A 115,343-nucleotide genomic window follows, 5' to 3' on the forward strand; every position below is an offset into this window, starting at 1 on the left:
TACCCGAATGAGTTCGCGCAGTAAATCGGGGTCCAGCTCCTGATAATTTTTCGGCAAAATGCCGGCCAGATCGGGGTATTCCTCCTCGATCAGCCGCATCGCGGTATTCAAGGCTTCGCAAATGCCGACGCCTTCGGGCAGATTGGCGAGATAGTCGTATTGCGATTGCTCGGGAACCAGCATGGCTCCCGCCGCCAAGAAGTGTTCTTTAGTCGGTTTTAGTTTGCCGCGCGGCGTTTCAGGCATGGCGACTTCAATGGCAACCTTGGCTTGCTCGTAGCGGTTTTGCGCATAGCGCAGCAAGATCAGCCCTAGCACAGGGTCTTTGTATTCCGCCGCTGTCAGTTTGGAATTGGCCCGCAGATTATCGGCACTGGCCCAGAGTTCGGTTTCGAGTTGTTTAATTTGTTGCTGATTCATCGAGTTGTCGGCGAGCTTCCGTTATTTTTTGGCGTCGGGAATGCGGCATGAGCCGCTGGACCCTCGGTCGGGGCCTATTTAATACGAATTATCCTATCATGGACGTTTCGATTTGTTTAATCCCAGCCGGCATCCCGGCAATTCCCAGTTTAGGGATCACAGGTACGAGGGCGCACAAAAAAGCAAAAGATAGTGATAATAGAGAACAACGGGCTCCTTTTAACGTTGCCATTTTCAATAAGTTATTTAAATGCCAACTTAACTCAGTGACCTTAGGGTAAGGGGAGATTTTTTATAATAAATCCCCCCAACCCCTAATGCCACTAAGTTAAGGTGGCATTTAAATTGCATTTATAAAATAACAATAAACTTAATACAATAGCGTTGCTATTTGGTAAGATTGAGTTGGCATCAATATTCCTTAAAAACAGGAGAAGTGTCTGCGCAACTTATCCCACCCCCCAAGAACAACTCGAACGCTTTAAAAAGCAATTTTTACAACTCGACGCTCAAGGTATTGAGGATTTATTACCGACCGAGCCACTCCAGCGGCTTTTGAAAGACGCTGAAGAGGCTGTTCCGCACACGCTCCGGCAGCGGATTTGGACGCCGCTCGTGACTTTGCTGGCGCTCATTAAGCAGGCTTTGAAGCATGGCAGTTGCAGCGATGCCGTCAAATCAGTGCAAACCGAACAAATTAACTGCGGGCAAACGCGCTGTTCGGGCAATACCTCCGCGTATTGCCAAGCCCGGCAAAAACTCCCGGAAAGTTTACCACGAGAGCTCATCCGCTATACCGGGGAACGACTAGAAGCGGCGAGTCGAACGCACTGGTCCTGGCGAGGCCATCCCGTTAAGCTGGTCGACGGTAGCACGCTGACCCTGGCAGATACCTGCGCCAACCAAGAGACTTACCCGCAAGAATCCAATCAACAGGCCGGCTTGGGCTTCCCGATTCTGCGTCTTGAAATCGTGGCCTCGCTCAATCACGGCGGTTTATTGGGCGCGGAAGTTGCACCCTACTGCGGCAAAGGAACGGGTGAGACGGCTTTACTCAGACGCCTGATGGCAACGACAGTACAGCCCCATGATATCTGTCTAATGGACCAGTATTACGATAATTTCTGGACGATAGCTCAGTTCCGTGAACGCGATGCCGAGCTATTATGCCCGATGCGTAGCCATCGCAAAATCGATTGGTCGCAAGGCGTATGCTTGCGCGGTGACTCTACTGACCGTCTATTTGAGCTCAAGAAGCCTAAGCGCCCGGAATGGATGACGCCTGAAACGTATGAGGCCCTGGCGGATCACATCACGGTGCGGTTTTTTCGGATCTTTGGGCAAACCTACATGACCACATTAGTGGATGCCAAGCACTATCGGAAAAACGCACTACGGAAATTGTATCGGCACCGCTGGCAAATTGAAATCGATCTCCTTTTTATCAAAAAGGTCATGCAGATGGAGCCGTTACGCTGTAAGACACCTGCCATGGCACGAAAAGAGCTCACCGTATGTCTGCTGGCTTACAATCTGATTCGCTTGCTCATGCTGCAAGCTGGCATACGCCATCATGTTTGGCCGTGCCGAATTAGTTTTACAGAAGCCTTGGGAAGCTACAAAGAATTCGCTTCGAGTCTCGCGCAAACGACTGGTGAAACCCTGTTGAATTGGATTAACAACGTCTTGGAGATCGTGGCATCCAAAACGATCGGCGAACGTGAAGCGAGAATTGAGCCGAGAGCTGTGAAACGACGACCGACAAACCCGTTTCCTTATTTATCCGCGCCGCGCGCTCAGGTTAAAGAACAGCTATTAGCAAAACGCAAGGGAGATCAAATTATGAGATGCGCTAATGTTTAGGCAATTTTAATGCCTAATTAACTTAGTGGCATTACCCCCAACCCCTATTTTTTAAAGGGAGAGGCCAACAATTACGCCTGAATTGCTGTTTTTTGTCAAAGGGGTCTGATATATACCTCTGATCTGATAGGCTGTATAAGAAGTAAACTATTTATTTAAAAAATTCTTTTAAACGAACAGTAATCAATTCTTCTCTATGCTTAATAAATGCGGGAAAGTTTTCGAGCCTGTATAGCGAAAGATTTGTCGGCAGTAAGTGCCGAGTAAAAAAGCTATCCTCTCTTGTCTGAATCCATACATTAAAGTCCATTTGTGATTTTTCGATAAATTCGTCTCGCGAAAGCAATACCAAATTTGGCATACGGTCAGAAGAAGCTATATAAGTTTCTATTAAATTTCCTGATACACCAGCGCTCACAAGTTTTTCTTCTTCAAAAAAACTTAGAGGGAAAAGATGGTCTTTTTGAAAACGAACATTTAGCCAATCGTACTGATCATAAAGTAAAGACAGTGCAACAAATCCCAATTTTTTACTGTAATTGAGGCCTAGAAACTTTTCTATGGCAAGTGGATCGTATTCCGCGGAACGACCACGCAAAGTCATTTGAGCAACTAATTGGTTGCCTGGAAAATAATACGATGAACTTATTTCCTCACGAATGACACGGCGTGCTATTCCAATAGTCACACCAGCCTGTCCACCAAAAATTCCATTGAGCAGAGCATTTCCTAACCAGTGTCTGATTGATTCTAAATTTCTTGAATCATTCTTCATATCATCTAAACGACCAAGTTCAATAAGTTTATGAAAATAATAGACAATGACCATAACAGCATTTAAGCTCGTTAAGTTATGTTTTGCTATTCCAAACAAATTAACTGTTCTGAATGATACTTCTAGCGCTTCTTTTATGCTGGGCCAATTTGCCTCAATGATTGCAAGGTTGTCTTTAGTAAAATTTTGGATTTTAAACAAGAAATCAAGCTCTGAAAGCAATAATCCAGATCGCAAAACAAAATCACGATCAACATTATTTTCACTTTCCAATTCATTGTTCAAGTAAAGCACGAGATGATTGATTTCATCCCTTGCGTTGAGTTCAGACCATTTCAACGTAACCATTGACATTAGTAAATCTGACTTGCTTAACTTTGTGCCGCCATCATTGGCTCGAATGAAGATATCGAGAACTTTATCATAAGATTGGCTTTTTTCTGTGTAGTAGGAAATTGCTTGTTCATTCCATATTACGTGATAAAGCCTATCTAAATTGGCCCTGAATATTTTTTTTTGCTCTCTAGAAAGTGAGCCAGCTTCTTCAAGCAAGTTATCATGAAGATCGTCATATATGTCACGATCATGGCAGGTTAGAATGTCAGCGACCTTAAACCAATACTTGTTAGTTGCCGTATTACGAGGTGGGAGAGTTTCGTCATAAAACTTAAACCCATAACTTATGTCCTCAAAATAATCTTCTTCCTCGGCGTCCGGCTTGGAGTTTTTCAATAAATCTAGAAATAATGCTTGTTGAACCCATGCGTTAGGGTTATTTTTTCTCTGATTTTTTATTCTAACTGTATAAGTCCCTTTTAAACCAATCATCAATGATGTTAGGCGTTGTTGTCCGTCAAGAACTAGGGTTATATCATCATCTTCGGATGCGTCTGTCTTTTCATCGTGTATTTCCCCGAATTTAAAGTTTTTAACAAATTTATAAGTTTCCCAGCTTTGACGGTTCTCCGATTTGAGATCCCAAAATAGAAAAGAGCTGATTGGATAACCTTGCATCAACGAGTCGAATAAGCGAACAATCTGTTCTGTTTCCCAAACAAATGGCCTTTGTATAGCGGGTAGAAAATAAGATTTATTAAGCTTACCGAGTGTGTCGGCTATTGTTGTTGATTTGTAAGACACTTTTTATCCTTTTTATATTAATAATTAAATTCGGTTACCCTTTGATAAATTGCACCGCTCACAAAGTAACTGAAGATTTCTGATCGTATTACTTCCGCCTCGTGAAAATGGAATGATATGGTCAAAACACAGCTTTTCTTTGGTACCACATTCAACACAACGGCCTCCGTCTCTCTGCCACACCTCTCTTTGAACCGCTCTAGGAATAGCCTCTCTCCTGTTTTTTATCTCTTTGGGCGTTGGGAGTGCTGATCCGTCGACTGGCATAGCGATTTGATCAGATAGTTCTTCCTCATTGATGTCCGACAATGGAAGTGAATCACGAAAAGCTTTAATAAAGTCTATCGTTTCTCTCAACTGTGTCTCTGTGCGAACAAACAATTTGATTACAGGCAACCCTCGGCTCAGTCCAGGCGATGCGTATGTATTACTATGTCGACCAGCTTCCCCTGGATATTCTAGGGCAATTTCTGGTACGGCTTGGCCTTCTGTTGGATAAGGTAACCAGATATAGACACCTTGCTCACTGTTTGGACCGTCAATCTGCATGACGGATCCAAGATCGTGTCTGATATCCCATGCTAATACTTTGGCGGTGGTACGCGATGGAGTGCCAAACTCCGCAGAAAAAACATCAATTGCTCTGTTAATGAGTTTGTTCTGTACTTTCTCTTGCATATTTTGCCCCGTGTTTATTGCCTATGCGTTTTAGTCCGCGGGCTACCAGTTAAATAACCCGTAGTCACAACTATCTGCTCATCCGCCTGGTGGCTTTTGATCATGTAAACGTCTTTCAATTTATCGAACTCTTTCAGCAACCTTTCCAATTGGTTTCGGGCTTTCTGAAAATTTTTCTCCTTGAAATAAATCAACTCTGTTCCGCCATGCTGGTGTTCGACCGCACCATGCTCAATCAATAAGTCCAGCACAAGCTTGGGAATACAGCGTTGTTGAATTCTAGTTTCTGCGTGCTTGGTTAAAATCATGATGGCTTACCTTTGATTCAGTTGAACAATTGTTTGGCTTGGTACTCGGCGACTGCCGAAGCCAAAATCCGGCTGCCTTCGATTACAAAAGTATTAAGATTCTCAGATTTATAAAATTTGCCCAGCTCCAACAATGTATTGGGCGTCAAAATGCTTAACCTCTCGGAGACGTCTAAATTTTCCAAATTGTTGTATGCCTGGGTATGTGACTTATTCCAACCCAGTTGTTTTGCTAAGTCGGCAATCTCCAGCTTCGCCAACGTCCTCAGGACATAACAATGATGCCTAAACTGGCCTAACGTTTCGTATGTGTTGTATGGTGGTTCTTCTTCATATAGAAATGGTCCGGTAAATCCCCTTTTGGTTAATAGCCATCGGTAGGCTTCATCGGCATCTACAACCGTTTTGTCCTCTTGGCGACCGGCAACTATCAAGCGATCAGGCCCTTTTGAGCTAACGGCATTTCTAACGGTTTTAATTCCTACCCCGGCTAGCAAGGCAATCTCGTCTAATGTTAAATCAAGGCGTTCTAGGAGATTCCATCTTGCGCGTGCAGCTTCGGTAATCGTAAATAATGTTTCTAAAATAGGATCATCTTTACCACCTAGCATCGTAACCCCATCATCCTTAAACGATAATCTAGGTCGTGAACCAAATACATTTTGAAATGTACCTAACTCTAATAATGCATCAGATATCCAAGCTTCTAAATTATTATTACCATTGATGCTATCAACTCCATCCCACACACCTGTCTGTGCAAAATTAAAAATTTCTTGAATTCGTATTACAAAAACTGAATTTTCTAAATCGCTTTTTTCAATATAAGATTCGAGTGCTTCCGTCGAGCCGTCATAGTTAATATCCCCACCCTCATAGCTTTCTTCATCGATTTTCAACAATCTGGCGCCGGCTTTTTCATCAAAGAAACAATCAGTCCACATGGCGATAATTCCAAGAAATTCCATCGCGGCTTTTTTGGCGTCTTCTTTTGTGAGTTTTGAAAGTGTTATCATACTGCCCACTTAGTTGGTTTGGGAGTCATTTATTCCCGACGATTAAGAGTATACATGTCCTTTGTGAATTATTCAAGGAATTTAGGAGGCATTTTTTCCTTTTTTAAAAAGGGGCATTAGATGGAGCCGGAGAAAAGGGGTCAGAAAAGGGGTCCAGAAAAGGGGTCAGGTTACATTCTTGTGCTATTATTTAGTTAGTCCTTTAAACACACCAAAGCCATGCCTCGTCTCCCGCGCCTCGACTTGCCGAATGTCCCGCAGCACATTGTGCAACGCCATCATAAAAGGGGACGCATAAAAGGGGTCAGGTTACTTTTTGGGGTCATAGGAGGCCTGGACGTTCGGGGGATCGGCAATATCGTGGTCGATTTGTTTAAAGGTTTGCATAATCGATTGACTTTATAAAACAGCCTGACCAGCATTAACGCCGGAAAACACGCTGCGGCCCATGCTGCAGTATTATCATGCCGCTTCTCGCACCCGCATCTCGATATGTAAACCGGCTGATGCGGCCATATTGACTAGGGCATCTAGACCAAACAAATTAATCTTGCCGCGCATAAGATCAGAGATACGCGGTTGGGTAACGCCGAACAATTTTGCGGCCTGCGCTTGATTTAATCCGGCGCGGGTAATGTGATCTATTAAAATCTTCATTAGAGTCGAACGAAGTTTCATGTTTTCGGCTTCCTCAGGCGTGTCTTCGATAGCATCCCACACACTGGAAAATTGCTCGTTATTCATTAGGTTAACTCCTTTAGTAAATCACGATAGCGTTTGGCGGCTAAATTAATATCTGCCTGATTGGTTTTCTGGGCCTTTTTCTGAAAACAGTGCACCATATAGACAGCGTTGGCAAATTTGGCGACATAGAGCACGCGAAAGAGAAAAGGGGTCAGGTTACATTATTGTGCTATTATTTCGTTAGTCCTTTAAACATACCAAAGCCATGCCTCGTCTCCCGCGCCTCGACTTGCCTAATATCCCGCAGCACATTGTGCAACGCGGCAATAATCGCCAACCCATTTTCTTTGATGAAAATGATTATTCGATCTATCTCGAATATCTGTGTGAAGCCTTGGCGAAGAACTATTGCAAGCTTTACGCTTTCGTTCAGATGACGAATCATGTTCATTTGTTGTCAGTGAGCGAGGCTCCGGGCGGGATTTCCGGTTTGATGCAATCGGTCGGTCGGCGGTATGTCCGTTACATCAATAAGACCTACCAGCGCACCGGAACGCTCTTCGAAGGGCGTTTCAAATCGAGTTTGATCGACAGCGAGCGTTACTTGTTGACCTGCATGCGTTATATTGAATTGAATCCGGTCCGGGCCGGCATGGTGGACTATCCATGGGATTACCGGTGGTCCAGTTGCCGGCATCATGTGACCGGAAGCGGCATGGAATGGTTGGAGGAGCCGCCGGAATATCGCCTTTTGGCTGCGAAACCCAAGGCCCGAGCAATGTCCTACCGCGAACTCTGCAAGCAAGCCTTGGCCGACAATGACATTAGAGCGATACGCGCGCACTTGAACAAAGACTGCGCGCTCGGTTCGGACAAGTTTCAGCATGAAATCGAGGCTGTTTTGGGTCGACGCGTCAAAATTGCGCCGCAAGGTCGCCCCAAAAAAGCAAGAGATGGCAATAAAAAGTAACCTGACCCCTTTTAGAGATGTCTGATAGTTTTCGACTGCAAAAAATTATTCTGATCGACAGCTTTTGGCCCGGCAAGTCCGTTTTGCTGAAGCTGGATGGTCACACCAATCTGAGCGGCACGAACGGCGCCGGCAAGACTACATTTCTGCGTTTGATGCAGTTGTTCTGGGGCGAGCGGCCGAGCAATATCGTCGGCGGCAGTGGCAGTAAGAAAGGGTTTCTGGATTATTACCTGCCGCGCGGCAGCAGTTGTCTGGTCTACGAGTATCAACGTCCGCACGGTCAGGTCTGTCATGTCATGGTGCAGAGCGACGGGCGCGGTGCCAAATACAAGTTCATCGACGCCCCTTATCGGCAGGATTTTTATATCGGCGAGAACGGTCTGCCGCGCGACAGCCACAGCATCGAACGCCTCTACAAGACGCTGAACGCCGAGGCTTCCCGTTTCGTCGCGGTCGACGATTATTGCAGCATCATCCAGTGCCATCAGGTCAGTAGCGGCAAGCGCTGGTTGCGTCCGCTGCAACAACGCTTTGCGATGGGTTTCGCGCCGATGACGCATATCGAGAAGGTCATCGGTTCGGTCATCGAAAAAATCGGCGATTTCGACGTGATCAAACAAATGCTGATCGATATCTCGCGCAACAAACTCAGCCAGACCTTCCTGCAGAACGAAGACGATCAGCAGCCCTTTCAACTGAACAAACAGCACATTGACGCGTGGTTGTCCGACTTGACTGCAGCGAGGGAAATCGAGGCCAAGCGCGGCGATTTCGACGAATTGTTGCAGACGATAGGCGAGTACAAGGAAACGCTCAAGACCCTATCGCATATTCACGCGCTCGCGCTCGACAGTCATAAAACCGGCCTGAAGGAAAAAGACGCGCTCGAACAAAGCCTGAGCGAACTTAACGAACAGCGCGACCGATTGCAGCAGGAACACGATAGCCAGTTGGATCCGAAAACCGACACGCTGATCGAATGTAACGAGCGGCTGAAAGAACTGAATTATCAGATCGACGCGCTCGAAACGCAGAAACTCGAATATGAACGGCAGGATGCCGAAAGCTTTGCGTTCAGAGCTTCGCTACTCGAACAGCATGTCGAAAGACAGGTGAAAATCAAGGGCGAGATCGAAGCGCTGGAAAGCAAGACTCAGGAAATCAAGGCTTACTACGAGAAACAACTCGACGAATTACGGCACACTCACGACAGCCAGACCCAGACTTTCGAGAGGCAATGCGCAGAAGCGCAGTTCGCACAAGAGAAGAGCCTGCGCGAGACCGATGAGGCGTTTCAGCAACGCAAGGAAGAATTGCGGCAGGCAAAGGAAAGCCGGTTGCACCCGGTCAAGGAGCAAAAATCACAATGGCTGACCGAATTCGAAGTCGAAAAGAGCCGATTGAGGAATCCGCCGATTCCGGAAGCTTTGGCCGAACAGCAAGTCAAAAACCGGCAGGCGCTCGAAGCGGCCGTCAAGGAAAACCGGCTCGCCTATCAGGCACGGCATGACGCGCAAAATGACTACCAGAGCAAGCTCGATCAATTCCGGCAGATCGAACAAAAGCTCAAGGACAAAAATACCGAACTCAGAAATCTGCGCGAGCGCCATGCGCAGTGCCTGAAACGCCTGAGACCGGAACCCGGCACGCTGCAGCATTATCTCGACAATGAAGTCGAAGGCTGGCAAAACACCATCGGCCGCGTGATCGCGCCGGAACTGCTCGATCATAGCGGCCTCGATCCGCAGTGGAATGAAAACGGCGGCGACGACTTCTACGGACTGCGGATTGCGCTCGACACATTGGCCGAACGAAGCTATTTGACCGCCGACAAATTGCGTCTGGAGCAGGAAGAAAAAAATCTGTTCGACAACCTGAACGCGCTCGGCGTCGAAAGCGAAGGTCTCGATGCGAGTCTGAATGCCGCGAACACGCAACGCGAGCAGGCCAAGGCCGAGCTCGACAAGGTGCAGCAACGGATCAAGCGCGTCGAAAAGAACGAAGCGCATCTGCAAGACGAGGCGAATGCGCTGGCGGACCGGATCAAGGTCGAAACCGAAAAAGCGCGCCGCGACATCGAATTGAACATGCAGCGCTTGTCTTCCGACATCGAAGGCAGTAATAAAACCATCGCCGCGATTGAGGCGGAACACGAACAGGCGATGCATGCATTGCATGACGAACATCTGGGCCGGAAAGGCGTCATCGAGTCGGACGGCCAACGTCTGATTGCGACGATCAGAGAACAAATCGCCGCCGATACCGAACGCTTCGAACAGGAGAAACGCCGCATACAGCAGCAACTGAACAGCGAGTTGAAAGACAGCGGCGCCGACGACACGATCGTGAAATTGTCGGAACAGCTCCATGAGGCGAAGCGTCTTGAAAAAGAAGCGATAGACTTCCAGCGCAAGCATGAAGAATACCAGACGTGGTTGCAGCAACGCTGGCAGGAACATCCCGAACTGTGTCGTCGGCGCGGCGATTGCGAGAGTAAAAGCCGGCAGCTGAACGATGCGATCGAGCAGCTCAAGCAGGAGTTCAAGCGCCGCCGGGCGCAGCTGAATCAACAGATCGCTGCACAACAGGATCAATTGAAAAAGCGTCTCGGTTTGTTGAATCAACTGGAGCGATGCATGGAGCTGTTGAAAAGCAGTCCGCCGACCTATGCGGAAGAGCTGCATGCATACGCGGCCGACACGCTGCCGCGTCTAACCCAGGAGACGGTCAAGGATCGCAAGCGTCAGGAGCATGCGATCCACAGCGGCAAGCAGATTCTCGTGCAATTGTTCGGCAAACATCACCGCAGCCAGTTGGCCGAAGCCTGGCAACAGGCGCTGGCCGCGCCGGGGAATAGCGGGCCGTTTTTTCAGAACGAGGCCTTGGAGATCGAACAGCCGTTGATCGATGTGCTGCAAATGGTCGAACACGTCAGGCAAGCCACTGCGCAACAGATCGAACTGCATGCGACCGGTGTCAATGCCTTTTATCAGCATCTCTACAACTTCGACCGCGCGATCAAGCACACCGGCTCGGAGCTGTCCAAATACATCAGCGAAGAACAGTATTTCGTAGCGCTGGGCGAGATCACCGTCAACGTCCGCTCGAAGATGAGCGATCTGGAATATTGGCAGGCGCTGAAAAAATTCGGCGACAATTACAGTCAATACCGCGACAACGCCAAATTGATCGGCCATCGGGACATCCCCGACGAGCTGATTCAGGCAATGAACGAGCTGACCGCGCTGCTGCCATCGTCAGGTTTCAAGATCAAGCATTTGTCGCTGTTCGACATCGAGTTCAGCATCTACGAGAACGGCCAGCTCAAGCACGCCCGTAACGCGAAGGAGCTGAAGGACGTCAGTTCCACCGGACTGTCCTATCTGGCCTTGATCACGTTTTTCACCGGCGTGACGGCGATGCTGCGCAAGCAGAATCCGACTGTCGTCTGTTGGCCGATCGATGAGCTGGGCGATTTGGCGCCCGAGAACATCGAGGCGATGATGAATCTGCTCGCGAAACAGAACATACAGATTCTATCGGCGACGCCGACTGCCGACCGGCATGTGCTCGCCCTGTTCAGCCGGCGCTATCTGCTGAACAAGCAGAGACTGCATGAGGTCGAACTACCGGCCAGCAAGCTCGATCAGTTGTTGAATGCGATGCAACGGGAGAACGCCGATGTTTAAGCAGGTCGCCGAAGCGCTGTTGAGCGGTCATTTCATTTGCCCGACCGCCTATCCCGATGCCTACGATTATTTGTCGCAGCCGGCCAATGCGGACAAGATCGACGCGTTCCTTAAACCGTTGGACAGAACCTTGTTGTCGTTGGACGGCGAGGTCTATTATGCCGCCTACACGGTCGTCGACGACAGCAACCGCGGCCCCATCCGCGAAGCCTTCGCCGAAGTCCGTTCGCAATTGCGCCCGGTCGTCGAATGGATGGACATGGTCATGACCGCGCTCGGGCAGGACATGCCGATACGGGCGCGCGACGAAATTCGTATGACGCAGCTTTTGAACGCGATTGAGCACGAGCCGTCGCTGTCCGAGCAATTGAACCGGCTGACCCAATTGACGCTGTTCAAGACCAGCAAGACTGCGATCTCCGAACAGTTGTCGTGGGTCTTGCAAAAACTGGAGCAGAGCGGCTATCTGGTCAAGCCGAATCCGCAGGGCTCGCTTTATCTTGCGACCGGCAAGATCGATTATCTGCACCGCATCATCGCGTTTCTGAACGACGCCGAGGCGTTGGAGTTGGACAAGCACGCGGCCAATGCCGAAGATGTCGAGCAGCAGGAATTGTTTCTATGAGTTTCGACCGAGAACAGATCGCCGGCTTGATCCGCAAGCTGGCCGGCGCCGACCGGTTACTGGCGCAGACCTATATCGACGGAACGGTCTTCGTCGACGACGACAACCGCACCGCGATCGACAGTCTGAAAAAGGCCGGTATCTTACGTACCGCCGACGTCAGCGACGAATACCGCCTGACCGGCGACGTCAAACGCCTGATCGATCGCTTGCTGCTGCGCAATCAGCGCTACCAGCAGGCGATCGATCTGGGCAAGATGATATTGACCGTCGAAGAAGACATCGAGGACTATCGGCGCGCGCTCGAGCGAAACGAACAGGACGAGGCGCGCTATCATCTGGAACAGATCGACGACACGCTATACGAGGCGATCGAATCGCTGGAAACGAGCCTATCCGTCATGTTCGCGGCGATCACGAGCCAGTTCGGCTTCGTCTCGTCGCTGAACAGTAAGATCCGGCAAAACCGGCGCGCGTTGGCTTATGCGCAGCGCCTGGTGCAGGAACTCAACCAAGTCGACTTGAACGATTGCTACGACTGGCTAAGCTGGGCAGCGATTCCGCCCGAGCTGAGCCGCAAGATCATCCGTTTCATCGATCAATACAAGAGCATTGTCGAGCGGCTGACCAGCATCGTCGCCCGCATGAAGACCTTGCTGTTCACGCTGCGGCTGCAGGAACAGACCGCGAACCGAACCCGCGCGATGGCTCAATTTCTGAGGCAGCATCCGGAATGGGAACCGTTGGATTGGAGCATCGAGGCGGCCGCTCCGGAACTGCTTAGACGCGGTTCCGGCCTGAATTTGTCGCCCGGCATCGACACGGCCAATCCGGTCCTGCAAGCCGATCTCGTCGAGATCGTGCAGGAATTGAGACGGCAAACCAAACCGCTCGCGCCGCCGTCCCGGGACAATGCCTCGGCGCCGCTCGACACGCAGATGCCGGAGCGTATCGAATATCATCGAGACCTTTACGAGAGCCATATCGAAAACCTATTCGCATCGGCGCTCGAGCGGCAAGGCCGCAGCACGTCGGCGCTTCAGTATTGGCAAGGCGAAGGGCTCGAAATCAAGGCCGAATTGTGGCTGGACATGGTGTTCGCGCAATATTGCTGCCTGCCGCAGCGCATGAGAAGCGTCGTCGCGCTGGAGATGCAGGGTGAAAATCTGTCCGATTTCAACGGCAATCAAGTGATTCACGAGATTTCTTTACGCAGGGTGTAAATGAATGAACCGGAAACTGTTCAACTGGATCAGCGAACTCGTCGCAAGCGGGCCGGACCGAAACACGACTCGTCACGCCAGTGCGTTGGTCCGCGAAGTGATCGAACGTTATCGGTGCGGTCATTTGAATAAAGGCAGGCTGGTCTTCACCGCGCAGGACAAGCTCGAACTACGCCGGCGGGTTCGCGAGGAAACCGGCTTCGATCCCTTGGGCGAACGCCTGCCGGACGACAGGCTGACAGTCGCTAAACATCACGCGAACGAAAAACTGGCAGGGAAACCGGTCAGCGAAGATTATTTGCTGCTGAACAGTCCCGATGGCGCGCTCTGCATCAACGGTGGACGAATCACGCTGCAGCCTGCTTCGATCATGGCGGCTGGCGTGTTTTGTCCGAGTTCCGGCATCGTAACGGTCGAGCACGATGTGCTTGTGGTGGTCGAGAACCTGCCTGTCATGTCGCTGTGTCACGCATTCGAGATGCCGCAATCGGTTCGGCGGGCTCTCTGGGTTTATCGAGGCGACCCGAAAACCGGTTCGAAAATCGATGTCTGCCGCGCTTTTGTCGACCGTTTCGGTGCGAACAAAACCGTCGTCGTATTCAGCGATATGGATCCGAAAGGTTTGGAAATTGCATTGACGATGCCGCATGCTAATTACTGGCTCGGGCCGGTGCCGGAATCTTGGCAAACTTGGTTGAAAAAACAAGAAGTAGGAAATAGCGATGGCTATTATCTTCAGTCGAGGTCGATGACTTATCTGAAACGCCTTTCCGGAGCCGGTGCGCTGTCCGAGCCGATGAGTGCCTTAATCGCGTGTCTGCAAAACGAACGCAGCAGTTGCCGGCAAGAGCACATGTACAGCCACAAAATCGAGTTGGGCTTATTGCCGATACGCTAGCGGAAGGCCTTGATACGAACGTAACGCCAGGCGTAGGGTACTCATCGCGGACCCTAGCGCCGTAGGATGGGTAGTAGCGAAGCGGAAACCCATCGCTTTGTTTGAGTGCTGGTACGGTTGCGAGAACGCTGCCATTTACCAAATCCGCGATATGCTGTTACCCAAGCTCTAGCTTGGGTAACCTGTTCAGGAAGCTGGAGCTTCCAGGGTGTCTTTCCCAAGCTGGAGCTCTCATCGTTATACATAAATTGTACGCTGCGCGTACCAAAGCCGTGCCCTGACGGTTCGGTCGGCACATGAATATCGCGAGGTTACCATGGTACGCACAGCGTACCCTACGCGGTTCGTCTAGCGTTAGGTGATCCGCTAATGTTAAGTGACAATAAATGGTATCGAGGTCTCATTGGTTAAGATTGCAAAAGGGTAATTTTTGACTTATGTATAACGATGAGAGCTGGAGCTTGGGAAAGAGCGAGATGTGGGTTGGCCGTTTTTAGCTTGACGCGCATGGCTTGCGATCCCCGTCCTGCTAGGGATATGCTGATCTTTCGGCTTTAGCTGAAGAAACTCACTAATCAGGTCAGAATTTGTAAAAGCACGAACGACAAACTCCAAGAATCTTAACCCAGCCAAACTTGCTGCGCGTTGACAAATTCGTGCATGCCGTGCGGCCCCAGTTCGCGGCCGACTCCTGAGCGCTTGACGCCGCCGCTTGGTAATCTGGGGTCGGTTTTGACGATGCCGTTGACCGCGACTTGACCGGTTTCCAATTGCCGAGCCAGCGCTTCGCCTCGCGACCGTTCCGTCCAGATGCTGGCGGCTAGACCATATCGACTGTCGTTGGCTATGCGCACTGCTTCGTCTTGATCTTCAGCCTTGATAACGACGGCGACCGGGCCGAAAGTTTCTTCTCGCGCGGCGGTCATTTCGTTCGTGACACCGGTCAGTAAGGTGACCGGATAAAAATAGCCCGGCCCGTCCGGTATTTTTCCGCCGAGTCGGCATTGTGCGCCGGCGGCAATCGTTTCTTGAACCTGACGATGCAGGTTTAGTCGCAAGTCTTCTCGCGCCAAGGGGCCGATGTCTGTGCTTTCCTCATTCGGGTCGCCCAGTTTCAGCTTACTTAAACGTTCTTCAAGCCGTGTCACGAGTTCATCATGAATGCCGGCTTCGACAATGATGCGTTTGGCGGCGATACAAGATTGGCCGGCATTGATGATGCGCGACAGCGTAATCACATCGGCGGCTTTGTCCAGATCGGCATCGGACAGTACGATGCAGGGGTCGGAACCGCCTAATTCCAGGACGACTGGTTTGATTTCAGCACCGGCGATAGCGGCTACAAAACTGCCGGCTCTATCCGAACCGGTCAACGAGACGGCTTGCACGCGCGGGTCGCGAATAACCGCTTCGACATCGGCGTTCGACAAGGGCAGATTTTGCAATAGTCCCGTTGGTGCGCCGGCTTGCTCAAAAATCCGTGCTATTGCTTCGGCGCAGGCCGGAACATGCGGGTCGTGCTTCATCAGACAGGTGTTGCCGGCCATCAACGCTGGGGCGCAAAAGCGAAAAGCCAGCCAAATGGGTGCGTTCCACGGCAAAATTCCCAGTACAACGCCCAAAGGCAGATATTGCACATAGCTAAGACTGGCGTCCGATGCCAATGTATCCGAGGCAAGGTATGCCTCGCCATGTTCGGCGTAATGGTCGGCGCAGAGCGCTGCCTTCATTACTTCGGCACGAGCCTCCTTGATCGGTTTGCCCATTTCCAGAGTCATCAGTGGCGCCAAGGATTCTACATCGTCGCGTAAACGCTGAGCGATGTTACGTAACACTTGCGCGCGTTGCGCAAAGGATTGTTTTTTCCAATCGGCATAGGCTGTTTGCGCGCGATCGAGCGCAGCATCGCGAGCGGCGGCGTCGAGTTCCGGGCTTATGCCCAATGATTCGCCGTTGGATGGATTAATAACTTGTATGCTCATTAGTTTCGTTCTCCGTTGAATAAGCTAAATTAGGAATATCATTATTCATCGCTCCCACGCTGTTGAGGCCGTAAGTTAGTGAATACATCATAAAAAATTTATTCACCATGAAGAACATGAAGAAAAAGCCTATAAAGTCAACAATCTAATTCTTCATGTTCTTCATGGTTAATTCATAATCTTGAATACTTTCACAGTTTCTGGAGCGTGGTAGCCATTGAGTAACCCTCCTTGCCTAAGCCCCGTATTCGGGTTTCACCACAAAATCCTTATCCAGCGTGAAAAAGGATTCGCAGCCATTTTCGGTCACGTAAAGCGTGTCCGATATGCCCATAGTTTTATCGCCCTCGACGCCCCACATCCACGGGATGATGTGAAATGTCATGCCTTCTTCCAGCACCGTCGAAATACCTTGCTTTAAGCTGATGATGTAACCTTCGTCCCAGCTCGGCGGAAACGCGATGCCGATTGAATAGCCCGAACGCGTGATCAGGCTGCCGCCTATGTCATTGTCGGTGATGATCGCGCGCACCAGGTTATCGGCGTCCGAAACCGTCAGGCCGGGGCGCATGATTTCTTTCAGCCGTTGCAGCGCCAATTTCATTTTTTCCTGAGCCTTATAGAATGTATCCGTCATATCGCCCAGAACGACGGTGCGCATCATCGCGGTATGGTAGCGCCGGTAGCAGCCGCCGACTTCGAGAAAGACATGTTCGCCAGGCTGCACGACGCGTCCTTCCCAAGTAGCATGGCCGATCATCGTACGTGGACCACTAGTGACATAAGGCATTACTGCGGGAGTCTCGCCGCCCGCTTGAAACATGCCTGCACTGATCGCGGCTCCGATTTCGTTTTCGGTCGCACCGGCCACGCAAGCCTCGAACCCGGCTTTCATGCCGGCTTCGGTCGCATGCGCGGCCTTGCGCATGATTTCGATTTCCACCGGAGATTTGGTGATGCGCCCTTGTTCGACGATGCCGAAGCAATCCAGTAAGCGCCCGTCGGTGAAGGTTGTGTGAATCGAGTCTTGATGATAGGCCGGAAAGAAGTAGCTATTGCGTTCATAACCGATATGTTTGCCATTCAAACCGAATTCTCGAAGCGATTCCACGAGCATTTGAATCGCGTCGCCGGTATCGGGATAAGGTCGTGTGATTTCCACCCAAGTCCGCGCATAAACATTGGATTCTTCGAGTTTTCGAGTGATCATGAACGGCTCGTTGTCGAGCGGGATGACCAGGGCCTGAAAAAACGAATATCCGGTCGTTTGATAGTCGGTTAGATACATCAGGTTTTCCGGATCGCTGATTACGATAGCGTCAAGCAGCCGTTTTTGCATCCGCCCACGCAGTTCGTCGATTCGGCGTTGGTATTCCGCGAACGGAAATGTCATGTCGTCGCGTACAATCATAAGGCCTCCAAAGCATCCGCTAAGACGCCCGAGAAAATCGTTAAACCTTCGAGCAGATCGGCTTCCGGAATCGTAAGCGGCGGAATCATTTTGATGACTTTGCCGCCCGTTCCGCAGGCGCTGAGAAGCAGCCCGCGTTCGAAGCAAAGATTAACGATGTTTTTCGCCAAGGCGCCATCGGCGATGTCCAACCCTTGCAGCATACCTTTGCCGCGCACTTGAAACCGCCCTTGCCCGAAGCGCTCCGTCAAGTCTTCGAGATGCTGCTGCATCTTAGCGCCTTTCAGCTTGACATCGTTCATCAATGCATCATCGTTGAAATAGGACAGCGCCACTTTGCCGGCGACGAACGAGAAGCCTTGGCCTCGAAACGTGCCGGTATGTTCGCCGGGTTGCCAATGCTGGTCGTGTTCCGGCTTGACTAAATTCATCGCCAGCGGCGTGCCGAAGCCGCCGATGCCTTTGGCTAACGTGATAATGTCCGGCTCCAAATCCATGCCGTCAAAACTGAAATATTGACCGGTGCGCCCGCAACCGGCCTGGATGTCGTCAAAAATCAATAGCGCGCCCAGATCGTGCGCCAGTTTTTGCACGGCGTGTAACCATTCCCGACTGGCCACATTGATGCCGCCTTCGGCTTGAATCGGTTCGACTAAAAACGCCGCCGGCGGTTCCAGGCCGCTCGACGAATCGGAGAATTGCGCGCGCAATTGTTCAAGAGATTCCAAGCCGCAGCCTAATTGACAACCGATGCAGGGCTTTTCGCAGCCGAAGGGTTCATGACGGACATATTCCAAGGGTACGCCAGCGGCATTACGGAAATATTGGTTTGCCGTGCAGGCCAGCGAGCCCAACGTCATGCCGTGAAAGCCGTGATTGAATGCAATGATCGTACGGCGTCCGGTGACCTTGCGCGCCAATTTCAGCGCGGTTTCGACCGCATTAGTGCCGGTCGGTCCCATGAATTGCATTTTGTAATTCATGTTTCGCGGTTTTAGCACGCTATTGGCAAAGGCTTCGATAAAATCGCGTTTCGCCGTGGTGTAGGTATCCAGACTGTGCGCTACGCCATCCGCCTCGATAAAATCGATCAAGGCTTTTTTCATAAACGGGTTGTTGTGGCCGAAATTGAGTACACCGGCGCCTGCGAAGAAGTCGATATAGGATCTTCCTGACTCATCCACTTGACGGGCATTGGAAGCCGATTTGAAAACGGTCGGATATACGCGGCAATAGCCGCGAATTTCGGATTCCCATTGTTCAAAGACTTTCATGATTACTCTCCTTATAGTTGGCGGGGCGGCAAGTCGCCCGGTTAATGCTTATCCGGCGATATCGTTGCCGGATAACGCTTTTGCTTGAGTTAGGTTCGAGCGCGAAGCGAGTTAATCTCATCCGGCAAGGGCGCACCGGCCAAACGGGCATAAATGCGAGCGACTCGATCGATCAATTTGTCATTGAAATCGTATTCGGGGCTATGGCAGGAGCGTTGATGTGCTGCAATGCCGTCATCGGTGCCGATTAAAGCGAAAGCTCCCGTAATCGCATTCAGGTAATAATGGAAATCCTCAGAGGCCATGATTGGAAGCGGCGTATTTTGGCTGAGTCCGTCGCTGCCTAATTCCTGCAGCAATGCCCGGCGATAAAAAGCCGCGGGTTCGGGGTGATTGATCGTCGCTCCATATCTTGGAAAGACCGTAACGTGGCAATCGACCTCATAAGCCGCGGCGGTGGCCGTTGAAATGTCCTGAATGCATTGCGTCAATCGGTCGCGTGTCAATTCGTGGGCGATGCGGAAGCTGCCGCCGATCAAGGCCTTGTCGGGAATCACGGTAGGCGAGCTGGAGGCTTCGATCGAGGTGACACTCAGCACGGCGGCTTCCTGAGGCGGCAGCCGGCGCGATAGCGTCTGTTGCAGGGCAATGACTATAGCTGCCGCCGCAAGTACAGGGTCTCGACAGGCTTCCGGTTGACTGGCATGTCCGCCTTGGCCTTGAACAACGATTTCGAAGGTGCCGTTACCCGCCATGACCGTCCCGTCGGGACAGACTGCCTGACCGAACGGTATCGCCGGCCAATTGTGCCATCCGTATATGACGTCGACGCCTTCGAGTGCGCCGTCTTCGATCATGCGTTTGGCGCCATGACCGCCTTCTTCGGCCGGTTGAAACAACAGACTTACCGGACCCGGCAAGCTGTCTTCGTGAGTTTTGAGCCAGTGTGCGGCCGCGATCAGCGTGGCCGTGTGGCCGTCATGTCCGCAGGCGTGCATGCATCCTGCCGTTTGCGAGGACCAAGCCATACCACTGCTTTCATGGATAGGAAGTGCGTCGATATCGGCCCGTAAGGCGATATGGCGGCCGTTTTTGTTATGTGCCAATCGTGCCACCGTACCGGTGTCGGCACAGACTTGCCAAGCGATGCCTAAACGGGAAAGTTCATTGCGAATTCGCTGCGCGGTTTCTTGCTCCTGCCAGCTAAGTTCAGGTTTCTGATGCAGGGTATGGCGAAATGCCACGGCATTTTGAATCAGCTGTTCCCAGTGTATGGCCATATTTCAATACTCCTGTTTGGGCTTCCGGATTGCTTACTACGCTAAAGATTGCTATTACCTAAACAAGAAAACAGCAGGCTTTTTCACAGGTCGGTCATAGGTAGCCTGAATGGACTATAGGTCACACCATACCCTTTTTGACTAATCAGAACAAAAAGAAAGGCTAAAAAATAAGTCGTTTGGGAGATATAAATGGGAAGGAAAAGCAGGGTCTGTAAAATTAAGGCTTAATGCAAACAAGCATTTAGATGGGGTCTATGTTAAGACTTTTCAGTATTGAATTTCGCATGGTAATGTCTATGGACTTCCTGTTTTCCTTCTATGAATATGACATTGTTGGCCGAAAGTTGCATAAACGAGTTGTGGTCTTTAATTGCTTCTATCAGGCTTTGGCGTATCTATGCCGGAAACTTTGCTATTAACAAGTGGTCGCAGGTAGGTTTGTAAACACAGTTCGCGAATACAACGATGGGATGCTTGGTCGAGGCAGTGAAAATCAGCTGCACATAGTTGCCGAGTTGCTAAAAGGAACTGAATTTTTTCCGGATCGATCTCGATGCGTATCGTGCATGGCTTGTCGCAGACTTGCGGCGTTTCTTGCGTTAAGTTGTTCGACGCTAAAGAGGAGTTTTGGTGTCGTAAACGAAATGCCGACATTTTTGTAAGCAACCAACGGCTTTGTGCTATTTGCGAACACAGCAATGTCGGTATTTGTTTGATTACCAATTCAATAGGTAGCGATAATGGATTTAATTTTAAAACATTCATATGCGGCTTTTTATGATGGTTTCCAAAAAAGGAAAGCGTTGTTAGAATGAACTTTGTTTTAATAGTAATGAGAATCATTGTTATTAGCAAATAATTTATTCCTCTCTTTATTTATACTATTGCACTATGGTGCTTGAGCTTAGGCCTAACTAAAGTTAAATGATTCTTCGGGAAGATAGAGAGTAACCGTAACTTTCTTCATGAAATAGCTAAATGACTCTTGTTTGCATTTACAACTGTGATAAAGTTACTTTCGTTTTAACATTACTTGGATTTAATTTATGTTTTTAACGTGCCGATTTTCCAAGGCTCTGGCCGGCGTTACCGTGTTATTTTTGTCCGCCGGCGCTTATTCGGACCCTTTGAATCAAGCGATCGACACCGATCTGGCGACCAATAAAGCAGCCGTCGATTCGCAAAAAAACATCGATCGGCTTAGCGATCAAACTCAAAAAATGCTCGAGGAATACAGGACTGCAAGCCGCCATGCTGATACCTTGCAGACTTACAACAAACATCTGAAAGATTTGCTCGCCTCTCAGCAACAGGAGAAAGCCTCGCTCGAACGGCAGCTCGATCAGATTGAGGACACGCAACGCGAAATCGTGCCTTTGATTCTGCGTATGCTCGACAGTCTCGAGCAATTCATTGCCTTGGATGTGCCGTTTTTGCCCGAAGAGCGTCAGGAGCGCTTGAATCAGTTGAAAGACATGGTCAATCGCGCCGACGTGACCCCTGCCGAAAAATTTCGCCGTATCATCGAAGCGTTTCAAGTTGAAAACGAATACGGCAATACCATCGAAGCCTATCGGGCCGATCTCGAATTGGACGGGTCTGTCAGTTCGGTCGATTTTTTGCGCTTGGGCCGTGTCGCGTTGTATTTTCAACGTCTCGACGGTAGCGAAACCGGCTTCTGGAATAAAGAGACGCAATCTTGGGAAACCTTATCTTCGAGCTATCGCAACGCGATACGTGACGGGCTAAGAATCGCCCGTAAGGAAGCCGCGCCCGATTTACTGACGTTACCGCTGCCGGCGCCGGAGGCAAGCCAATGAGAGTAATAACTTTACTACTGACCGGATTGTTATTGTCCGGCAATGCGATCGCCGACCGACTTTCGCTCGATCAATTGCTGAAGGAAATTCAAAAATCCCAAGGTATCGAAGGCAAAATCAATCGCGAACGCGAAGCCCGTTTTATTGCCGATCATGCCAAGCAGCAGGAATTGTTGCAGTCGGCCAAAAACGAACTCGCGGCTCAAGAACGTTTGAGCAAACAATTGAAAGATCAAATGGAAGCGAACGAGCAGGCGCTCGACCGTTTGCAGGTTGAACTCGATAATCGTAGCGGTATTCTGCGCGAATTGACCGGCGTCGCGAAACAAGCCGCCGGCGATTTGAAAGCCGATTTGGAAAGCTCGATCGTTTCGGCACAGTTTCCGGAACGTGCCGGAAAATTGGCCGCGATGACGCAAAGCAAGGCGTTGCCGACCTTGGAAGAGCTCGAGTCGCTGTGGTTTTATCTGCTCCAAGAAATGACCGAATCAGGCAAAGTCGTCAAATTCGACAGCGATATTTTGACGGCTTCGGGCGAACCTCGTCAGGCAGAAGTGGTGCGCATCGGCACCTTCAACGCGATTGCCGACGGGCAGTATCTCCGCTATTTATCCGAAACCGGTAAATTGGCCGAATTGGCGCGGCAACCGGGCGGCGCTTATAACAGTCTTGCCGAAAAGTTTGCCGCGGCTTCGTCCGGAACCGCCGATTTGGGCGTCGATCCCACGCGCGGGGTGATTTTAAGCATGCTCATCCAAGCGCCCGATTCTATTGAACGAATTCAACAAGGCGGTGGGATCGGCTACATTATTTTGCTGCTGGGCGGCTTCGGTCTGATTTACGGACTGTATAGGCTGTTGATGTTGACTCAAACCCATAAGCGGGTTAGCGAGCAAATTGCATCGACCGAGGTTTCCGAAGCCAATCCGCTCGGGCGCATCATTACCGCGGTCGAACAAAATCAGACGCAAAACACTGAAACGCTGGAATTGATTCTCGACGAAGCGATTACCCGCGAGGTACCAGTCTTAGAAAAAGGGTTGTCGATGATCAAACTATTGGCCGCAGTCGCACCTCTGTTGGGACTGCTCGGTACCGTTACCGGTATGATCGCGACCTTCCAATCGATCAGTCTATTCGGTACCGGCGATCCGAAATTGATGGCGAGCGGGATCTCGCAAGCCTTGGTTACGACGATGCTGGGCTTGTGCGCAGCCGTTCCTTTACTGTTTTTGCATAGTCTATTGGCTTACCGTAGCCGTGCGCTGATTCAAGTTCTCGATGAACAAAGTGCCGGTATCATCAGTCGCCGGGCCGGAAAGTAATGAACGGGTTTTTCTCTATTTTCGATTCGATCGGCCATTTTCTCGATAGCGGCGGCATCGTTTTGAAGGTTATTTTGTTCGTTTCTGTCGGCTTGTGGTGTCTTATCGCCGAACGTTTGTTGTATTTTCGGTTTAATTATCCGAAGGATCGGCAAGTATGGCTGGAACAATGGGAAAGCCGTGTCGATAAAAGTTCTTACGATGCGCATAATATTCGAAACTTCATCATTTCCGAAGCCAAACTCGCAATGGGTAAGTCGTTGACTATCATCAAAATGCTGATCGGCTTATGTCCGCTACTCGGGCTTTTAGGTACCGTGACCGGCATGATACATGTTTTCGATGTGATGGCGGTGACCGGTACCGGCAATGCCCGGGCGATGGCTTCCGGTATTTCGCTGGCGACGATTCCGACCATGTCGGGAATGGTGATTGCGATCGCCGGTCTTTATTTCAGTAAAACGATAGAAGAACGCGTCAGCGACGAAACCCATCATTTAGCCGATTTATTGAAATTCCAATAACGAGATTGTTTTTATGCGACGTACTACTAGCCGTTCGACATCCGATCAAATTTCTGATATCGATATGACGCCGATGCTCGACATCGTGTTCATCATGCTGATTTTTTTCATTGTGACGACGTCTTTCGTTAAGGAATCCGGTATCGATGTTAATCGACCCACCGCGCAAACGGCCGAGAAAAAAGAACAGGCTCATATTATCGTGTCGATCAAGGCCGACGGCGAAATATGGATCGATAAACGCGCGGTCGATGTCCGCGCGGTCAGGGCCAATGTCGCGCGCTTGCAGGCCGAAAATCCGCTCGGCTCGGTTATCATTGCCGCCGACCGCGACACCAAGACCCACGTTCTTGTGCAAGTTATGGATCAAATCCGTTTGGCCGGTATCACCAATGCGGCGATCGCGACGGAAACGGAATCGAAGTGAAGCGCCTCGCGATTTCATTATTGGCCGGGCTGGGCGTTACGCTGGCTTTGTTTTGGCTGATGCAAGCGATGGTGATGAATAGAGGGAGCGGTTTTGAGAAAACCGACAACCTGCAAATGGTCGAGTTCGTGCGCTTGAAACGAGAAACCAAACCTCAGGTCCAGGAAAAAAAGACCGTCAAGCCGCCGCCTCCGCCGGAAAAACGTCCGCCGCCACCGCCGATGCAAACGCAGCACACACAACCGATGGCTGCCGCTCAGCCGAATTTGGCGATTCCGAATCTGAGCGTGCCGTTACCGAGCGCTCGTTTCGGCGGTTCGGCTTTGGAAGGTTTGACAGTGGGTGCGGCAGCGCCCTCGCCTTCCGCGCCGAGTGCAGCGGTCGGTACCGGCACGATTACGACCGACGTGACGCCATTGGTACGCATTCCGCCGCGTTATCCGATGCGTGCGGCGAGCCGGCGCATCGAAGGTTGGGTCAAGGTGGAATTTACGATTACGAAAACCGGCGAAGTCAGCGATGCGGTTGTGGTCGAGTCTCATCCAAGCGATATTTTTAACCGCGAAGCGCTTGCCGCCGTCAAGCGATGGAAATTCAAAGCGAAAGTGGTCGACGGCAAGGCTTACGAACAAAGGGCTCAACAAACCTTGGAGTTTAAACTGTCCAAATGAAGCGAACGCACTTACTCAGCTTACTGCTTGTTTCATTATTGAATGCGCCGGTTGCTGCCGCGGCCGATGCCAAGCAAGCGACGATTTCTCCTGCGCTGTATCAAAAAATTCAGTCTACGGACCGGCTTATTGCCGATAAGGCTTACGGCAAGGCCGAACAGCAATTGTTGGCGATGGTCGGCGAAGTCAAAGCCGGAGGCTTGGATCAAGCCGTCGTGTTGCGTAGCCTGGCTTCGGTTTATGCACTCAAGGAGCAATATGCTAAGGCTACCGAATGGCTGTCAAAAGCCGTTGCATTAAATACCCTGCCTGACAAACAACAGCAAGATGCGCTTTTAAACCTGGGGCAGCTATATTTGGCTGCCGAGCAATATGCCAAGGCGATTGAGACTCTGAAGCCATGGTTGGCAAAAAATCCGGTGCCGGATGCGCAAACTCATGTGTTGTTGGCGAATGCCTATACTCAGTTGAAACAATATCGTAATGCCTTGCCGCATATTTCCAAGGCCATTCAGTCGACTGCCAAGCCTGAAGATTCATGGTATCAGCTACAGCTCGCGTTGTTTTATGAATTGAAAGACTATCAATCGGCGATACCGTTATTGCGCAAGCTGATGGCTGCCAATCCGACCAAAAACGAGTATTGGACCCAGTTAGTTTCGGTTTATCAACAATTGAATCAATACACGCAGGCGGCCACGGTCAAGCATCTGGCATACAAAAAAGGCCTAGTGAATTCGGAACAGGAAATTTTAGATCTGGTTAATTTATTTCTGTATGCCGGGTTGCCGTATAAAGCCGCTTCCGTATTGCGGTCCGAACTCGATGCGAAAAAAGTTGCGAATACGGTAAAAAATTGGGAATTACTGGCTAACGCCTGGAAGCAGGCACGGGAATTGAATAAAGCCGTTCAAGCCTTGGAAGCCGCCTCTAAGCTCGATGACAAAGGCAGTCTTTATCAACAACTCGGGCAAATCTATTATGAGCAAGAAAACTGGAACGCAGCCATTGCCGCGATGAATAAGGCATTGGCAAAAGGCGGGTTGAAACAACCCGGCCAAGCTTATATGATTCTCGGGATGAGTTATTACGAAAGCAATAACACCGAACAGGCCCGCCAATCTTTTGCCCAGGCGAAAAGCTTTCCTAACAATAGAAAAAACGCAGAGCAATGGCTCAGTTATCTAAGTAAAACCAACGAGACTTCTTAGGAATGAGCACAAAATAACTTCTACAAGTAGTAGGCTTTGCGGAGGTTCGGTGACTCGCTTGACAGGACGCCGTGAATACGTCCCTGTAGGCTTGACGGCGGCTATCCCTGCCGCCGACACCTGTCAATCGAGCCCCCGGACTCCCCTTCCAACAGTTGTCTAAGTTATTTCATGCTCGTTCCTTAGATACGCTATTGCTCGTAAGCAGAGCCGAATAAGGCTAGGCTCTGCTATGCGGTTTTTTAAACAACTCTGAGATTGGGGTCGTCGTACAATCGACGTTTTTTCCAGCCGGCAAATTGACTATCGTCGAATTCCAGGTCATTGTCTATCGCATATTCATAGCAACTACGGAATAAGCGCGCGGTACGAAACGCGTGCAATTCGTCGTCGGCAGTGACTTTTTCGACATTGCCGACCTGAAAGGTTTTGTTTCTGGACTTGCCGTCCTTGACCCAAAACACCGTGTAGCATAAGTAACTCTTATCCTTGCGGTGGTCGTACTTGATCGTTCTAGAAACGCCGGTCAGTCCCGTAGTCGTTTTATTTTTCGGTGGCTTGAGAAAGCGCGTCTTACTCCCTTTCAAAGCCACCAACATTTGATCGCGCCAAGCGATAGCGGCTTTTAAGGATTTATTTTTGTTTCCCCAAAGCTTATGAGAAAAATAACGACTGGTTTCTTTACCTCGCCGAACGATTCGGACCTGATACCCGAATACATCGGGCTCTGTGATTTGTTTATGTTTTACCATAGCATTTGAACCTACTAACGGTTTTCACCATTTGTTGAACAGAGAATATTTGCCGCTAATACATCGAGGTTATTCCGCGTGAAGCAGAAAAATATTACAAAATTATGAAAGCTTACCGGTGTAAGCCTATGCTTACAAATTATCCTCATTCCCAAAATAAAAGCAAGTTAAAAGTTAGGGAATTGTGACAATTCCCTAGTATTTTGATGTAGAATGCGACTATGCCACCGATTGGTGGTTGTCCTCAACTCATAACCTTCTATTTTTAAACACTTGGAGACATTCGATGAGCGTATTAGTAGGTAAACAAGCCCCCGACTTTACCGTTCCTGCAGTACTGGGCAATGGCGAAATAGTCGATGCTTTTAATTTTTCCGAAGCAACAAAAGGCAAATATGCGGTAGTCTTCTTTTACCCGCTGGACTTTACCTTTGTTTGCCCTAGCGAATTGATCGCTCTCGATCATCGCATTGACGAGTTCAAAAGTCGTGGCGTCGAAGTAATTGCCGTTTCGATCGACTCTCACTTTACGCACAATGCATGGCGTAATACGCCGGTTAACAAAGGCGGTATTGGCCCGGTCCGTTACACAATGGCGGCCGATATTTCACACGGTATCTGTAAAGATTACGATGTCGAAGCCGCTGCGCCGGCCGTCGCTTATCGCGGAACTTTCTTGATCGACAAGGAAGGCGTGGTTCGTCATCAAGTCGTTAACGATCTGCCTCTGGGCCGTAACATGGACGAATTGATTCGTATGGTCGACGCCCTGCAATTCTTCGAGGAAAATGGCGAGGTTTGCCCTGCAGGTTGGAACAAAGGCGATTCGGGTATGAACGCAAGCCCTGAAGGCGTTGCCGAGTATCTGGAGAAAAATGCCGACAAGCTCTAATCGAATGATTCGATAGGCTTAAAAAGGCGCATTGCCGTTTGGCAATGCGCCTTTTTTATTTGTTGTCCTAAAAAGAGCAGTTGGCATGTGTTGTAGACCGTTCGTGTTGAGCCCTTCGGCTCTCCTGAGCGTAAGCCGAAGGGCTCAGAACGAACGGTAGTTTTTGAGGCACTCAAATGCTTTTTTAGGGTTATCGGTACGGAGTCAGGGTAATTAGGCAATAAGCAATTTACTGGTTGTCTTGTTTCGATTCGGCCGCATCGATCAGATATTTCTTTCGGATGAACAGTGTGGCAAGTATCGCAAGTAATGCAGGGGTTAAAATGATCACGAACTTCAAGATACCCGAATTTCCTGCAAGCGCATCTAAATTTAGACTTTTGATCGATAATTTGACGATCCACCAAGTCAACCAGTAACCAACCAAACCGGTTATCGCCCAGTTCATTGGGTTTTCACCTAATTTTTTCGCAGTTTGATAAAACCATACCAGCATAACGATTCCGGCAATTTGAGCAAACAACATTGAGTTACCCTCCCTATTCTTTTTTATTAAGTCGTGTGCCTTAATGAAAGCACTTTTGAGTGCTTCATGAGGTCACGGTGTATTTTTTTAATTATGCAATCGATCTACTACGATTTGATTTCGTTAACTCTTCGGAGCATAGGTATCCGGTGGCCTTGCGCAATATTTCGATTGATTTAAGCCGCAGTAACGCTTAACGTAATGAATGATCACACATGATAATTCAAATTTAACCGCTAATCACATCTTTATTCAGAAAGGAGACTGGCAGTGCTAAAAACCCTGAAAATATTTTTATCGGTTTTTGCGGCTATTATTTTGCTCATTGTCATTGCAGCAGTGGCTTTGCCGTTATTGTTCAGTCCCAATGATTTCAAGCCGCAAATTGCTTCGGCGGTTAAAGACAAAACCGGTCGCGATTTGACTATCTCGGGCGATATCGAATTATCGATCTTTCCATGGATTGGCGTCACTGCCGAAAAACTGGCCTTAAGCAATGCCGAAGGTTTTCAAAAAATTCCGTTCGCTGAAATCGAAAACGCGCAAATTAGAGCCAAATTACTGCCTTTATTGTCTAAAAAGTTCGAAGTAGACCGTGTCGTCCTGAAAGGCTTGATTTTAAATTTAGAAAAAAACGAGACCGGAATCAGTAATTGGGACGATTTCAAGCAAGCCCAACCCGAGGCGCATACCGCTGCGACATCAACCGAGTGGGAAGATACCAATACTGTCGATACCGATACCGATGTTGAAGCGCTTAAGACGGTTGCCAGTCTAGCGATTGCAGGCATAAATCTTGAAAACGCCCGATTGAATTGGCACGACAGGCAAAACGATACGCGCTTTTCAATTAAGGAGTTGAATCTGATTTCAGACGATTTGGCTTTCGATAAGCCCATCGATTTAAAGCTTAGCTTTATTTTAGAGCAGCCTGAACAGGAATTAACCGGCTTTTACCAGCTCTCCGCCGAATTACTGCTCAACGAAAATTTCGATCGCTTTAATGCGACCCGATTTGATTTATCCGCCGAGATTCGAGGAAAAGACATTCCCGGCGGATCGATGTCGGCAAAAGTGATGGCTCAAGCCGATCTGAATTTGACCGCGCAATTGCTCGAATTGACCAAGCTCGATGTCGAATCAGGGGATTTGCATGTGCTTGCATCGCTCAGCGGAAAGCAGGTGATTGACGCACCCGTTTTCGAGGGGCCTGTGAGCATTGCCCGCTTTAATCCATCGGCATGGTTAAAGCAGGCCGGCATCGACCCTCCTGTTATGCGTGATGCTCAGGCATTGACGTCATTAAGCGCCGATTTCAAATTACAGGTTGCATCCGAATCGGCGGATTTACAAAGTATCAGCATTCAACTCGACGATAGCGCGATTAAAGGTAATGGCCGCGTCGATAATTTCGGCGATCCGGCAATATCATTCAACTTAAACGTCGATACCTTGAATGTCGATCGTTATCTAGCGCCTGAAGACGAATCGGATAAGACAGCGCAACCGATTGCAGGACCTGCCGCCGCAGTCGCCGCGGGCGCTTCGATGATTCAGGTTGAAACCTTAAGAGGTTTGAATATCAATGGCTTGTTATCGATCGGCAGGCTCACGATCAGCAATCTTTTACTGCACGGTGTCGATCTCAAATTGACTGCCAAAGACGGCAAAGTCAACACCGAACAAGCCGTAAAAACTTTGTATCGGGGCTCTTATGAAGGCACGATGAATCTAGATGTGACCGGCGAATTGCCGCAATGGAGGCTCAACGAAAAATTCATCGGTATACAAATCGAACCTTTATTGAACGATTATGCCGGCAGTGCAAAGATTGCCGGTGCAATGACCGCATCGACTAGGCTCCAGGCTAGCGGCAATGATAGCAAAGCGCTTAAATCCACATTGAACGGCCAAGTCGATTTTTTATTCAAGGACAGCATCATTAGAGGATTTAATTTGCAACAAATGATCGACGATGCAAAATCACTGCTAAAAGGCACGCAGGTACTCCGCGACAATCCGAAAGATCAAACCGCTTTTTCCGAAATTAAGGGTAGCGCCCGAGTCGTCAATGGGGTTATTAGCAATAACGATCTTATCGCTACGGCTTCCAAGATCGAAGCCACCGGAAAAGGTACCGCTGATTTGAAATCCGAACGGATCGATTACCGGATCAATGCAAAACTAGTCCGAAGTAAAGTAGCCGAAAGCACGGCCGACAAGATCAAGGAATTGCCAATCGTCATCAACATCACCGGTAATTTCAAAGAGCCGGAATATAAACTCGATATTGCGTCGATGCTCAAAGACCAGCAACTGGAAAAGCTCGAGCGCAAAAAAGACAAGTTACTGGACAAGCTCGACAAAAAAGTTGGCCCCGGCGTTTCTGATATATTGAAAAAGTTTTTTTGATACCGGATCAAGACGATCCAAATACTCGAAACAAGCTTATTGAGAGCCATTGCTAAGTTCTCCGGTATTTACTCGCTACCGTTAAGTTAATGGCTTTTCCGTTCGCCTAGAGCCCTTCGGCTGTGCTCAGGAAAGCTTTGTCGAAGGGTGAATAGAGAAGCCCGGGTCGATAAGTTAAGCCGTCCATGGTTCGACAGGCTCACCACGAACGGCTTAACTTAATGGAATTGGGTGTTTAACTACCTGCTAGAACACTGCCATTAAGCTAAGGCAAACCCGTCATTCCGCCATGGATTAGCGGAATTCAGTGCCATGGATGGCAAGCTTTTGAGACACAGTAGAGCCTTAATGCAAGCATTACTTATTTCTGTGATGGCATAATAACTTAATGGCAGTGATCTGCTAGCCGGGTCTTACTCTTTGGAATAAGGGAAGGGTGACCGAATATAAACTTTCCAATACGTTTAAATCATAATCAATAGGGTTATTGAACCCCAACCATTGCTAAAGGAGACAACCACGATGTCCGAATATAGAAAATACCATTGTATGGAATGCGAACACATTTACGACGAAGCAAAAGGCGATCCGGACAGCGGCATTGCGCCCGGTACGCGCTGGGAAGATATTTCCGACGACTGGGTTTGCCCTATTTGCGGGGCACCGAAAAGTTTTTTCAAGTTGTTGGCATAACCTGCCTTAAATACGAGGGTTTCGGTTCAATGGCGATCTTTCCGGTGACCGAGCAGGATGCTTTTTACCGGGGGATAAAAAATCGTTAGTATACTCCTTTGCTTGTCAAATTTCGGTGCCGGGGTGCTCGTCAAAGGACGCCGTAAATACGTCCGCGTAGGCTCTATGATAGCATCCATGCTATCAAAGCCTTTGCCGAACACCCCGGCACCTCCATAGGCTAATGCCGAAATTTGAAGTGCGAAAGGTATATCGGTACTGTGAAAGTTCGTAGATATAGACTCTTTATCTAATTTTTTCGATATGCAAAAGCTCAGCAACGAAAATGCCGGTCCGAAGAGGGTGCGGTTGCTCGCCCGACAGGCGTCGGCGGCAGGGACAGCCGCCGTCGAGCCTACATGGATGTATTCACGGCGTCCTGTCGGGCGAGTGACCGCATCCTCAACTCCCCAAGAACTTTCATCATCCGGGGTAATTGCCAGGCCTTCATGAACGTTAGGTTATACTTCGCGGTTTTACTATTTCCTGATTCCAATGACTCCGAGCGAATTTCAAGACCGGCTGTTGGCGTGGTTCGACAAGCACGGACGCCATGACTTGCCCTGGCAGAACCCTGCGTCACCTTACAAAGTTTGGGTTTCCGAAGTCATGTTGCAGCAAACGCAAGTGGCAACCGTAATTCCTTATTTCAATGCATTCATCGCTCGCTTTCCCGATATTCAATCTCTCGCAGAGGCTTCGGTCGATACGGTTTTGCAGTATTGGGCAGGCCTTGGTTATTATGCTCGGGGACGCAACTTGCACAAATGCGCGCAAATCATTGCGGAGCGCGATTCGTTTCCTGATAGCTTGGACGAACTGCTCGATTTGCCCGGAATAGGCCGTTCGACCGCCGGCGCGATATTGAGCATCGCTTTCAAGAAAAGCCATCCGATACTGGATGGCAATGTCAAAAGAGTGCTGACCCGCTTCGCCGGCATTAGCGAATGGCCCGGCTCGACAGAAGCCAGTAAGACGCTCTGGAAGCTGAGCGCGTTGTATACGCCGGTCCATTGTGTCGAAGACTATACTCAGGCGATGATGGATCTAGGCGCCACGATTTGTACCCGGGGAAAGCCTAATTGTGCTGTTTGTCCGCTCGTTTCGGCTTGCAGGGCTCATATTGAAAATAAAACGGCGTCGATACCAGCTCCGAAACCGGCGCGTAAGCAACCGGTCAAGCAGGTTTATTTTTTATGCTTGACCACAAACGAGAACAGTATTTTGCTGGAACAAAGACCGGGTACCGGAATCTGGGGAGGCTTATGGAGCCTCCCGGAATTCGATACGATAGAATCGGCACGCTCGTGGTGTATGGCTCGTCATATAGACATCATTAATGAATACACCCAACCTAAAGTGCGTCATACCTTTTCGCATTATCATTTAGATTTTACGCCGCTGCACTTCCATACCAATAACCCTAATCATTTTGTGATGGAAGCAAACCGTATGCTCTGGTATAAACCTGAGCAATTTTCTTCACTTGCTTTGGCTGCGCCGATTAAGCGGCTGTTGCAACAAATTTATAAGGACTGACTATGACTAGAATCATTCGTTGTGCAAAATTAGGTATCGACGCCGAAGGCCTTGATGCGCCTCCGTTTCCGGGCCCTAAAGGACAGCAAATATTCGATACGATTTCAAAACAAGCTTGGCAGGATTGGCTTAGTTTACAAACCATGCTGATCAATGAGCATCGTTTGGCCAGTTTCGATCCTAAAGCTAAAAAATTTCTTGAGGAAGAACGGAATAAATTTTTATTCGGCGGTGGGGCTGAAATGCCCGAAGGATACGTGCCTCCAACAAAATAAATCGACAGCGTATATGTGTTGCAGTTCGTTGGTGTCTCGCAAAGCTGAAGCCAAAAGGGCTGCATCACATTTTGCCAAACCTGAGTTCGGTTTAGGAAACAGCCAATATCAGGCATCTCTTCCAGAAGAAGCCGTGAATACGTCCGTGTAGGCTTGACGGCGGAATCTGATTGCCATGGATGGCATGAATGCAGATTTTGCAGGAGCAAAAATCTGCCCTGCCGCCGACACCTGTCAATCGAGCCACCAAACCCCCTTCCAACAGTTGTCTAAGTTATTTCATGCTCGTTCCTAAGTCCGTTAAATCGGCGAGATTAAACGGATTCCGACTTTATCGACCTTCCTGTCCCAGCTTTTCGAGTCGGCGCAGCCACTTCCGCCTTTTATCGTGACCGATGGCTTCTACCATGCCAATCAGTGTGTCTTTGGCTGGACCGATACCGCAGAAACCCAGTATATTTCTCTCCAGGCTTTTCAAGCTATGAGCCAAATAAATGAAGCGGTATACGAAAGCCGGCATGCCCATGGTCACGACTATTCGCGCGCTTCTTCCTGAGAGGCATTTTTTCCATGGCTTGCCTTCTGCAGACTTGACAGCAGCGAATCCGGGTCTGAAAACTTGTTCGAGAAATGCTTTTAGATAGGCGGGCATGCTGCCGAGCCATAATGGGTAGATGATAACGAGATGCTCTGCCCATTGAATGATGTCCTGGGCTTGTTGAATCGAATCGCTTATGGCCCCTTGTTCGAATTCATGTTGTGTACGGAGAATCGGAAATTCGATTCGGGCAATGTCGATCGTTTTGATTTGATGCCCTTTAGAACGGGCTCCGTCGGCATAGGCGTTAGCAAGGGCTCGGCAAAATCGTTGCTCGTCCGGATCGGGATGTCCTTGAATGATCGCAATGCGTTTTGCCGTCATAACTTATTTTCAACTTAATCGGATTTCGACCGCACTTCTAAACTATGGAGTTTCGTCGCTTGATAAAAGAAAGGGCCTGTTCGACTTGCTAATGAGGGGTTAAATAGGAGCTAATCCATCAAGCGGTACCGCGATCCGTCATAAGCGTGTTATTTGTGTGCTATTGTTCGAAAAATTAACGCTTCATCGAATCGAAAAATTCGGAATTAGTCTTGAAGTCCTTGAGCTTGCCTAATAAGAACTCGGAAGCCGCCATTTCATCCATCGGTTGTAGGATTTTCCGCAATATCCAAGTCTTTTGCAGCTCTTCGGAGTCGACCAGGTATTCTTCGCGGCGTGTTCCGGAGCGATTGATATTGATCGCCGGATAAATTCGTTTTTCGGCCAATTTGCGGTCTAGGTGCAATTCCATGTTGCCGGTGCCTTTGAATTCCTCGTAAATCACATCGTCCATTCTCGAGCCGGTATCGATCAATGCGGTTGCAATGATCGTGAGACTCCCTCCTTCCTCGATATTTCTTGCGGCGCCAAAGAAGCGTTTGGGCTTTTCCAAGGCATTCGCGTCGACACCGCCGGTTAATACCTTGCCGGAAGAAGGCACAACAGTATTGAATGCGCGTGCTAATCGAGTGATCGAATCTAACAGAATGACTACATCGTGTTTATGCTCGACCAGTCTTCGCGCTTTTTCGATTACCATGTCGGCTACTTGCACATGTCGTGTTGCGGGTTCGTCGAAGGTGCTGGAAATAACCTCGCCGCGTACGCAACGTTCCATTTCGGTCACCTCTTCAGGGCGTTCGTCGATCAATAAGACGATCAGATAACATTCGGGATTTTTTTCGGCGATGGAATGGGCCAAGCTTTGCATGATCATCGTTTTACCGGCTTTCGGCGGCGAAACGATCAAGCCGCGTTGTCCCTTGCCGATCGGTGCGATCAGATCGATAATGCGGCCCGTCAAGTCCTCGCTGGTGCCATTACCTTTTTCTAAGGTGAAGCGTACGTTCGGAAACAGGGGGGTGAGGTTGGTAAAGAGAATCTTGTTTTTGGTATTTTCGGGCGCTTCGAAGTTAATGTTTTGAACTTTGAGCATCGCGAAGTAACGTTCCGATTCCTTCGGCGGGCGAATTTTGCCGCTGACCGTGTCGCCGGTGCGTAGGTTAAAGCGTCTTATTTGGCTGGGTGAAACGTAAATATCGTCGGGGCCTGCTAGATAAGAGCAACCGGGTGTGCGAAGAAAACCGAAACCGTCTTGTAAAATTTCCAATACGCCATCGCCGTATATATCCTCGCCGCTTTTGGCTTGTTTTTTTAAAATTGCGAAGATAAGGTCTTGTTTGCGTGTTCTGGCGACATTTTCGAGTCCCAATGACTCCGCAATATCAATAAGTTCGCTGACTTGTTTTAGTTTTAACTCGGTTAGATTCATAGATTAACGGGAACTCGAAGGAATGAAAAGCACGGCGAACGGCCGTAAAAACAAAGGGATGGTAAAATTTTTGGATTTTACCCACAGACGGGTAAGGAAGATGCCGAAAAAAGCAGCGCGATTATATATCAAAATAGTCGGGGCCGTCCAAATAATTTACGACAACCCCGAGTTCGCTGGAATATTAAATATTGTTATCGATGAAATCGGCCAATTGCGATTTAGTCAAGGCGCCAACTTTAGTTGCCTCGACTTCGCCGTCTTTAAACAGCATTAGTGTCGGTATGCCGCGCACGCCGTAATGCTGTGGCGTTTGTGGGTTTTCATCGATATTGAGTTTGACGACAGCTAGTCGACCGGCATATTCCTTGGCGATTTCATCCAGAACCGGTGCGATCATCCGACAAGGTCCGCACCATTCAGCCCAATAGTCAACTAGCACAGGACCGCCTGCTTTCAGTACGGTTTCGTTAAATTCACCATCAGTTACATGAAGGACTGACTCACTCACGCTATTCTCCAAAATTGCTAAAATTGTGACTATAGGAGTGCCGGCGTTATTTTGTCAATCACTTTCATCTTTTTTAAGTTATGCTATAGGACTATGAATACAACGCATCTTACTCAAACCCGATTCAGCAATTTGGAGTTATCCGATTCGATATTGCACGGACTGACCGAGGCCGGCTTTACGCATTGTACTCCAATACAGGATCGTTCGTTGCCTTTGTCATTAAGAGACAAGGATATCGCAGGGCAAGCTCAAACCGGAACCGGCAAAACAGCAACCTTTTTACTGGCTACCTTTCAGCGCTTAATCAACGACGAAAGTGAAAAGATCAAAAACCCCAGGGCGGTTATATTAGCACCTACCCGGGAGCTTGCCATTCAGATTCACAAAGATGCCTTGCAGCTGGGCAAATATTTGAACCTTAAGTTTGCGCTTATATACGGTGGGACCGACTATAAAAAACAAATGGATACCATCAAGTCCAATGTCGATATTATCATCGGCACACCGGGCCGTATTATCGACTTTTATCGGCAAGGGACTTTCACGCTGGATAACGTGCAGGTAATGGTGCTCGATGAAGCCGACCGGATGTTCGATCTAGGGTTCATTAAGGATATTCGATTCTTGTTAAGAAGGATGCCGCCGGCCGATAAGCGATTGAATATGCTGTTTTCGGCAACTTTATCCTACAAAGTGACCGAACTGGCTTACGAGCATATGAATCAGCCGGTACTTATCAAAATCGAAACGGAAGAAGTCACCTCCAAGGCCATTCGGCAAAGTGCGTTTTGTCCGTCCAACGAACAGAAAATACCGCTATTATTGGGCGTATTGAAAAAATATGCGCCGCAACGCAGCATTATTTTCGTCAACACCAAACGTTGTGCCGAACGACTTAACGACTATCTGAATGCCAATGGCTTCGTCACCGCTGTTTTGAGCGGCGATGTCCCTCAGGAAAAACGTCAGCGGTTATTGACTGATTTCCAGGAAAACAAAATTAGGCTCATGATCGCGACCGATGTCGCGGCGCGCGGGTTGCATATCGCCGACGTGTCGCATGTGATCAACTATGATTTACCTCAGGAAGTCGAGGATTACGTACACCGAATCGGCAGAACCGCGCGTTTCGGCGCCAGCGGCGAAGCGATCAGTTTTATTTGCGAAGAATACGCCTATTCGATGCCGGACATCGAAACTTATATCGGTCAAAAAGTTCCGATTCAATCGATAACGGCCGATTTGCTGGCTGAAGTGGTCAAGCCTGAGCGCAAGCCTCGGCCGGAGAGGCCCGCACGTAATAGTCAAAGTAAGTACCCGGAAAAGCCGAGAAAAAAGCCGGTGCCGCGAGATAAGTCTGCTCAAGCCGTTACAAGCCCTGCATCAGTTCCCGAAAATCCTCAATAGCAGGAAACTCGTCTATCAGTCTTTTCGAACGAGTGCTGTCCGGTTTACTGACCGATATCAAATAATTGATGCCGTATTGCCTGGCCGAATTCAAGACCGCCAGGCTGTCATCGACCAATAGCGTGCGTTGCTTGTCGAACGATTGATGGTTTTCCAGTAAACGCCAAAATCCCGGCTGTTCCTTCGGAAAGCCGAAATCATGCGAGCAGATAATAGCGTCGAAAAACGGCTGCAAACAGGTTTTTTCCATTTTCAGGTCCAAACTGCTTCTGTGCGCGTTGGTCACCAAAAAAAGATTTTTCGATGATTGTCTGACTTTTTCGAGAAATTCGGTGACATGCGGCAGGACGGCGATCAATCCTGCTATTTCGGCTTTAAGGCCGGCAATATCCAACTCCAAGACTTCGCTCCAATAATCCAGGCAATACCATTCCAACTTGCCTTCCATGCTTTTGAAGCGGGGTTCCAATTGATATTTGGCCGTTTCAACCGAGATGCCGGTTTTTTCGGCGAATTTCAACGGCACGAATTCCAGCCAGAAATGATTATCGAAATTCAAATCCAACAACGTGCCGTCCATGTCCAGTAAGACAGTATCAATTTTTTTCCAATCGATCATAAGAGTAGGTTATATTTGTCGGTCATCATATTAAAAATATAGCCAATAATGCGCGAAAAACCGACACTTCTCAATAAAACCGTGATCGCCGAAAGCCGGTTATTCCGTATCGAATCGCTCGACATCGAGTTTAGCAATGGCGAACAACGTAATTTCGAACGCCTGGCCCGAGGAAGGCCTGGAGGTGCGGTGTTAATTGTGCCGCTTTTGGATAAAGAAACGGTCTTATTGGTTCGTGAATATGCTGCCGGCGTTCATCGTTACGAGTTGGGTTTGCCTAAAGGTAAAACCGACGCCGGAGAAACTTTTATCGAAGCCGCAAACCGTGAACTCAAGGAGGAAGTCGGTTTTGGAGCTAGAACCCTTTTTCATTTGAGTTCTTTTTCAATCGCGCCCGCTTATCTCGAGCACATGACCGAGATTATTATTGCCAAGGATCTTTATGAGGAAAAGTTGCAGGGCGACGAACCCGAGGAACTCGAAGTCGTGCCCTGGAAAATAGACGATATTGGTGGGCTGATTGCAACCGGCGAGTGCACCGAAGCCCGATCGATTGCCGCGTTGTTTATGACATTGAATTATCTTAAGGGTTTGTAGTGGAGCAAAAACCAAGCTTTTTGATTCATTTATCATGAGATCCAAACAATACTCTTAACGATCATGAAGAAGCCGTCATCACCCCGGCAAATGAAAGTGCGAGGGGTGGTTAGGGTGCGGTCACTCGCCCGACAGGACGCCGTGAATACGTCCGTGTAGGCTTGACGGCGACTCCCTGCCGCCAACACCTGTCAGTCGAGCAACCGCACCCTCTTCGGAACAGGCATTGTTTTTCATATCGAAAAATTAGATTAAAGAGCCCAAATCTACGAACTATCACAGTAGCGTTCATGAAGGCCTAGCCATCGCCCCGGCAAATGAAAGTTCTCTGGTGGCGGAGGGTGCGGTCACTCGCCCGACAGGACGCCGTGAATACGTCCGTGTAGGCTTGACGGCGACTCCCTGCCGCCAACACCTGTCAGTCGAGCAACCGCACCCTCTTCGGAACAGGCATTGTTTTTCATATCGAAAAATTAGATTAAAGAGCCCAAATCTACGAGCTATCACAGTAACGTTCATGAAGGCCTAGCCATCGCCCCGGCAAATGAAAGTTCTCTGGTGGCGGAGGGTGCGGTCACTCGCCCGACAGGACGCCGTGAATACGTCCATGTAGGCTCGACGGCGGCTCCCTGCCGCCGACGCCTGTCGATCGAGCAACCGCACCCTCTCTGGAACCGGTATTGCCAGCACAGAGCTTTGTATATCGAAAAATTAGATAAAGTGTCCAAATCTACGAACTTTCACAGTAAGGGTTTGGCATCAAATAGATACTTCCCGAAACAATGATCCTTAAAGCGGGCTTTTTTTACTAGAAAAGGATATCGATGCAAGTTTATTGAAAGCTACTGTTGATATCTTCACTTATAAAAGGAATTTCCCAAGTTTACCAATTATCCTTTTCTGTCTGGTCGCAAGGCTTTTGGCGGTTTTGGCCGAAGTCCATTACGTTCAATCAGGAGTTAAAATCGATATGAAAACATTCAGCACAATCAACTTGTTGATCTTTTTTTCTATTATGTTGTTGAGCGTTAAAATGCCGTTGGAATTGATCCATGCGGTGGTATGGGTCGTTAAACACATCTATGTTTTCGTGGAATTTATGTTGGATGAAATCATCTCATTGACATTTGATACCGATCCAAGAACCACCGAGATTATCGTGTTTTATTTGATGTTGGGCATTGGCGCAATCATGGCGTTGGTCATTTTTAACTATATCGTCGATTTGTGGCGCCAGGCCAAAGAAACCGTTCCTGCTTGGTGCTTCGAGCAAAAAGCTCAATTGCAAAATACTTGGCAAACATCGCCAATGATTAAAAAATCGAAAGTGGTATGCAGTATCGCTTTGGGCGGTTCATTTGCGGTAATGTTGACATTGAGTTGATTTAACCAGTACTGGACAGATCGGCGTGTTGAAGGCTATGCTCGAGCCTTCAACACTTTGTCAAGGAGTTCGCCATGTCCTTATTTCCTAAATTATTTCCGGCAATGATTGATGCCGTGGATGCCATCATCAAGCAAAATTCAGAATCAGTTACCGAATTGGATCAAGCGATTGGCGACGGCGATCATGTCACGAATTTACAACGCGGTATTAAGGCCTTAAAAGCAAAAGAAGGGGAAATATCGGCTCTCGATTGGGCCGATGCTTTGCAGAACATCGGCATGGTATCGATGTCGGCGATCGGAGGTGCATCGGGGTCTCTTTACGGAACGCTATTCATCGCAATGAGCAAAGCGGCTAAGGGGCAAGAGTTGAGCGTTTCGACTTTCGCCGAAGCTTTCGCGCAAGGTGTCGAAGCGGTTAAGCGGAGAGGCAAGGCTGATGCCGGCGAGAAAACGATGCTCGATGTTTATATGCCGGTAGCCGATTGCCTGAAACAAGCGGAAGCAAATTCGACTGCATTGCCGGAAATTTTAAAGCAGGTATGTGCTACCGCTAATCAGGGTATGGAATCGACCCGCGACATGGTGGCGACAAAGGGCCGAGCATCGTTTTTGGGCGAACGCACGCGAGGGCATATCGACGCCGGAGCGAAAACCGCGCAACTAATGATTTGCGCGATTGTTTCAGTGTTGCCAAAGTAAGGGGCGAGCATGAAATAACTTAGACAACCGCCTCAATGCGTAATCTTTGTAGAAGTTATTTTGTGTCTATTCCTAACCTTTACATGCCCCAGCGTAACGCGGCGGTATGGACAGGCGCATCCCAAAGCTTCAATAGGTCCTCATCAAGCAAACTTAATGTGATGGAACAGCCGGCCATGTCGAGTGAAGTCGTGTAGTTGCCGACCAGTGAGCGCCGGATATCCACGCCGCGTTTTTGCCAAAACTGGGCCGCTAAATTATAAATCAAATGTAACTCGATGAGCGGTGTCGCTCCAAAACCGTTGATATGTAACAGTGCGGGTTGATTTTTTTTGGGTTTCAATTCCTCTTCAATCGCTGTCGACAGTTGTTCGACGATCTCCGTAGCGGATTTGATCGGTATCGTTTCGCGCCCTCTTTCGCCGTGAATACCGACGCCCATTTCAATTTCATCATCATTGAGGATAAAAGTCGGTTTGCCAAGCGCCGGCACGGTGCAGCTCGTCATTGCAACCCCCATCGACGCGGTTGCTTCGTTCACTCTTTCACCTATGGCTTTACAGGCAGCTAAGTCTTTGCCGTTTTCGGCGGCCGCGCCGACAACTTTTTCGACAATCAGTGTTCCGGCGACCCCCCTCCGTCCTGTGCTGTGGTTTTTCGGCAGGGAAACGTCATCGTTAACGAAAACAGTCGCATTCGAGCAATCGATCATTTCGGCGGCCATTTCGAAATTCATAACATCGCCCGCATAGTTTTTAACAATAAATAAAACACCGCCTCCGTTTTCGACGGCTTGCGCTGCAGCCATCATTTGATTCGGTGTTGGCGAAGTAAATATTTGCCCGGGGCATGCCGCATCGAGCATGCCGTGACCGACAAAGCCCGAATGCAAAGGTTCATGGCCGGAACCGCCGCCGGAAATGAGCGCGACTTTACCGGATTGTGTCGGTGCTTGGCGGCTGATGAAATGGGGTTCTTCATTGAAACGGACGATATCGGCATGAGCCATGGCAAAGCCGGACAAGCTTTCGTTAAGCAGAGTGTCGACGCTATTGATGAATTTTTTCATGTTCGGTACTCCTACGTAATAATTTGATAAAGGGTAGACCTTGGTACGATGCCTGGCAAATCGACTGACTGCCCATAGGATGATTAAGTTTTTTGCAAGGCCTGGGTAATCGCCCTGATGTCCGGCATGACCCAGGTAGGCTGGAAATCGGATAATTTTAAATCGTCTTCGGAAGACACGCCGGTCAGTACCATTAAACTGCGGATATCGGCGCGCACAGCGCCGAGGATATCGGTATCGAGCCGGTCGCCGATTGCAATCGTTTTGTTCATATCGGTACCAAGCAAGGCCATGGCTTGTTGGTACATGATCGGTTCCGGTTTGCCGATGGTAATCGGCTTAACACCGGTCGCGGCTTGTAAGGCCGCTAAAATGGCGCCATTGCCGATCGTCATGCCCTGCTCGGTCGGTAATGAAGTATCGGCATTGGTGCCGATGAATTTTGCGCCGGCATGGAGTGTGTAAGTCGCATTGGCCAATTTTTGCCAGGTGAGCGTTCGATCCAGTCCGCAGACCACGATGTTGGCATTTGCTTGAGTATTAACCGGATCGAAAGTGTCGGTTAAAGTAAATCCATGATCGAGAAGCGGCGCGCGTGCTCCCTCTTCGCCAATTACGAAAATGCGACTGGTGGTCGGGTCGACCTCCCGCGATAAATAAGAGGCGGTAGCCATCGCGGACGTCAGTATTTGTTCGGCGCTTATGAATACACCCATTCCGGCTAATTTTGAGACATATTGTTCAGCAGTAAGTGTTGCGTTGTTAGTCGCTAAAATGAAACGTAAATGCTTAGCGCGCAATGTCTCAAAAAAATCAATAAGCCCCGGAAGCGGTTGGGAGCCATGCCATAAAACGCCATCCATATCGACGATCAGCGCTTGAATATCGGAAAAAGGTATCATAATTTGTAGCTTTTTAGGTTAGGTTGATGAATGAAAAAGAAGGAGACCGAACGCTTGAAACCCTAAGGTACATTGAGGCGTTAGCAAAGAGCAAGTTTGATTCAAGTAATTGTTTCGTGCATAACTTTTAGCATCCGCTTGTAGTGTAGAGCTGGTGCTCTTTGATTCCGCGAAATTGACAACCGCTCGCATTCTGGTTAGAGTTCGTCGTTCAGGGTAAAAAATAGACTCGATTAAAGTCGATTTAGGTACCAATTTTCCGCTTTATAAAGGGAATTATGGTGGTGTAGGGCCTGATCGTTAATTATGATTTTTTCATTAAACAACAATAAACCGTAACTATCGGAGAAGAAACATGGCAAGACCATTAATACAAATGGCGTTGGACTCATTGGATTTCGAACAAACCGTTGCGCTTGCCGAGCAAGTAGCACCGTATGTAGATATTTTTGAGATTGGCACCCCATGCATCAAATACAACGGGGTTGGCTTAGTGAAAGAACTGAGACAACGTTTCCCGGACCAACTGTTGTTGGTTGATCTGAAAACGATGGATGCCGGCGAATACGAAGCGGCGCCGTTCTACGCAGCGGGCGCGGACATCTGCACCGTGTTGGGCGTATCGGGTCTGGCCACTATCGGTGGTGTAATCAAAGCGGCACGCGCGCACAATGCGGAAGTTCAAGTTGACCTGATCAACGTGCCTGACAAAGTTGAATGCGCACGCGAATCAGCGAAACTGGGCGCACAAATCGTCGGTGTACACACGGGCTTGGACGCACAAGCAGCGGGCCAAACGCCATTTGCCGATTTACAAGCGATTGCCGACCTAGGCCTGAACGTACGCGTATCGGTAGCCGGCGGTATCAAACAAGCGACCGTACAACAAGTGGTTGCCAGCGGCGCGAGCATCATCGTGGTCGGTGCGGCGATTTATGGCGCGCCATCCCCGGCAGAAGCAGCCCGTGAAATCCGTCAACTGGTTGATGCAGCGAGTGCATAAGTCATGCATCAGCAACTGATCATTGACAAAATATCCGGTATTCTAGCGGCGACCGACGACAGCTATGATCAAAAACTGACCGACCTACTCGACCAAGCGAAACGCGTGTTCGTATCGGGAGCGGGTCGGTCGGGCTTGATCGGTCGGTTTTTTGCGATGCGCTTAATGCATAGCGGCTACGATGTCAGCGTGGTTGGCGAAATCGTCACGCCGAGCATCAAGGCAGGCGACCTGTTAATCATCATCTCAGGCTCGGGCGAAACCGAACAATTGATCGCGTTCACCAAGAAAGCGAAAGAGATCGGCGCCAAAATCCTGTTGATCTCGGCGAAAAGCGATTCGACCATTGGTGATATGGCTGATGCAGTGTTCCAAGTTGGGACATCGGAGCTGTATGGCAAAGTGAAAGGCATGCCGATGGGCACCGTGTTCGAACTATCGACGCTGTTTTTCCTGGAAGCGATCATCTCACATATCATTCATGAGAAAGGCATTCCGGAAGAAGAAATGAGATCGCGGCACGCGAACCTGGAATGAGCCGAAGCGGAGCGATCCGCGCTGGAACAAACCGAAAGCCGAACCGAACGAGTGGCGACCCTGTCACTCGTTCCAACCGAATTCCAACACAACAAAAGAAGTGACCGAGCCGCAAGGCTTTACCAAAACGAGTCACCGTTGTAACTTACCGAATTGACAAAGGAGAAGAATATGCCTTCGCGCCGAGACTTAGCGAACGCCATACGCGCTTTGAGCATGGATGCCGTCCAAAAAGCCAACTCCGGACACCCGGGCGCACCGATGGGGATGGCGGATATCGCCGAGGTGTTGTGGAACGACTTCCTGCAGCATAACCCGACTAACCCGAGCTGGGCGAATCGAGACCGCTTTGTACTGTCCAACGGACACGGCTCGATGCTGCTGTACTCGTTACTGCATCTGACAGGCTACGGCCTGCCGATCGACGAACTGAAACAATTCCGTCAACTGCATTCGAAAACCCCGGGTCATCCGGAATACGGCTATGCGCCGGGCGTCGAAACGACGACCGGACCGTTAGGTCAAGGCATCACCAATGCCGTGGGTTTCGCGATAGCCGAACGCGCGCTGGCGGGCCAATTCAACCGCCCCGGCCACGAAATCGTCGACCACTACACCTACGCCTTCCTGGGCGACGGCTGCTTAATGGAAGGCATCTCGCATGAAGCTTGCTCATTGGCAGGCTCGATGAAACTGGGCAAACTGATTGCCGTCTACGACGACAACAACATCTCGATCGACGGCGAAGTCCGCGGTCACGGCGACACGCCGGGCTGGTTCCTGGACGACACGCCGAAACGCTTCGAAGCCTATGGCTGGCACGTCATCCCGAAAGTAGACGGCCATAACCCTGAAGCCGTCAAAAAAGCCTTGGAAGAAGCGCGCAGCGTGACCGACCGGCCGACTTTGATCTGTTGCCAAACCATCATTGGCTGGGGCTCGCCGAACAAAGAAGGCAAAGAAGAATGTCACGGAGCGGCATTAGGCGAAGCCGAAATCGAGGCGACCCGCGAACGCATCGGCTGGCCGCATGCGCCATTCGAAATCCCTGCCGACATCTATGCGGGCTGGGACGCGAAACACAAAGGCGCGCGTCAAGAAGCGGAGTGGAACGACAAATTCGCGAAATACCAAGCAGCGCATCCGGAACTGGCGGCCGAATTCGAACGTCGCATGAGCGGACAACTGCCGAGCGACTGGGCGGAAAAATCGAACGCCTTCATTGCCGCGGTCGACGCGAAAGGCGAAACCATCGCCAGCCGCAAAGCCTCGCAAAACACCCTGAACGGATTCGGACCGTTACTGCCCGAACTGATGGGCGGCTCGGCGGACTTGGCGGGCTCGAACCTGACCCTGTGGTCGGGCTGCAAAGACGTCAATGCACCGGGACACGACGGCAACTACGTCTACTACGGCGTCCGTGAATTCGGCATGTCGGCGATCATGAACGGCATCACCCTGCATGGCGGCTTCAAACCGTACGGCGCGACCTTCCTGATGTTCTCCGAATATGCGCGTAACGCATTGCGGATGGCGGCGTTGATGAAAATCCCGACCATCTTCGTATACACGCACGACTCGATCGGCTTAGGCGAAGACGGACCGACCCACCAACCGGTTGAACAAACCGCGACCTTGCGGATGATTCCGAACATGCAAGTGTGGCGTCCGTGCGATGCCGTGGAATCTGCGGTGTCGTGGAAAGCGGCGATCGAACGAAACGACGGTCCGAGCTGCCTGATCTTCTCACGGCAAAACCTAGCGCACATCGCGCGGACGTCGGCACAAATCGAAGCGATCGGTAAAGGCGGCTACATCCTGAAAGACAGTGAAGGTCAGCCGGACGTAATCCTGATCGCAACGGGATCGGAAGTCGAATTAGCGGTGAAAGCGGCGGACGAGCTGAGCGGCAAAGGTAAAAAAGTTCGAGTCGTATCGATGCCGTCGACCAACGTATTCGATGCACAAGACGAAGCCTACCGTGAGTCGGTATTGCCGAAAGCCGTCACGAAGCGCGTGGTCGTTGAAGCGGGCGTGACCGACAGTTGGTGGAAATACGCAGGCTCAAACGGCTGCGTAATCGGACTGGATCGTTTTGGCGAATCGGCCCCGGCCGGCGCGCTGTTCAAAGAGTTCGGCTTCACCGTTGACAATGTCGTCAAACACGTCGAAGCTCTGCTTTGATTCATCTTTAGCTAGTACCAGCAGAGTCTGGATAACAAAATGGTTTGCGGCGCCATGAGGTTATTTAACCTCTCGGTAGCCGCGAACCGATTAGGCTTCGTCGGCGGGTTTTGCTGAACAGCTTCTTAAAAACAACGTATTGATGTGGTGTCCACAGATGAAAAATAATAATTGGCTGAATAGTTTATTAGGGATACTGCCGACCTTTTCTTCCGACGACTCGGTCGAGCTGAGTAGCGATGTTGTAGTGTCTGTCAGAAATTCCGAAGGCCCGACAGGAGTAGAGCGATATTTGAATAAAATCACTCCGGAAAAAACGGTTTCCGTAACGGGAGTTGCAAGATATCTTGAAAAATACGCTGTAAAACCGGAAGCTGATAAACCTCAAGAAATTGTTGTCGAGAAATTAGAGCCAGAGTCATTGCCGGAAGAAATCGAATCGGGAGTATCTCGATATTTAACGAAAATGAATGAGCGTGCCAAGGTTGAGCCGGCAGTTACCGGCGTGGCTAAGTACCAAATGAGGCACGAGATATTGGATAAACCCCGGGAAATTGTAACTGGGGTAGCCAAATACCTGACTAAACAAGGGTTTGAAGAAAAAAAAGTGCCGGTTAGAACCGGCGTCGAAAAATATGTTACTAAGCAAGATCTTTTGGAAAATGCCGAGGTACCGGCAACAGGAGTAGCCAAATATTTATTGCGTCAGCAAATTGAAGCGACTCATTTGCCGCAAACGACCAAAGTTTCTAAATATATGACGCAGCAAGAACAAGCTGCTCGTCAAATACCGGCACAGACTGGTGTAACAAAATACCTCACCAAACAAATAGAGTTAGCAAAAAAATCCGCTCAGTTAACCGGTGTTGAGAAGTTCATTGATGAACAGGAAAAAGCCGAACAAAAATTGGCGGCGGAAAAAATTGTCGCTAGATATATTGAAGAAGAAGCCCGAATAGCGGCGGAAAAAAAAGCAGCTGTAGCTACTGCGATCGAAACGGCAGAGGAGTCGATTGAAAGTAAATTAGCGGCTATCAACGAAATGGACGGAACTTTAGTCGATAAATATGTTGCTAGACGGACTATTTTAAATAGCCTTCAACCGCCGGTTACCGGCGTGGCAAAATATACGGCTAAAAAATTAGCCAGAGAACATGGCGAGCCGGTTAAAACCGGCGTTGCCAGATATCTAGTAAAACAATATTTGGCTTCGTTGAATGCGCCGAAAGTAACCAAGGTTGAAAAATATATAACAAAAAGAGAATTGTTAGCATTGAGAGCGCCGGCGACGACCGGTGTAGATAAATATCTGGCTAAATCTTTGTTATCTCGTAAAGAAACATTAAAAGTTTCCGGTGTGTCCAAGTATTTGAAAAAACACACATTGACTGATAATAAGGTGCGTAACATTACCGGTGTTGCAAGATATATGATCAAGCAAATCGTAGCGCCAACCGCCGCAGAGCCTGTTATCGAGCTGACCGGCGTCGAAAAATATTTAAGGAATGCCGGTTGATAGTTCCGAAAATAAATTGATTTCAAGCGATATACGGGTAGTCGGGTTAGCTCGATAGAGGCTAGCCCGACCCTCGAGGCCGAATAATCGGCTAAACTTCATCTCTAGCCGCAAGCCTAAGCTTGCAAACCCTAACAGCGTAAATGGAATTAGCTCATTCCAAGCATTTAAGCGCTGCTTCTCGCTTTTTCGAACCAAAGTCTCTAAAAGGTATTGGGCATTGACATTTCAGCCCTTTCTACTTTACAGTTACCTCCGCATAACGAATATGTAACAAAAAATAATAACCTATCGGAGAAGAAACATGGCAAGACCATTAATACAAATGGCGTTGGACTCATTGGATTTCGAACAAACCGTTGCGCTTGCCGAGCAAGTAGCACCGTATGTAGATATTTTTGAGATTGGCACCCCATGCATCAAATACAACGGGGTTGGCTTAGTGAAAGAACTGAGACAACGTTTCCCGGACCAACTGTTGTTGGTTGATCTGAAAACGATGGATGCCGGCGAATACGAAGCGGCGCCGTTCTACGCAGCGGGCGCGGACATCTGCACCGTGTTGGGCGTATCGGGTCTGGCCACTATCGGTGGTGTAATCAAAGCGGCACGCGCGCACAATGCGGAAGTTCAAGTTGACCTGATCAACGTGCCTGACAAAGTTGAATGCGCACGCGAATCAGCGAAACTGGGCGCACAAATCGTCGGTGTACACACGGGCTTGGACGCACAAGCAGCGGGCCAAACGCCATTTGCCGATTTACAAGCGATTGCCGACCTAGGCCTGAACGTACGCGTATCGGTAGCCGGCGGTATCAAACAAGCGACCGTACAACAAGTGGTTGCCAGCGGCGCGAGCATCATCGTGGTCGGTGCGGCGATTTATGGCGCGCCATCCCCGGCAGAAGCAGCCCGTGAAATCCGTCAACTGGTTGATGCAGCGAGTGCATAAGTCATGCATCAGCAACTGATCATTGACAAAATATCCGGTATTCTAGCGGCGACCGACGACAGCTATGATCAAAAACTGACCGACCTACTCGACCAAGCGAAACGCGTGTTCGTATCGGGAGCGGGTCGGTCGGGCTTGATCGGTCGGTTTTTTGCGATGCGCTTAATGCATAGCGGCTACGATGTCAGCGTGGTTGGCGAAATCGTCACGCCGAGCATCAAGGCAGGCGACCTGTTAATCATCATCTCAGGCTCGGGCGAAACCGAACAATTGATCGCGTTCACCAAGAAAGCGAAAGAGATCGGCGCCAAAATCCTGTTGATCTCGGCGAAAAGCGATTCGACCATTGGTGATATGGCTGATGCAGTGTTCCAAGTTGGGACATCGGAGCTGTATGGCAAAGTGAAAGGCATGCCGATGGGCACCGTGTTCGAACTATCGACGCTGTTTTTCCTGGAAGCGATCATCTCACATATCATTCATGAGAAAGGCATTCCGGAAGAAGAAATGAGATCGCGGCACGCGAACCTGGAATGAGCCGAAGCGGAGCGATCCGCGCTGGAACAAACCGAAAGCCGAACCGAACGAGTGGCGACCCTGTCACTCGTTCCAACCGAATTCCAACACAACAAAAGAAGTGACCGAGCCGCAAGGCTTTACCAAAACGAGTCACCGTTGTAACTTACCGAATTGACAAAGGAGAAGAATATGCCTTCGCGCCGAGACTTAGCGAACGCCATACGCGCTTTGAGCATGGATGCCGTCCAAAAAGCCAACTCCGGACACCCGGGCGCACCGATGGGGATGGCGGATATCGCCGAGGTGTTGTGGAACGACTTCCTGCAGCATAACCCGACTAACCCGAGCTGGGCGAATCGAGACCGCTTTGTACTGTCCAACGGACACGGCTCGATGCTGCTGTACTCGTTACTGCATCTGACAGGCTACGGCCTGCCGATCGACGAACTGAAACAATTCCGTCAACTGCATTCGAAAACCCCGGGTCATCCGGAATACGGCTATGCGCCGGGCGTCGAAACGACGACCGGACCGTTAGGTCAAGGCATCACCAATGCCGTGGGTTTCGCGATAGCCGAACGCGCGCTGGCGGGCCAATTCAACCGCCCCGGCCACGAAATCGTCGACCACTACACCTACGCCTTCCTGGGCGACGGCTGCTTAATGGAAGGCATCTCGCATGAAGCTTGCTCATTGGCAGGCTCGATGAAACTGGGCAAACTGATTGCCGTCTACGACGACAACAACATCTCGATCGACGGCGAAGTCCGCGGTCACGGCGACACGCCGGGCTGGTTCCTGGACGACACGCCGAAACGCTTCGAAGCCTATGGCTGGCACGTCATCCCGAAAGTAGACGGCCATAACCCTGAAGCCGTCAAAAAAGCCTTGGAAGAAGCGCGCAGCGTGACCGACCGGCCGACTTTGATCTGTTGCCAAACCATCATTGGCTGGGGCTCGCCGAACAAAGAAGGCAAAGAAGAATGTCACGGAGCGGCATTAGGCGAAGCCGAAATCGAGGCGACCCGCGAACGCATCGGCTGGCCGCATGCGCCATTCGAAATCCCTGCCGACATCTATGCGGGCTGGGACGCGAAACACAAAGGCGCGCGTCAAGAAGCGGAGTGGAACGACAAATTCGCGAAATACCAAGCAGCGCATCCGGAACTGGCGGCCGAATTCGAACGTCGCATGAGCGGACAACTGCCGAGCGACTGGGCGGAAAAATCGAACGCCTTCATTGCCGCGGTCGACGCGAAAGGCGAAACCATCGCCAGCCGCAAAGCCTCGCAAAACACCCTGAACGGATTCGGACCGTTACTGCCCGAACTGATGGGCGGCTCGGCGGACTTGGCGGGCTCGAACCTGACCCTGTGGTCGGGCTGCAAAGACGTCAATGCACCGGGACACGACGGCAACTACGTCTACTACGGCGTCCGTGAATTCGGCATGTCGGCGATCATGAACGGCATCACCCTGCATGGCGGCTTCAAACCGTACGGCGCGACCTTCCTGATGTTCTCCGAATATGCGCGTAACGCATTGCGGATGGCGGCGTTGATGAAAATCCCGACCATCTTCGTATACACGCACGACTCGATCGGCTTAGGCGAAGACGGACCGACCCACCAACCGGTTGAACAAACCGCGACCTTGCGGATGATTCCGAACATGCAAGTGTGGCGTCCGTGCGATGCCGTGGAATCTGCGGTGTCGTGGAAAGCGGCGATCGAACGAAACGACGGTCCGAGCTGCCTGATCTTCTCACGGCAAAACCTAGCGCACATCGCGCGGACGTCGGCACAAATCGAAGCGATCGGTAAAGGCGGCTACATCCTGAAAGACAGTGAAGGTCAGCCGGACGTAATCCTGATCGCAACGGGATCGGAAGTCGAATTAGCGGTGAAAGCGGCGGACGAGCTGAGCGGCAAAGGTAAAAAAGTTCGAGTCGTATCGATGCCGTCGACCAACGTATTCGATGCACAAGACGAAGCCTACCGTGAGTCGGTATTGCCGAAAGCCGTCACGAAGCGCGTGGTCGTTGAAGCGGGCGTGACCGACAGTTGGTGGAAATACGCAGGCTCAAACGGCTGCGTAATCGGACTGGATCGTTTTGGCGAATCGGCCCCGGCCGGCGCGCTGTTCAAAGAGTTCGGCTTCACCGTTGACAATGTCGTCAAACACGTCGAAGCTCTGCTTTGATTCATCTTTAGCTAGTACCAGCAGAGTCTGGATAACAAAATGGTTTGCGGCGCCATGAGGTTATTTAACCTCTCGGTAGCCGCGAACCGATTAGGCTTCGTCGGCGGGTTTTGCTGAACAGCTTCTTAAAAACAACGTATTGATGTGGTGTCCACAGATGAAAAATAATAATTGGCTGAATAGTTTATTAGGGATACTGCCGACCTTTTCTTCCGACGACTCGGTCGAGCTGAGTAGCGATGTTGTAGTGTCTGTCAGAAATTCCGAAGGCCCGACAGGAGTAGAGCGATATTTGAATAAAATCACTCCGGAAAAAACGGTTTCCGTAACGGGAGTTGCAAGATATCTTGAAAAATACGCTGTAAAACCGGAAGCTGATAAACCTCAAGAAATTGTTGTCGAGAAATTAGAGCCAGAGTCATTGCCGGAAGAAATCGAATCGGGAGTATCTCGATATTTAACGAAAATGAATGAGCGTGCCAAGGTTGAGCCGGCAGTTACCGGCGTGGCTAAGTACCAAATGAGGCACGAGATATTGGATAAACCCCGGGAAATTGTAACTGGGGTAGCCAAATACCTGACTAAACAAGGGTTTGAAGAAAAAAAAGTGCCGGTTAGAACCGGCGTCGAAAAATATGTTACTAAGCAAGATCTTTTGGAAAATGCCGAGGTACCGGCAACAGGAGTAGCCAAATATTTATTGCGTCAGCAAATTGAAGCGACTCATTTGCCGCAAACGACCAAAGTTTCTAAATATATGACGCAGCAAGAACAAGCTGCTCGTCAAATACCGGCACAGACTGGTGTAACAAAATACCTCACCAAACAAATAGAGTTAGCAAAAAAATCCGCTCAGTTAACCGGTGTTGAGAAGTTCATTGATGAACAGGAAAAAGCCGAACAAAAATTGGCGGCGGAAAAAATTGTCGCTAGATATATTGAAGAAGAAGCCCGAATAGCGGCGGAAAAAAAAGCAGCTGTAGCTACTGCGATCGAAACGGCAGAGGAGTCGATTGAAAGTAAATTAGCGGCTATCAACGAAATGGACGGAACTTTAGTCGATAAATATGTTGCTAGACGGACTATTTTAAATAGCCTTCAACCGCCGGTTACCGGCGTGGCAAAATATACGGCTAAAAAATTAGCCAGAGAACATGGCGAGCCGGTTAAAACCGGCGTTGCCAGATATCTAGTAAAACAATATTTGGCTTCGTTGAATGCGCCGAAAGTAACCAAGGTTGAAAAATATATAACAAAAAGAGAATTGTTAGCATTGAGAGCGCCGGCGACGACCGGTGTAGATAAATATCTGGCTAAATCTTTGTTATCTCGTAAAGAAACATTAAAAGTTTCCGGTGTGTCCAAGTATTTGAAAAAACACACATTGACTGATAATAAGGTGCGTAACATTACCGGTGTTGCAAGATATATGATCAAGCAAATCGTAGCGCCAACCGCCGCAGAGCCTGTTATCGAGCTGACCGGCGTCGAAAAATATTTAAGGAATGCCGGTTGATAGTTCCGAAAATAAATTGATTTCAAGCGATATACGGGTAGTCGGGTTAGCTCGATAGAGGCTAGCCCGACCCTCGAGGCCGAATAATCGGCTAAACTTCATCTCTAGCCGCAAGCCTAAGCTTGCAAACCCTAACAGCGTAAATGGAATTAGCTCATTCCAAGCATTTAAGCGCTGCTTCTCGCTTTTTCGAACCAAAGTCTCTAAAAGGTATTGGGCATTGACATTTCAGCCCTTTCTACTTTACAGTTACCTCCGCATAACGAATATGTAACAAAAAATAATAACCTATCGGAGAAGAAACATGGCAAGACCATTAATACAAATGGCGTTGGACTCATTGGATTTCGAACAAACCGTTGCGCTTGCCGAGCAAGTAGCACCGTATGTAGATATTTTTGAGATTGGCACCCCATGCATCAAATACAACGGGGTTGGCTTAGTGAAAGAACTGAGACAACGTTTCCCGGACCAACTGTTGTTGGTTGATCTGAAAACGATGGATGCCGGCGAATACGAAGCGGCGCCGTTCTACGCAGCGGGCGCGGACATCTGCACCGTGTTGGGCGTATCGGGTCTGGCCACTATCGGTGGTGTAATCAAAGCGGCACGCGCGCACAATGCGGAAGTTCAAGTTGACCTGATCAACGTGCCTGACAAAGTTGAATGCGCACGCGAATCAGCGAAACTGGGCGCACAAATCGTCGGTGTACACACGGGCTTGGACGCACAAGCAGCGGGCCAAACGCCATTTGCCGATTTACAAGCGATTGCCGACCTAGGCCTGAACGTACGCGTATCGGTAGCCGGCGGTATCAAACAAGCGACCGTACAACAAGTGGTTGCCAGCGGCGCGAGCATCATCGTGGTCGGTGCGGCGATTTATGGCGCGCCATCCCCGGCAGAAGCAGCCCGTGAAATCCGTCAACTGGTTGATGCAGCGAGTGCATAAGTCATGCATCAGCAACTGATCATTGACAAAATATCCGGTATTCTAGCGGCGACCGACGACAGCTATGATCAAAAACTGACCGACCTACTCGACCAAGCGAAACGCGTGTTCGTATCGGGAGCGGGTCGGTCGGGCTTGATCGGTCGGTTTTTTGCGATGCGCTTAATGCATAGCGGCTACGATGTCAGCGTGGTTGGCGAAATCGTCACGCCGAGCATCAAGGCAGGCGACCTGTTAATCATCATCTCAGGCTCGGGCGAAACCGAACAATTGATCGCGTTCACCAAGAAAGCGAAAGAGATCGGCGCCAAAATCCTGTTGATCTCGGCGAAAAGCGATTCGACCATTGGTGATATGGCTGATGCAGTGTTCCAAGTTGGGACATCGGAGCTGTATGGCAAAGTGAAAGGCATGCCGATGGGCACCGTGTTCGAACTATCGACGCTGTTTTTCCTGGAAGCGATCATCTCACATATCATTCATGAGAAAGGCATTCCGGAAGAAGAAATGAGATCGCGGCACGCGAACCTGGAATGAGCCGAAGCGGAGCGATCCGCGCTGGAACAAACCGAAAGCCGAACCGAACGAGTGGCGACCCTGTCACTCGTTCCAACCGAATTCCAACACAACAAAAGAAGTGACCGAGCCGCAAGGCTTTACCAAAACGAGTCACCGTTGTAACTTACCGAATTGACAAAGGAGAAGAATATGCCTTCGCGCCGAGACTTAGCGAACGCCATACGCGCTTTGAGCATGGATGCCGTCCAAAAAGCCAACTCCGGACACCCGGGCGCACCGATGGGGATGGCGGATATCGCCGAGGTGTTGTGGAACGACTTCCTGCAGCATAACCCGACTAACCCGAGCTGGGCGAATCGAGACCGCTTTGTACTGTCCAACGGACACGGCTCGATGCTGCTGTACTCGTTACTGCATCTGACAGGCTACGGCCTGCCGATCGACGAACTGAAACAATTCCGTCAACTGCATTCGAAAACCCCGGGTCATCCGGAATACGGCTATGCGCCGGGCGTCGAAACGACGACCGGACCGTTAGGTCAAGGCATCACCAATGCCGTGGGTTTCGCGATAGCCGAACGCGCGCTGGCGGGCCAATTCAACCGCCCCGGCCACGAAATCGTCGACCACTACACCTACGCCTTCCTGGGCGACGGCTGCTTAATGGAAGGCATCTCGCATGAAGCTTGCTCATTGGCAGGCTCGATGAAACTGGGCAAACTGATTGCCGTCTACGACGACAACAACATCTCGATCGACGGCGAAGTCCGCGGTCACGGCGACACGCCGGGCTGGTTCCTGGACGACACGCCGAAACGCTTCGAAGCCTATGGCTGGCACGTCATCCCGAAAGTAGACGGCCATAACCCTGAAGCCGTCAAAAAAGCCTTGGAAGAAGCGCGCAGCGTGACCGACCGGCCGACTTTGATCTGTTGCCAAACCATCATTGGCTGGGGCTCGCCGAACAAAGAAGGCAAAGAAGAATGTCACGGAGCGGCATTAGGCGAAGCCGAAATCGAGGCGACCCGCGAACGCATCGGCTGGCCGCATGCGCCATTCGAAATCCCTGCCGACATCTATGCGGGCTGGGACGCGAAACACAAAGGCGCGCGTCAAGAAGCGGAGTGGAACGACAAATTCGCGAAATACCAAGCAGCGCATCCGGAACTGGCGGCCGAATTCGAACGTCGCATGAGCGGACAACTGCCGAGCGACTGGGCGGAAAAATCGAACGCCTTCATTGCCGCGGTCGACGCGAAAGGCGAAACCATCGCCAGCCGCAAAGCCTCGCAAAACACCCTGAACGGATTCGGACCGTTACTGCCCGAACTGATGGGCGGCTCGGCGGACTTGGCGGGCTCGAACCTGACCCTGTGGTCGGGCTGCAAAGACGTCAATGCACCGGGACACGACGGCAACTACGTCTACTACGGCGTCCGTGAATTCGGCATGTCGGCGATCATGAACGGCATCACCCTGCATGGCGGCTTCAAACCGTACGGCGCGACCTTCCTGATGTTCTCCGAATATGCGCGTAACGCATTGCGGATGGCGGCGTTGATGAAAATCCCGACCATCTTCGTATACACGCACGACTCGATCGGCTTAGGCGAAGACGGACCGACCCACCAACCGGTTGAACAAACCGCGACCTTGCGGATGATTCCGAACATGCAAGTGTGGCGTCCGTGCGATGCCGTGGAATCTGCGGTGTCGTGGAAAGCGGCGATCGAACGAAACGACGGTCCGAGCTGCCTGATCTTCTCACGGCAAAACCTAGCGCACATCGCGCGGACGTCGGCACAAATCGAAGCGATCGGTAAAGGCGGCTACATCCTGAAAGACAGTGAAGGTCAGCCGGACGTAATCCTGATCGCAACGGGATCGGAAGTCGAATTAGCGGTGAAAGCGGCGGACGAGCTGAGCGGCAAAGGTAAAAAAGTTCGAGTCGTATCGATGCCGTCGACCAACGTATTCGATGCACAAGACGAAGCCTACCGTGAGTCGGTATTGCCGAAAGCCGTCACGAAGCGCGTGGTCGTTGAAGCGGGCGTGACCGACAGTTGGTGGAAATACGCAGGCTCAAACGGCTGCGTAATCGGACTGGATCGTTTTGGCGAATCGGCCCCGGCCGGCGCGCTGTTCAAAGAGTTCGGCTTCACCGTTGACAATGTCGTCAAACACGTCGAAGCTCTGCTTTGATAATTAACTTTAACAATTAACATTACACAGAGCGAAAAGTCATTCGGAAATGCGTTAGTGACCGGATGGCTTTTCAGCTTCCTACAGCAGAAAGGGGAACAACGTGAAAGTGAATACTATTACCATGGGTGCTTTGGCATCCTTGCTACTATCTAGTCCGATAGTTGGCGCTGAAGATAAATATCCGGCAGCAGACTTTAAACCGAAGGTTCAATATCAGGATTCCGACTATATCGCCAATACAGCGAAAGAGCCGGCCAAGGCTGAAGTCGCTGCCAAACCGACAGAGCCCGACTCCCGTTATCCAGCGACCAATTTCGAGCCAAAAGTCGTTTATCAAGATAGCGAGTATAAGCATACAACGCCAAAAGTGGCGACTCCAAGTGCGAACACAAGCTCGTCTTCTACGAGTTCAAGTGCTGAAGTCGCGAGCGCCGAATCGGCAACTCAAGAAGCGAAATCGGATAACACTCTAGTGATACTAGTCGCCGTATTGGCTGCTGTCGGTTTTCTAGTATTTAGAAGAAGTTCGGGTGTTGCCAAGTCCGGTGCGAGTGCTTCGGCTTATTATCAAGACAACAGCGGAACGACCGGCGTTGCAAGATATCTCAACAAGCTTGAAGGCTCTGCAGTGACTGGCGTCGCTAAATATTTGGAAAAACAAGCGGCATCGGTGCAAGAAAAAGTTGCGACCACAGGGGTCGACAAATATTTGGAAAAGAAAGAATTGGAATCGGAAACCGGCGTGTCAAAATATCTTCGTACTAAAGGCTAAAATCGAAGAGAACTAAAGGATAAAGAGCAAACAATCGAGATTTGTAGCCGGAAATGACTTCTAATTGATCGAATATACGTCTAATTGCTATGAGATTTGGGGCGTGCTTGGAGGGGGATGTCGTCAAGCACCGATGGATGGTTTCACAACGGTCCTCAACAGGCACTCCCCATTTCCCTTAAGAAGTCGCTCGATTTTTCAGTATGAAAAGAGTAGCGGTAGGCTCAAGATGGGCTCTTTTATCGACGAGGACGAGATAAATACCGGGCATTAAAAATCGTTATATTGAATGCCGGTTTGCTCAATAACGAAATATACTCATCGTAGATCAAAATTCGGCACCGGGGCCCGTCAAAGGACGCCGTGAATACGTCCATGTAGGCAAAGCCTTTGCCAGGCACCCCGGTGCCTACTTAGGCACTGCCGAAATTTGAAGTACGAAAGGTATATATTGGGCGAACCAATTTGATAAATCGGCTGCCTTTTTTAATCACGATGATCCGATATAGGAATTTGCTGATTAAATACTATCGAATAATAAAAACATAAAAGGCACGCTCGGTCATCGACTGGCTTCGGGACCAAATCCAAAATTAAATTCGAGCGTTTCATATATCGACGTTGAATTAGTATTTCACTTTTCGGCATGAGTCGCGGATCAATCCAGCCGTGGCCGCAATTATTTCCGGGAAGTCAAAAGATTTATATAACAGCAAATAAAGGTGCACAAAATGGCAAAAAATTTACTTGAACAACTTCGGGAAATGACCGTCGTTGTCGCAGATACCGGCGATCTTCAGGCAATCGAAACATTCAAGCCCAGAGATGCAACAACCAATCCATCGTTAATTACAGCAGCGGCTCAAATGCCTCAGTACCAAGATATCGTCGACGATACCTTGAAAGGTGCAAGAGCCACATTAGGTCAAAGCGCTTCGTCAGCGGAAGTCGTTTCTCTGGCATTTGACCGCTTGGCGGTTTCATTCGGTTTGAAAATTCTGGACATCATTCCCGGACGAGTTTCGACCGAAGTCGACGCCAGACTGTCATACGATACCGAAGCAACGATTGCTAAAGGCCGAGAATTAATCGCTCAGTACGAAGAGAAAGGCGTTTCTAAAGATCGAATTCTGATCAAAATCGCATCGACATGGGAAGGCATTAAAGCAGCGGAAGTTCTCGAAAAAGAAGGCATTCATTGTAATCTGACTTTATTATTCGGATTGCATCAAGCGATTGCTTGCGCCGAAGCGGGCATTACACTGATTTCTCCATTCGTCGGACGTATTCTGGACTGGTATAAAAAAGACACCGGACGCGATTCTTACGAACCGGCAGAAGATCCGGGCGTCATTTCGGTCACTGATGTTTACAACTACTACAAAAAATTCGGTTATAAAACTGAAGTTATGGGCGCAAGTTTCCGTAACATTGGCGAGATTACCGAATTAGCCGGTTGTGATTTATTGACTATCTCGCCTTCGCTGCTAGGAGAATTGCAATCTACCGAAGGCGATTTGCCACGTAAACTCGACCCTGCCAAAGCTGCTGGACAAGCGATTGAGAAAATCACTGTCGATAAAGCAACTTTCGATCGCATGCATGCAGATAACAGAATGGCGACGGAAAAATTATCCGAAGGTATCGATGGTTTCACTAAAGCGCTCGAAACCTTGGAAACACTGTTGGCTGAGCGTTTGGCGTCCTTAGAGGGATAAGATACGTTTCGGCATGGCGGCACAAGGGATGGGCCGCATGAAATGATAAAATTTTATCCGTAAATACATTTTCCCGTTTTTGTGCAGTTGTCGCGAAAACGGGTTTGTTTTTTGATATAGGAACCAAAAATGGCACAAAAAATTTTAGATATTGTTAAACCAGGTGTCGTAACCGGTGAAGATGTACAAAAAGTCTTTGCGTTTTGTAAAGAACATAAGTTTGCACTTCCAGCTGTAAACGTCATCAGTACCGATACGATCAATGCAGTACTCGAAGGTGCGGCTAAAGCAAAATCAGCCGTTATCATTCAGTTTTCAAACGGCGGCGCTGCTTTTTTTGCCGGCAAAGGCGTCAGTTTAGAAGGTCAAATGCCTTCAATTTTGGGAGCGATCTCAGGCGCGCAGCACGTTCATCTTATGGCTGAGCATTACGGTGTACCGGTTATTTTACATACCGATCATGCCGCGAAAAAATTATTACCCTGGATCGATGGCTTATTAGATGCCGGGGAAAAGCATTTCGAAAAAACCGGAAAACCGTTATTCAGTTCTCATATGCTGGATCTTTCAGAAGAAAGTCTGGAAGAGAACATTGAAATTTGCGGTAAATATCTAGAGCGTATGTCCAAAATGGATATGACTCTTGAAATTGAACTGGGTTGCACGGGCGGCGAAGAAGACGGCGTAGATAATACCGGTATGGATCATTCTATGCTCTATACGCAGCCGGAAGATGTTGCCTATGCTTATGAGCATTTAAGCAAAATTAGCCACCGTTTTACGATCGCGGCATCTTTCGGTAATGTGCACGGTGTTTACAAACCCGGCAATGTTAAGCTAACTCCGACCATTTTGCTGAATTCGCAAAAATTCGTTTCCGAGAAATATGACTTACCGGAAAACAGCTTGACCTTCGTATTTCATGGCGGTTCAGGTTCCACTCCTGAAGAAATCAAGGAATCGATCAGCTACGGCGTCGTTAAAATGAATATCGACACCGATACTCAATGGGCAACCTGGGCTGGCGTCATGGAATTCTATAAGAAAAACGAAGGTTATTTGCAAGGCCAAATCGGTAACCCTGACGGCGACGACAAGCCGAATAAAAAATATTATGATCCACGCGTTTGGCAACGTGCCGGCCAAGTCGGCATGGTGACCCGCCTGCAGCAGGCTTTCCAAGACTTAAACGCAACTAATACGTTGTAATAACAGCGTCCTTGAAAAGCCGATAATGACATTATCGGCTTTTTATTTGCCTGAAAAAGTCTCAAAGCCCGGATTATTGTCGGCTTAACATGGGCGTAAGCAATGGTGTGGGAATCTTAATTGACAATGAAAAAAAGAATATTAATTATCGGCGGCGTCGCAGGTGGCGCAAGCTGCGCTGCTCGGCTTCGTCGACTGTGCGAACATTGTGAAATCGTCATTTTCGAAATGGGTTCCTATGTCAGCTTTGCCAATTGCGGATTACCTTATTTTATTGGCGACGTGATTGTCGACGAACAAAAATTGCTCGTAGCAACACCGGAGTTATTCGAAAAGAGATTCAATATTCGTGTTTGTACCGATACCGAAGTGCTTGCGATCGATAGAACGAATAAAAGCATAGAAGTGTGTGATTTAAAAACCGGGAGGATGCGAAATGAATCGTACGATGCCTTAGTGCTTTCGACCGGGTCGGAAGCCGTATGGCCAGATATCGACGGTATCGATTTACCCGGTATATACGTATTAAGAACGATTCCGGATAGCCGAAAAATACGCGGTAATTTAGCGAATATGAAAAGCGCAGTGGTTTTGGGGGCCGGGTTTTTAGGCTTAGAGTTAGCCGAGAATCTAAAAAAACGGGGCTTAAAGGTAACCGTGTTGCAATCGACCGATCAAGTCATGCCGGCGTTAGATAAGGAAATGGCTAGATTTGTCGCACAGTATTTGCAAAAAAACGATATTGATTTGCAGCTTAACTGCCAAGTTAAGCGGTTTGAGCTGAATATAGATCAGACGCTAACCGTGCATCGGCAAGACGGCGAATCGATTGTCAGCGATGCGGTCATGGTCTCCGTTGGCGTAAAACCCAGAACTCAATTAGCCCGTCAAGCCGGTTTGATCATCGGCGATTTAGGCGGAATCCGAGTCGATGAAACCATGCAAACCAGCGACTCACATATTTGGGCGGTCGGTGATGTAGTCGAAGTACGGAATGTCATAACCGGCGAATGGCAATTATTACCTTTGGCCGGTCCTGCGAACCGGCAAGGTCGATTAGCGGCTGCGGCAATATTAAGCAATGAAGATCAGCAAGAGCTTCCGTCGATCTACCGAGGCGTTCAAGGGACATCGGTGTGCGGGCTCTTCGATTTGACAATCGCCAGTACCGGCGTTAATGAAAAGACCTTACAGAAGATTGGTTATGAACATTATGAAAAGGTTTATCTGCACCCGGGTAATCATGTCGGCTATTACCCGGGAGCGAAGCCGATTCACATGAAATTGCTGTACGATACTAGCAACGGCAAAATTCTCGGCGCTCAAGCGCTCGGCGAGTCGGGTGTGGCGCGGCGTATCGATGTCATTTCGGCATTCATACAAATGGGCGGTAGCGTTTACGATTTAGAGGAAGCCGAATTGTGTTATGCCCCGCAATTCGGAGCGACCAAAGATCCGGTGAATTTAGCCGGCATGATCGCGGCCAATCAATTGCGCGGGATGCATCCGCTTGCAAAATGGGAAGAGTTACTCGAAACGCATGTACAAGTTACGGAAGATCAGGACGAAGCGGCGCAATTACTCGCGTTTATATTGGACGATCCTTTTACACAGGCTCAGCTTGTCGATGTGCGAACCGAAGCGGAATTTCTGCAGAAACATATTCCGAATGCGATAAACATTCCGTTGGATAATTTACGCGATCGGTTAAATGAATTATCCCGCGAGCGGGAAATTTGGGTCGTTTGCGGCGTTGGGCAAAGAGCTTACAATGCCACCCGGATTCTGCAGCAAAACGGATTTCGGGTTAGAAATTTATCGGGTGGTATGCAAACTTATGAGACTTATAATGGTGAAAGATGAAAGATGAAAGATGAAAGATGAAAGATGAAAGGTGAAAGGTCAATGGTGAAAGGTCAATGGTGAATGGTGAATGGTGAATGGTGAATGGGCATCTGGTTCCGGCTTTAAACCGTACTAAAAGAAGGGGCTTGTAATTTATTGATAAGCGGTTATGCTGAAGCGGATAGTTAAATGGCCGACGGAAACATAAAAATGGGCAATATGGATACGATACAACCGACCAAGCATTTTTCGATTGCACACCGCTTAAACAAACGGCTCCGCATCATCGTTCCGAGTTTACGAAAAGATCGAGAGCGTGCTTATATCTTGCAAATTCTATTGTTGAAACGCGAAGGCGTTGAATCGGTCAATATCACGCCGCAGATTGGGTCGTTAACAATATTTTACGATCCGGAAAAATTGCCGTTCGAAAATCTATTGCGTCTGCTAGATGCCGTAATCGCCAATATCGGCGTGCAACCGCGCGAAGTGCTGAAAAGCCTAAAGCGGGATAAAAATTATTCCGACAAACTTGCTCAAGACTATGTCATCGGTGTCGGCGATATGAGCTGCGCCTCCTGCGCATTATATTTGGAAATGGTCCTGCAACGGCAGCCCGATGTGCTTCACGCCAGTGTCAATTACATTTCCGAAACCGCGCGGATCAAAACTTACTTGCCGAAAGATAAATTATTCAAAATTATCGCGGACAATGGCTATCAGGGCTTTTCGATCGATTCCTTGGCCGAACGAAAATTATTATTCGATCTTGAGCGCAAGCATTTACATAAAGCCAAACGGCAAATACTGGCGCTGGGCAAATTGAGCGTGCCGGTATGGTTACTGAGTGCGATCGGCTCAAAATCGCGCACACTCTTATTGATACAAGCCGTTTTAGCCGGTGCAGCTATTATCGGCGGCGGCCGAGACATTTTCAAAAAAGCGTTTAATCAAGCCAAGCGCGGCGCTGCCGAGATGGATAGTTTGGTTGCGCTAGGTGTTGGCGCGGCTTATACCTACAGCATTCCGGCATTATTTCGTCCCTCCCGTCATGTCTATTTCGGTGCAGCGACCGCGATTATCGATTTTGTGACGGTAGGCCGTTATCTGGAAGAACTAGCAAAAAATCGGGCGGTTCAAGACATACGCAAATTGGTGAATCTACAGCCTCATCAAGCGACATTGCTCAAAGACGGCAAAGAATTAAAAATCATGGCCGAACAAATCGAGATCGGCAACATTCTTCTGATCAGGCCGGGCGAGCGCATTCCGGCAGACGGCGAAGTGATCAAAGGGTTATCCAGCGTCAACGAAGCAATGGTAACCGGCTCGGCGATGCCCGCGATCAAAGAGCCCGGCCATAGACTCTACGATGGCAGCATCAACGGCAGCGGCGTACTGCAAATGCGCGCCACCGCAACCGGCAAGGATACCTTCTTGTCGGGTTTGATTCATATGGTTGACCAGGCTCAGGCGTCGAAATTGAAAATCCAAAAAACCGTCGATAGCGTCGCATCGGTTTTCGTGCCGTCGGTGATCGTATTGTCGGGAGTCACCTTCGGAGGCTGGTTGTTGGCTGGTGAGCGGGTAGCGCATGCTTTGTCCAATGCGATTGCCGTATTGTTGATTTCATGTCCATGCGCGCTCGGTTTGGCAACACCGGCGGCAACGATGGTGGGAACCGGTCAGGCGGCCAGGCGCGGCATTTATATCAGGAATGGCGAAGTCCTAGAAACGGCGGCGTCCATCGATACCGTTTTATTCGACAAAACCGGGACGATCACTGAAGGTATTGCCGAAATAACCGACTTGTTCAATGTATCGGATTTCGACGACGAGCGTCTGTTGCAGCTTGCGGCGTCAGCGGAGTTCAATTCGGAACATTTTTTAGGTCAAGCGATTGTACGCTACGCTAAAGAGCGTGGCATGGAAATAGAAGAATCCTCGCAATTTCATAATGCGCCGGATCGGGGCATTCGCGCTCAAATCGGTGACCGCCAATTATTGCTTGGCAGCGATCTTTGGATGAAACAACACCAGATCGATCTAACACCGCTTAAAGCGACCTCAAAAAAACTGGCTCAGCAAGGCAAGACCTTGGTTTTTCTTGCAATCGATCGGCGCGCGGCGGCGTTGTTTGCCGCTACCGATACGATACGTTCGAACGCCCGTCAAGTTGTCGAGCAGTTGCATCAAGCCGGGATCGATACCTGGATGGTGACCGGCGATACCGAACTGGCGGCCCGGCATATTTCCGAGCAGGTAGGAATCGTTACCGTGTATTCCGAAGCGGATCCCGCTAAAAAATTAGCGCTGATTCGTCAATTACGCGAAAGCGGGCACAAAGTCGCGATGATCGGCGACGGCATTAACGATGCGCCGGCGCTCGCGGCCGCGAATGTCAGCCTGGTGATCGATAAAGGCACCGATATCGCCATAGAAGCAGCCGACTTGGTGCTGTTGGACGGCGATATCGGCAAAATCGCCGATGCCATCGAATTGAGCGAGAATACGCTAAGTATTATCAAACAAAATCTGATTTGGGCATTCGGTTATAACGCGATTGCAATACCGTTTGCAGTGGCCGGTAAGCTTAATCCGGCCATCGCCTCGGCAGCGATGGCTCTCAGCTCGGTGTCGGTCATCGTTAATTCGCTACGCCTGAACCGGAAAAAATGAGCCAATCACCCTGATTAATTTTGGGGCTTGCAAAATCGCAAGCCCGCTTCAAGCAGGTTTAATCGTAGCTGTAATGTTTGCGCAATGGTTTAACGACTTCCCAATCGCTGTTCAAACCTTCGGGGAAAACGACCAAGTCGCCGGGAAGAATGCGAACCGGCTCGCCGCCTTCAGGCGTAACAATGATCTCGCCTTCGAGAATATAGGCCGTTTCGGTTTCGTCGAAGTCGATCGAGAACTTGGAGACTTCTTTTTCCCAAATAGCCCAATCCGAGACGCCTAATTCTTCCAAACGGGCTTCGCTGGGTTGATGTTCAATCTTGATTTGTGTCATAAAAATCCTTGATAAGAAATAACGAGCGGCGATTTTAGCATTTTCCGTTAAAAAGGCACTGTTGTTATCGAGGAACTTTTTTTAAATAGGAATTCCTAATTGGAGTTATATCAACCGAAATAAAACATCATAGACTTAGGAATTAAATTTGGTTTTCGGTTCTTGTGCGTTTAACATGACTGTTAGAAAAATAGAGTCTTGCATAGGCATCGCTTAGGATTTGGTCGCAAATAACGTCCCTATTTTATGGAGGTTTCGGTAACTCGATTGACAGGTGTCGGCGGCAGGCAGCCGCCGTCAAGTCTACACGGATGTATTCACGGCACCCTGTCAAGCGAGTTACTGAAACCTCGACAAAGCTCATAGTTTCAGGACGTTATTTATCACGAAATCATTATTGTAAGATTTGTCATTCGGTCGCTATGAAGAACGAGGCCGAACATTTGTTGAGACATCGGTAGACTACCCCGAATGTCTCGACGCTATCGTTGAGAGGACATTATGATAAAAAAACATTACAAATATATCGCACCCTTATTCATTTCAATTCTGACAGCCGGTTGCGCCGGCACTTCGGATAGCGGGCAGAGTGTCATTGGTAAGGTCGACAGCGGTCTGGCGACGATTGGTCAGACTGCGCAAACGGGAAGGCAAACGATCGAGGCCGGAACAGCGATCGCCAGTAGCGTGCCCGCTACACAAACCGCTTTAACCGAAGCGCTAGTCGGTCAATTGGGCGTTACCCAGCAGCAAGCACTGGGTGGGGCCGGCGCAATATTTCAAGCCGCCAAAACGAATATGACGCAACAAGCATTCGCCGGCTTGTCGCAATCCGTTCCTGGTATGTCGGAAATGCTCGCTGCAGCGCCGCAGGTCGGTGGAGCTGCAATGCTGGGAGGTGCCGGTGGAACTATCGGTACCATGCAGTCGCTTTATTCGTCGTTCAGGCAACTGAATTTATCGCCGGGTATGGTTAATCAGTTTGTTCCCGTGGTTGTCGACTACGTCAGCACCACAAGCGGGCAAGCGACTTCGAATCTGCTACGTTCGGCTTTGATTCCTTAGGCGGATAAACCCAAAAAACGTTTAGGACGTAATTGCAACCCCGTCCTGTCAATGCAGCAATTCCCAGTTTGAGCAGTTTCGCCGATTTTAGGGTGTGGGGTATGCCTGTCGAGGAACGCCGTAAACCCATCCATGGGTGCTTGGCGGCAGCTCGAACGCCAAGGATGGCGTGTAGTAGGGCAATGCAGGGCAGAAAAATGCTCCTGCATTTTCTGCATTCATTACATCCATGTAACTCAGCAATTGCCGAGGAGCAAAAATCTGCCCTGCTGCCGACATCCTCGCCAAGCATACCCCACACCCTTTTTGATCTCCAAATTGGGAATTGCTGCTGTCAATGCCTCTGAAAAGCGGTTCTCAAACGAGCGGTTCTTTAAAGCTTACTGTGTTTAACAAAGCCATCAGTGTAGATTCGCAAGAACCGCAACCAGAGCAAGCGCCGGTAATTCTCGACAGCCTTTCAGGGTCCGTAATGCCTTCATCGATGAGCCGGCGAATTTGCCGGTCGGTTGTGCCGCTACAGGCGCAGAGTACGTCATTATTGTTGTCGGGTCTTACTTGATTCATGAATGTTGTGTCGCGTTTATCAATTTGGGTTTTGCCTATGATTTCCGAATCGAGACGATATCGAAATCATAAACGGGAAATTTTATGACGTTTCAGTTCAAAAAGCGCAATCGCCGAATAAACCGCAATTGCACCGCCGAGTGCGATGAGATAAGGTGTTTTCAAATCGAATGCATAGTGTCCGGCAGTCCAAATGACGGTTCCGGCTAAAAGTGACCCGGCAGCGCTGTAAGCACCGCCGAAGCGCGTGAATAAGCCGAACACGACTACGGTTACGATCCCAGCGCTGCCGAATGCCGAAGCTTGCTCGACTAGGCTGTGAACGCGGTCGGTTTGCAAGGCAAGCCAGTAAGCGACCATGCCGCCGACTAGTACAGTCAGTCTTGCAATCCGAACTTTTCGGCTTTCGTCGATCGTACCAAGCAACGGCACGATTAGGTTATGCGACAGGAGCGCCGAGGCAGCCATGAGTGCGCTATCGACGGTGGACAAAATCGCCGAAATCAACGCACCGGCAAAAATGACATATAAAAACGTTGGTAAATAATTCTGCGCCAATTGCGGCAAGATTTGTTCGGGCTGTGCCAGGCCGGGTAACAAGCGATAACCGAGTAAGCCGATCAAGACCGGGATCAAGCCGACCGAAAGATACAATAGACCGCCGGCCAAACAAGCTTGACGTGCGATTTGCGGCGAACGGCAAGCCAGTACCCGAGATACCAGTTCTTGTGCGATTACCGATCCGCCGATTGGAATCATCCAGTGTTCCATAATATCCAGCCAGTTTTCATTCTCGGCGGTTTTGAATAAAACCAAACGCTCCGGTTCTATCGAGTCAATCGAAGGCTGCCAGCCTCCTCCGGCGGTCAACACAATCGCCAATAAAATCGAAAGACCTATGATCAGAGCGACACCTTGCACCGCATCAGTGATGACATCAGCCATCAAACCGCCGTACATCGTATAGACAATCACGACCAGCGCCGCGCAGGCGATCGTCAGCTCGACTTCGAAGCCGGACGTAGCCGATAACACCTGTCCGAATGCCCGAATTTGAGCGGCGGCCCACATGATCGTACCGGGCACCATCATCAATACCGCAAGTTTTTCAACCCGCGGCGAATAGCGTTGCCTAAACAAATCAGCCAAGGTGGTCAATTGCCGGCGCCACAATGGAATCGAAAACACTAAGCCCATCAAAACCAGACAGAGCGAATAACCGAAAGGATCGAGCGTCGCGCCGGACAGGCCTTCCTCATAAACAGCACCAGCCGCGCCGATACAGGTTTCGGCGCCGAACCAAGTCGCGAACACGCTCAGTGTCGCAAGACCTACGCCGAGACTGCGTCCGGCCAATAAATAATCGTCTTCCGTATTGATTTTTTTCGAAACGAAAACGCCGATTAAAAGCTGTGCCGATATATAAACCAGAATGCCGGTTAGGACTGTGTTCATGTTCGCAAAGAGGTAACGGTAGTGCCGAAAAAAAACCAAGTGAAAAATCTGCGGGATATTATACCTTTCGCATTTCAAATTTCGGCGATGCTTAAGGAGGCAGCAATTCGAAGTTTGAGAGTAAAAAGGCTGTGGAGCATGTTTGGCTAGGATATCGGCGGTACGCCATCCTTTGCGTTCGAGCCGACTTAAAGCCTAGGGGCGTATTTACCCAGCACCTAATTTTATATGTAATCAATCATGGGCTATGGCATTTAGGTGTTGAGTTTACGGTGTCCTGACAGCATCCGCTCCATTCCGAACTCTTTATTCGGGTTGGTACCCATAAGCGCCGACTTAGTGCCTATTCTATGGTGCGTTTATGGTTATCGGTATGGGTTGTCGATATCCATGTTGCATGGATGCTAAGGAACGAGCATGAAATAACTTAGACAACTGTTGGAAGGGGGGCGGTGGCTCGATTGACAGGTGTTGGCGGCAGGGCAGATTTTTGCACCTGCAAAATCTGCATTCATGCCATCCATGGCAATCAGATTCCGCCGTCAGGCCTACATGCACGTATTCACGGCGTCCTGTCAAGCGAGTTACCGAACCGCCACAAAGTCTACTACTTGTAAAAGTTATTTTGTGCATATTACTAAGTTACACATTGCCATCCGTGGCCCTGGATTCCGCCAATCCCTGGCGGAATGACGCGTTCCTTTCTTTAAGTTGGCGTTTATGGGGGGGTACCTGGCCTTCATGAGCCTTAGGATAATAGCTCCAGGACGTTATTTATCCGAAATTCTAAGCCGCCAACGCAGGGCTTTGAAACGCATCGATTGATTTCGCTAACTTCCCATATCTTGAAGTACTTGTTGAAGCGATGCGGACAAGTCGCGGCTCATTCGATTCAGGCATTCATTGAGTGCTGCCACGATGGTCGAATAATCATCGGTCGATCCCGGAGTACGATAAGTTATTTGACGGTTTTGTATGACATCTTGACCGCGACTGATGAACCATTGCGCCGTTAAACCGGCTTGTCCATGCCGATCGACATGAAACTCCAAAATAGTCAATGAGACGCGTAGCTTAGCCTGTCTGGCTAAGTTTGAAGATCTAGCATCTACGACCTCGGCAGGGACGAGCATTGAAAGATTTTGCGTCAGTACGCGGCTTATATTGGTATCGAGCGATTCGGCCCAACGGTTGAATTCGTTCAAACGATAGGTATTTCCACCGGTTCCGACGACAATTTGCGGCCTATCGATATAACGAGGAATGCGCACCCGACCAAGTGCGATAACAGGCTTTGCTCTCGTTTCGATAGCACTGCTTTCTTTTTCATTGATCGGTTCGAGTAGATAAAATTGAGAAGGCGGAGTTGTCCCGCCCATGCATCCCGTTAAGGATAAGAATAAACAGGTCAAGACGGGCAAACAAAAAGGCCGGATTGCATTCATAATTCAACATTCTCTAGTTATGTTTGCCGGAAATTAACGATTCCGGATGCCGTTCCAAATAATCGGCCAGTATTTTGATCGATCGCGATGCATCGTTAACCGACTCGAGCGTTTCGATTAAAGCCGATTCCGGGCCAAAGGTATCGCCGACCATGGATACCGAGTCCTGTGCCTTATTCAAGGCTGCGGTCGCGGCAGTCAAGGCGTTGTTAGCGGAAGCCAAAATAGGTTTGATATCCTGAACCATCGACCTGGAATCTTGGACCAATAAATTCGTATTATCGATAGCCGTATGCGTAGATTTGAGCATCGGCTCAAGGTTGCGATTGAGCGTACCGACCGCCTTTTCCATTCCCTCCATAGCATGAGCGAGAGAAACTTGGGATTGCTTGAGTTCATCGGATGCCAGCAGGTCTTTCATTTCTCTTAAATTGTCGGCAAAGTCGGTGACGATTTGTTCCAGCGGCAATGCGCGTAATTGATTGAGGAATTCTTCCGCCGAATGCAGGATTTCGTCGCTGGTTGTTAGGATGCCCGGAAACTCCGGAATCCCTTTATATTCCAGCTTAGCAAACACGGGAGGCTTATTAGTGTGCTTATCTACATCGACATAAAGAAGGCCGGTCAATAAGCTTTGTGTTTCCAGACGAGCGCGAAATCCGGCCTTAACCAATCTGTCCCGAAGGGCCAGGCGTTCTTCGTCTGTAATGGCTCTACCACTCGAGCCTATCACCCTACTGCGATCGATCGCCACCACGACGGGTTTATAAATCTTGATCGAGGTTTTATCGAATTGTAATGCGATATCGGTAACTTCGCCGATCTGCACGCCCTGCATTTTCACCGGGGCTCCAATATTTAAGCCATTGAGCGAAGAGTCGAAGAACACCACGAAGTAAACTTTGTCCGATTTAAAAAACTGGCCGCCGCCAAACATAAACAAGGCTACGATAACCAGTGCGACCGCTCCGACCGTAAAACTACCTATCGCCAATGGGTTTATCGGTTTACTCATAAGACTGCTAGCTCCTTATTAACGCGTTGTCTCGACATTGCCCTCGCCTCGAGTCAAGAATTGAATGATTTTGGAATCTTTGGATTCGTCCAGCAAGCGTTTGGGTGAACCGGTTGCCAGCATGGTTTTGGTTTCGGGGTCGAGAAACACCGCGTTCGTGCCAATGGCAAAGATACTGGCCAGTTCGTGCGTAACAACGACAATCGTCGTGCCTAATGCATCGCTTAAATTAATGATCAGATCGTCCAAAAGCCTTGCGCTGACAGGGTCGAGCCCGGCCGATGGCTCATCGAAAAACAGTATTTCCGGGTCGAGTGCCATCGCTCTGGCCAGTCCTGCCCGTTTTTGCATGCCGCCGCTGATTTCAGAAGGATAATAGTCTTCGAAACCTGCAAGGCCTACCAAGGCGAGTTTGTAAGAAACGATATCGGCGATTTCCGTGCGGCTGAAATCGGTAAATTCGCCGAGCGGCAAGGCAATATTTTCGGCCAAAGTAAGCGAGCTGAATAAGGCGCCGCTTTGATACAGCACGCCTATGCGCCGCAAGATTCGAATGCGTTCCGCATCGCTTGCGCGCCAAAAATTTTGCCGATCGTAAATGATATCGCCCTGTGCCGGTCGCAGAAGGCCGATTAAGTGTTTGAGCAGCGTGCTTTTGCCGCAACCGCTGCCGCCCATAATTACGAAAACATCGCCGCGGTTAATCGTGAAATTCAAATCGCGCTGAATTACGAAATCGCCGTAAGCCATCGTCAAATCCTTTACCGTGATATGAGGCGTGTTCATGATGACTTCCGAGATGTTTTCAAATGCCCAGCCGATTGCAGATCAAGGTGATGATCGAGTCGGCCACGACGATATAGACGATGCTGTTGACGACCGCGGCCGTCGCGGCATCGCCGACCGCCGAGGCGCTGCGTCCGCATTGCATGCCTCGCATGCAGCCGGCCGTGCCGATCAGTACAGCAAATACCAAACTTTTGAATAAACCTATGCTAAAGTCGGTGAGATCGACGGCCTTGCTGAGTTGATTAAAATATTGGGTCAAGGATACATCGAAGGCGTTGGTAGTGACGATGGCTCCGCCGAGTATGCCCATAAAGTCGGCATAGATACACAACAGCGGCAACATTAAGATTAACGCCAACATTCTCGGCAACACTAGAAACTCCATCGGCGATATGCCCATGGTCTTGAGCGCGTCTATTTCGCTGTTGACATTCATCGTACCCAACTGCGCGGCATAGGCTGCTCCCGTGCGGCCGGACATAATGACCGCCGTCATTAACGCGCCCATTTCGCGTACCGTTCCCAAGCCAACCAGATCGGCAATGAAAATTTGCGCGCCGAACATCGCCAGTTGCACCGCGCCGACGAAAGCCAGAATCAGGCCGACCAATAAACTGATCAGCGTAACGATCGCCAAGGCTCCGGGGCCCGCCTCTTGTATGCACAAAAATAAATCGACGGCACGAAACCGTGCTTTGCCTCGCATTAGCGAAATCCCGGCCTGCACCGTTTCGCCGATAAATATAACGAGCCCTTTGGCGTCGGCCAGTCCGCTTAAAACCATCTTGCCAATTTTAGCCAAGGCCGGTGTTTGTTGTGCCGAACGGCGATCGCCGGCTCGTTCCGGAACGGCTCGAGCCAGATTGAGTAGGCCTTGAACGCCATCCGGCAGGCCCGATAAATCGGGTTGGATGCGCTTGGTTTGGCAATAGTCCACGATTTCGAGCAGATACGTCGGCAAGCGGCTGTCCCAAAGGTCGAGATCGCCGGCTTGCAGCGTTAATCGCGCAAAGGGTGTGGCGGTTGCAAGTTGTGCCAATACTTGTTCGACAGGTTTTATATTAGCGCCTTGAGTCCAGTTGCCGGCCAAGTGAATTGACCAGGTATCCGCATCGATTTGCTCAAGCTTGATATCGCCCGAGATATTTTTTATATCCGGCATGCCGGTAGTCGCTTTCATCAAAAATTTATCCACAAATTTTTTGGCCGAAAAAATATAAGGACTTCATGGCAAATATACCCATCGTAGATCAAAATTCGGCACCGAGGTGTTCGTCAAAGGACGCCGTGAATACGTCCATGTAGGCTCTATGCTGGCAAAGCCTTTGCCGAACACCCAGGCGCCTCCTTAAGTAATAACGAAATTTGAAGTGCGAATGTTATAACTCCCGGAAGTTATTTATCGCGAAATCCTAAATATTCCTGCCATAGTAAAGCAAATCGGAATGTTACTGTGAAAGTTCGTAGATATAGACCCTTTATCTAATTTTTCGATATACGGCGCTCGACAGAGCAAATGCCGGTTCCGGAGAGGGTGCGGTTGCTCGACCGACAGGCGTCGGCGGCAGGGACAGCCGCCGTCGAGCCTACAGGGACGTATTCACGGCGTCCTGTCGGGCGAGTGACCGTACCCTCCCCACCAGAGAACTTTCATTTGCCGGGGCGATGGCTAGGCCTTCATGAACGTTACTGTGAAAGTTCGCAAATCCGAAGTCCTTATCTAATTTTTCGATATGTAAAAATATGCTGTAATAATGCCCAGCGCCTCGCACTTTCATTTGCTGGGGCGATTGCCAGGCTTTCATGAACGTTCGGAGCGGGTTGAATAACCCGCTCCGCGAGAAAGGCGGCTAAGTTATAGGTTTTTACGAAATTGCGCAAAACCCGAGCATGAAGAAGATCAATGCTTGCCTGGCTCCAGCTTCACGCCGCGCCGTTCGTGCGTCACATAAGCCTGAATGGCGGTCATTTTCGGGTCGTCGGCGTCGAGCGGTTGGCCTTCCAGCGGATTTTTCAGACACCAATTGATCATTTCCCACATCGGCACGACTTTACCTAGCTGTTTTTGAAATTTCGGATAAGTTTCAGGATGCGTGTTCGCGGCATTCGGATGGCACTGTGCGCAGGCGACGCCGTTGGTACCTAATTCAGGACTGGTCCATAGGCCTCGGCCTTGTTGGACGACGCCCATGAATTGTTGTTGCCAGCGTTCCAGATCGGCATCGGTAAATTCATCGGCGGAAGCAATGGGCATTGCGAATGTCAGCGCCAACGGCAGCAACAGGATAGCTTTAATGGGTTTGAGTTTCATGCGGTTCTCCCTGTAGGAATCCTAGAAATGCGTTTGCGGCGGAATGCGTGCGTCTTCGCTTTGATAAGCGCTGTCTTCCGGTTGTTTGGTTTTAGTATTGTAGATCACCGAACGCGCGGTGTTGTTATACAGCGTGTAATGCAGATCGACATTGCCGTTACTGGTATTGATAAACTGCCAACCGGTTGCGTCGCGCTCGAAAAAAGGATCGGCACGGTTCATCGGGACGGTTAATTTCGGTAGATATTGCTCGGCTTGAGCGTAAGACTGCGGATAGGGCCACGGCCATGCGGTGGCCATGACCGAGTTGAAGCTGATGTTGCCGATTTGGTTGTATTGGATTTGATGTACATGGCCATATATAACCGATACCTTATCGAAGGGCTTGAGTAAGGCTTGGATTTCTTCGGCGTCTTCGGTCCAGAAATTCCAGCCTTTGAAGATTTTTTGCAGCGGCGAATGCGATAACACGACGATCGGTGTAGTTTTGGCGACTTTGGATAAATCGGATTTGAGCCAGTTTCTTTGTTCCTCGCCGACCATGAACGGCGATCCGTTCGGATTGTCGAGTCCGGCCATTTCCAGCATACGCTGTTCGTTGCTCGGCCAGCGGTTGAAAGTCCAGTCGTCGTAAGTTCGGATGCTATTCAATACGATGAAATGCACGCCCTTATGATTGAAGCTGTAATATTGCGCGCCGAACAGTTGCTCCCAATAGTCGCCGAGGTCGAGATAATAGTCGTGCTCGCCCATCACATAGTGGACTTTATAGCGCAGTGCCGACATGATTTCGGCGCCGTGATCCAATTCGGCTTTCGTGCCGAGTTGGGCCAGATCCCCGCCGAAAAACACGAAATCGGGCTTCGGTACCAGTAGATTAGTTTCTGCCACTGCGCGAATCAGTCCCCGGTCCCAATTGCGGACGAAACGCGTGCCTTCGATATGCTGAATATGGGCATCGGAAATATAGGCGAACGTGAAGTTTTCGGCCGTGTCGGCAAAAGCCAATTCAATCAGGCTGATCGGTAACGTGCTGCCAAGGGCTGCGGCTCCCGCTGTTTTCAAAAAACTCCGGCGGCTTTTATGGATCGTATTCATCGTTCAAGTCTCCTTCAATTAACCGCTAGAGCCGATTCGGGTTCGGCCGGTTTTTTAGGGCTAGTCAATGCTTTCATGAACTCGACCAAATCGTCGATTTGCGCACCGGTTAAGTTGAGCGGACGTATGCCGCCGCTCAAGAAATCGTTGACGCGCGCGCCGGCATCCGAGACGCCGCCGTTGTTGTAATGCACCATGACTTCGCGCAAGGTTTTCACGCTGCCGTCATGCATGTAGGGCGCGGTTAATTCGACATTGCGTAGCGTTGGCGTCTTGAATGCGCCGATCTTGTTCAATTCGTCGGTGACCGCGAAGCGGCCGAGTTCCGACGATTTCGGATCGGTCAGTACCATGATATCGACGTCTTTACCCTGATATTTCGCCTCGAGGAAGGCTTGCGACAAGGCCGGAATGTCTTGCTCGATAAGATCGATGCCGATACCGATATTGTGAAAGCGGCTGTCGGTGAAGGTCGCATTATCTTGCTCGATCACATGGCAAGAGACGCACCGGCCTTGTCCGATGAATAAGTTGAATCCGCGAATTTGCGCATCGGTCATCGCATCGGTTTCGCCTTTGAAATAGAAACGGTCGAACGGCGAGTTGCCGGTGACAAGAGTACGCTCGAAACTGGCGATCGCTTGTACGACATGATCGATCGTCAGCGCATCACCTGCAACTTCGAAGACGTCTTGAAAAGACTGTTGATAATCCGGATCGCTACGGACGATATCGAGAATCGGGTCGTGATTGGGCAGGCCGTGTTCGACCGGGTTGATTAATGGCTGTTTCGCTTGATTTTCGAGATCGGGTTCGCGCCCGTCCCAAAATTGGGAATGATAAAACGCCGCGTTCAGCACCGTCGGCGCATTGCGTGTGCCGGTTTTGCCGCTGTGGCCGACCGAGACGGGTAGATTGTCGGTAAAGGTTTTGTTTTCGTCATGGCAATTCCCGCAACTGACCGTGCCGTCGATCGAAAAGCGTTTGTCGTGAAAAAGTTTGTCGCCGAGCGCGATCTTGCCCGGTGTTTGCGGATTGTTTTCGGGGATGGGAACCGGCGGTAAACCTAGTAGTTTGTCTTCTTCGGAATAGCGGATTGTAGGAGCGGTCTGAGTCTGCGGAGGGGGAGAAGTAGAAGGCTCGAGCGGGTCGGTTTTCGGTGTCTCGGTCGATTGCTCGCAACCGAACAAAACGGCAATGCCGAGCGTCAATACGAGTGAGTTGCGCATTTCAAGCCTCCAGCGGACAGAAGAACTGATTGGCATTGTAGTTTTTAAAAAGCCTTATCACAAGGCAATTCATGTTATGGACGATAGGTTTAGTCGAACATCGGAAATAAATCGATCAATCCATCGGCGGGAAGCGGTTTGGAATATAAAAAGCCTTGTCCGAAACGGCAGCCCGCTTGCATCAAGTAGGTGGCTTGTTCTTTATTTTCAATGCCTTCGGCAATGATATCCAAACGCATGTGACGGGCAATCGAAATGATGGAGTGGACAATCACTTTATCGTCAGGGTCGTTCAATATGTCACGGACAAAGGAGCGGTCGATCTTGATCGAATTAATCGGAAATTTTTTAAGATACGTTAACGAGGAATAACCCGTGCCGAAATCGTCCAACGATACGGTTATGCCCATTTGCATCAATTGTTGCAAAATGCGTATCACGGCGGACATATGTTGCATCATGACGGTTTCGGTGATTTCGATTTCTAAAAACCTCGCGTCAAGTCCGGTGCTATCCAGGCACTGCCTGATCGAATGGACCAAATCATTTTGCAGAAATTGTCGTGCCGATAGATTGACGCAGATTTTTTTTAATTGCGGTTGATCTTGATCGCGCCAAATCTTGAATTGCTTACAAGCGGACTTTAAAACCCATTCGCCGATTGCAACGATCATACCGGTTTCTTCGGCAATCGGAATGAAGTCATCGGGTGAAATCAGTCCTTTTCTCGGGTGATTCCAGCGTAACAACGCTTCGAAACCGATAATTTGATTCGGTGTTGTTTGTAAATCGATCAAGGGTTGGTAGTATACGATAAACTCATGATTGGGCAGGGCATGATGCAGATCGTTTTCAAGCGTGCTGCGGGTGAGCGCCTCGGAGCGCATATTATCGGAGAAATATTGGTAATTATTGCGTCCCGAAGCTTTTGCGTGATACATCGCGGCATCCGCGTTTTTGATCAATTCATCGACCGAAGAGCCATCCTTCGGAAATAGCGTGAATCCGATACTCGTCGATGTGATGAACTGGTTGCCGGATAAATCGAAAGGTTGCGATAACACATCGAGTATTTTTTTGGCGATCTCGGCGCTATGTAGTGCCGCACTCTGTTCGTCGACGAAATCGGTCAATAAAATAACGAATTCGTCGCCACCGAAACGCGCGACCGTATCGCTTTCTCGCACGCAGCTTTTGAGGCGTTTAGCCACATTTTGCAGCAATAAGTCGCCGGCAAAATGACCGAGGGTATCGTTGAGTATTTTGAAGCGATCCAGATCGAGAAAAAACACCGAAAGCCATAGTTTATGGCGTACCGCTTGAACGATGCCTTGCTTGAGCCGGTCGTTCAATAAAGCGCGATTAGGCAGTTCGGTCAAGGGATCGAAATAAGCCAATTGTTCGATTTGTTTCTCATTGAGTTTGCGTAGCGTGATGTCGGAAAATATGCCGATATAATGACTGACGCGACCGAATTTATCGTTGATGCGGCAAATACTGAGCCATTCGGCGTATAAATCTCCATTTTTTCTACGGTTCCAGATTTCGCCTTGCCAACAGCCTTCTTTGTTGATTTTTTGCCACATATCGCGGTAGAACTCAGGGCTTTGTCGCCCGGAGGAGAGAATTTTCGGCGTTCGGCCGATGACTTCGGCCGGTTTATAGCCCGTTACCGCGGTAAAAGCGAAGTTTATTTTGAGAATGGTCGTATCGGGCGCGGTAATCATGATGCTTTCCTGGCTATGCTCGAACACTTTCGCGGCAAGTTTTAGTTGCTCTTCCATTTTTTTGCGTTCGCCGATAGTAATGATATTGACCAGTAAACAATCATGGTTGAAATCGACACTCGCGCCGGCTTGCTTTTTTATCAGGCGTCCGCTGAGTTCAACGTAAATGGGTTTTTTGTGCATATCGAGCACTCTCAACTCGATTTGCTTTCCCTCCGGCTTTTTATAAAAAGCGTTGTAACGTGCGTTAAAAATACTCAAGTCGTCGGCATGAATAAAAGCGGCAAGAAACTTATCGCGTAATTCGCTATGGCTTTTACCGAGCATTTCTTGCACGGTCTGATTCGACTGCAAAATGCGTCCTTTTTCATCCAGTCTTAAAAAACCTACCGGCGCTAGGTCGAAAAGTGTAATGAAGTCGTTTCTTGAAGCAATGAGTTGTTGCTGCGCTTCTACGAGCTGTTCGTTTTGCATGCGCAGTTCGATTTGATGCACATTCAGCTCGTGAAACAGCGTCTGCAAATCAAGCGGCAAATCCGCATCGAGATGGTTCGGCTCGAAATTGATTAAGGATTCCGCTTCATGTCTTAAATCGTCGATATCCGCTGGATTTTTCTTCATCTTGCGTGCCGGTTTAGTGTCGTTGTTCGCTGAATGCAATCAAAAGCGCTTCTCCGACGTGATCTCCGAGAACCGATGCGTTTATTTTGACGGCTAATTCTTGATTGTCCTTGGTGAGTCTTTGGGTCGATAGCGTTTGCGGGGCCGAACATCCCCGCGTCAATCCGGCGATAAAGCGCAGTACTTGTGTTCTGCCGGATTCGGGCGTTAGGTCCGCGATATTGCGGCCTATGGTTTCTTGCTTGAGCCAACCGTATAAATTCTCGGCGCCTTTATTCCAAGCGGTTATTTTTCCATTAGGGTCCAGTAAAATTAACGATTCTTCGGTATCCATCACGAGCGAAGCAAGGCGCTGAAGGCAACTGACGCAATCGTTTTTGACCGCCGTCATACGTGCACTAATATCGCGCTCGGTCAAGGCGATCAATTCGTTGCCTTGGCTTTCGGAATAAAGTAGCGAAGCCGTAACGGAAACATCGATCAATTTACCGCTTTTGGTGATACGCCGAGTTTCAAATTGCGATACGGCTTCGCCTAGATGATTTTTTTGCTGCAGCTTAGCAGCGATCGAGATGTCGGCAGACGGCATAAGCGATTGAAATTTCATGCCCAGCGCTTCCCGTTCAGTCCATCCGTAGAGTTTTTCGGCGCCGCGGTTCCAGGTGACGATGTTGCCGTCCAAGTCTTGCAACGTGATCGCGTCGTCAGAATAAAGCGCGAAATTGGCTAAGCGTTCGCGTTCCATTTTTTCGCGTATCTTAAGCTCGGTTTCGGTGCGTTTTAGCCGGTCGATATCGATGAAAGTCAGAATGATGCCGGCATAGGCATTGTCGGATATGGCGTAGGGTAAAACACGCAATAGATACCAATCGCCATTGGCGGTTTGCAGTTCCTGTTCGAACGGCGTTTGATTTTCGGACACCTCGTTGACGATTGCATCCAGATTGATATCGAGAATCGAATGCGACAAATGAAAAAAGGGCCGGCCGAGATCGTTGTCTCGGATATGGAATATCGACTCGAGTTGATGAGTAAAGCGCCTGACTTCGAGATTTTCGTCGAGAAATAGTGTCGCGATATTGGTGCTATTGAACAAATTATCCAAGTCGTTATTAAGCAGCGTTAATTCGGTGATCTTGCCTTGATACTCGGCGTTGACGGTATACAATTCTTCATTGACCGATTGCAGCTCTTCGTTGGTGCTTTGCAGTTCTTCGTTGCTGGCTAGCAGTTCTTCATTGGTTGCTTGCAGCTCTTCGTTGGATGTTTCCAACTCCTCTACCGTCGTTTGCAGGTTTTCTCGCGTGAATTGTAATTCCTGCTCCAGGTCATTGATGCGTTGTCGTGCATCCATGTCGACGTCGTAGGATAAAGGTTCGGTCGAGTTCGGCTTATTGGGCTCGGTCGTTTCGCTGATCATGACCGCGAGCAATTTTTCCTGGCTTTTCTTGCCGGGCAGGTTTTTGATGGTTAGCGTGACCGTTCTTAATTGATCATGGTCGTGAATGCGTATATTGGATAAGACGATTTCATTCGTGCCTTTTAACGCTTTATTAATGCCGGTTGCAATGGGTATTGCCAGATCCTTTATGACGATTTTCGTGACGTCGCTGCTGATTTTACCGCTGGGATAGGATAAATAGTCTCTGGCTTCACCGAAGGTATGCGAGATTTCCATGTTTTCGTTAACCAACATTGTAAACGGCAAAATATCCCCTGCAATGCCGTTGACGAAACGCTCTAACGTCCGGTCTTCGGAAAAACGGTTGATGGCCGGGCGGTTGACAGTCGTTGTGAAGGAAGGTTGAAAGCTAGAACCGGTAATTGGGCGCTGTTCCAAAGGTGTCAGCCCGGTTGCTTTGTATTTACCTTTGGAGCGGTATAGTTTGGTTTTAGGACTGACAAAGTCGAAATAATCGACCATATCGCCGATAGTTTCGCTGGTGCCGAGCAGTAGCAAACCGTCCTTGGTCAGCGAAAAATTGAATAATTCTAAGATTTTTTTCTGTAAAACCGGCTGCAGATAAATCAGCACGTTTCTACAACTGATCATATGAATATTGGTGAATGGTGGGTCCTTGATCAGGTTATGCTGGGCAAAAACCACCATTTCTCTAATTTTTTGCGTGACTTGAAAATTATCTTCCTTGCGTGAAAAATATTTGCTCAATAGCTCTGGCGGCACATCGGCGGCAATACTTTCAGGGTACAAACCGGCGCTCGCTTTCTCGATAGCGTTTTGATCGATATCGGTCGCGAATATTTTGATGCGGAAGTAATGTCCGGATTGCTCACGATATTCGGCGAGTAACATCGCCAGCGAATAAGCCTCTTCGCCAGTCGAGCATGCGGTTACCCACAAACGTAGGTCATCTCCTTGCAGTTTTCCGATCGATTCAGGTAGCCATTTTTCATTGAACTCTTGAAAAACGAATTCGTCCCGGAAAAAACATGTCACACCGATCAAAAGCTCTTGATAGAGGGTATTGATTTCTTGCTGGTTCGTTTCCATGAACCGGACATATTCGGTCAAATCGGCAAGTTGATTGATGCTGACCCGTCTCTCGATGCGGCGCATTACAGTACTAGGTTTGTAATAGGTAAAATCGATTTTGCATTTTTCGCGAAGCAGCGCGAAGATGCGGGTAATGCTGGTGCCGCCTTGTGGGATGATGTCCGTTTCCAGGCTGCCGGAATAAGGATGTTTAATGAAGGATAATAACTGCGGAGGCATTTCGTCCGGCGCAAGAATAAAATCGGCAAGCCCGGTCGCGGTTGCGTTGTTCGGCATGCCGGTGAATTTGGCGGATTCTTCGTCTTGAACCATCACCATGCCGCCGTGTTCCTTGATCGCCCGAATGCCGCGAGTGCCATCGCTGCCTGTTCCGGACAAAATAATCGCAATCCCGCGATTTCCTGCATCCTCGGCTAGAGATCGCAAGAAGATATCGACTGGCAGGTTAAGTCCTTCGGTTCGAACTTGTTCCTTGAGCAACAGTTTGCCGTGAAAAATGGTTAGGTTTTGTCGAGGGGGTATCAGGTAAATGTGGTTCTGATTGACTGCCATGCCATCCTCGATCCGATGTACGGGCATTTCGGTATGCTTGGACAGTAATTCAGCCATCAGGCTTTTATAATCGGGCGAAAGATGTTGAACGACGACAAATGCGAGTCCGGAATTGATCGGCATTTTCTTGAAGAATGACTCGATAGCCTCAAGGCCGCCGGCCGAGGCGCCGATGCCGACGATATAAGGCGCCGTAAGTTCGGATGAGGTGCCGTTTTCCATTATTGTATTATTGTTGTTAGGGTTAATCGGTCGGCTAAGACTAACACTTAAGCTGATCAGTGTTAAGAAAAAACGAACAGCCTCTGATTGAATGAGAGCGAGATAGCTCTATTTTTAATCACTACCGAGCGCTTTTCCGATATCAATACACTAAGTATATATTCACGACGCAGCGACAGATCTTAATATTTCGTTCGAAACGAAGTTGCCTTGTATTGGTTTTGAAAACAAATAGCCTTGCCCGTAGCTGCACCCGCTTTGTAAAACCAGTTCGGCTTGTTGTTCAGTTTCAATACCTTCTGCGAGTACTTCGAGATCTAAATTACGCCCGAGGCCTATGATTGCTCGCAGCATATCGGCCTGACGCGATTGTGGAGATTCGATTGTTCGTACGAAGGATTGATCGATTTTTAGCAAGTCAATCGGATAACGCTGAAGATATGCCAATGAAGAATAACCTGTACCGAAATCGTCCATCGACAATGAAAGTCCCATATTCTTTAAATGCGACATGATTCTCAATGTTGCATCTTCATGACAAATCGCAATATTTTCGGTGATTTCGAGATCTAGGCAATGCGGGGGCAAACCGCTGTCATCGAGAGCTCTTTTGACTGATTCTAGTAAGCCGCTCTTATAAAATTGGATGACAGACAAATTTACGGCCACTTTGATCGGTAGTCCGATCTGGTCTAGCCATTGCTTAGCTTGTCGGCAAGACTCTTGAATGACCCAGTTTCCAACAGGGACGATCAAGCCGGTTCTTTCCAATAATGGAATGAATTTTAACGGAGACACAATGCCTAGGGTGGGGTGGTGCCAGCGCAACAAGGCTTCAGCGCCGATAATTTTCCTGCTGGCGATATCGATTTGCGGTTGATATAAGATATGAAATTGTTTGCTAGCCAATGCTCGATGGATGTCGGATTCTAAAAGGTAGCGGTCGTGTAAGCCCGAATTCATTTCCGATGAATAGAAGATTAACGGTTTGACGCCGTAAGTATCCGTATGTTCCAGTGCAATTTCGGCACCGAGCAATAGCTCTTCGCCAGTCGAACCGCCATTCGGGTAAGTGTTTACACCGACCGAGATATCGGCAAATACGATTTGACCATCCAAAGAGAAAGGCTGCGAAAAAATGTCGAGTAAATCGAGCAGCGTTTTTTGCAATACATCGATGCGTATGTTATGGGCAATAACGGCCAAGCAATTGTGACTGATCATATAAGCATCGTCTTTCAACAAACTTGATATACGTTCCGAAACTGTTTTGACTAAGTCTTGGTATAAGCCATTGCCAATGGTAAAACGGCTTTGCGGTAGACGATTCAAACGAAATAGAACCAGAGAAAAGGGCATTTCTTGATTGGTTTTAGCCGATATCATGCGCAAATTTTCTAGTAAATGTTCGCGATTCGGCAAGCCGGTATAATTGTCGTAATTAACTAGACGGTGAATATTGGCTTTGGCTTTGCGCAGTCCATCGCGAATAGAGAATTCCCGTAACTCACGCTCTATAACCGGTAGTAGTCTGGCGAAATCGCCTTTACGAATAAAATCTTGTGCACCGGCCTGCATTGCTTCAATCATTATTTCATCAGTTATCGAGCCGGATACGATAATCAGCGGAATATCTAGCCCCGTCTGATTCAGAATATTCAGAGCAGACATCAAATCGAAGCATGGCATATTATGATCGCACAATACCGCATGCCATTGATTTATTGTCAAGGCTTGTTGAAATGATTCCGGATTATCGACACGTTCGTAATTGAGCTGATAACCGGCGTTGTGAAACTGATAACTCAGTAGTTCGCAATCATCGGCATTATCTTCAACGAACAATAAATTTAATTGCTTAGTTTCGCAATTCATGGTGATGCTCCTTCCTAGTTAGTATGAATATTCTTCTATGCGGTGGAAGCGCTTCAATCGGAGAGGATTCGTTTTTAATAAACTTAAGGGATATGCGATGAGTTAATCTTTTAATAAATCGGATAATAAATCGGAATCCGTGAACGCTTCGTTGTTATAAGGGCTTTCGGTAAATCGAGGGCGATACCATGCGCAAATTACTATGGAAACCATTCAACGATTCGGAATGGCTGATAAATAAATAGCCGCCGGGCCGAAGAAAATGTTGTATTCGTTCGATTAAGCGTTGCTTGGTGGTGACGTCGAAATAAATCATCACATTGCGCAAGAATATAATGTCGAAAGTTCCGAGGTCAGGTAGTTTTTCTATTAAATTAGCCCGTATAAATTTTACACGGCTGCGTAAACCTGCATCGATCAAGAAAAAACCGTCATATTCCCCGTGACCTTTGAGGCAGTGTTTTTTTAACAAAGACTTCGGTATTTTATCGGCGGCAGCGATTGGATACAGGCCCCTCCTTGCTTTATCGAGCATACGCGTAGAAATATCGGTTCCGACAACTTCCCATTGGCTGGTTTTGGCGTGTTCCGATGCTAGTAGTGCTAACGTATAGGATTCTTCTCCACTCGAACTTGCCGCGCTCCAAAAACGCAGACGTTGCCCAGGTTGACAAGTCGGGAAATATTGATCGATCAGAAAATCGAAGTGTTTGTACTCTCTAAAGAAATAAGTCTCATTGGTTGTCAGTAAATCGATTGCGGTTAATGTTTCGTGCTCGAAGCCGGGTTGACCCAGCAGTCGAAAATATTCACTGTAACTCGTAAAACCATAATGGCGTAAGCGTTTTTCGAGGCGACCGCAAACAAGTGCTTTTTTCGAATCGTTCAATACGATACCTGCGCGTTCGTATAAATAATCTCTAATCCATTCGAATTCATAACGTTCGAGCGTCAATGAGCCGTACAAAAATTGATTTCGTTGAAGACTTGTGGCTGACATAATCGACCTGTCCATTTTTAATGATGTATATGTTTCGGAGAGGTTTTGCGCCCCTCGGTTTGAAAGAAAGACATTAACCGGTGCAACTGTTCGATACGTTGCGTCATATCCTTTGCTGTCGCCGCCAATTCCTCGCTGACCGAGACATTTTGCTGAGTGATCGTATTGATTTGGGACATAGTTAAATTGACTTGCTGCACGCCCGAGGATTGTTCGCGTGATGCATCCGCAATCTCTCTTACCAATTCGGAGGTTTTGGCAATGCCTGGAACAATTTCGTCGAGCATTCTCCCGGCGTTTTCGGCGGTTTTGACGCTGTTTTCGGCCAAATCGCCGATTTCCTGAGCGGCGATTTGGCTGTGTTCGGCCAGTTTACGGACTTCTGCCGCGACAACAGCGAAACCTTTACCATGATCTCCCGCTCGGGCTGCTTCGATCGCTGCATTCAAAGCCAGCATGTTGGTTTGATAGGCGATATCATCAATGATGCTGATTTTGTCGGCGATCATTTTCATTGCCGCGATGGTTTGTTTGACGGCTAGCCCGCCTTCGTCGGCTTCATGGGCGGCCTTGCCGGCTGTCGTATCGGTCATTTTTGCGTTTTCGGCGTTTTGGTCGATTCTTCCCGCCATTTGTTCGATACTGGCGCTGGTTTCTTCGACATTGGCTGCTTGTTTGCTTGCCGATTCCGATAACCCTTGGGAGGTCGAAAGAATTTGCTTGGACGCACGGTTTAACAACACGGCGGCATCAACGACCTCGCTGACAGTTTGTCCCAATTTTCGGACGGTATTGTTTGTCGCTGCTCTTAGCTCTTCGAGTTGACCTTTATATCGTTCGTTAATCTGCTGAGTCATGTCGCCTTGCTCCATCGCCATTAATATTCTCTGAACCTGATCGAGCGGATCGATGACGGCATCCATCGTAGCATTGATACCTTCGACAATTTTTCGATAATCACCCTGATGCTTCGATGCATCGGCTCTTGTTTCGAGACGCCCTTCGACGGCGGCTTGGGACAGGATTATTGAGTCGGAGATCAAAGCCTGTACACTCAACACGGCTGCGTTGAGACCTTCTTTGAGCTGATTGAATTCCAAACCGTAATCGGTTTCATCGCGCTCGGGCATTTCACCGCGGCCGAGCTTACCGACAGCATCGACCATTACCGAGACCGGGTGTAGTATGCCTCGCACAATAAACCAGCTCAGCACAGAAAAAAGTGCGAACAAACTCAAAACTATCAATAAGATCGTGTATGTGTGACTGTTGATTTCATATATTCTCGCATTAAGTGCATCGGATAATGCACGATTGAAACTGTCGGAAGCAGTGTAACGGCGTGCAGTCATCGCATCGGTTTGATCAATAAAAGCATTAAGCGATAACAGGGGAGATTTCATATCGATGATTCGATCTTTGACGAGTTGGGTAATTTGCTTTGCATCTTTCGCCAGAGTGTGGCTAATATTGTTGAGTGTGTCATCGTTCACCGAAATTTTAGCGATACTTTCATCTAATAAAGTTTGGTTCTTATGTAGCGCTGCGATGAGCTGTATAAGAGCTGCCTGATCTTCAGGGGAAATGACTTGTCGCTTTAATACATGAGCACTTCGATTTATTAACTGGTTGAATAAATTTGCCGTATCCGGCAGTTGATTGATAGCGACCGTCATCAAGTAATAGGTATCGACTTCAGGGTCTAATGCCAATCCGGATACATCGGCGAGCTTGCGATTGAAAACCGACAGTTTGTCGATTAATCCGGCATTTTGCTCGGCGCCGAATTCTGAAGGTGATTTCGGGGTGTTGCGATATGTAATGCGCTGCCAATCGGATTTGATATCGTCCCAAAAGTGCGTCAAAGCAAAATCGGATAATTCGTTGTCGATGGTATCAATGGTTTTTATTTGATTGTCGATGGCGATGCTAATAGATTCAATACGATCCGATAATCCCTCGGTACCAGACAGCACTCGGCTATTGATGTTTGAATACTGTTGAAGCAATTGCATTAGCTTAATCGTTTCCCGTACATATCGAACGCCTAGTTTTTCCTGTTCGGTGACGTATGTCTCTTGGTTTGCGCGAACGATAAGCATTCCGGTCGGAACTGCGAACATAGTTACTGCCAGAAATACGAGTATGAAAAACTTATGAGACAGTTTGATATTGCTTAAAAAAGTTCTGAGTTTACCGGTTTCGAAAGGATTGGCTATCCGGCCTGCATTGATTTCTTGATAAAGCTTGTCAGCTTCCTCGATTTGCATTCGGGTTGGCTTAAAGCGCAAAGAGCGGTAAGCGACGATCTTGCCGTTATCGTAGACCGGCGCAACATGGGCATCGACCCAATAATAATCGCCGTTTTTGCAACGGTTTTTAATGCGGCCGTTCCAGGTGCGACCGGATGTGATTGTTTTCCAGAGCGACTGAAACGCTTGCGGCGGCATGTCCGGATGGCGGACTATGTTATGGTTTTGTTTCAGCAGTTCCTGTTCGCTGAAGCCGCTTATTTTGACGAATGCCGGGCTGGCGCTGGTAATGACACCATTTAAATCGGTCGTTGAGACCAGTTTGTCCTCTTCGCCGAAATGCACTTCGTTCTGTGTGATCGGTTCATTGTTTCTCATCGAAGTTGTTTCCTGTGCGTGTGGCGTTTGTGTCTGTCTTGGGTTGAGCAATGCGCGTTCGCCCGAATGACGCTCAATATTATTTTTTATTATTATTTCTATTCTTTGCTAGTCTAATTTCTGCACCGGAATAGTGACAAAGGACGCGGTGAATACATCTATGTACGCTCAATAATCCCTAACCTATAGCGTTTTATCTGTATTCATAACATTCTTGTGATGCTGCAGTTGCCGAGAATCGAAAATCAGCCGAACACCTCGGCGCCTTCATACGATAATGTCGAAATGTGAAGTGCAATAGGTATGGATTCCATAGTCAGCATGCTCCCATATAAACGATCGTCAAATATCGGCAGAGCTGTTCGGGCTTAGCCATAACACATCGACACATCGTTATTCGATGTCTAACGGACGAGTTTCGCCGGCCTCGCTCAATGCAGCCATTTCATCGACCGAAAGTACGCGGTTGCCGTTTAACAAAATAATGAAGCGGCCGTTGCTTTTGGCCATGCCATTGATGAAGTCAGGGCGGATGCCAATGCCGAAATTGGGGGGCGGCTCGATTTCTTGTTGTGCAATATCGATGACTTCGTTAACGGCATCGACGATGATGCCAATGTCGTGTGAGCCCTCCCCCCCGTTTTCGGTTTCGACGATCACGATTCCGCTTCGTTTGGCGATTGGCGTCATTCCTTTGCCGAAGCGCGCCATCAGATCGATGACCGGGACGACACTACCTCGCAGGTTGATGACACCGCGTACAAAATCGGGCATCATCGGGACTTCGGTTAATTCGCCGTAGGCTATGATTTCCTTGATATTCAAGATGCCCAGCGCATATACTTCGCCGTTTAGCATAAAAGTGAGGTACTGACCGGCCTTGGCGAGCGTTTGCGTGTTTTTTACCACTGGCTTGCGTTCGGTTGTCGTTGCGATTTCAGTCATGAGTTCCTCCTAAAAGCGTGCGAATTGCTTGAGATCGAATTCGCTCTCAACGTCGGTTGTTTCGTATTCTTCGATCGGTTTGACAGGTTTGGTTTTTTTCTGCTCCCTGACAGCAAAGGCCGGCGATTTTTTTTCGTTCCGCGCGATAGTGAAGAACCCCATCAAGCTTTGTAATTGTTCGGCTTGCCCTGTCATTTCTTCTGCAGTCGCGGCCAACTCCTCGCTTGCCGAGGCATTCTGTTGAGTGATCTGGTTCATTTGATTCATCGCAGTATTGATTTGGCTGACACCCGAGGCTTGTTCTTGAGAGGAGGCGGCAATTTCTTGAACCAAGTCTGACGTTTTTGCGATGCTAGGTACGATTTCGTCGAGCAATTTTCCAGCGCTTTCGGCGGTCATAACGCTGCTTTCCGCTAGTTCGCCGATTTCTTGTGCGGCTATTTGGCTACGTTCAGCCAATTTACGCACTTCCGCAGCGACTACCGCGAAGCCTTTTCCGTGGTCGCCTGCTCGAGCAGCCTCAATGGCGGCATTTAATGCCAACATATTGGTTTGATAAGCGATATCGTCGATGATGCCGATTTTTGCCGCGATGTCTTTCATTGCCGAGACGGTTTGTTTGACGGCTTCTCCGCCTTCGGTTGCTTCTTTCGATGCTTTGCCGGCCATGCCGTCGGTAACTTTGGCGTTTTCCGAATTCTGATTAATGCTGGCGGCCATTTGTTCAATGCTGGCGCTGGTTTGTTCGACGCTGGCGGCTTGCTCGCTAGATGCTTGCGACAACGATTGCGACGTTGCGCTTATTTGCTCTGAAGCCGAACCTAATTGGTCGGCAGCTGCGACGACTTCGGCTATCGTTTGCGAAAGCTTGACGATGGTATTGTTGACCGTTTGTTTGAAGTCGTTGAGTTGGCCTTTGTAGTCGCCGGCAATGTTGAGTGTAAGGTCGCCTTGTTCGACTCGCGTCAATACATCGATGGCTTCGTTGACGGGTACAATTACGCCATCTAATGTATCGTTCACGCCTTGGACAATTTTACGGAATTCGCCTTGATGTTTACTCGCTTCGGCTCGTGTTGCCAAGCGACCGTCCGTGGCGGCTTGAGCTAGCATATTGGCATCGTCGACCAAGGATTGAATAGCCGACATCATGTTTTTCATTGCCGCCATCACACTGGATCTATCGTCGGATTTCAATTCGATTTGGGTAGATAGATCGCCGACTGCAATTTTATTGGCCAGCATGACGACGAAATCGGGTTCTCCTCCGAGTTGAGCCATGATGCTGCGAGTTATCCAGGCCCCTAGAGCAAATAACGCAATCAACATCAAAAAAGCACCGGTCAGCATCATGGTTTTCGACGAATTGACTTGCTGATTGCCTACAGCAACCGCTTCATCGCCATATTTGACGTTCAAATCGATGATTTTGGCTAGCGTTGCTTCTGCTTTTGCGAATAAAGGTTCGTTCTTTTGAGTGCGTTGATAAAACTCTGCGAAGAGATCCTTCTGACGCTGCTCGTCCCGATTTTCGCTTAATGCGGAAATCGTATCGGTAATCTTGTTATCGGCTAACTTCCATTCCTCCCATTCACTGACGAATTGTTTCCACAATACGGCTTCTTCCTCGGTTTGCGGCAGCGGTTCGTAAAGTTTCCAGCCATTATCGATGCGGCGCCATATGTTTTTTTTCCTATTCGCTTCTTCGGAAAATTGGGTTTGCGCTTGATAGTCGTTCTCGAAAAAAGCGATGCGCCGGTTGGACGCGCTGATTGCGGTTTGCCCTTCATTAATGATTTCAAGACCGAGTACCGACGGCAAACGAACTTCGCCGACTTCGCTAAGTGAAGCGGCCGTGCCGACTAAACCGTACCAGCCGAATGCACCGACGATTAGTAACGCTATAAGAGCGACGGCTTGTATGCCGATTAACTTTGTTTTTAATGTCAGATTTTTCATAGTTATCTTCCGATTATGTGTAATTAACGAATAACCATTTCAGTCGATTACCGGACCCAGGCAAACGTGCGATCCAGTGGTCGTAGCGGATATCAATGTGTGTTCGAAGCAAATTCTTGTTGTCTTAGCAATGTCGGGACATCGATAATCAGTGCGACTTCGCCGCTACCGAGAATCGTCGAGCCGCCGACCCCTTGCACATGCCCGAACAACTTTCCGAGTGGTTTGATTACCGTTTGCAGTTCGCCTTTTAGTTTGTCGACGACCAAACCAGCCTTGACGCCAAGATGTTCGACGACAATGACATTTTGGCGTTTTGATAGGGTTGCCTTTTTGTTGAACAGTTGGCGCAGGCGAATGAAAGGCAAAACTTCGCCGCGCAATTCCATATAATCGTGATTTTCATTAGGCGGCAGCGCGACGCATTCGACGACCCTGTCAAGCGGTATCACATAAGAAGATTCGCCGACGCCGACTAAAAATCCGTCGATGATCGCAAGCGTCAAAGGTAAATAAATCCGCAGTGTCGTACCTTTTCCGGGTGTACTGTCGATAGCGATGTCGCCCCGTAATTCGGTGATATTGCGTTTGACGACATCCATGCCAACGCCACGGCCGGATAAGTTTGAAATTTGATCGGCAGTCGAAAAGCCGGGTTCGAAAATCAGCGAATAAACTTCCTGGTCGCTCAATGTTTCACCAACTTGTATCAACCCGCGTTCGACCGCTTTCGCTAAAATCTTGTCACGGTCAAGTCCGCGTCCGTCGTCTGAAACTTCGATTACAATGTTGCCCGAGCTATGGTAAGCATTGAGTTGTAAATTTCCTTGCGCGGGTTTATCGCGTTCAATGCGCAACTGGGCTGGCTCGATGCCGTGATCCATCGCATTACGCACCAAATGCATCAAAGGATCGCCGATTTTTTCGACGACCGATTTATCGATTTCAGTATCGGCGCCGCTGATATGTAACTTAATGTCTTTACCCAATTCTTTGCTGACATCGCGAACGACGCGTTGAAAACGGCTGAATGTGGATCCGATCGGCACCATGCGTAGTTGCAGTGCGCTGTCGCGTACTTCCTCGACAAGGCTAATGACGGCCGCATTGGCTTCTTGTAAAGCCATGTCTCCGGTTTGCGAGGCGCGTAAGCTAGCGGATGCACCGGCGATAACTAGCTCGCCTATCAAATCGATTAGTATGTCGAGTCGTCCGGCGTCAACGCGAATACTTTGGTTCTCAATTGCCTTGCTCTCCTTGACGCGTTGCTGTTTTTCGAGAGCGGCGCTGACGATCGGTTTTTGTACGGTTTGTTGTTCGATAAGAATGTCGCCGATATGCTGCGACTGTTGTCGTTCGCGTTTGGCTTGTTGAGCCTGAAGTCCCTCTTCAAGTTCGCGGCGCGTAATGACGCCGCATTTGATCAACAACTCGCCGAGTTGCATGTCATCTGATTCGAGTGAGTCGATCAAATCGATGTAATATTCGATCTTGCTTTCCAGCGGTAGGATATGAATTTGGCTGCCGGCCCTTACGAAATCGAAAACATTCTCGATATCGGCTTTTTCCGCATCGCTTTTGAAGACAATTTCGAAGATGAGATAATTGCTTTCAGGATCCATTTCGCCGGCGCTTGGTAACGCTTGCGTAGATGTCGTCAACTCGATGATTTCACCGAGCTTCGTCAAATAAAGGATGAACGACAACGGGTCCATGCCATCGCGCAGACAATCCGGATTGAAATGCAAAAAGAGATGCCAATTGCCGCTTTTTGAATTGTCGCACTCAATATTTTGGACACGATGGGTTTCGTCTTGCACTTGGATAGACTGTGATGCCACTTGGCTCGAATCGGTCTGTTTTCCCTCGGCGTTATCGAGAAAGGGCTGCAATCCCGCAATTATTTTTTCACTTTGCTTCGTTAGATCAGAATTTTCTTCGGTATGTCCTTTGGCAATTTCTCGAACTAGAATGCCGAGATGGTCGCAACAAGGCAGCAACGCGGCGACCAATTCAGAATCGACTTTTAAAAGACCGTCTCGCATGGCATCGAGCACGCTTTCAACAACGTGAGTAAAGCCGACGATGTGTTCGAACCCGAATATGCCCGCGCCACCTTTGATTGTATGAGCCGCGCGAAAGATTGCATTGATGGTTTCTTCGGATTCTTCAATGCTTTCCAGTTCCATCAAACCCTCTTCCATGACCTGCAATAACTCGGCGCTTTCGATGGTGTAGTTAACCAGCAATTCCTGCATTTCTTTATCTAAACTCATCGTTTTACTCCTCGTCGCTGGAGAGCACTACTTGATCGCCGAAAGTGCCGGTCAAGTTGGTCAGCTCCAATACGTTCAGGACCGCTTGGCTATGCATGACAAACTTGAGTTTTTTACCGGCTTTCATGGCTTCGCGTTTAATCAGGATCAAAAGCTGCAAGCCGGCGGTGTCGATTTCCGAAACATTAGCGAGATCGACCTCCAATTCTTCGTCGCACTCGAGAAACTCAAGTAAGCGCGGCTTTTGTTCTGCTGCGTTGAAAATGTTGAGTTCGCTTTCCAGAGCTAGAGTTTGCATGAGTTCTCCTAGGCTTTAAGTTCGGTTACGATTGCTGAGCCATTTGCAGTGCCATCGAGCAGATTATTGAAGTTCACGGGAGAATCAATTTGGAAACTGCGGCTAGCATCTGTTGCGGCTGAAACGGCTTAACGACCCAGGCTTTGGCGCCTGCCGCTTGACCCTCTTGGATCTTACTTTGCTGTGATTCGGTAGTCAGCATGATGATCGGCGTAAATTTATAGGCAGGTAGTTTTTTGGCTTCTTTGACGAATGTGATGCCGTCCATGTTCGGCATATTGACATCGGAAATGATCAAATGAATTTTCTTGCCGTCCATTTTGCTTAGTGCGTCTTTGCCGTCGCAGGCCTCGATGACCTCGTAGCCGTCGCCTTTCAACGAGATTTTGACGAGTTGACGGATCGATGAGGAATCGTCGACGATCATGATGGTTTTGCTCATGGTTTTTCTCCTAGAAAAAAGTAATGATTGAAGGGGCGTCATCGGCCGTTTGGTCCGGCTTCCGACCCTCTTGGTGAAGCTGGCGCTCTTCCGCCATCGCGTAAGAGCGTTCCAATTCGGCCATTAACGCTTCGGGATCGATGGTTTCGATTTCGCCGTTAGTGTTGAATTTTTCGAGCATGCTGTCGAAACGAGGAGGCAGGCTTTCGATGTTTTCGCAGACGTGACTGAGTACTTGGCTGACACGGTCTTGGAATTGCAAGCTGACGATAGCGTTTTGCACTTCCCGTTGAATACAGGCGCTTTCGTTGCGTAGAATTGCCGTCGATTCGGCAAGCGTATTCGTGGCTTCGTGAAAATCGCTCAAAACTTTGTTGATCGATTGCTCGGCATGATTGACCGACTCGGCATCGTGTTCTGCTGTATGCGTGGCTTCTTCAAATGCCGAAGAGATCGCGGCATTGATCGTTTCGACTTTTTCGGTGATGCGTTTGCCGGTTTCACCAGACATGGTCGACAGTTTACGAACCTCATCGGCCACCACCGCGAAACCTCGACCTGCCTCTCCGGCGCGCGCCGCCTCGATCGATGCATTGAGCGCGAGCAGATTGGTTTGACCCGCGATGCCGGCGACATCGGCGGCCATGGTTTTCAGATCGTCGATGAATTGCAGCAATCGGTGTATTTCCATCAGCAGAGCATCTTTGTTTTGTTTAGCCGCGCGAAGAGAATTGACGACGGTTTCGAGTTCTTGCTTATTGCGCTCGAACATCACGACTAAACCGGAATCGCCCGAAGCCATCGCCGAAGCGTCGATCGATTGTTCGATGCGGTCAATGATTTCGCTAAATTGGTCGAGAAGTTGCATCGTCGCGTTTTCCATCTGGCTGCGGGAGCTTTCGATCTGCCGTGTCCATACCGGCATCAATTGGTGTGCCAAATGTTGCTGATTTTCCAGTAATGTTGCGATCAAATTTTTGTCGGATTCCCGGTTTTTTGTATTATCCGAATTTAATGTGGCCGCGACTTGACCTGAAAGTGTATTGCTGAGGCGTATGCCAATACCGATAGCAACGATAGGCAATGATGCGGCGATTGCCGCAGCTTGCCAACCAAGGTCCGCAATAGCGGTGATCGCGACGGCACAGGCGCCCATTGCACCGATAATTGCCGTACCGATCAGGCAAGCTGTTCTGATGTTTTCCATATTGACTCCCAGTCGACTAATGTTTTGAATTCATATCCGGGCGACCGACCAAGCCCGTAATGACCTCGATAATATTGTTATAGTCCTTGATCTTGTCGAAGAAATAGCTGGCGCCATATTGCAATGCACGCTTTTTGTGCTGCTCGGTCGGGACGAGTGTCATTACTAAAATGTGTACGACTTCGCATTTGGATTTGATAGCTTTTAGAACTTCGAATCCATGACCGTCTTCCAGGCATAAATCGAGCAAAACGATTTCAGGATGGTGAACGGTGGCCAATGCGATCGCTGTTTCAACAGAATCGGCTTCGAGTAGCGAATGTTCCGGAATGCTGAGGCTAAGCATTTCGATGATTCGTTGGCGAACCAACGGGGAATCTTCAACAACCATCAGTTTCATGACTTTTTAATAAATGTTTTTCGTTGGGAAGCATCATGCGAAAAAAAGCGCATAAAAAATATCGGTGTATTTCCGAAATGACTTCTAGGAAAAAAGACGAGTGGCTATAGGAAAATTCCTATAAATGGTTTGTAAGCCGTGTTGCTTGCGGGCTATTGGTAGTTCTTAAGGAAAGAAGGTGTCGGGGGACGGGTTGATGAGATTGCAAACGATTTCACGTTTTCGAGAAGAACTCGATGCATACCGGCTATAAATCCGGCTTTTGTTGTCGGTCGATTTTCAAGGCATATCTAGAAGCTGATGTTTGATTGCATAACGGATTAAGTCGGCGTTAGTCGTCAATTGCATTTTTTGGAGGATATGCGTCTTGTGCGTGCTGATGGTTTTTACGCTGACAGAGAGTCGGTTGGCAATTTCGGTCAGGCCTTGACCGTCCGCCAATAGTTTGAAAATTTGAAATTCGCGGTCGGAGAGCAATGTGTGCGGTGGTTTGTCGCCGGATGATGTATTGCTATTAAATTCCATCGCCATGCGTTCAGCCGACGCTGGACTAATGAAAATGCCGCCGCTTGCCGCTTTGCGGATTGCCGAGACCAGTAATGTTGATGCGCTTTCTTTGGTCAGATAGCCAGAGGCGCCGGCTTTATATGCGCGAATCGCATATTGTTCCTCGCTATGCATGCTGAGGATTAGTACCGGTAATTTAGGTTGATCGGATTTGATTTGTTTCAACAATTCCAAACCGCTACGCCCGGGCATCGTCATGTCCATTACCATGACATGAATGTCGAGTTTACGCATGAGCCGGAGCGCTTCCATGCCGTCTGAGGCCTCGCCGACCACTTCGATGTCGTCGGAATCGGCGAGGATTAGCTTCAGGCCTTCGCGCAAGATCGCGTGATCGTCAACCAGCAATACTTTTATCATGTTCTTTTAATGGTTCGGTAATGACTTGTTTTGGCAGCATGACACGAATTTTGGTACCTTGTCCCGCTTGCCCGGTGATATCGATATGACCGCCCAGCGAGGTGACGCGTTCGCGTATGCCAAGTAAGCCGAACGGCTTTCGTTTGTTCGCGCTAGCGGCTTGGTGAATAAGGCCGATACCGTCGTCTTTTATCGATAGTACAATGCGTTCGTCGCAGTCTTCCAGTTCGACATCGAGACGGGAGGCTTTGGCGTGGCGTGCCACGTTGGTGACGGCCTCCTGCAAAATACGAAATATCGTTGTGTTAAGAACGTTATCGAAATCGAATTCCTCATGGCTTATTTTTAAGGTATATTCGACGCCAGTCCGCTCTTGAAATTCTGCGAGTAACCATTCGGCAGTTGCGGCCAATCCTAGGTCATCGAGTAAACCGGGGCGCAGGTTCGCAGAGATACGGCGCATCGAGTCGACCGTCGAATCGACGAGTGTGATCATATTGTCGGTTTTGACGAGCATTTCATCCTGGTCGTCGGCAAATCGTGTTAGCAACCAGGTTAAATCCATTTTCAGCGCGGTTAGTGCTTGTCCCAGTTCGTCGTGTAGCTCCCGCGCGATGCGAGTTCTTTCTTCTTCCCGGACCGACTGTAAAAAAGAGGACAATTCGCGCAAACGGCAGCGCGATTCGTTCAATTCGCGCTCGGCTTGTTTTCGGCGGCTAATGTCATGAAATGCCGTTACGACCGCTATGACTTGGTCGTTTTCGCGGATCGGTGTAGCAACATAAGAAACTTCAAAAAATGAGCCGTCGCGACGAATGAAAATTTCATCCTCGGTACGGTAGGGAATACCTTGACGGGTATAGTTGCCGACCGGGCAATCTTGTTCTGGATAGGGCGAACCGTCCGCTTTGAGGTAATGTATCAGTCGATGAAGATTTAGTCCGCTGACTTCGTTATTGCGCCAACCTAACAGCCTCTCCGCTTCGGGGTTTATGAACAGGATGCGTCCCTGGGCATCGGTAACTGCCAGTCCTTCGCCCAGCGCGCCGACGATGTTGTTTAATAATTTTTCTTTTTGTTTCAACGCCTGTTCGACTTGACGTTTTGTCGCGCGGTTTTTCGCTTCGGCGACTTCTCTTCGAATGGCGGGAACCAGTCGGACAAGGTTGTGTTTCGGTATGAAATCGTGAGCGCCTTTTTTCAGCAGCGTGACTGCGGTTTCTTCGTTCAAACAACCTGAAATAACGATACAGGGGATATCGAGATTGTTCGCTTCGAGGATATCGAGTACTTCGTAAGCGCTGAATGCCGGCAGATTATAATCGGAGACGATGACGTCCCAAGGCCGACTATCGAGTAATGTATGTAGGTCTTGTTTATTTTGTATCGCAGTATGCTCGAACGACAGTCCATCTCTTTCAAGAGTTGATATGACTAGCGCTTCGTCCAACTTATCGTCTTCGATCATCAGGATCGAAATTTTGCCGATTTGAGTCGTATTCATGTTATTACTGTTTCATTCCAGTTCAGCCAATAGCCGGCAATTTCGCGCACGGCTTCGACAAACTTTGCAAAATCGAGCGGTTTTTGGATATAGCTGTTGGCTCCGAGACGATAACTGGCTTCCAGGTCGCAGGATTCTTTGGACGAAGTTAATACGACAACCGGAGTTAGACGAGTTTGATCGATGCCGCGGATTTGTTTGAGCACTTCCAAACCGTCCAGTTTGGGTAATTTTAAATCGAGCAAGATGATGCGAGGTAATAATCGGCGATCTCGTTCGCTATGCTTGCCGCGAGCAAACAAATAGTCCAGTGCCTCTTCGCCGTCTCTGACGACTTCTATTTTATTCGTAATGTTATTATCTTGTAAGGCCCTGAGCATCAACGTAACGTCGTCTTCGTTGTCTTCCACCAGCAATATGACTTTGTCGCTCATGTTATATAATCTCATGGTAGTAAAATTAGAGTTTGAAAAAAAAGGTCGCTCCTTCATCCGGAACGCTTTCCGCCCAAACGCTGCCGTTGTGACGAGAAATAATACGCTGTACCGTCGCCAAACCGACACCTGTACCCTCGAATTCATCTTCGCTGTGCAGCCGTTGAAAAGCTCCGAACAGCTTGTGCGTGTATTTCGGATTGAATCCGGCGCCATTATCGCGCACAAAATAGACCGTTTGCTCGTTACTACGATAAAAACCGAGTTCGATTATAGTCGGTTCTCGATGACGCGTGAATTTCCATGCGTTGGCTAACAAGTTTTCCAAAACGATTTTCAATAATTGACTGTCGCCGAATATGCGACAGTCAGGCGCTATTAGGAATTCAGCCTTGCGCTCCGGTTCCCTTTGCTTGAGGTCCGTAAGAATCTCTTGCGCCATTTTTGATAAATCGACTTCGACGTATCGTAATTCGCCTCGGTTAACGCGGGACAATTGTAGCAAGTCGTCGATTAACTCAGCCATGCGCTTGGCTGCATTTTGAATACGATCGAGATAGCGGCGAGCTTTTTCGTCCATCGAATCGCCGTAATCGACTGATAGCATGTGTGAAAAGCCGTCAATCGCGCGCAACGGTGCACGAAGATCGTGGGAAACCGAATAACTGAATGCTTCCAGTTCTTTGTTGGCCGCTTCAAGCTGGGCCGTGCGTTTTTTAACGCGTTGCTCCAGTTGTCGGTTCAGGGCCTCGATCTCGGTCTTGTTTTGCCAGCTTTCGGTAATGTCGAGATGCATGACGACTGCGCCAAGCTGTTCTTCGGTCGATAGCGGTACGGCGATCATACGGTACCAACGCTGCTGATCCGGGGAGTTGCAGTCGTATTCATTGACGAATTGCGGACTTTGTCCGGACAGTACGTTTTTTAATCCATCAATTGTCGATTGAATGTCGGAATTGAGGCAAGTGGCGTTGTAACAGGCTTTAGGGTAATTGGTGCCGACGCCGAATTGTTGTAATGATAGACCGTTTTGACGCGCAAAATCATCCCAGCGCTTATTTACTGCAATAATTATACCGTCGTTGTCCAGTAACGCTAAATTGGCGGGGAGTGCGTCAAGTATCGCGCGTAGAATATTCGATTGATGCTGCAATTCTAGCTGGTTTTTCTTCAATTCATATTCAGCGAGCTTTCGTTCTGTAATATCGAGCGTCGTTCCTGTCATTTGTATTGGTTTTCCGTCGGCATTTAGAACGGTTTCACCTTGTCCGAGAATGTAGCGTATTTTTCCATCGGGCCTGCGGATACGGAATTCGCAACGGTAAGTGGATGACGTGTCGAGCGCTTTTTGAATTTCGTTGATGAAGAGTGTCCGGTCTTCTTCGACAATGAATTCGAGAAATGCATCATAGCTGGTTGCGATGCTTCCGGGCTCTAGGCCTAAAATACGGAAGCGTTCGTCTGACCACGACTGCCGGCCGGATTCAATGTCCCATTCCCAGCTACCCATGTGCGCGATGGCCTGTGCTTTGGATAGGTTTTGTTCTTTTTCGGTCAGGGATTGCTGGGCTTTTTTACGTTCGGTGATGTCGTTGAGAGTGGAGCGGCTGGCAATATAATGGCCTTGTTCGTCATAAATCGCGGTGGCGTTGACCGATACGAAAAAATGCGAGCCGTCTTTACGGACCATTTCGAACTCGAGATCTTGAACCGAACCTTCGTGTTTGAAGCGAGGAAAGTTTTTTTGAAATACTTTAACGTATTCGTCGGGAATCAAATCGATAAAAAGAACCTTGTCGACCAATTCCTCGCTTTCGTAGCCAAGCCAGTCGAGTTCGGTTCGATTGATTTTACGAATCACGCCGTCGCTATCCAAAGAATGGTATCCGCAGGGTGCATTTTCGTAGAGGTCTTCGATTTCGGCTTTCGAGCGAAGCAATTGTTTTTCTGTGCGTTTTTGCTCGGTGATGTCCAGCAAGGTCCCGAATATTGCGATCGGTTTACCCGCTTCATTCGTCTGAACATGAATCGATGCCTGTATATGACGTATCGCACCGTCAATTCGTACAATACGATATTCCATTTCGATCGGCTCGAGGTTTTTGGAGATATCTTCAAGAGCGGTCAATACCTTGTCTCTGTCTTCAAAATAGAGCAATGAAGCGAACGATGAGTAGTCGGGTTGGCGCGATTGCGGAGTCATGCCTACGATCCGAAACATTTCGTCGGACCAGCTCATTTGATCACTGATCAAGTCCCATTCCCAATTGCCGAGATGTGCAATCGCTTGGGCTTGTGACAGCATTTTTTCTTGACGGACAAGGTTGTCTCGGATTCGTCTGTGTTCGGTGACATCGCGAAAAACCATGACGACACCGATGATCGAGCCGTCTTTGTCGATAATCGGCGATGCTAATTGCTCTATCGAATACGTCGTGCCGAAAGCCGAAACTATCATGGCATGGTTGGCCAGCAATATTGCCCGTTGTTCGCGCAGACAACGATCGACCGGGTTTTCGATCGGGCTGTGATCGGTTTCGTCGAAAACTTTAAATACCTCGGCAAGCGGACGACCGGATGCCGCTTCGTTCGACAAGCCTGTCAATTGCGAAGCGACGGTATTCAACGAGGTCACGATACCTTTCGAATTAGTCGTGATAACGCCGTCCATGATCGAATGCAGCGTGACTTCCGCGCGCTCTTTCTCTCGATGCATGGCTTGCCTGGAAAGCTCCAGTTTGGCGTAAGGGTCGCGTACCAATTGTTCGAATAAAACACGGTACAAAAAGAGATAGGCCACGATTTTGTATATGTGCCCGAGCAAATTGAACGCGTCGGTCACGCTGGAATAACTGGTGAAGCATAATTCGCTGATGACGATGACGCTGGCTGCAGGACAAAGACCGCGACAATCGAAATGCATTCGAGTCTTAGTGGATACTCGGTAAAATAATACGGCCGATACGGCATACATCGTCATCACGATGTATTCGGCAATTTTTTTGGCGGGTGTCAAACCGCTTTGTTCGTCCCAAAACAGCGGTATCCAAGTCGGATGCCATAATTCGACCCAATATGTCAAAGCGGTTATCGTCAAAAAAAACGCGAGTAGGCGATAACGTCCTTGTTGAGACTTGAATGGTCGCCAAGCCAGCGTTGATGATGCTAGCATTGCGGCGGCCAGCATGAATCGAGCAGCAAGCCAAAACACAATCCCTTTTTGCGGACTGCTGGGGCTAATGAAGTCCGGCATGCCTTGATACGACATTAAATGCGCGAAATCCAGTAAGCCGACAGACAAAAAAGCGGTGCCTAGAATAGTTAGGTTACGTGGACGGTCGGCGTCGCATGTGTTCCAGATAATTCCAAAAATCATGCATGAAACGATGACCGAAAAAGTTTCCATTATCGTATGTAATGGAAGATAGGAGTCGATTTCGCGTAACTCCGATATCGGTGGCAAGAGAAGAAAAATGAAATAAATCAGAGCGAAAAAGCCGACTAGAATCCAAGTTTTGAGAATTAGGCTATTGATCATGACTTATTTTAAAGGGATAAGCACATCTTGGGCGGTTGCTGATTATGCTGTGAAAAAGGCGATGATTATTCTATAGGCTGACTATAACACGGAAATTTGATGGTATTGATTCGAATCGATTAAACCCTAGTCCTTTTATTTTACCTATCGTAGATCAAAATACGACACCGCGGCGCTCGTCAAAGGACGTCGTGAATCCAGCACATAAATTATCCAAGAAAATTCACTATGAACTATGGAATTTAGGTGTAGGGTGAATATGTTCTTGTAGACTCTTTGCCAGCATTCATGATGGCAAAGCCTTGCTATCGCCGTGGCTGGTGACGTGAACATCAATGTTGCATTACGCCCAGGATGGCGTGTAATAGGGCGCCACAGTAGGCGCTTTAGGCGACAACTAGTCTGACATGTGGCAAGTAGAAAAATCCCCCTGCATTTTCTGCATTCTTTTCATCCCTGTAACTCAGCAGTTGCCGAGAAGTAAAAATCGACCTAACGCCCCGGCGCCTCTTCAGGCACTAATGTAAAGCGTATAAAAGGCCTGTTCGAGGTGCGAAGGAGTTATAAATGTTCCGAGGCAATTTCAAGCTTGATGAATCGACTTATGTTGCTATCGCTAAAATTACCGTAAGCCAGCAGCAGTTTCACATAAGCACATTCGAGCGACAGATTCCAAAGCATTTCGGCGCCTTGTTCGAGTAATTCTCGCGTGCTTTCGTAGGCGCTATCGGTGTGTATCGACGGCGCCAGATAAACCGGAATGCCCTGCTTACTGCAACGTTCGATGAACGGCAGCAATGACCAATCAGCGCCCCACTGCATCGAAGCGCACGCTGTGCCGGAATGATAGAGATCGTGCAATACCGCATCGATGCCATCCAAATTAAACAGCGTGTAATTCAACCCCGGATAAGGCCTGATTAATGCGATGCGTTTCGAGAAATCCGGTTTTAAATCGAAAGCCGTGCCGGCTTTGTTTTTAAGCGTGATGAGCGGTTCGGAAAAAACGCCGTTTTCGAAACGGCAATAGCTTTTGTTTTGCACGCTGATAAAATCGCCGCTGAGTTGCAGCGAAGAAGCCAGGCGGCTGCCTAAATGGATTTGCGTGTATTCGCCCGGGTTTCGATAAGGGACGAAAACGCCCGTTTCGCGGCGCTGACGGATGAATTCGATCGCGGCGATAAAATTGTTCAAGCCGTTGGCCTCGGGATGATCAAGGGGGCGGTCGCTCGATACCAGCAGCATCGGTTTGTTTAGCGCATGGAAATAAAGACTTAACGCGGCGGCGGTATAGGCTAAGGTATCGGTGCCGTGCGTGACGATGACGCCGTCGTAGCGTTCGGGTTGCTCTGCCTCGATGGTTTTAATCAGTGTTTCCCAGAAGGTAGGTGTAATATTTTCGCTTAAAATTTGAACCGGTCGTATCGTTGTGAAGTCGATTTGTGAATGTTCCGGATACTGTCGTTCAAATAGCTGCAGTAAACGGTATGGCGCGTTGACGGAAGTTGCGATCGTGCCGCAGGAAGCCTCCGATCCGATCGTGCCGCCGGTAAATACAAGCAAAACGTTTTTCATAGTATGATGAATTCCAAAACAAATCTTCCAAGAATAGCAAAGACCTTTTTTTAACAAAATGAAAATATCTCTAATCGTCGCCATGTCTAGTAATCGCGTGATCGGTATCGATAACCGCTTGCCGTGGTATTTATCCGCGGACCTGAAAAAATTCAAGTCCATCACGATGGGATCGCCGATATTGATGGGCCGTAAAACGTACGAGTCGATCGGCAGGCCGTTGCCGGGACGGATCAATATCGTTATTACGCGTAATCCCGATTACCGTCCTTCGGGCTGCGAGGTATATAACGATATCGAAAGCGCGATGGAAAGTTGCCGTAATCATAACGAAATTTTCGTGATCGGCGGAGCGACATTTTACGAGGCCATGCTGCCGGTTGCCGATTACCTATACCTAACCGAGGTTAGGTGTGCGTTCGAAGGCGATACTTTTTTTCCGGAAATCGACAATAATCATTGGTTGGAAACGCATCGTGAGGATATTCACAATGACCCGGACGTTTCCTTCGGGTACAGTTTTGTGAAGTTGGAAAGAATAAAAAAATAGGCGGATTCAACCGATCATCAGTTCCCTCATGTTCAGATTTTAAATCACAACGAACACGACGGCGGCGACAATACCATGCTGTTTAGAGAAATTGTAATCATGCATTCGTTCGGCAAAATATAATTACAAAAAAGAGGAAGGAACAATGACAAAACTAATCAATCAACAAAGACGTCAGTTTTTACAATATTCGTTTTTCGGCGTGGCCGCAGCTTCCTTGCCCGGCATTAGCGCTGCGGCGATGAAACAAATCAAGAGCGAGCCCTCCCCCGACTTCAACCCCGATGTCGAAATCGAATTTACCTCGCGTAACGCTTTCGTGCCTATTCTAAGCAATGGGGAGAAGTCAAAAGTACAAAAATATTATGGCAAGCTATTGAAAGGCCCTAAGGATACCTTGCAAGACCTCGGCGATAATTTTTTGGGGCCTGTGATGAATCTGGTCAAAGGCCAAAAAGTCAGGGTTTATTATCGTAACCGGCTAAGCGAACCATCGATCATTCATTGGCACGGACTGCATGTACCGCAAGCCAGCGACGGGCATCCGATGTATACGATAGGTCCTGGCGAGCAATATGTGTATGAATTCGAAGTGATGAACCCTGCCGGAACCAGTTTTTATCATTCGCATGCGCATGAAGTCACCGGCGATCAAGTCTATTTCGGCTTAGCTGGGTTGATTAAAGTCACCGACGATACTGAAAAAGCCTTGGGACTGCCCAGCGGCGAATACGATGTTCCGTTAGTGCTGCAAGACAGGCGCTTCGACGCCAAAAACCAATTGCGTTACGTACATGGCATGCACGACAAAATGATGGGCTTTCTCGGCGATAAAATTATCGTTAATGGCAAGGAGGATGCCGAATTTTCGGTCAAGGCGCGGGCTTACCGCTTCCGTGCTTTGAACGGTTCCAATTCCAGAATCTATAAATTGGGTTGGGATGACGGTACGCCGTTGACCGCGATCGGCACCGACGCCCATTTACTGGAAAAGCCGGAAACGCGCCCTTACATCATGCTGGCGCCCGGCGAGAGGGTCGATCTTTGGCTCGACTTTAGCGGGCGCGAAGCCGGGTCGAAGCTCGTTATGTATAGTTTGCCGTATACCGGTGCGATGCCGCCGATGTATGAACGCATGCACGGCATACAAAGCGATCATGGCGGCATGGAGGAGAATGACGCAGCAAACGAAACCCGCGGCATGGGCATGATGGGCGGCGGAATGATGTCGGGCGGCTTGGCGCAGGGCGCTAAATTTGCCGTCGCGACCTTCAATGTCACCGCAACAGCCGAAGACTCGCCCAAGCTACCGGCCCAATTGGTCGCCTTCGAGCGTTTGACCGAACAACACGTCGATAATGCCGCTAAACCGATTCCAATCGGGATTTCCGAAAAACCGATGCGGCCGCAACTGAACGGCAAATCGTTTACGATGGATCATGTGTTCGATTTTGAGAAAGTCAAGCTGGGTTCGATCAAAAAAATCAAAATCTTTCATGATCATGGCCCTGGCGGCGGTCAGCACGGCGATGCCAAAATGGAGCACGATCCTAAACCGAAAGCAGATTCGGCAATGCAGATGAAGCATGGCACCGATAAACAAGAAGGAGAGTCGATGCAAGGCGGTCATGGCCGCGGCGGCATGGGTAAGATGGGAGGCATGCGCCATGGCGGCGGTATGGGCATGATGGGCGGTATGCAACATGACGGCGATGCACAACAAGCCGATCATGAAGGCGGAATGGGCATGGGTCGCGGTATGCGTGGGATGCAGCACGGTGGCGATACCGACATGCAAATGGGCGGTGGTATGGAAGAGGGAGAAGGTATGGGTATGATGGGCGGCATGAATCTATCGATGGCGCATCCGATTCATTTACACGGTCAACAATACCAAATTCTATCGAGAAAAATCGGTCCGATGGGTTCGAAGGGTTATGAGACCGTCAAAGACGGTTTCATCGATAGCGGTTGGAAGGATACCGTCTTGGTCATGCCTGGCGAAGAAGTGGAAATTGCCAAGCCCTTCCAAGATTTTAAAGGCCTGTTCTTATACCACTGTCATAATCTGGAGCATGAAAACTTGGGCATGATGCGGCAGTTCTTGGTTGAATAGACTGGGCTGCCGGATTAACCAAGATCCGGCATGATTTTTACGGTATTCATTTTCCCCTTGTCGAAGACGCTTACATGGATGTAAGCGGTAGACTGCGTCGGGAACCGGCAGTCGAGGTGGCGTATTAACTCGAAGGGCTAACGAATTCATACAATTCCAATTTAATTCCACTATGCAGTTTCTGACCAGTTTAGTTTTATTTCGCACCCGGTATTGGGTTGCTTTGTATTTTACGGCCGCCTTGCTCGGTGCCCTGATCGGCTTTTTCTTTTTATATCCGATCAACGAATTCGTTTATTACTTCGAACACGAACGCTACCGGCCCGATGCAGCGAATGTGATTCGATATGTGACCGGTGAAGTGATGAATTCGCTGAGGGGCAAGACTCCGATGAAAACAACTTTTTATGCTTTCGTCGGCGCAAGTTTAGGCTGCATTACCGCGTTGCTTTACAATGTCATGCATCGGCGCTGGCTGCAAATTCAACAGCTTACGCATGAGTTGGACAAGGATTTAGAGGCGCTGATCAAACAGGGAGAAAATCCGCATTTGGAATTTAAATCGTCATTGCGCTGGGACATCGTTGAAAATCGGGTTAATCGCGCGCTCGAGGGCGTCGTGATCAAGACCTTAGCCGGCTTTATGAACGGACAAGGCGGCACATTATTGATCGGGGTATCCGACGAGGGCGAAATCCTGGGATTAAACCAGGATTATCAAACGTTGAAAAAACCCGGCCGTGACGGATATGAGCAGCTGATCATGACCATGATCGCGTCGAATATGGGCGCCGATATCTGTCAATTCGTACGGGTCGTCTATCATGATCTCGACGGACTGGATATTTGCCGCTTGATCGTGCTCCCGTCAACACGCCCGGTCTTCATTCAACAAGGTAACAACCCGAAGCTTTATTTGAGAACCGGCGGCGGAACACGAGAGCTCAATGTGCAGGAAGCAATGGATTATATGAAGGTCCGCTGGCATAAATAGCCGGTATACCCGATTCCCAAAATCCCGTTTTCCAATAACTGTTACTCTCGGAGATTGATGCTGAAAAGGCTTTCACGTTTTTTCAGAAACCACGGCCTGTGGTATGGTCAATTCTTAGCAATACCGGCTTAAAAAATTGGGGTATTCTGAATCCGGTGTTGAAAAGTTAACGTTTGGCCGTGTCAAAAATTTCATTGATTGTTGACGCCAATAAAAAACCAACTTTTAACCGAACCTTGTCGAATGTTGAAGTACTGTATAACTGACATTCGAACCGACAATTTTTCGAGAAGACCACAGGCGACATCCGGCCACTTTGCGACATTTAAAGATTTTAGCGTATGACGGCAGTAATTACGAAAGCAATCGCTTAACGTAGAGTTAACCGGGCGCGGCTCACCAAAGCTTGAAAATTGATAAAGTGGCAAATGGCCTCGCCCGGTTAAGCGTTTTGTTGGACCGATTTTTTTTTGCATTTATCGTAAACAAACTCAGGATCGAGGTCGGCTCCAGACTCCCATTCAATGGTGTCAAAAACAACTCTAACTTTTTCAAATGATTTGCAATCTTTAAGACGATTAAAAATTCCAAAACCCAAGTATGGCTTCATATCTAACACGCCGCTTTCGCCGTTACTAAAGGTGATATCAAGCATGAAATCATCTCTGGGGACAACATCTGTTACTGATGGATACATTTTATTCCCTCCTATTGTAATGGTTGAATTTTGAACGGTTCCTCACCATTCATAACCAAATTCCAGTCATTCATAAGTTCTTCTTGATGTATTTCAGCCCATGCTAAGACAAGCTTTATTTGCCTCCTCGGCAAATTTCCCTCAATCAGTTCACATGTGCGTATGTCTACCGTAGCTGTATATTCAGCATAGTAGACATGAAAGTGCGGTGGCGGATGTTCACCAGGCGCAAAGTACATGCGGATGATAATTCCATAAAACGTCGATATTGTTGGCAAGACAATCCCCTGTTTAACATCTTTCATCCGGCGGGACCGCTGGAGAGTTCCGCCTTATGAGGGTTTTGATTTCACTCTGCCCCGATTATCTTGCGACCCCGATTATCTGATGGAGTTTCACTCTTTATTTACAAAAATAAAAATATAAAAATGCCGCCAAAAAATTCATTTGGCAGTGGCTTTTCCCTCGACAGTCATTAACATTGGTCACGGAAACGCAAGAACGTAAGCGCTATCATATCCATGAGTTTGTGGTACAGAAAGCGATCAAGCGTGCAGTAAATGATGCTAAATTGACCAAACGGGCAACCGCCCATACTTTGCGGCATTCCTTCGCCAGCCATTTATTAGAATCCAATTATGACATTCGCACTATTCAGGAATTGCTAGACCACAGCGATATCAGAACCACGATGATTTATACCCATATAGTACAAAGCAGAACACTCAAGCAAGCAAAAAGTCCATTGGATTTTGATACAGAATAAGTTGTCTTATTTTTCGATCATAAAGTGACTGCTTTTATTCGCTTTTCTGCCATTAAGAAATTAGTATTCTATGACGGCTTTGGGTCGTTTTAGTCTATTTCGATTCAAACCCAAAATGACATTGGTGACTGGCTGCTATTGAGAAGTTCGGCATTTGCCGTGAAAACAATTTGGTTTTTTAAGGACAATTGAAAAGCCGGTATCTAAGGAGAGTCACTTTTTGCCATAGGTGTTATCGTGGTCAGGGGCAATGGTTAGAAGACGAATGAAATCGCCATCACAATAAGCGGTAGCCCTTCTGGCTTGGGTGATCCGCAACGAATAAATTGCATCAATCCCCGTCGGGGGGTTGACACTAATGATCTTTTCCCACTTTATGCCGCTGTCTCGATAAACTTGATTCCAGGTCATTTGCCGTATTTTGTTGAGAGAGTCTAAGGCAGCGTGTCTTTCCGGCTTTTGCAGCATAAATAAGTTTTTTTGAAAAACAGGGTTGTTAAGATCAAGCCTGACCAGTTTATCTTGGTCATTCTTCGCCACTTAATTTCTCCAGCATGCTATCCAAATTACTTTCAGCGGGTTTATTGGTTTGCGCCCAAGACAAGGCATTTTGCAAGTCTGTAGCCGCTTTTGGTTGGTGTAACCAGCTTTCGTTGTCAGGGATGATAGTTGCCGTGCGTATTAGCCATACCCCCGGCTCTTGCTCCTCCACTAGCACTTGTCGGCCAGCGTAATGCTTCCCAAGTGAGATTTGCCCATTTGCGCCAATGACTTTGACACTAGGTTGTGTAGTTGCTCTCGACATTGCAACCTCCTTAATAATATAAGAAGGCACTATAGCACCAACATGGAAAAATTAATAGCTCCCGACAAGGGGGAAAATATTCGATAAAAACCTAAGCGAAGATAACCGGGGATGTAAGCGAATTTTTAGCAATTTCAATAAACTATGATAAATAATAAACGTATTCGCCATGCCGGACTATGGCTCATATCAACCATTTTTGAAAGATCGGCCAACACCCTCCGGTCGGGGTAGCAATCTAGATTTAATAGTTAAGGCATTCTGCGACCCAGTCGACTGTCCGGTATTCGGCCAGCAATTCCCAATTTGGAGATCAAAAAGGGTGCGGGGTATGCTTGGCGAGGATGTCGGCAGCAGGGCAGGTTTTTGCTCCTCGGCAATTGCTGAGTTACATGGATGTAATGAATGCAGAAAATGCAGGAGCATTTTTCTGTCCTGCATTGCCCTACTACACGCCATCCTTGGCGTTCGAGCTGCCGCCAAGCCCCCATGGATGGGTTTACGGCGTTCCTCGACAGGCATACCCCACACCCTAAAATCGGCGAAACTGCTCAAACTGGGAATTGCTGGAGTATGTGGTGGTGGATGCACTTTTGGCGCAAAGTTCATGCGCATAATTATGCCATAGAAGCGATGGGTATTTTGCTTGTCAATACCTGATACCAAATACCCGAAAGGGAAATACCAATAAATCAGCTCTTTTTTTGCCTAGGCTTCAATACGCCTTCGCAATCGATACTGACTCGGAAAACACTCTCTCCCAAATGTAACGCTGTTAGTGCGCCGCCCCAGAGACAGCCGGTGTCGATGCAATAACAATTGTTGCCTCGATAGTAACCGAGCGAGGACCAATGTCCGAATACGATGCGCAGGTCGGCGTTTTTACGGTTGGCAATTTCAAACCAAGGTTTTAAATTCTTAGACTGGGTTCCAGGCGGCCCGTTATGAATAAAATCGAGTTTGCCGTTATCATCGCAATAGCGCATGCGCGTAAAACAATTGATAATAAAACGTAGCCGCTCGACGCCTTTTAATTGAGGCGACCATAGGTTCGGTTTGTTGCCGTACATGTCTTTGAGAAAATCGGCATAATTGGAATCTTGTAGTGCATTTTCCGCCAGAGCGGCCATTTCGCGGGTCGTGTCGAAATCCCATTGCGGGGGCAGGCCGGCATGCACGAGACAAAAGTCGTCATTGTAGTGAAACAGCGGCCGATGTCTGAGCCAATCGAGCAGTTCGTCTCGGTCCGGCGCCTCGAGGATTTCGCTCAGCGAGTCTTTTTTGCGCTCGGATCTAATCGAACAAGCCGTAGCGAGCAAGTGTAAATCATGATTGCCCAGTACGGTCACGGCCGAGGAACCAAGCGATCTTACGAAACGTAGGGTTTCCAGCGATTTCGGCCCGCGGTTGACCAAGTCGCCCGCAAACCAGATTTGGTCGGAGCGTTCATTGAATCGGAGTGCATCCAATAGTCTAAGCAAATCGTCGTAGCAACCTTGAATATCGCCAATCGCATAAATGGACATGGTCAGTGTAAGGTTCTAGGAATCGACAGCGTGAACTTAGGGATATAAGCTTCAAAATCCTCGCCGTCATCGGAGCGCATCGAATATTTGCCTTGCATCACGCCTACCGGCGTTTCGATCATTGCGCCGCTGGTATAACGAAATGATTCGCCGGGTTTGAGATAGGGTTGTTCGCCGATGACGCCTTCGCCCGTAACCTCTTGTACTTTGCCGTTGGCATCGGTAATCAACCAATGCCGAGTCAATAATTTCGCCGGAATCATGCCGGCATTGGTGATCGTAATCGTATAGGCGAAGACGTAACGTCCTTCTTCCGGGTATGATTGCGTTTCGATGAAATGAGGGGTAGCCTCGATCATGATTTTATTTTTTGTGCTCATCGACGATGGTATAAATTATGAATGCTAAATTGATTAGTATTTCAACTTAACTCGGTTTTAAACGCAAGCAACTATTCAACATGAGATTCGACAGAGCGTTTACTATTCTATTGCTTTTGTTGCCATTGAACGTTTACGCGGCAAGTGCCGTTGATTTGTTTTCCGCCTCGGTCGGCGGTAATCAAGCCCGAGTCGAAGCGCTTCTGGCTCAAGGCCTCAATGTTAATAGCGCAACTCCCGGCGGGCGCACCGCATTGATGGGCGCGAGTTTCGGCGGTAATGCGCGGATTGCGCAAACTCTCTTGGCTTACGGCGCCGATGTGAATATGGCCGATAATACCGGGACGACGGCGTTGATGGATGCATTGATGTTCAGTCATGAAAATATCGTTAACTTGTTGATAACGGCAGGCGCCGATGTCAATGCCAAAGACAATCAAAATATAACGGTATTGGGTCGAGCGAAAAAAGTCGGTAATGAGCGCATCATCAAAATCCTCGAGCAAGCAGGCGCTCAGGAAGCACCGGAAGTCGAAGAAACGGAGCCTGTGGAGGAAGAAGGCGAAGCCCCTGCGGAAGAACAAGAAAAGCCTGAAGAATAGAGAGGGGAATCGAGATTTTCGTAAGCAATTAAAGCTATACTTCCCTACTAAGGATTTGGTCGTAAATAACTTCCGGGAGGGTTCGGTTGCTCGATTGGCAGGTGTCGGCGGCAGGGCAGATTTTTGCTCCTGCAAAATCTGCATTCATGCCATCCTTGGCAATCAGTCGCCGCCGTCAAGCCTACAAGGACGTATTCACGGCGTCCTGCCAAGCGAGTTACCGAACCCTCAACAAAGCTCATAATTCCAGGGCGTTATTTATCACGAAATCCTAATTCCAAAATCTAAAGGAGCGCGGCATGACCAAAATCCCCGTTAAATCGCCTGTTGTCGAACTGGATGGCGACGAAATGACCCGAATCATTTGGCATTTCATCAAGCAAGAATTGATTCTGCCCTACCTGGACCTGACGATCGATTATTACGATTTGAGTATTCAACAACGCGATGCGACCGACGATCAAATTACAATCGATGCCGCTCATGCCATTAAAAAGCATGGCGTAGGTATTAAATGCGCAACGATTACGCCGGACGAAGGGCGTGTCGAAGAATTCAATCTGAAGAAAATGTATAAATCGCCGAACGGGACGATACGGAATATTCTCGACGGCACCGTGTTCCGAGAGCCGATCATTTGCCGAAACGTACCCCGGTTGGTCCCGAATTGGACGCAACCGATCTGCATCGGCCGTCACGCCTTCGGCGATCAATACCGAGCGACCGATTTTTTAACGAAAGGCAAAGGTACGCTGCGTATAAGCTTTACCCCGGATGACGGCGGCGAAGTTCAGGATTTCGAAGTCTATCATTTCGAAGGCGACGGCGTGGCCTTGGCGATGTACAACACCGACGAGTCGATCGCGGGATTCGCGCGCAGTTGCTTCAATGTCGCATTGGATCGCGGTTGGCCGCTGTACTTGTCGACCAAGAACACGATTCTGAAAAAATACGACGGCCGCTTCAAGGATATATTCGAAGCGGTCTATCAGGCCGAATACAAGGACCGTTTCGCCGAGCAAGGCATAACTTACGAACATAAATTGATCGACGACATGGTCGCTTCGGCATTGAAATGGAACGGCGCATTTGTCTGGGCCTGCAAGAATTACGACGGCGACGTGCAATCCGATACGGTCGCGCAAGGTTTCGGTTCGTTGGGACTAATGACTTCGACCCTAGTGACGCCAGACGGTCAAACCATGGAGGCCGAAGCTGCTCACGGCACCGTCACGCGGCATTACCGCATGCACCAACAAGGCAAGAAGACCTCGACCAATCCAATCGCATCGATTTTCGCCTGGACGCGGGGCCTTGCGTTTCGCGGCAAGTTGGATAGCAATCAGGCCTTGATCGATTTTTGCGACACGCTTGAGAAAGTTTGCGTCGAAACCGTCGAAGCAGGGCAAATGACCAAAGACCTGGCCTTGTGTATTCACGGAGACGACCTGAACGACTCGCATTATTTAACTACCGAAGACTTTTTAAACGTGTTGCGAACGAATCTGGAGCAGCGCCTGACAACATGAGTCGATCGGCACTCATTAGCCTTGCGGTGATGGGCGTTATCGTCGGCGCTTATTATTACGCGAAACGGCCCAAGCCGGTCGAAGTCGAGGTTTATGTTTTGACCGACGGAGAGGTCAAGGCGACCGTGTCGAATACCCGTGTCGGCACCGTCAAGGCTTGCCGTAGATCCTATTTGGCTCCGGCTACCGGCGGCCAGGTGGCGGCATTGCATGTCGCGGAAGGCGATGGCGTCAAAAGAAATCAATTGTTGCTCGAAATCTGGAACGACGATTTGAAGGCGCAAGTCGAGCTTCAATCGGCACAAATCAAAGTCAATCGAGCCAATGCCGAACAAATTTGCGAGCTCGCCGCAGGCGCCGGACGAGAGGCCGACCGACTGGTTAAATTGCAAAAAAGCAAACAATTCGTTTCGGTCGATATGGTTGACAAGGCCGTGACTCAGGCCAAGGCGCAACAAGCCAGTTGTCGGTCTGCCCGCACTAACGTCGAGGTCGGTATTGCGAATTTGAATGTCGCCAAGGCCGCCGTCGAACGCACGATGATACGCGCGCCGTTCGACGGTGTCGTCGCCGAAGTCAACGCCGAAGTGGGCGAATTCGTCACGCCGTCGCCGCCCGGCATTCTCACATTGCCGCCGATCGATTTGCTGGATCTCAGTTGTTTGTTTGTCTCGGCGCCGATCGATGAAGTCGATGCCGCACAGATCAGAACCGGGATGCAGGCTTGCGTGTCGCTCGATGCGTTTAGCGGAGAGCGTTGTTCCGGCAAAGTATCGCGCATCGCACCTTATGTCTTGGAAAAGGAAAAACAGGCGCGCACCGTCGAAATCGAAGTCATATTAACGGACCCGAAGGACCTTGAAGGTTTGATGCCCGGTTACAGCGCCGATGTCGAAGTATTGTTGGCGCGCAAGGACAGCGCCTTGAGACTGCCTGCCGAAGCGATTCTAGGTACCGAGCGGGTTCTGTTGATCGGAGCCGACGGCGTTCTTGAAGAGCGCCGCTTCGAACCGGGCTTGGCGAATTGGAATTTTACCGAAGTCGTGTCGGGGCTCGACAAGGGCGATCGGGTCGTGTTCTCGGTAGGCCAGGAAGGCATCGAGGCAGGCGTTGCGGTGCGCGAAAAGTAATGATTCGCCTGGAAGACATTCACCGGTATTTTCAAGTCGGGGAACAGTCGGTGCATGCCCTCGACGATATCGATCTGACCATTGCGCACGGCGAATATCTATCGGTGATGGGGCCGTCGGGTTCCGGAAAGTCGACTTTATTGAATGTGATCGCGCTGCTGGATCAGCCTAGTTCCGGGCACTATTTTTTAAATGACCGGGATATTACACAGTACAGTGATGACGAATTGGCCAAGGTGCGCCGCGAAAATATCGGCTTCGTGTTCCAATTTTTTCATTTGATCCCTCGCCTGACCGCCGCCGAAAATGTCGAAATGCCGATGATGCTGGCCGGAATCGACCGCAAGGAACGGCAACAGCGAATCGAAACAGCCTTGAAGCAAGTCGGTTTATCCGATCGAGCCGGCCATAGGCCCGATCAATTATCCGGCGGCCAGTTGCAGCGCGTCGCGATCGCCCGAGCGATGATCATGAATCCCGGTATTCTGCTAGCCGACGAGCCGACCGGCAATCTCGACAGCAAATCGGGCGCCGAAATCATCGATCTATTGGAGCGTCTTAACGAGCAAGGCGTGACCTTGGTGGTGATCACGCACGACCCGTCGATCGGCGAGCGGGCCAAACGCAAGATTCGTATCGTGGACGGCAAAATCGAAGCTGAAACATGAATCGTGACTTTATCGGGTCATATCATTCCGGAACCAGCCAATCGACAGACCAAGTCCCCATACCATCCGTAAGCCTATCGTTCAGCCAAGGCATTAATTCCCGGGCCTGGCTTTCCAATTGCCAAGGCGGATTGATGAACAACAAGCCCGATCCGGTCATGCCCAATTCTTCGCTGTCCGGAAGAATACAGTGTTCGATTCGCAATTGTTTTTTGATACCGGTCTCGACGAGTGCGGCCATTAGATTATCGACTGTTTCTCGGCGAATCACGGGATACCAAAGACAATACACACCGATGGCGAAACGTCGGTACGCTTTTGCGAGCGTGTCAACCACACTGCTGTAATCCTCCTTCACTTCATAACTCGGGTCGATAAAAATCAATCCTCTTTTTTGTG

Annotated in this window: 100 protein-coding genes (2 of these 100 only partly in view); 46 read left to right on the top strand and 54 right to left on the bottom strand. The window is 49.1% G+C overall.

From position 1 onward, the window contains the following. Positions 1-420, bottom strand: partial view of an N-6 DNA methylase gene (locus tag METBU_RS0115690; RefSeq protein WP_017841534.1) — the 5' end (the start) only. 1,572 nt of this gene lie to the left of the window's left edge; 420 of the gene's 1,992 nt are visible here — the first part of the coding sequence; it begins with the start codon at positions 418-420; the stop codon falls past the left edge of the window. Positions 421-825: 405 nt separating this feature from the next. On the opposite strand from METBU_RS0115690, the gene METBU_RS24380 reads away from it, so the two are divergent. Further along, positions 826-2,283: an IS4 family transposase gene (locus METBU_RS24380; protein ID WP_017841535.1), complete on the top strand. Its 1,458-nt coding sequence runs from the start codon at positions 826-828 to the stop codon at positions 2,281-2,283. 151 nt (positions 2,284-2,434) lie between these two features. Here the strand turns inward: METBU_RS24380 and METBU_RS0115700 are convergent, their stop codons facing one another. The 6 genes from METBU_RS0115700 to METBU_RS29045 all read right to left on the bottom strand — a co-directional run bounded on the left by METBU_RS0115700 (position 2,435) and on the right by METBU_RS29045 (position 7,078). Continuing rightward, positions 2,435-4,198, bottom strand: a complete 1,764-nt coding sequence (locus METBU_RS0115700) for a DUF262 domain-containing protein (protein WP_017841536.1) — start codon at positions 4,196-4,198, stop codon at positions 2,435-2,437. 24 nt (positions 4,199-4,222) lie between these two features. Continuing rightward, entirely contained in the window at positions 4,223-4,876 is a 654-nt protein-coding gene (locus tag METBU_RS0115705; RefSeq protein WP_017841537.1) for an HNH endonuclease, read from the bottom strand. A 14-nt stretch (positions 4,877-4,890) separates the two neighbouring features. Beyond that, a complete protein-coding gene (locus METBU_RS0115710) occupies positions 4,891-5,184 on the bottom strand; it encodes a hypothetical protein (protein WP_017841538.1) in 294 nt (97 codons plus the stop codon). A 17-nt stretch (positions 5,185-5,201) separates the two neighbouring features. Continuing rightward, a complete protein-coding gene (locus METBU_RS0115715) occupies positions 5,202-6,200 on the bottom strand; it encodes a hypothetical protein (protein ID WP_017841539.1) in 999 nt (332 codons plus the stop codon). A 462-nt stretch (positions 6,201-6,662) separates the two neighbouring features. Next, positions 6,663-6,944: a helix-turn-helix domain-containing protein gene (locus METBU_RS0115720; RefSeq protein ID WP_017841540.1), complete on the bottom strand. Its 282-nt coding sequence runs from the start codon at positions 6,942-6,944 to the stop codon at positions 6,663-6,665. Beyond that, positions 6,944-7,078 carry a type II toxin-antitoxin system RelE/ParE family toxin gene (locus tag METBU_RS29045; protein ID WP_268869770.1) on the bottom strand — a complete coding sequence of 45 codons (135 nt, stop codon included), beginning with the start codon at positions 7,076-7,078 and terminating at the stop codon, positions 6,944-6,946. The genes METBU_RS0115720 and METBU_RS29045 overlap by 1 nt, the downstream gene beginning before the upstream one ends. Before the next feature lie 71 nt (positions 7,079-7,149). Between METBU_RS29045 and METBU_RS28785 the strand changes: the two genes are divergently transcribed. The 5 genes from METBU_RS28785 to METBU_RS0115745 are packed head-to-tail and all read left to right on the top strand — an operon-like array spanning position 7,150 to position 14,292. Continuing rightward, positions 7,150-7,854, top strand: coding sequence for a transposase (locus tag METBU_RS28785; protein ID WP_017841541.1), 705 nt, complete (start codon positions 7,150-7,152; stop codon positions 7,852-7,854). A gap of 17 nt (positions 7,855-7,871) precedes the next feature. Continuing rightward, positions 7,872-11,546, top strand: a complete 3,675-nt coding sequence (locus METBU_RS0115730; RefSeq protein ID WP_017841542.1) for an ATP-binding protein — start codon at positions 7,872-7,874, stop codon at positions 11,544-11,546. Beyond that, positions 11,539-12,171 carry a condensin complex protein MksE gene (locus METBU_RS0115735; RefSeq protein WP_017841543.1) on the top strand — a complete coding sequence of 211 codons (633 nt, stop codon included), beginning with the start codon at positions 11,539-11,541 and terminating at the stop codon, positions 12,169-12,171. The genes METBU_RS0115730 and METBU_RS0115735 overlap by 8 nt, the downstream gene beginning before the upstream one ends. Next, positions 12,168-13,394 (top strand): hypothetical protein, encoded by a 1,227-nt coding sequence (locus METBU_RS0115740; RefSeq protein ID WP_017841544.1) that lies wholly within the window; start codon positions 12,168-12,170, stop codon positions 13,392-13,394. Before METBU_RS0115735 ends, METBU_RS0115740 begins: the two co-directional genes overlap by 4 nt. Positions 13,395-13,398: 4 nt before the next feature. Next, positions 13,399-14,292, top strand: a complete 894-nt coding sequence (locus tag METBU_RS0115745; RefSeq protein ID WP_017841545.1) for a DUF7281 domain-containing protein — start codon at positions 13,399-13,401, stop codon at positions 14,290-14,292. 620 nt (positions 14,293-14,912) lie between these two features. Here METBU_RS0115745 and METBU_RS0115750 read toward each other — a convergent pair. The 5 genes from METBU_RS0115750 to METBU_RS0115770 form a co-directional block, all read right to left on the bottom strand. Then, positions 14,913-16,274, bottom strand: coding sequence for an NAD-dependent succinate-semialdehyde dehydrogenase (locus METBU_RS0115750; protein WP_017841546.1), 1,362 nt, complete (start codon positions 16,272-16,274; stop codon positions 14,913-14,915). Between the two features lie 235 nt (positions 16,275-16,509). Next, a complete protein-coding gene (gene doeA / locus METBU_RS24385) occupies positions 16,510-17,685 on the bottom strand; it encodes an ectoine hydrolase (RefSeq protein WP_017841547.1) in 1,176 nt (391 codons plus the stop codon). Beyond that, entirely contained in the window at positions 17,682-18,959 is a 1,278-nt protein-coding gene (locus tag METBU_RS0115760; RefSeq protein WP_017841548.1) for an aspartate aminotransferase family protein, read from the bottom strand. Before METBU_RS0115760 ends, doeA begins: the two co-directional genes overlap by 4 nt. Positions 18,960-19,048: 89 nt before the next feature. Then, positions 19,049-20,239, bottom strand: a complete 1,191-nt coding sequence (gene doeB2, locus METBU_RS0115765) for a N(2)-acetyl-L-2,4-diaminobutanoate deacetylase DoeB2 (protein ID WP_017841549.1) — start codon at positions 20,237-20,239, stop codon at positions 19,049-19,051. Positions 20,240-20,608: 369 nt separating this feature from the next. Next, complete coding sequence (locus METBU_RS0115770; protein ID WP_017841550.1) at positions 20,609-21,085, bottom strand: hypothetical protein; 477 nt, start codon at positions 21,083-21,085, stop codon at positions 20,609-20,611. Between the two features lie 203 nt (positions 21,086-21,288). Here METBU_RS0115770 and METBU_RS0115775 point away from each other — a divergent pair, with 203 nt between their 5' ends. Genes METBU_RS0115775 through METBU_RS0115800 form a run of 6 tightly spaced genes read left to right on the top strand, consistent with a single transcriptional unit; the run spans position 21,289 to position 26,220 of the window. Next, a complete protein-coding gene (locus METBU_RS0115775; protein WP_017841551.1) occupies positions 21,289-22,062 on the top strand; it encodes a DUF3450 domain-containing protein in 774 nt (257 codons plus the stop codon). Next, a complete protein-coding gene (locus tag METBU_RS0115780; RefSeq protein ID WP_017841552.1) occupies positions 22,059-23,387 on the top strand; it encodes a MotA/TolQ/ExbB proton channel family protein in 1,329 nt (442 codons plus the stop codon). Before METBU_RS0115775 ends, METBU_RS0115780 begins: the two co-directional genes overlap by 4 nt. After that, entirely contained in the window at positions 23,387-23,911 is a 525-nt protein-coding gene (locus tag METBU_RS0115785) for a MotA/TolQ/ExbB proton channel family protein (RefSeq protein WP_017841553.1), read from the top strand. The genes METBU_RS0115780 and METBU_RS0115785 overlap by 1 nt, the downstream gene beginning before the upstream one ends. Positions 23,912-23,924: 13 nt before the next feature. Further along, positions 23,925-24,338, top strand: a complete 414-nt coding sequence (locus tag METBU_RS0115790) for an ExbD/TolR family protein (RefSeq protein WP_017841554.1) — start codon at positions 23,925-23,927, stop codon at positions 24,336-24,338. After that, on the top strand, positions 24,335-25,009 hold the full coding sequence (locus METBU_RS0115795; protein WP_017841555.1) for an energy transducer TonB: 675 nt from the start codon (positions 24,335-24,337) through the stop codon (positions 25,007-25,009). The genes METBU_RS0115790 and METBU_RS0115795 overlap by 4 nt, the downstream gene beginning before the upstream one ends. Then, positions 25,006-26,220 carry a tetratricopeptide repeat protein gene (locus tag METBU_RS0115800; protein WP_017841556.1) on the top strand — a complete coding sequence of 405 codons (1,215 nt, stop codon included), beginning with the start codon at positions 25,006-25,008 and terminating at the stop codon, positions 26,218-26,220. The genes METBU_RS0115795 and METBU_RS0115800 overlap by 4 nt, the downstream gene beginning before the upstream one ends. 242 nt (positions 26,221-26,462) lie before the next feature. Here METBU_RS0115800 and METBU_RS0115805 read toward each other — a convergent pair whose 3' ends face one another. Further along, positions 26,463-26,972, bottom strand: a complete 510-nt coding sequence (locus METBU_RS0115805) for a hypothetical protein (RefSeq protein ID WP_017841557.1) — start codon at positions 26,970-26,972, stop codon at positions 26,463-26,465. Between the two features lie 286 nt (positions 26,973-27,258). Between METBU_RS0115805 and METBU_RS0115810 the strand changes: the two genes are divergently transcribed. Beyond that, positions 27,259-27,864, top strand: a complete 606-nt coding sequence (locus METBU_RS0115810) for a peroxiredoxin (RefSeq protein WP_017841558.1) — start codon at positions 27,259-27,261, stop codon at positions 27,862-27,864. Between the two features lie 229 nt (positions 27,865-28,093). Here the strand turns inward: METBU_RS0115810 and METBU_RS0115815 are convergent, their stop codons facing one another. Further along, positions 28,094-28,390 carry a hypothetical protein gene (locus tag METBU_RS0115815; protein WP_017841559.1) on the bottom strand — a complete coding sequence of 99 codons (297 nt, stop codon included), beginning with the start codon at positions 28,388-28,390 and terminating at the stop codon, positions 28,094-28,096. 270 nt (positions 28,391-28,660) lie between these two features. On the opposite strand from METBU_RS0115815, the gene METBU_RS0115820 reads away from it, so the two are divergent. From METBU_RS0115820 to METBU_RS0115835, 4 genes are all read left to right on the top strand, one after another. Further along, complete coding sequence (locus tag METBU_RS0115820) at positions 28,661-30,802, top strand: AsmA family protein (protein WP_017841560.1); 2,142 nt, start codon at positions 28,661-28,663, stop codon at positions 30,800-30,802. Between the two features lie 522 nt (positions 30,803-31,324). Then, the gene (locus tag METBU_RS0115825) at positions 31,325-31,495 is read left to right on the top strand and encodes a rubredoxin (RefSeq protein ID WP_014150370.1); all 171 of its coding nucleotides are present in this window, start codon (positions 31,325-31,327) and stop codon (positions 31,493-31,495) included. A gap of 534 nt (positions 31,496-32,029) precedes the next feature. After that, complete coding sequence (gene mutY / locus METBU_RS0115830) at positions 32,030-33,073, top strand: A/G-specific adenine glycosylase (RefSeq protein ID WP_017841561.1); 1,044 nt, start codon at positions 32,030-32,032, stop codon at positions 33,071-33,073. Positions 33,074-33,075: 2 nt separating this feature from the next. After that, the gene (locus METBU_RS0115835; RefSeq protein ID WP_014150368.1) at positions 33,076-33,348 is read left to right on the top strand and encodes an oxidative damage protection protein; all 273 of its coding nucleotides are present in this window, start codon (positions 33,076-33,078) and stop codon (positions 33,346-33,348) included. Between the two features lie 331 nt (positions 33,349-33,679). Here the strand turns inward: METBU_RS0115835 and METBU_RS0115840 are convergent, their stop codons facing one another. From METBU_RS0115840 to trxA, 3 genes are all read right to left on the bottom strand, one after another. Next, positions 33,680-34,270, bottom strand: a complete 591-nt coding sequence (locus METBU_RS0115840) for an NAD(P)H-dependent oxidoreductase (RefSeq protein WP_017841562.1) — start codon at positions 34,268-34,270, stop codon at positions 33,680-33,682. A gap of 175 nt (positions 34,271-34,445) precedes the next feature. Then, positions 34,446-35,702 carry a transcription termination factor Rho gene (gene rho, locus METBU_RS0115845; protein ID WP_014150367.1) on the bottom strand — a complete coding sequence of 419 codons (1,257 nt, stop codon included), beginning with the start codon at positions 35,700-35,702 and terminating at the stop codon, positions 34,446-34,448. Positions 35,703-35,886: 184 nt separating this feature from the next. Then, positions 35,887-36,213 carry a thioredoxin TrxA gene (trxA, locus tag METBU_RS0115850; protein WP_026130264.1) on the bottom strand — a complete coding sequence of 109 codons (327 nt, stop codon included), beginning with the start codon at positions 36,211-36,213 and terminating at the stop codon, positions 35,887-35,889. A 93-nt stretch (positions 36,214-36,306) separates the two neighbouring features. Here trxA and METBU_RS0115855 point away from each other — a divergent pair, with 93 nt between their 5' ends. Continuing rightward, on the top strand, positions 36,307-37,623 hold the full coding sequence (locus METBU_RS0115855) for a DEAD/DEAH box helicase (protein ID WP_017841564.1): 1,317 nt from the start codon (positions 36,307-36,309) through the stop codon (positions 37,621-37,623). Here METBU_RS0115855 and yrfG read toward each other — a convergent pair. After that, positions 37,586-38,242: a GMP/IMP nucleotidase gene (yrfG, locus tag METBU_RS0115860; RefSeq protein WP_017841565.1), complete on the bottom strand. Its 657-nt coding sequence runs from the start codon at positions 38,240-38,242 to the stop codon at positions 37,586-37,588. The two genes, METBU_RS0115855 and yrfG, sit on opposite strands and share 38 nt — an antisense overlap. 48 nt (positions 38,243-38,290) lie before the next feature. Between yrfG and nudE the strand changes: the two genes are divergently transcribed. The 3 genes from nudE to dhaL all read left to right on the top strand — a co-directional run bounded on the left by nudE (position 38,291) and on the right by dhaL (position 40,927). Beyond that, the gene (gene nudE / locus METBU_RS0115865) at positions 38,291-38,839 is read left to right on the top strand and encodes an ADP compounds hydrolase NudE (RefSeq protein WP_017841566.1); all 549 of its coding nucleotides are present in this window, start codon (positions 38,291-38,293) and stop codon (positions 38,837-38,839) included. Between the two features lie 970 nt (positions 38,840-39,809). Beyond that, positions 39,810-40,223, top strand: coding sequence for a hypothetical protein (locus METBU_RS0115870; protein WP_138767255.1), 414 nt, complete (start codon positions 39,810-39,812; stop codon positions 40,221-40,223). A 74-nt stretch (positions 40,224-40,297) separates the two neighbouring features. Continuing rightward, positions 40,298-40,927, top strand: coding sequence for a dihydroxyacetone kinase subunit DhaL (gene dhaL, locus METBU_RS0115875; RefSeq protein ID WP_017841568.1), 630 nt, complete (start codon positions 40,298-40,300; stop codon positions 40,925-40,927). A gap of 79 nt (positions 40,928-41,006) precedes the next feature. Here dhaL and dhaK read toward each other — a convergent pair whose 3' ends face one another. Both dhaK and METBU_RS0115885 read right to left on the bottom strand, forming a co-directional pair. Next, the gene (gene dhaK, locus METBU_RS0115880; protein WP_017841569.1) at positions 41,007-41,996 is read right to left on the bottom strand and encodes a dihydroxyacetone kinase subunit DhaK; all 990 of its coding nucleotides are present in this window, start codon (positions 41,994-41,996) and stop codon (positions 41,007-41,009) included. Between the two features lie 83 nt (positions 41,997-42,079). Further along, positions 42,080-42,898, bottom strand: coding sequence for an HAD-IIA family hydrolase (locus METBU_RS0115885; RefSeq protein ID WP_017841570.1), 819 nt, complete (start codon positions 42,896-42,898; stop codon positions 42,080-42,082). A 355-nt stretch (positions 42,899-43,253) separates the two neighbouring features. Between METBU_RS0115885 and hxlA (METBU_RS0115890) the strand changes: the two genes are divergently transcribed. The 16 genes from hxlA (METBU_RS0115890) (at position 43,254) to METBU_RS0115970 (ending at position 65,226) form a co-directional block, all read left to right on the top strand. After that, positions 43,254-43,901 (top strand): 3-hexulose-6-phosphate synthase, encoded by a 648-nt coding sequence (hxlA, locus tag METBU_RS0115890; RefSeq protein WP_017841571.1) that lies wholly within the window; start codon positions 43,254-43,256, stop codon positions 43,899-43,901. A gap of 3 nt (positions 43,902-43,904) precedes the next feature. Then, entirely contained in the window at positions 43,905-44,438 is a 534-nt protein-coding gene (hxlB, locus tag METBU_RS0115895) for a 6-phospho-3-hexuloisomerase (RefSeq protein ID WP_017841572.1), read from the top strand. A gap of 171 nt (positions 44,439-44,609) precedes the next feature. Further along, a complete protein-coding gene (gene tkt, locus METBU_RS0115900; protein WP_017841573.1) occupies positions 44,610-46,622 on the top strand; it encodes a transketolase in 2,013 nt (670 codons plus the stop codon). Between the two features lie 292 nt (positions 46,623-46,914). Beyond that, positions 46,915-48,138: a hypothetical protein gene (locus METBU_RS0115905; RefSeq protein ID WP_208976563.1), complete on the top strand. Its 1,224-nt coding sequence runs from the start codon at positions 46,915-46,917 to the stop codon at positions 48,136-48,138. A 304-nt stretch (positions 48,139-48,442) separates the two neighbouring features. Next, on the top strand, positions 48,443-49,090 hold the full coding sequence (gene hxlA / locus METBU_RS0115910) for a 3-hexulose-6-phosphate synthase (protein WP_017841571.1): 648 nt from the start codon (positions 48,443-48,445) through the stop codon (positions 49,088-49,090). Between the two features lie 3 nt (positions 49,091-49,093). Further along, positions 49,094-49,627, top strand: coding sequence for a 6-phospho-3-hexuloisomerase (hxlB, locus tag METBU_RS0115915; RefSeq protein WP_017841572.1), 534 nt, complete (start codon positions 49,094-49,096; stop codon positions 49,625-49,627). Positions 49,628-49,798: 171 nt separating this feature from the next. Continuing rightward, on the top strand, positions 49,799-51,811 hold the full coding sequence (gene tkt / locus METBU_RS0115920; protein WP_017841573.1) for a transketolase: 2,013 nt from the start codon (positions 49,799-49,801) through the stop codon (positions 51,809-51,811). A gap of 292 nt (positions 51,812-52,103) precedes the next feature. Then, complete coding sequence (locus tag METBU_RS0115925; protein ID WP_208976563.1) at positions 52,104-53,327, top strand: hypothetical protein; 1,224 nt, start codon at positions 52,104-52,106, stop codon at positions 53,325-53,327. A 304-nt stretch (positions 53,328-53,631) separates the two neighbouring features. Further along, a complete protein-coding gene (hxlA, locus tag METBU_RS0115930; RefSeq protein WP_017841571.1) occupies positions 53,632-54,279 on the top strand; it encodes a 3-hexulose-6-phosphate synthase in 648 nt (215 codons plus the stop codon). Between the two features lie 3 nt (positions 54,280-54,282). Continuing rightward, positions 54,283-54,816 carry a 6-phospho-3-hexuloisomerase gene (gene hxlB / locus METBU_RS0115935; RefSeq protein WP_017841572.1) on the top strand — a complete coding sequence of 178 codons (534 nt, stop codon included), beginning with the start codon at positions 54,283-54,285 and terminating at the stop codon, positions 54,814-54,816. A gap of 171 nt (positions 54,817-54,987) precedes the next feature. Beyond that, complete coding sequence (gene tkt, locus METBU_RS0115940; protein ID WP_017841573.1) at positions 54,988-57,000, top strand: transketolase; 2,013 nt, start codon at positions 54,988-54,990, stop codon at positions 56,998-57,000. A gap of 103 nt (positions 57,001-57,103) precedes the next feature. Continuing rightward, positions 57,104-57,775, top strand: a complete 672-nt coding sequence (locus METBU_RS0115945) for a hypothetical protein (protein WP_026130265.1) — start codon at positions 57,104-57,106, stop codon at positions 57,773-57,775. A 731-nt stretch (positions 57,776-58,506) separates the two neighbouring features. Then, on the top strand, positions 58,507-59,493 hold the full coding sequence (locus tag METBU_RS0115955; RefSeq protein WP_017841577.1) for a transaldolase: 987 nt from the start codon (positions 58,507-58,509) through the stop codon (positions 59,491-59,493). Between the two features lie 129 nt (positions 59,494-59,622). Next, entirely contained in the window at positions 59,623-60,702 is a 1,080-nt protein-coding gene (gene fbaA, locus METBU_RS0115960; RefSeq protein WP_017841578.1) for a class II fructose-bisphosphate aldolase, read from the top strand. Between the two features lie 126 nt (positions 60,703-60,828). After that, complete coding sequence (locus tag METBU_RS0115965; protein ID WP_017841579.1) at positions 60,829-62,565, top strand: FAD-dependent oxidoreductase; 1,737 nt, start codon at positions 60,829-60,831, stop codon at positions 62,563-62,565. Between the two features lie 171 nt (positions 62,566-62,736). After that, positions 62,737-65,226, top strand: a complete 2,490-nt coding sequence (locus METBU_RS0115970) for a heavy metal translocating P-type ATPase (protein WP_017841580.1) — start codon at positions 62,737-62,739, stop codon at positions 65,224-65,226. Positions 65,227-65,284: 58 nt separating this feature from the next. Here the strand turns inward: METBU_RS0115970 and METBU_RS0115975 are convergent, their stop codons facing one another. After that, positions 65,285-65,560, bottom strand: a complete 276-nt coding sequence (locus METBU_RS0115975; protein WP_017841581.1) for a cupin domain-containing protein — start codon at positions 65,558-65,560, stop codon at positions 65,285-65,287. Positions 65,561-66,061: 501 nt separating this feature from the next. Between METBU_RS0115975 and METBU_RS0115980 the strand changes: the two genes are divergently transcribed. After that, positions 66,062-66,625 carry a DUF2780 domain-containing protein gene (locus METBU_RS0115980; protein ID WP_017841582.1) on the top strand — a complete coding sequence of 188 codons (564 nt, stop codon included), beginning with the start codon at positions 66,062-66,064 and terminating at the stop codon, positions 66,623-66,625. 357 nt (positions 66,626-66,982) lie between these two features. Here METBU_RS0115980 and METBU_RS0115985 read toward each other — a convergent pair whose 3' ends face one another. From METBU_RS0115985 to METBU_RS0116115, 26 genes are all read right to left on the bottom strand, one after another. Then, on the bottom strand, positions 66,983-67,192 hold the full coding sequence (locus tag METBU_RS0115985; protein ID WP_017841583.1) for a (2Fe-2S)-binding protein: 210 nt from the start codon (positions 67,190-67,192) through the stop codon (positions 66,983-66,985). A gap of 66 nt (positions 67,193-67,258) precedes the next feature. Next, positions 67,259-68,647 (bottom strand): high affinity choline transporter 1, encoded by a 1,389-nt coding sequence (locus METBU_RS0115990; RefSeq protein WP_017841584.1) that lies wholly within the window; start codon positions 68,645-68,647, stop codon positions 67,259-67,261. An 830-nt stretch (positions 68,648-69,477) separates the two neighbouring features. Beyond that, positions 69,478-70,092, bottom strand: a complete 615-nt coding sequence (locus tag METBU_RS0115995; RefSeq protein ID WP_017841585.1) for a PqiC family protein — start codon at positions 70,090-70,092, stop codon at positions 69,478-69,480. Between the two features lie 13 nt (positions 70,093-70,105). Then, on the bottom strand, positions 70,106-71,107 hold the full coding sequence (locus METBU_RS0116000; RefSeq protein ID WP_017841586.1) for an MlaD family protein: 1,002 nt from the start codon (positions 71,105-71,107) through the stop codon (positions 70,106-70,108). A gap of 18 nt (positions 71,108-71,125) precedes the next feature. After that, positions 71,126-71,893: an ABC transporter ATP-binding protein gene (locus tag METBU_RS0116005; protein WP_017841587.1), complete on the bottom strand. Its 768-nt coding sequence runs from the start codon at positions 71,891-71,893 to the stop codon at positions 71,126-71,128. Between the two features lie 19 nt (positions 71,894-71,912). Beyond that, positions 71,913-73,076, bottom strand: a complete 1,164-nt coding sequence (locus tag METBU_RS0116010) for an MlaE family ABC transporter permease (protein ID WP_014150231.1) — start codon at positions 73,074-73,076, stop codon at positions 71,913-71,915. A 720-nt stretch (positions 73,077-73,796) separates the two neighbouring features. Further along, positions 73,797-74,207, bottom strand: coding sequence for a hypothetical protein (locus METBU_RS0116020; RefSeq protein ID WP_017841588.1), 411 nt, complete (start codon positions 74,205-74,207; stop codon positions 73,797-73,799). Positions 74,208-74,228: 21 nt separating this feature from the next. Beyond that, complete coding sequence (locus METBU_RS0116025) at positions 74,229-75,305, bottom strand: metallophosphoesterase (protein ID WP_014150234.1); 1,077 nt, start codon at positions 75,303-75,305, stop codon at positions 74,229-74,231. Positions 75,306-75,319: 14 nt separating this feature from the next. Continuing rightward, positions 75,320-76,534: a cytochrome-c peroxidase gene (locus tag METBU_RS0116030; protein WP_017841589.1), complete on the bottom strand. Its 1,215-nt coding sequence runs from the start codon at positions 76,532-76,534 to the stop codon at positions 75,320-75,322. A gap of 89 nt (positions 76,535-76,623) precedes the next feature. Continuing rightward, a complete protein-coding gene (locus METBU_RS24390) occupies positions 76,624-78,882 on the bottom strand; it encodes a sensor domain-containing protein (RefSeq protein ID WP_017841590.1) in 2,259 nt (752 codons plus the stop codon). Positions 78,883-78,895: 13 nt separating this feature from the next. Further along, positions 78,896-82,171, bottom strand: a complete 3,276-nt coding sequence (locus METBU_RS0116040; RefSeq protein ID WP_017841591.1) for a chemotaxis protein CheB — start codon at positions 82,169-82,171, stop codon at positions 78,896-78,898. 162 nt (positions 82,172-82,333) lie between these two features. Next, the gene (locus METBU_RS0116045) at positions 82,334-84,046 is read right to left on the bottom strand and encodes an EAL domain-containing response regulator (protein WP_017841592.1); all 1,713 of its coding nucleotides are present in this window, start codon (positions 84,044-84,046) and stop codon (positions 82,334-82,336) included. Between the two features lie 154 nt (positions 84,047-84,200). Next, entirely contained in the window at positions 84,201-85,046 is an 846-nt protein-coding gene (locus tag METBU_RS0116050; protein WP_017841593.1) for a CheR family methyltransferase, read from the bottom strand. Between the two features lie 17 nt (positions 85,047-85,063). Further along, the gene (locus METBU_RS25405) at positions 85,064-87,676 is read right to left on the bottom strand and encodes a methyl-accepting chemotaxis protein (protein WP_017841594.1); all 2,613 of its coding nucleotides are present in this window, start codon (positions 87,674-87,676) and stop codon (positions 85,064-85,066) included. A gap of 393 nt (positions 87,677-88,069) precedes the next feature. Next, positions 88,070-88,621: a chemotaxis protein CheW gene (locus METBU_RS0116060; protein WP_017841595.1), complete on the bottom strand. Its 552-nt coding sequence runs from the start codon at positions 88,619-88,621 to the stop codon at positions 88,070-88,072. Positions 88,622-88,630: 9 nt separating this feature from the next. Then, positions 88,631-90,580: a HAMP domain-containing methyl-accepting chemotaxis protein gene (locus METBU_RS24400; RefSeq protein WP_017841596.1), complete on the bottom strand. Its 1,950-nt coding sequence runs from the start codon at positions 90,578-90,580 to the stop codon at positions 88,631-88,633. A 92-nt stretch (positions 90,581-90,672) separates the two neighbouring features. After that, the gene (locus METBU_RS0116070; protein ID WP_017841597.1) at positions 90,673-92,856 is read right to left on the bottom strand and encodes a chemotaxis protein CheA; all 2,184 of its coding nucleotides are present in this window, start codon (positions 92,854-92,856) and stop codon (positions 90,673-90,675) included. Positions 92,857-92,860: 4 nt separating this feature from the next. Continuing rightward, entirely contained in the window at positions 92,861-93,154 is a 294-nt protein-coding gene (locus tag METBU_RS0116075; RefSeq protein WP_017841598.1) for an STAS domain-containing protein, read from the bottom strand. 73 nt (positions 93,155-93,227) lie between these two features. Then, on the bottom strand, positions 93,228-93,596 hold the full coding sequence (locus METBU_RS0116080) for a response regulator (RefSeq protein WP_017841599.1): 369 nt from the start codon (positions 93,594-93,596) through the stop codon (positions 93,228-93,230). 10 nt (positions 93,597-93,606) lie between these two features. Next, positions 93,607-94,803 (bottom strand): methyl-accepting chemotaxis protein, encoded by a 1,197-nt coding sequence (locus METBU_RS24405; RefSeq protein WP_017841600.1) that lies wholly within the window; start codon positions 94,801-94,803, stop codon positions 93,607-93,609. 16 nt (positions 94,804-94,819) lie between these two features. Further along, positions 94,820-95,203 carry a response regulator gene (locus tag METBU_RS0116090; protein ID WP_017841601.1) on the bottom strand — a complete coding sequence of 128 codons (384 nt, stop codon included), beginning with the start codon at positions 95,201-95,203 and terminating at the stop codon, positions 94,820-94,822. Positions 95,204-95,482: 279 nt separating this feature from the next. Next, on the bottom strand, positions 95,483-96,130 hold the full coding sequence (locus tag METBU_RS0116095) for a response regulator (RefSeq protein ID WP_017841602.1): 648 nt from the start codon (positions 96,128-96,130) through the stop codon (positions 95,483-95,485). Continuing rightward, positions 96,108-97,634, bottom strand: coding sequence for a PAS domain S-box protein (locus tag METBU_RS24410; RefSeq protein ID WP_017841603.1), 1,527 nt, complete (start codon positions 97,632-97,634; stop codon positions 96,108-96,110). Before METBU_RS24410 ends, METBU_RS0116095 begins: the two co-directional genes overlap by 23 nt. Continuing rightward, complete coding sequence (locus METBU_RS0116105; RefSeq protein ID WP_138767363.1) at positions 97,631-98,068, bottom strand: response regulator; 438 nt, start codon at positions 98,066-98,068, stop codon at positions 97,631-97,633. The genes METBU_RS24410 and METBU_RS0116105 overlap by 4 nt, the downstream gene beginning before the upstream one ends. A 25-nt stretch (positions 98,069-98,093) precedes the next feature. Further along, entirely contained in the window at positions 98,094-101,606 is a 3,513-nt protein-coding gene (locus METBU_RS25410; RefSeq protein WP_017841605.1) for an MASE3 domain-containing protein, read from the bottom strand. Positions 101,607-102,167: 561 nt separating this feature from the next. Further along, positions 102,168-103,181 (bottom strand): asparaginase, encoded by a 1,014-nt coding sequence (locus METBU_RS0116115; protein WP_026130268.1) that lies wholly within the window; start codon positions 103,179-103,181, stop codon positions 102,168-102,170. A 58-nt stretch (positions 103,182-103,239) separates the two neighbouring features. Between METBU_RS0116115 and METBU_RS0116120 the strand changes: the two genes are divergently transcribed. From METBU_RS0116120 to METBU_RS0116130, 3 genes are all read left to right on the top strand, one after another. After that, positions 103,240-103,731 (top strand): dihydrofolate reductase, encoded by a 492-nt coding sequence (locus METBU_RS0116120; protein ID WP_026130269.1) that lies wholly within the window; start codon positions 103,240-103,242, stop codon positions 103,729-103,731. 145 nt (positions 103,732-103,876) lie between these two features. After that, on the top strand, positions 103,877-105,847 hold the full coding sequence (locus METBU_RS0116125) for a multicopper oxidase family protein (protein WP_017841608.1): 1,971 nt from the start codon (positions 103,877-103,879) through the stop codon (positions 105,845-105,847). Between the two features lie 172 nt (positions 105,848-106,019). Beyond that, entirely contained in the window at positions 106,020-106,841 is an 822-nt protein-coding gene (locus tag METBU_RS0116130) for an AlbA family DNA-binding domain-containing protein (RefSeq protein ID WP_017841609.1), read from the top strand. 442 nt (positions 106,842-107,283) lie between these two features. Here the strand turns inward: METBU_RS0116130 and METBU_RS0116135 are convergent, their stop codons facing one another. Next, positions 107,284-107,538 carry a DUF2442 domain-containing protein gene (locus METBU_RS0116135; RefSeq protein ID WP_017841610.1) on the bottom strand — a complete coding sequence of 85 codons (255 nt, stop codon included), beginning with the start codon at positions 107,536-107,538 and terminating at the stop codon, positions 107,284-107,286. A gap of 11 nt (positions 107,539-107,549) precedes the next feature. After that, positions 107,550-107,843 (bottom strand): DUF4160 domain-containing protein, encoded by a 294-nt coding sequence (locus tag METBU_RS0116140; protein WP_017841611.1) that lies wholly within the window; start codon positions 107,841-107,843, stop codon positions 107,550-107,552. 140 nt (positions 107,844-107,983) lie between these two features. On the opposite strand from METBU_RS0116140, the gene METBU_RS0116145 reads away from it, so the two are divergent. After that, positions 107,984-108,304 (top strand): tyrosine-type recombinase/integrase, encoded by a 321-nt coding sequence (locus tag METBU_RS0116145; RefSeq protein WP_083877759.1) that lies wholly within the window; start codon positions 107,984-107,986, stop codon positions 108,302-108,304. Positions 108,305-108,517: 213 nt separating this feature from the next. Here the strand turns inward: METBU_RS0116145 and METBU_RS0116150 are convergent, their stop codons facing one another. The 4 genes from METBU_RS0116150 to apaG form a co-directional block, all read right to left on the bottom strand. Continuing rightward, positions 108,518-108,844 (bottom strand): hypothetical protein, encoded by a 327-nt coding sequence (locus tag METBU_RS0116150; protein ID WP_017841613.1) that lies wholly within the window; start codon positions 108,842-108,844, stop codon positions 108,518-108,520. Further along, a complete protein-coding gene (locus tag METBU_RS0116155; RefSeq protein WP_017841614.1) occupies positions 108,831-109,109 on the bottom strand; it encodes a hypothetical protein in 279 nt (92 codons plus the stop codon). Before METBU_RS0116155 ends, METBU_RS0116150 begins: the two co-directional genes overlap by 14 nt. Before the next feature lie 692 nt (positions 109,110-109,801). Next, positions 109,802-110,635 (bottom strand): symmetrical bis(5'-nucleosyl)-tetraphosphatase, encoded by an 834-nt coding sequence (locus tag METBU_RS0116160; RefSeq protein WP_017841615.1) that lies wholly within the window; start codon positions 110,633-110,635, stop codon positions 109,802-109,804. A 2-nt stretch (positions 110,636-110,637) separates the two neighbouring features. Next, on the bottom strand, positions 110,638-110,994 hold the full coding sequence (gene apaG / locus METBU_RS0116165; RefSeq protein ID WP_408607033.1) for a Co2+/Mg2+ efflux protein ApaG: 357 nt from the start codon (positions 110,992-110,994) through the stop codon (positions 110,638-110,640). 101 nt (positions 110,995-111,095) lie between these two features. Here apaG and METBU_RS0116170 point away from each other — a divergent pair, with 101 nt between their 5' ends. From METBU_RS0116170 to METBU_RS0116185, 4 genes are all read left to right on the top strand, one after another. After that, the gene (locus METBU_RS0116170) at positions 111,096-111,617 is read left to right on the top strand and encodes an ankyrin repeat domain-containing protein (protein ID WP_017841616.1); all 522 of its coding nucleotides are present in this window, start codon (positions 111,096-111,098) and stop codon (positions 111,615-111,617) included. A gap of 299 nt (positions 111,618-111,916) precedes the next feature. Next, the gene (locus METBU_RS0116175; RefSeq protein ID WP_017841617.1) at positions 111,917-113,146 is read left to right on the top strand and encodes an NADP-dependent isocitrate dehydrogenase; all 1,230 of its coding nucleotides are present in this window, start codon (positions 111,917-111,919) and stop codon (positions 113,144-113,146) included. Then, on the top strand, positions 113,143-114,276 hold the full coding sequence (locus METBU_RS0116180; protein ID WP_017841618.1) for an efflux RND transporter periplasmic adaptor subunit: 1,134 nt from the start codon (positions 113,143-113,145) through the stop codon (positions 114,274-114,276). Before METBU_RS0116175 ends, METBU_RS0116180 begins: the two co-directional genes overlap by 4 nt. Continuing rightward, positions 114,276-114,944 (top strand): ABC transporter ATP-binding protein, encoded by a 669-nt coding sequence (locus METBU_RS0116185; RefSeq protein WP_017841619.1) that lies wholly within the window; start codon positions 114,276-114,278, stop codon positions 114,942-114,944. Before METBU_RS0116180 ends, METBU_RS0116185 begins: the two co-directional genes overlap by 1 nt. Positions 114,945-114,966: 22 nt before the next feature. Here METBU_RS0116185 and METBU_RS0116190 read toward each other — a convergent pair whose 3' ends face one another. Continuing rightward, positions 114,967-115,343, bottom strand: partial view of a 23S rRNA (adenine(2030)-N(6))-methyltransferase RlmJ gene (locus METBU_RS0116190; RefSeq protein WP_017841620.1) — the final stretch only. Its footprint extends 463 nt past the window's final position; 377 of the gene's 840 nt are visible here — the last part of the coding sequence; its start codon lies beyond the right edge, outside the window — the gene reads right to left on this strand; its stop codon occupies positions 114,967-114,969.

The organism is Methylotuvimicrobium buryatense 5G (assembly GCF_000341735.1).
GTDB lineage: Bacteria > Pseudomonadota > Gammaproteobacteria > Methylococcales > Methylomonadaceae > Methylotuvimicrobium > Methylotuvimicrobium buryatense.

Excerpts from the sequence above, each read along its gene's own strand:
- METBU_RS0115800 (WP_017841556.1), top strand. The coding sequence starts at position 25,006 with ATGAAGCGAACGCACTTACTCAGCTTACTGCTTGTTTCATTATTGAAT.
- METBU_RS0115885 (WP_017841570.1), bottom strand. The coding sequence starts at position 42,898 with ATGATACCTTTTTCCGATATTCAAGCGCTGATCGTCGATATGGATGGC.
- METBU_RS0115735 (WP_017841543.1), top strand. The coding sequence starts at position 11,539 with ATGTTTAAGCAGGTCGCCGAAGCGCTGTTGAGCGGTCATTTCATTTGC.
- METBU_RS0115970 (WP_017841580.1), top strand. The coding sequence starts at position 62,737 with ATGGCCGACGGAAACATAAAAATGGGCAATATGGATACGATACAACCG.
- METBU_RS0116155 (WP_017841614.1), bottom strand. The coding sequence starts at position 109,109 with ATGTCGAGAGCAACTACACAACCTAGTGTCAAAGTCATTGGCGCAAAT.
- METBU_RS0115955 (WP_017841577.1), top strand. The coding sequence starts at position 58,507 with ATGGCAAAAAATTTACTTGAACAACTTCGGGAAATGACCGTCGTTGTC.
- METBU_RS0115780 (WP_017841552.1), top strand. The coding sequence starts at position 22,059 with ATGAGAGTAATAACTTTACTACTGACCGGATTGTTATTGTCCGGCAAT.
- METBU_RS0115995 (WP_017841585.1), bottom strand. The coding sequence starts at position 70,092 with ATGAATGCAATCCGGCCTTTTTGTTTGCCCGTCTTGACCTGTTTATTC.
- METBU_RS0116160 (WP_017841615.1), bottom strand. The coding sequence starts at position 110,635 with ATGTCCATTTATGCGATTGGCGATATTCAAGGTTGCTACGACGATTTG.
- METBU_RS0116175 (WP_017841617.1), top strand. The coding sequence starts at position 111,917 with ATGACCAAAATCCCCGTTAAATCGCCTGTTGTCGAACTGGATGGCGAC.
- METBU_RS0116005 (WP_017841587.1), bottom strand. The coding sequence starts at position 71,893 with ATGAACACGCCTCATATCACGGTAAAGGATTTGACGATGGCTTACGGC.
- METBU_RS0115715 (WP_017841539.1), bottom strand. The coding sequence starts at position 6,200 with ATGATAACACTTTCAAAACTCACAAAAGAAGACGCCAAAAAAGCCGCG.
- METBU_RS25405 (WP_017841594.1), bottom strand. The coding sequence starts at position 87,676 with ATGAGAAACAATGAACCGATCACACAGAACGAAGTGCATTTCGGCGAA.
- METBU_RS0116050 (WP_017841593.1), bottom strand. The coding sequence starts at position 85,046 with ATGTCAGCCACAAGTCTTCAACGAAATCAATTTTTGTACGGCTCATTG.
- METBU_RS0115810 (WP_017841558.1), top strand. The coding sequence starts at position 27,259 with ATGAGCGTATTAGTAGGTAAACAAGCCCCCGACTTTACCGTTCCTGCA.
- METBU_RS0116120 (WP_026130269.1), top strand. The coding sequence starts at position 103,240 with ATGAAAATATCTCTAATCGTCGCCATGTCTAGTAATCGCGTGATCGGT.
- METBU_RS0115720 (WP_017841540.1), bottom strand. The coding sequence starts at position 6,944 with ATGAATAACGAGCAATTTTCCAGTGTGTGGGATGCTATCGAAGACACG.
- METBU_RS0115710 (WP_017841538.1), bottom strand. The coding sequence starts at position 5,184 with ATGATTTTAACCAAGCACGCAGAAACTAGAATTCAACAACGCTGTATT.
- nudE (WP_017841566.1), top strand. The coding sequence starts at position 38,291 with ATGCGCGAAAAACCGACACTTCTCAATAAAACCGTGATCGCCGAAAGC.
- tkt (WP_017841573.1), top strand. The coding sequence starts at position 49,799 with ATGCCTTCGCGCCGAGACTTAGCGAACGCCATACGCGCTTTGAGCATG.
- hxlA (WP_017841571.1), top strand. The coding sequence starts at position 43,254 with ATGGCAAGACCATTAATACAAATGGCGTTGGACTCATTGGATTTCGAA.
- tkt (WP_017841573.1), top strand. The coding sequence starts at position 54,988 with ATGCCTTCGCGCCGAGACTTAGCGAACGCCATACGCGCTTTGAGCATG.
- METBU_RS24405 (WP_017841600.1), bottom strand. The coding sequence starts at position 94,803 with ATGGAAAACATCAGAACAGCTTGCCTGATCGGTACGGCAATTATCGGT.
- METBU_RS0115825 (WP_014150370.1), top strand. The coding sequence starts at position 31,325 with ATGTCCGAATATAGAAAATACCATTGTATGGAATGCGAACACATTTAC.
- METBU_RS0116025 (WP_014150234.1), bottom strand. The coding sequence starts at position 75,305 with ATGAATACGATCCATAAAAGCCGCCGGAGTTTTTTGAAAACAGCGGGA.
- METBU_RS0115990 (WP_017841584.1), bottom strand. The coding sequence starts at position 68,647 with ATGAACACAGTCCTAACCGGCATTCTGGTTTATATATCGGCACAGCTT.
- yrfG (WP_017841565.1), bottom strand. The coding sequence starts at position 38,242 with ATGATCGATTGGAAAAAAATTGATACTGTCTTACTGGACATGGACGGC.
- METBU_RS0116090 (WP_017841601.1), bottom strand. The coding sequence starts at position 95,203 with ATGAAACTGATGGTTGTTGAAGATTCCCCGTTGGTTCGCCAACGAATC.
- fbaA (WP_017841578.1), top strand. The coding sequence starts at position 59,623 with ATGGCACAAAAAATTTTAGATATTGTTAAACCAGGTGTCGTAACCGGT.
- METBU_RS0115975 (WP_017841581.1), bottom strand. The coding sequence starts at position 65,560 with ATGACACAAATCAAGATTGAACATCAACCCAGCGAAGCCCGTTTGGAA.
- METBU_RS0116080 (WP_017841599.1), bottom strand. The coding sequence starts at position 93,596 with ATGAGCAAAACCATCATGATCGTCGACGATTCCTCATCGATCCGTCAA.
- METBU_RS0116075 (WP_017841598.1), bottom strand. The coding sequence starts at position 93,154 with ATGCAAACTCTAGCTCTGGAAAGCGAACTCAACATTTTCAACGCAGCA.
- METBU_RS0115775 (WP_017841551.1), top strand. The coding sequence starts at position 21,289 with ATGTTTTTAACGTGCCGATTTTCCAAGGCTCTGGCCGGCGTTACCGTG.
- METBU_RS0115985 (WP_017841583.1), bottom strand. The coding sequence starts at position 67,192 with ATGAATCAAGTAAGACCCGACAACAATAATGACGTACTCTGCGCCTGT.
- doeA (WP_017841547.1), bottom strand. The coding sequence starts at position 17,685 with ATGATTGTACGCGACGACATGACATTTCCGTTCGCGGAATACCAACGC.
- METBU_RS0116070 (WP_017841597.1), bottom strand. The coding sequence starts at position 92,856 with ATGAGTTTAGATAAAGAAATGCAGGAATTGCTGGTTAACTACACCATC.
- METBU_RS0116095 (WP_017841602.1), bottom strand. The coding sequence starts at position 96,130 with ATGATAAAAGTATTGCTGGTTGACGATCACGCGATCTTGCGCGAAGGC.
- rho (WP_014150367.1), bottom strand. The coding sequence starts at position 35,702 with ATGAATCTAACCGAGTTAAAACTAAAACAAGTCAGCGAACTTATTGAT.
- hxlB (WP_017841572.1), top strand. The coding sequence starts at position 43,905 with ATGCATCAGCAACTGATCATTGACAAAATATCCGGTATTCTAGCGGCG.
- METBU_RS0115785 (WP_017841553.1), top strand. The coding sequence starts at position 23,387 with ATGAACGGGTTTTTCTCTATTTTCGATTCGATCGGCCATTTTCTCGAT.
- METBU_RS0115835 (WP_014150368.1), top strand. The coding sequence starts at position 33,076 with ATGACTAGAATCATTCGTTGTGCAAAATTAGGTATCGACGCCGAAGGC.
- METBU_RS0115745 (WP_017841545.1), top strand. The coding sequence starts at position 13,399 with ATGAACCGGAAACTGTTCAACTGGATCAGCGAACTCGTCGCAAGCGGG.
- METBU_RS0116170 (WP_017841616.1), top strand. The coding sequence starts at position 111,096 with ATGAGATTCGACAGAGCGTTTACTATTCTATTGCTTTTGTTGCCATTG.
- METBU_RS0115705 (WP_017841537.1), bottom strand. The coding sequence starts at position 4,876 with ATGCAAGAGAAAGTACAGAACAAACTCATTAACAGAGCAATTGATGTT.
- METBU_RS0116180 (WP_017841618.1), top strand. The coding sequence starts at position 113,143 with ATGAGTCGATCGGCACTCATTAGCCTTGCGGTGATGGGCGTTATCGTC.
- METBU_RS24400 (WP_017841596.1), bottom strand. The coding sequence starts at position 90,580 with ATGAAAAATCTGACATTAAAAACAAAGTTAATCGGCATACAAGCCGTC.
- METBU_RS28785 (WP_017841541.1), top strand. The coding sequence starts at position 7,150 with ATGCCTCGTCTCCCGCGCCTCGACTTGCCTAATATCCCGCAGCACATT.
- dhaK (WP_017841569.1), bottom strand. The coding sequence starts at position 41,996 with ATGAAAAAATTCATCAATAGCGTCGACACTCTGCTTAACGAAAGCTTG.
- METBU_RS0116105 (WP_138767363.1), bottom strand. The coding sequence starts at position 98,068 with ATGAGCGACAAAGTCATATTGCTGGTGGAAGACAACGAAGACGACGTT.
- dhaL (WP_017841568.1), top strand. The coding sequence starts at position 40,298 with ATGTCCTTATTTCCTAAATTATTTCCGGCAATGATTGATGCCGTGGAT.
- hxlB (WP_017841572.1), top strand. The coding sequence starts at position 49,094 with ATGCATCAGCAACTGATCATTGACAAAATATCCGGTATTCTAGCGGCG.
- METBU_RS25410 (WP_017841605.1), bottom strand. The coding sequence starts at position 101,606 with ATGATCAATAGCCTAATTCTCAAAACTTGGATTCTAGTCGGCTTTTTC.
- METBU_RS0115770 (WP_017841550.1), bottom strand. The coding sequence starts at position 21,085 with ATGATTCTCATTACTATTAAAACAAAGTTCATTCTAACAACGCTTTCC.
- METBU_RS0116000 (WP_017841586.1), bottom strand. The coding sequence starts at position 71,107 with ATGAGTAAACCGATAAACCCATTGGCGATAGGTAGTTTTACGGTCGGA.
- METBU_RS0116030 (WP_017841589.1), bottom strand. The coding sequence starts at position 76,534 with ATGCGCAACTCACTCGTATTGACGCTCGGCATTGCCGTTTTGTTCGGT.
- METBU_RS0115840 (WP_017841562.1), bottom strand. The coding sequence starts at position 34,270 with ATGACGGCAAAACGCATTGCGATCATTCAAGGACATCCCGATCCGGAC.
- METBU_RS0116125 (WP_017841608.1), top strand. The coding sequence starts at position 103,877 with ATGACAAAACTAATCAATCAACAAAGACGTCAGTTTTTACAATATTCG.
- METBU_RS0115760 (WP_017841548.1), bottom strand. The coding sequence starts at position 18,959 with ATGAAAGTCTTTGAACAATGGGAATCCGAAATTCGCGGCTATTGCCGC.
- METBU_RS0116010 (WP_014150231.1), bottom strand. The coding sequence starts at position 73,076 with ATGAAAGCGACTACCGGCATGCCGGATATAAAAAATATCTCGGGCGAT.
- METBU_RS0116060 (WP_017841595.1), bottom strand. The coding sequence starts at position 88,621 with ATGACTGAAATCGCAACGACAACCGAACGCAAGCCAGTGGTAAAAAAC.
- METBU_RS0115855 (WP_017841564.1), top strand. The coding sequence starts at position 36,307 with ATGAATACAACGCATCTTACTCAAACCCGATTCAGCAATTTGGAGTTA.
- mutY (WP_017841561.1), top strand. The coding sequence starts at position 32,030 with ATGACTCCGAGCGAATTTCAAGACCGGCTGTTGGCGTGGTTCGACAAG.
- METBU_RS0115805 (WP_017841557.1), bottom strand. The coding sequence starts at position 26,972 with ATGGTAAAACATAAACAAATCACAGAGCCCGATGTATTCGGGTATCAG.
- METBU_RS0115730 (WP_017841542.1), top strand. The coding sequence starts at position 7,872 with ATGTCTGATAGTTTTCGACTGCAAAAAATTATTCTGATCGACAGCTTT.
- METBU_RS0115750 (WP_017841546.1), bottom strand. The coding sequence starts at position 16,274 with ATGAGCATACAAGTTATTAATCCATCCAACGGCGAATCATTGGGCATA.
- METBU_RS0115740 (WP_017841544.1), top strand. The coding sequence starts at position 12,168 with ATGAGTTTCGACCGAGAACAGATCGCCGGCTTGATCCGCAAGCTGGCC.
- apaG (WP_408607033.1), bottom strand. The coding sequence starts at position 110,994 with ATGATCGAGGCTACCCCTCATTTCATCGAAACGCAATCATACCCGGAA.
- METBU_RS0116140 (WP_017841611.1), bottom strand. The coding sequence starts at position 107,843 with ATGAAAGATGTTAAACAGGGGATTGTCTTGCCAACAATATCGACGTTT.
- METBU_RS0116115 (WP_026130268.1), bottom strand. The coding sequence starts at position 103,181 with ATGAAAAACGTTTTGCTTGTATTTACCGGCGGCACGATCGGATCGGAG.
- METBU_RS0116040 (WP_017841591.1), bottom strand. The coding sequence starts at position 82,171 with ATGGAAAACGGCACCTCATCCGAACTTACGGCGCCTTATATCGTCGGC.
- METBU_RS0115965 (WP_017841579.1), top strand. The coding sequence starts at position 60,829 with ATGAAAAAAAGAATATTAATTATCGGCGGCGTCGCAGGTGGCGCAAGC.
- METBU_RS24390 (WP_017841590.1), bottom strand. The coding sequence starts at position 78,882 with ATGAAGAAAAATCCAGCGGATATCGACGATTTAAGACATGAAGCGGAA.
- tkt (WP_017841573.1), top strand. The coding sequence starts at position 44,610 with ATGCCTTCGCGCCGAGACTTAGCGAACGCCATACGCGCTTTGAGCATG.
- METBU_RS0116020 (WP_017841588.1), bottom strand. The coding sequence starts at position 74,207 with ATGAAACTCAAACCCATTAAAGCTATCCTGTTGCTGCCGTTGGCGCTG.
- hxlA (WP_017841571.1), top strand. The coding sequence starts at position 53,632 with ATGGCAAGACCATTAATACAAATGGCGTTGGACTCATTGGATTTCGAA.
- METBU_RS0115790 (WP_017841554.1), top strand. The coding sequence starts at position 23,925 with ATGCGACGTACTACTAGCCGTTCGACATCCGATCAAATTTCTGATATC.
- METBU_RS0115980 (WP_017841582.1), top strand. The coding sequence starts at position 66,062 with ATGATAAAAAAACATTACAAATATATCGCACCCTTATTCATTTCAATT.
- hxlB (WP_017841572.1), top strand. The coding sequence starts at position 54,283 with ATGCATCAGCAACTGATCATTGACAAAATATCCGGTATTCTAGCGGCG.
- doeB2 (WP_017841549.1), bottom strand. The coding sequence starts at position 20,239 with ATGGCCATACACTGGGAACAGCTGATTCAAAATGCCGTGGCATTTCGC.
- METBU_RS0116135 (WP_017841610.1), bottom strand. The coding sequence starts at position 107,538 with ATGTATCCATCAGTAACAGATGTTGTCCCCAGAGATGATTTCATGCTT.
- METBU_RS0116045 (WP_017841592.1), bottom strand. The coding sequence starts at position 84,046 with ATGAATTGCGAAACTAAGCAATTAAATTTATTGTTCGTTGAAGATAAT.
- METBU_RS24410 (WP_017841603.1), bottom strand. The coding sequence starts at position 97,634 with ATGAATACGACTCAAATCGGCAAAATTTCGATCCTGATGATCGAAGAC.
- hxlA (WP_017841571.1), top strand. The coding sequence starts at position 48,443 with ATGGCAAGACCATTAATACAAATGGCGTTGGACTCATTGGATTTCGAA.
- METBU_RS0115870 (WP_138767255.1), top strand. The coding sequence starts at position 39,810 with ATGAAAACATTCAGCACAATCAACTTGTTGATCTTTTTTTCTATTATG.
- METBU_RS0116185 (WP_017841619.1), top strand. The coding sequence starts at position 114,276 with ATGATTCGCCTGGAAGACATTCACCGGTATTTTCAAGTCGGGGAACAG.
- METBU_RS0116130 (WP_017841609.1), top strand. The coding sequence starts at position 106,020 with ATGCAGTTTCTGACCAGTTTAGTTTTATTTCGCACCCGGTATTGGGTT.
- METBU_RS0115815 (WP_017841559.1), bottom strand. The coding sequence starts at position 28,390 with ATGTTGTTTGCTCAAATTGCCGGAATCGTTATGCTGGTATGGTTTTAT.